The organism is Thermomicrobiales bacterium (genome assembly GCA_041390825.1).
Lineage (GTDB): Bacteria > Chloroflexota > Chloroflexia > Thermomicrobiales > UBA6265 > JAMLHN01.
In genome coordinates this window covers 1-115,343 of the sequence record JAWKPF010000012.1, presented here as the reverse complement: position 1 = coordinate 115,343, position 115,343 = coordinate 1, and the positions used below count along the sequence as shown (strand labels likewise).

The 115,343-nt window shown below is 62.1% G+C and carries 101 protein-coding genes and 1 tRNA gene (1 of these 102 running past the window's edge); 36 read left to right on the top strand and 66 right to left on the bottom strand.

The features are described 5' to 3' along the window. The 3 genes in view from R2855_08105 to lspA are tightly spaced (each overlapping or abutting the next) and all read right to left on the bottom strand, a layout consistent with a single transcriptional unit that may run on beyond the window. On the bottom strand, nucleotides 1–9 hold the beginning of the coding sequence (locus tag R2855_08105) for a DUF4147 domain-containing protein (protein MEZ4530984.1). It extends 1,317 nt beyond the left edge of the window; only the first 9 of its 1,326 coding nucleotides appear in the window; the start codon lies at nucleotides 7–9; its stop codon lies beyond the left edge, outside the window. Beyond that, nucleotides 6–974 (bottom strand): RluA family pseudouridine synthase, encoded by a 969-nt coding sequence (locus R2855_08100; protein ID MEZ4530983.1) that lies wholly within the window; start codon nucleotides 972–974, stop codon nucleotides 6–8. Before R2855_08100 ends, R2855_08105 begins: the two co-directional genes overlap by 4 nt. After that, a complete protein-coding gene (gene lspA / locus R2855_08095) occupies nucleotides 971–1,480 on the bottom strand; it encodes a signal peptidase II (protein MEZ4530982.1) in 510 nt (169 codons plus the stop codon). Before lspA ends, R2855_08100 begins: the two co-directional genes overlap by 4 nt. 132 nt (nucleotides 1,481–1,612) lie before the next feature. Here lspA and murG point away from each other — a divergent pair, with 132 nt between their 5' ends. After that, nucleotides 1,613–2,764 (top strand): undecaprenyldiphospho-muramoylpentapeptide beta-N-acetylglucosaminyltransferase, encoded by a 1,152-nt coding sequence (murG, locus tag R2855_08090; GenBank protein ID MEZ4530981.1) that lies wholly within the window; start codon nucleotides 1,613–1,615, stop codon nucleotides 2,762–2,764. On the opposite strand, the gene radA is transcribed toward murG, so the two are convergent. The 9 genes from radA to R2855_08045 form a co-directional block, all read right to left on the bottom strand. After that, nucleotides 2,761–4,134, bottom strand: coding sequence for a DNA repair protein RadA (gene radA / locus R2855_08085; GenBank protein MEZ4530980.1), 1,374 nt, complete (start codon nucleotides 4,132–4,134; stop codon nucleotides 2,761–2,763). The genes murG and radA overlap by 4 nt on opposite strands. A 205-nt stretch (nucleotides 4,135–4,339) precedes the next feature. After that, nucleotides 4,340–6,811, bottom strand: coding sequence for an ATP-dependent Clp protease ATP-binding subunit (locus R2855_08080; GenBank protein MEZ4530979.1), 2,472 nt, complete (start codon nucleotides 6,809–6,811; stop codon nucleotides 4,340–4,342). 316 nt (nucleotides 6,812–7,127) lie between these two features. Continuing rightward, nucleotides 7,128–8,573 (bottom strand): 30S ribosomal protein S1, encoded by a 1,446-nt coding sequence (gene rpsA / locus R2855_08075; GenBank protein ID MEZ4530978.1) that lies wholly within the window; start codon nucleotides 8,571–8,573, stop codon nucleotides 7,128–7,130. 132 nt (nucleotides 8,574–8,705) lie between these two features. Further along, nucleotides 8,706–9,779: an alanine--glyoxylate aminotransferase family protein gene (locus tag R2855_08070; GenBank protein MEZ4530977.1), complete on the bottom strand. Its 1,074-nt coding sequence runs from the start codon at nucleotides 9,777–9,779 to the stop codon at nucleotides 8,706–8,708. Next, complete coding sequence (locus tag R2855_08065; protein ID MEZ4530976.1) at nucleotides 9,776–10,405, bottom strand: metallophosphoesterase family protein; 630 nt, start codon at nucleotides 10,403–10,405, stop codon at nucleotides 9,776–9,778. Before R2855_08065 ends, R2855_08070 begins: the two co-directional genes overlap by 4 nt. Before the next feature lie 141 nt (nucleotides 10,406–10,546). Beyond that, nucleotides 10,547–10,897 carry a phage holin family protein gene (locus R2855_08060; GenBank protein MEZ4530975.1) on the bottom strand — a complete coding sequence of 117 codons (351 nt, stop codon included), beginning with the start codon at nucleotides 10,895–10,897 and terminating at the stop codon, nucleotides 10,547–10,549. Between the two features lie 5 nt (nucleotides 10,898–10,902). Continuing rightward, entirely contained in the window at nucleotides 10,903–11,718 is an 816-nt protein-coding gene (locus R2855_08055) for an MBL fold metallo-hydrolase (GenBank protein ID MEZ4530974.1), read from the bottom strand. Nucleotides 11,719–11,823: 105 nt separating this feature from the next. Further along, nucleotides 11,824–12,006, bottom strand: coding sequence for a 30S ribosomal protein S21 (gene rpsU, locus R2855_08050; GenBank protein MEZ4530973.1), 183 nt, complete (start codon nucleotides 12,004–12,006; stop codon nucleotides 11,824–11,826). 147 nt (nucleotides 12,007–12,153) lie between these two features. After that, a complete protein-coding gene (locus R2855_08045; GenBank protein MEZ4530972.1) occupies nucleotides 12,154–12,927 on the bottom strand; it encodes a hypothetical protein in 774 nt (257 codons plus the stop codon). A 150-nt stretch (nucleotides 12,928–13,077) separates the two neighbouring features. Here R2855_08045 and R2855_08040 point away from each other — a divergent pair, with 150 nt between their 5' ends. Continuing rightward, complete coding sequence (locus tag R2855_08040) at nucleotides 13,078–13,836, top strand: fumarylacetoacetate hydrolase family protein (protein ID MEZ4530971.1); 759 nt, start codon at nucleotides 13,078–13,080, stop codon at nucleotides 13,834–13,836. A gap of 83 nt (nucleotides 13,837–13,919) precedes the next feature. Here R2855_08040 and R2855_08035 read toward each other — a convergent pair whose 3' ends face one another. Further along, nucleotides 13,920–15,995 carry a thioredoxin domain-containing protein gene (locus R2855_08035; GenBank protein MEZ4530970.1) on the bottom strand — a complete coding sequence of 692 codons (2,076 nt, stop codon included), beginning with the start codon at nucleotides 15,993–15,995 and terminating at the stop codon, nucleotides 13,920–13,922. A 231-nt stretch (nucleotides 15,996–16,226) separates the two neighbouring features. On the opposite strand from R2855_08035, the gene proC reads away from it, so the two are divergent. After that, nucleotides 16,227–17,069, top strand: coding sequence for a pyrroline-5-carboxylate reductase (proC, locus tag R2855_08030; protein ID MEZ4530969.1), 843 nt, complete (start codon nucleotides 16,227–16,229; stop codon nucleotides 17,067–17,069). Between the two features lie 89 nt (nucleotides 17,070–17,158). Continuing rightward, complete coding sequence (locus R2855_08025) at nucleotides 17,159–17,449, top strand: putative quinol monooxygenase (GenBank protein MEZ4530968.1); 291 nt, start codon at nucleotides 17,159–17,161, stop codon at nucleotides 17,447–17,449. Nucleotides 17,450–17,645: 196 nt separating this feature from the next. Here R2855_08025 and R2855_08020 read toward each other — a convergent pair whose 3' ends face one another. The 3 genes from R2855_08020 to R2855_08010 all read right to left on the bottom strand — a co-directional run bounded on the left by R2855_08020 (nucleotide 17,646) and on the right by R2855_08010 (nucleotide 20,614). Continuing rightward, nucleotides 17,646–18,164 (bottom strand): helix-turn-helix domain-containing protein, encoded by a 519-nt coding sequence (locus R2855_08020; GenBank protein ID MEZ4530967.1) that lies wholly within the window; start codon nucleotides 18,162–18,164, stop codon nucleotides 17,646–17,648. Nucleotides 18,165–18,427: 263 nt separating this feature from the next. Next, nucleotides 18,428–19,450 carry a homocysteine S-methyltransferase family protein gene (locus tag R2855_08015; protein MEZ4530966.1) on the bottom strand — a complete coding sequence of 341 codons (1,023 nt, stop codon included), beginning with the start codon at nucleotides 19,448–19,450 and terminating at the stop codon, nucleotides 18,428–18,430. A 111-nt stretch (nucleotides 19,451–19,561) separates the two neighbouring features. Beyond that, nucleotides 19,562–20,614, bottom strand: coding sequence for a GntG family PLP-dependent aldolase (locus R2855_08010; GenBank protein ID MEZ4530965.1), 1,053 nt, complete (start codon nucleotides 20,612–20,614; stop codon nucleotides 19,562–19,564). A 149-nt stretch (nucleotides 20,615–20,763) separates the two neighbouring features. On the opposite strand from R2855_08010, the gene R2855_08005 reads away from it, so the two are divergent. After that, a complete protein-coding gene (locus R2855_08005) occupies nucleotides 20,764–22,107 on the top strand; it encodes an MFS transporter (protein ID MEZ4530964.1) in 1,344 nt (447 codons plus the stop codon). A gap of 46 nt (nucleotides 22,108–22,153) precedes the next feature. Continuing rightward, nucleotides 22,154–23,284 carry a glycoside hydrolase family 3 N-terminal domain-containing protein gene (locus R2855_08000; GenBank protein MEZ4530963.1) on the top strand — a complete coding sequence of 377 codons (1,131 nt, stop codon included), beginning with the start codon at nucleotides 22,154–22,156 and terminating at the stop codon, nucleotides 23,282–23,284. Between the two features lie 149 nt (nucleotides 23,285–23,433). Here the strand turns inward: R2855_08000 and R2855_07995 are convergent, their stop codons facing one another. The 4 genes from R2855_07995 to R2855_07980 all read right to left on the bottom strand — a co-directional run bounded on the left by R2855_07995 (nucleotide 23,434) and on the right by R2855_07980 (nucleotide 26,921). Then, nucleotides 23,434–24,360, bottom strand: a complete 927-nt coding sequence (locus tag R2855_07995; protein ID MEZ4530962.1) for a hypothetical protein — start codon at nucleotides 24,358–24,360, stop codon at nucleotides 23,434–23,436. Between the two features lie 23 nt (nucleotides 24,361–24,383). Then, entirely contained in the window at nucleotides 24,384–25,046 is a 663-nt protein-coding gene (locus tag R2855_07990) for a metallophosphoesterase (protein MEZ4530961.1), read from the bottom strand. Nucleotides 25,047–25,052: 6 nt separating this feature from the next. Further along, complete coding sequence (locus R2855_07985; GenBank protein MEZ4530960.1) at nucleotides 25,053–26,432, bottom strand: aspartate aminotransferase family protein; 1,380 nt, start codon at nucleotides 26,430–26,432, stop codon at nucleotides 25,053–25,055. Between the two features lie 108 nt (nucleotides 26,433–26,540). Continuing rightward, nucleotides 26,541–26,921 carry a bleomycin resistance protein gene (locus R2855_07980; GenBank protein MEZ4530959.1) on the bottom strand — a complete coding sequence of 127 codons (381 nt, stop codon included), beginning with the start codon at nucleotides 26,919–26,921 and terminating at the stop codon, nucleotides 26,541–26,543. A 109-nt stretch (nucleotides 26,922–27,030) separates the two neighbouring features. On the opposite strand from R2855_07980, the gene upp reads away from it, so the two are divergent. Further along, complete coding sequence (gene upp, locus R2855_07975) at nucleotides 27,031–27,696, top strand: uracil phosphoribosyltransferase (GenBank protein ID MEZ4530958.1); 666 nt, start codon at nucleotides 27,031–27,033, stop codon at nucleotides 27,694–27,696. Nucleotides 27,697–27,728: 32 nt separating this feature from the next. Here upp and R2855_07970 read toward each other — a convergent pair whose 3' ends face one another. Continuing rightward, nucleotides 27,729–28,013 (bottom strand): hypothetical protein, encoded by a 285-nt coding sequence (locus R2855_07970; GenBank protein ID MEZ4530957.1) that lies wholly within the window; start codon nucleotides 28,011–28,013, stop codon nucleotides 27,729–27,731. Nucleotides 28,014–28,134: 121 nt separating this feature from the next. On the opposite strand from R2855_07970, the gene R2855_07965 reads away from it, so the two are divergent. The 4 genes from R2855_07965 to R2855_07950 all read left to right on the top strand — a co-directional run bounded on the left by R2855_07965 (nucleotide 28,135) and on the right by R2855_07950 (nucleotide 32,520). Continuing rightward, nucleotides 28,135–29,871, top strand: a complete 1,737-nt coding sequence (locus tag R2855_07965; GenBank protein MEZ4530956.1) for a carboxyl transferase domain-containing protein — start codon at nucleotides 28,135–28,137, stop codon at nucleotides 29,869–29,871. 237 nt (nucleotides 29,872–30,108) lie between these two features. Beyond that, nucleotides 30,109–31,164 carry a DUF4432 family protein gene (locus R2855_07960; protein ID MEZ4530955.1) on the top strand — a complete coding sequence of 352 codons (1,056 nt, stop codon included), beginning with the start codon at nucleotides 30,109–30,111 and terminating at the stop codon, nucleotides 31,162–31,164. Beyond that, nucleotides 31,161–32,057, top strand: coding sequence for an SMP-30/gluconolactonase/LRE family protein (locus tag R2855_07955; GenBank protein MEZ4530954.1), 897 nt, complete (start codon nucleotides 31,161–31,163; stop codon nucleotides 32,055–32,057). Before R2855_07960 ends, R2855_07955 begins: the two co-directional genes overlap by 4 nt. 34 nt (nucleotides 32,058–32,091) lie before the next feature. Then, complete coding sequence (locus R2855_07950) at nucleotides 32,092–32,520, top strand: VOC family protein (GenBank protein MEZ4530953.1); 429 nt, start codon at nucleotides 32,092–32,094, stop codon at nucleotides 32,518–32,520. A 1,853-nt stretch (nucleotides 32,521–34,373) separates the two neighbouring features. Here R2855_07950 and R2855_07945 read toward each other — a convergent pair. The 7 genes from R2855_07945 to R2855_07915 form a co-directional block, all read right to left on the bottom strand. Continuing rightward, a tRNA-Lys gene (locus R2855_07945) sits at nucleotides 34,374–34,442 on the bottom strand. Between the two features lie 82 nt (nucleotides 34,443–34,524). Beyond that, nucleotides 34,525–34,680 carry a hypothetical protein gene (locus R2855_07940; protein ID MEZ4530952.1) on the bottom strand — a complete coding sequence of 52 codons (156 nt, stop codon included), beginning with the start codon at nucleotides 34,678–34,680 and terminating at the stop codon, nucleotides 34,525–34,527. Between the two features lie 212 nt (nucleotides 34,681–34,892). Then, nucleotides 34,893–36,326: a hypothetical protein gene (locus R2855_07935; GenBank protein MEZ4530951.1), complete on the bottom strand. Its 1,434-nt coding sequence runs from the start codon at nucleotides 36,324–36,326 to the stop codon at nucleotides 34,893–34,895. A 384-nt stretch (nucleotides 36,327–36,710) separates the two neighbouring features. After that, nucleotides 36,711–39,761, bottom strand: a complete 3,051-nt coding sequence (locus R2855_07930; GenBank protein ID MEZ4530950.1) for a hypothetical protein — start codon at nucleotides 39,759–39,761, stop codon at nucleotides 36,711–36,713. A 377-nt stretch (nucleotides 39,762–40,138) separates the two neighbouring features. Further along, nucleotides 40,139–40,819 carry a hypothetical protein gene (locus tag R2855_07925; protein ID MEZ4530949.1) on the bottom strand — a complete coding sequence of 227 codons (681 nt, stop codon included), beginning with the start codon at nucleotides 40,817–40,819 and terminating at the stop codon, nucleotides 40,139–40,141. 6 nt (nucleotides 40,820–40,825) lie between these two features. Beyond that, complete coding sequence (locus R2855_07920) at nucleotides 40,826–41,869, bottom strand: hypothetical protein (protein MEZ4530948.1); 1,044 nt, start codon at nucleotides 41,867–41,869, stop codon at nucleotides 40,826–40,828. A gap of 50 nt (nucleotides 41,870–41,919) precedes the next feature. Beyond that, complete coding sequence (locus tag R2855_07915) at nucleotides 41,920–43,056, bottom strand: hypothetical protein (protein MEZ4530947.1); 1,137 nt, start codon at nucleotides 43,054–43,056, stop codon at nucleotides 41,920–41,922. Between the two features lie 574 nt (nucleotides 43,057–43,630). Between R2855_07915 and R2855_07910 the strand changes: the two genes are divergently transcribed. The 3 genes from R2855_07910 (at nucleotide 43,631) to R2855_07900 (ending at nucleotide 50,058) form a co-directional block, all read left to right on the top strand. Continuing rightward, the gene (locus tag R2855_07910) at nucleotides 43,631–44,926 is read left to right on the top strand and encodes a cupin domain-containing protein (protein MEZ4530946.1); all 1,296 of its coding nucleotides are present in this window, start codon (nucleotides 43,631–43,633) and stop codon (nucleotides 44,924–44,926) included. Between the two features lie 154 nt (nucleotides 44,927–45,080). Beyond that, the gene (locus R2855_07905; protein ID MEZ4530945.1) at nucleotides 45,081–46,475 is read left to right on the top strand and encodes a sialidase family protein; all 1,395 of its coding nucleotides are present in this window, start codon (nucleotides 45,081–45,083) and stop codon (nucleotides 46,473–46,475) included. A 169-nt stretch (nucleotides 46,476–46,644) separates the two neighbouring features. Next, nucleotides 46,645–50,058, top strand: a complete 3,414-nt coding sequence (locus R2855_07900) for a hypothetical protein (protein ID MEZ4530944.1) — start codon at nucleotides 46,645–46,647, stop codon at nucleotides 50,056–50,058. A 254-nt stretch (nucleotides 50,059–50,312) separates the two neighbouring features. Here R2855_07900 and R2855_07895 read toward each other — a convergent pair whose 3' ends face one another. The 3 genes from R2855_07895 to mltG are packed head-to-tail and all read right to left on the bottom strand — an operon-like array spanning nucleotide 50,313 to nucleotide 53,023. Further along, the gene (locus R2855_07895; GenBank protein MEZ4530943.1) at nucleotides 50,313–51,050 is read right to left on the bottom strand and encodes an A24 family peptidase; all 738 of its coding nucleotides are present in this window, start codon (nucleotides 51,048–51,050) and stop codon (nucleotides 50,313–50,315) included. Further along, nucleotides 51,047–51,895 carry a shikimate dehydrogenase gene (aroE, locus tag R2855_07890; protein ID MEZ4530942.1) on the bottom strand — a complete coding sequence of 283 codons (849 nt, stop codon included), beginning with the start codon at nucleotides 51,893–51,895 and terminating at the stop codon, nucleotides 51,047–51,049. Before aroE ends, R2855_07895 begins: the two co-directional genes overlap by 4 nt. 3 nt (nucleotides 51,896–51,898) lie before the next feature. Continuing rightward, nucleotides 51,899–53,023 (bottom strand): endolytic transglycosylase MltG, encoded by a 1,125-nt coding sequence (gene mltG / locus R2855_07885; GenBank protein ID MEZ4530941.1) that lies wholly within the window; start codon nucleotides 53,021–53,023, stop codon nucleotides 51,899–51,901. Nucleotides 53,024–53,182: 159 nt separating this feature from the next. On the opposite strand from mltG, the gene miaA reads away from it, so the two are divergent. The 6 genes from miaA (at nucleotide 53,183) to R2855_07855 (ending at nucleotide 60,571) form a co-directional block, all read left to right on the top strand. After that, entirely contained in the window at nucleotides 53,183–54,133 is a 951-nt protein-coding gene (gene miaA / locus R2855_07880) for a tRNA (adenosine(37)-N6)-dimethylallyltransferase MiaA (GenBank protein ID MEZ4530940.1), read from the top strand. A gap of 76 nt (nucleotides 54,134–54,209) precedes the next feature. Next, on the top strand, nucleotides 54,210–55,568 hold the full coding sequence (locus R2855_07875; protein ID MEZ4530939.1) for a DUF2851 family protein: 1,359 nt from the start codon (nucleotides 54,210–54,212) through the stop codon (nucleotides 55,566–55,568). Nucleotides 55,569–55,599: 31 nt separating this feature from the next. Beyond that, entirely contained in the window at nucleotides 55,600–56,466 is an 867-nt protein-coding gene (locus tag R2855_07870; protein MEZ4530938.1) for an amidohydrolase family protein, read from the top strand. Between the two features lie 4 nt (nucleotides 56,467–56,470). Next, nucleotides 56,471–57,841: a glutamine synthetase family protein gene (locus R2855_07865; GenBank protein MEZ4530937.1), complete on the top strand. Its 1,371-nt coding sequence runs from the start codon at nucleotides 56,471–56,473 to the stop codon at nucleotides 57,839–57,841. Between the two features lie 263 nt (nucleotides 57,842–58,104). Next, complete coding sequence (locus R2855_07860) at nucleotides 58,105–59,724, top strand: aminotransferase class I/II-fold pyridoxal phosphate-dependent enzyme (protein ID MEZ4530936.1); 1,620 nt, start codon at nucleotides 58,105–58,107, stop codon at nucleotides 59,722–59,724. Beyond that, a complete protein-coding gene (locus R2855_07855; protein ID MEZ4530935.1) occupies nucleotides 59,678–60,571 on the top strand; it encodes a GNAT family N-acetyltransferase in 894 nt (297 codons plus the stop codon). The genes R2855_07860 and R2855_07855 overlap by 47 nt, the downstream gene beginning before the upstream one ends. A gap of 16 nt (nucleotides 60,572–60,587) precedes the next feature. Here the strand turns inward: R2855_07855 and R2855_07850 are convergent, their stop codons facing one another. The 3 genes from R2855_07850 to R2855_07840 are packed head-to-tail and all read right to left on the bottom strand — an operon-like array spanning nucleotide 60,588 to nucleotide 63,590. After that, on the bottom strand, nucleotides 60,588–61,757 hold the full coding sequence (locus tag R2855_07850; protein MEZ4530934.1) for an aminotransferase class I/II-fold pyridoxal phosphate-dependent enzyme: 1,170 nt from the start codon (nucleotides 61,755–61,757) through the stop codon (nucleotides 60,588–60,590). A 5-nt stretch (nucleotides 61,758–61,762) separates the two neighbouring features. Beyond that, complete coding sequence (locus tag R2855_07845; GenBank protein MEZ4530933.1) at nucleotides 61,763–63,013, bottom strand: M3 family oligoendopeptidase; 1,251 nt, start codon at nucleotides 63,011–63,013, stop codon at nucleotides 61,763–61,765. Continuing rightward, entirely contained in the window at nucleotides 62,910–63,590 is a 681-nt protein-coding gene (locus R2855_07840; GenBank protein MEZ4530932.1) for a hypothetical protein, read from the bottom strand. Before R2855_07840 ends, R2855_07845 begins: the two co-directional genes overlap by 104 nt. Before the next feature lie 427 nt (nucleotides 63,591–64,017). On the opposite strand from R2855_07840, the gene nadA reads away from it, so the two are divergent. Together nadA and R2855_07830 are read left to right on the top strand one after the other, a co-directional pair. Continuing rightward, complete coding sequence (gene nadA, locus R2855_07835) at nucleotides 64,018–65,268, top strand: quinolinate synthase NadA (protein MEZ4530931.1); 1,251 nt, start codon at nucleotides 64,018–64,020, stop codon at nucleotides 65,266–65,268. A 135-nt stretch (nucleotides 65,269–65,403) separates the two neighbouring features. Beyond that, complete coding sequence (locus R2855_07830) at nucleotides 65,404–65,895, top strand: peroxiredoxin (GenBank protein ID MEZ4530930.1); 492 nt, start codon at nucleotides 65,404–65,406, stop codon at nucleotides 65,893–65,895. A gap of 76 nt (nucleotides 65,896–65,971) precedes the next feature. Here R2855_07830 and R2855_07825 read toward each other — a convergent pair whose 3' ends face one another. From R2855_07825 to R2855_07810, 4 genes are all read right to left on the bottom strand, one after another. Further along, entirely contained in the window at nucleotides 65,972–67,378 is a 1,407-nt protein-coding gene (locus R2855_07825) for a glucose-6-phosphate isomerase (protein MEZ4530929.1), read from the bottom strand. 98 nt (nucleotides 67,379–67,476) lie between these two features. Continuing rightward, the gene (locus R2855_07820; GenBank protein ID MEZ4530928.1) at nucleotides 67,477–67,737 is read right to left on the bottom strand and encodes a (2Fe-2S)-binding protein; all 261 of its coding nucleotides are present in this window, start codon (nucleotides 67,735–67,737) and stop codon (nucleotides 67,477–67,479) included. After that, nucleotides 67,734–68,681: an FAD-dependent oxidoreductase gene (locus R2855_07815; GenBank protein ID MEZ4530927.1), complete on the bottom strand. Its 948-nt coding sequence runs from the start codon at nucleotides 68,679–68,681 to the stop codon at nucleotides 67,734–67,736. The genes R2855_07820 and R2855_07815 overlap by 4 nt, the downstream gene beginning before the upstream one ends. Beyond that, the gene (locus R2855_07810) at nucleotides 68,678–69,010 is read right to left on the bottom strand and encodes a (2Fe-2S)-binding protein (protein ID MEZ4530926.1); all 333 of its coding nucleotides are present in this window, start codon (nucleotides 69,008–69,010) and stop codon (nucleotides 68,678–68,680) included. Before R2855_07810 ends, R2855_07815 begins: the two co-directional genes overlap by 4 nt. A gap of 211 nt (nucleotides 69,011–69,221) precedes the next feature. Here R2855_07810 and R2855_07805 point away from each other — a divergent pair, with 211 nt between their 5' ends. Then, nucleotides 69,222–70,643, top strand: coding sequence for an aspartate aminotransferase family protein (locus R2855_07805; protein ID MEZ4530925.1), 1,422 nt, complete (start codon nucleotides 69,222–69,224; stop codon nucleotides 70,641–70,643). Nucleotides 70,644–70,715: 72 nt separating this feature from the next. Here the strand turns inward: R2855_07805 and R2855_07800 are convergent, their stop codons facing one another. The 6 genes from R2855_07800 to R2855_07775 form a co-directional block, all read right to left on the bottom strand. After that, nucleotides 70,716–71,147, bottom strand: a complete 432-nt coding sequence (locus R2855_07800; protein ID MEZ4530924.1) for a PIN domain-containing protein — start codon at nucleotides 71,145–71,147, stop codon at nucleotides 70,716–70,718. Then, the gene (locus tag R2855_07795) at nucleotides 71,113–71,379 is read right to left on the bottom strand and encodes an AbrB/MazE/SpoVT family DNA-binding domain-containing protein (protein MEZ4530923.1); all 267 of its coding nucleotides are present in this window, start codon (nucleotides 71,377–71,379) and stop codon (nucleotides 71,113–71,115) included. The genes R2855_07800 and R2855_07795 overlap by 35 nt, the downstream gene beginning before the upstream one ends. Before the next feature lie 121 nt (nucleotides 71,380–71,500). Then, nucleotides 71,501–71,827 carry a cupin domain-containing protein gene (locus R2855_07790; GenBank protein MEZ4530922.1) on the bottom strand — a complete coding sequence of 109 codons (327 nt, stop codon included), beginning with the start codon at nucleotides 71,825–71,827 and terminating at the stop codon, nucleotides 71,501–71,503. An 11-nt stretch (nucleotides 71,828–71,838) separates the two neighbouring features. Further along, nucleotides 71,839–72,285 (bottom strand): DMT family transporter, encoded by a 447-nt coding sequence (locus R2855_07785; GenBank protein MEZ4530921.1) that lies wholly within the window; start codon nucleotides 72,283–72,285, stop codon nucleotides 71,839–71,841. A 92-nt stretch (nucleotides 72,286–72,377) separates the two neighbouring features. Beyond that, nucleotides 72,378–74,057, bottom strand: a complete 1,680-nt coding sequence (locus tag R2855_07780) for a helix-turn-helix domain-containing protein (protein MEZ4530920.1) — start codon at nucleotides 74,055–74,057, stop codon at nucleotides 72,378–72,380. Between the two features lie 26 nt (nucleotides 74,058–74,083). Beyond that, the gene (locus tag R2855_07775; GenBank protein ID MEZ4530919.1) at nucleotides 74,084–75,433 is read right to left on the bottom strand and encodes a glutamine synthetase family protein; all 1,350 of its coding nucleotides are present in this window, start codon (nucleotides 75,431–75,433) and stop codon (nucleotides 74,084–74,086) included. Nucleotides 75,434–75,915: 482 nt separating this feature from the next. On the opposite strand from R2855_07775, the gene gltB reads away from it, so the two are divergent. Further along, nucleotides 75,916–80,409 carry a glutamate synthase large subunit gene (gene gltB, locus R2855_07770; protein ID MEZ4530918.1) on the top strand — a complete coding sequence of 1,498 codons (4,494 nt, stop codon included), beginning with the start codon at nucleotides 75,916–75,918 and terminating at the stop codon, nucleotides 80,407–80,409. A 229-nt stretch (nucleotides 80,410–80,638) separates the two neighbouring features. Here gltB and R2855_07765 read toward each other — a convergent pair whose 3' ends face one another. After that, entirely contained in the window at nucleotides 80,639–81,760 is a 1,122-nt protein-coding gene (locus tag R2855_07765) for a Gfo/Idh/MocA family oxidoreductase (protein ID MEZ4530917.1), read from the bottom strand. A 78-nt stretch (nucleotides 81,761–81,838) separates the two neighbouring features. On the opposite strand from R2855_07765, the gene R2855_07760 reads away from it, so the two are divergent. After that, the gene (locus R2855_07760; protein MEZ4530916.1) at nucleotides 81,839–82,390 is read left to right on the top strand and encodes a cob(I)yrinic acid a,c-diamide adenosyltransferase; all 552 of its coding nucleotides are present in this window, start codon (nucleotides 81,839–81,841) and stop codon (nucleotides 82,388–82,390) included. Between the two features lie 108 nt (nucleotides 82,391–82,498). On the opposite strand, the gene R2855_07755 is transcribed toward R2855_07760, so the two are convergent. Then, a complete protein-coding gene (locus tag R2855_07755) occupies nucleotides 82,499–82,999 on the bottom strand; it encodes a hypothetical protein (protein ID MEZ4530915.1) in 501 nt (166 codons plus the stop codon). A 219-nt stretch (nucleotides 83,000–83,218) separates the two neighbouring features. Here R2855_07755 and R2855_07750 point away from each other — a divergent pair, with 219 nt between their 5' ends. Beyond that, complete coding sequence (locus R2855_07750; GenBank protein MEZ4530914.1) at nucleotides 83,219–83,374, top strand: hypothetical protein; 156 nt, start codon at nucleotides 83,219–83,221, stop codon at nucleotides 83,372–83,374. A gap of 1,130 nt (nucleotides 83,375–84,504) precedes the next feature. Here R2855_07750 and R2855_07745 read toward each other — a convergent pair. The 4 genes from R2855_07745 to R2855_07730 form a co-directional block, all read right to left on the bottom strand. Next, nucleotides 84,505–84,990, bottom strand: coding sequence for a hypothetical protein (locus tag R2855_07745; GenBank protein ID MEZ4530913.1), 486 nt, complete (start codon nucleotides 84,988–84,990; stop codon nucleotides 84,505–84,507). 57 nt (nucleotides 84,991–85,047) lie between these two features. Then, nucleotides 85,048–85,422: a hypothetical protein gene (locus R2855_07740; protein ID MEZ4530912.1), complete on the bottom strand. Its 375-nt coding sequence runs from the start codon at nucleotides 85,420–85,422 to the stop codon at nucleotides 85,048–85,050. 447 nt (nucleotides 85,423–85,869) lie between these two features. Continuing rightward, a complete protein-coding gene (locus R2855_07735) occupies nucleotides 85,870–86,052 on the bottom strand; it encodes a hypothetical protein (GenBank protein MEZ4530911.1) in 183 nt (60 codons plus the stop codon). A 259-nt stretch (nucleotides 86,053–86,311) separates the two neighbouring features. Next, the gene (locus tag R2855_07730) at nucleotides 86,312–86,473 is read right to left on the bottom strand and encodes a hypothetical protein (protein MEZ4530910.1); all 162 of its coding nucleotides are present in this window, start codon (nucleotides 86,471–86,473) and stop codon (nucleotides 86,312–86,314) included. A gap of 680 nt (nucleotides 86,474–87,153) precedes the next feature. Between R2855_07730 and R2855_07725 the strand changes: the two genes are divergently transcribed. Next, the gene (locus R2855_07725) at nucleotides 87,154–87,897 is read left to right on the top strand and encodes an LLM class flavin-dependent oxidoreductase (GenBank protein MEZ4530909.1); all 744 of its coding nucleotides are present in this window, start codon (nucleotides 87,154–87,156) and stop codon (nucleotides 87,895–87,897) included. Between the two features lie 47 nt (nucleotides 87,898–87,944). Here R2855_07725 and R2855_07720 read toward each other — a convergent pair whose 3' ends face one another. From R2855_07720 to R2855_07710, 3 genes are all read right to left on the bottom strand, one after another. Continuing rightward, the gene (locus tag R2855_07720; GenBank protein ID MEZ4530908.1) at nucleotides 87,945–88,199 is read right to left on the bottom strand and encodes an NAD-dependent epimerase/dehydratase family protein; all 255 of its coding nucleotides are present in this window, start codon (nucleotides 88,197–88,199) and stop codon (nucleotides 87,945–87,947) included. 92 nt (nucleotides 88,200–88,291) lie between these two features. Next, nucleotides 88,292–88,576 carry an NAD-dependent epimerase/dehydratase family protein gene (locus tag R2855_07715; protein MEZ4530907.1) on the bottom strand — a complete coding sequence of 95 codons (285 nt, stop codon included), beginning with the start codon at nucleotides 88,574–88,576 and terminating at the stop codon, nucleotides 88,292–88,294. A 541-nt stretch (nucleotides 88,577–89,117) separates the two neighbouring features. Next, nucleotides 89,118–89,462: a hypothetical protein gene (locus R2855_07710; GenBank protein MEZ4530906.1), complete on the bottom strand. Its 345-nt coding sequence runs from the start codon at nucleotides 89,460–89,462 to the stop codon at nucleotides 89,118–89,120. A gap of 186 nt (nucleotides 89,463–89,648) precedes the next feature. On the opposite strand from R2855_07710, the gene R2855_07705 reads away from it, so the two are divergent. The 4 genes from R2855_07705 (at nucleotide 89,649) to R2855_07690 (ending at nucleotide 95,479) form a co-directional block, all read left to right on the top strand. Beyond that, nucleotides 89,649–90,809 (top strand): hypothetical protein, encoded by a 1,161-nt coding sequence (locus tag R2855_07705; protein MEZ4530905.1) that lies wholly within the window; start codon nucleotides 89,649–89,651, stop codon nucleotides 90,807–90,809. Between the two features lie 119 nt (nucleotides 90,810–90,928). Continuing rightward, on the top strand, nucleotides 90,929–93,406 hold the full coding sequence (locus R2855_07700; protein MEZ4530904.1) for a glycogen/starch/alpha-glucan phosphorylase: 2,478 nt from the start codon (nucleotides 90,929–90,931) through the stop codon (nucleotides 93,404–93,406). A gap of 20 nt (nucleotides 93,407–93,426) precedes the next feature. Next, complete coding sequence (locus R2855_07695) at nucleotides 93,427–94,458, top strand: tagatose 1,6-diphosphate aldolase (protein MEZ4530903.1); 1,032 nt, start codon at nucleotides 93,427–93,429, stop codon at nucleotides 94,456–94,458. 22 nt (nucleotides 94,459–94,480) lie between these two features. After that, a complete protein-coding gene (locus R2855_07690; GenBank protein MEZ4530902.1) occupies nucleotides 94,481–95,479 on the top strand; it encodes a glyceraldehyde 3-phosphate dehydrogenase NAD-binding domain-containing protein in 999 nt (332 codons plus the stop codon). 47 nt (nucleotides 95,480–95,526) lie between these two features. Here R2855_07690 and R2855_07685 read toward each other — a convergent pair whose 3' ends face one another. The 5 genes from R2855_07685 to R2855_07665 form a co-directional block, all read right to left on the bottom strand. Next, nucleotides 95,527–96,531, bottom strand: coding sequence for a LacI family DNA-binding transcriptional regulator (locus tag R2855_07685; protein MEZ4530901.1), 1,005 nt, complete (start codon nucleotides 96,529–96,531; stop codon nucleotides 95,527–95,529). A gap of 84 nt (nucleotides 96,532–96,615) precedes the next feature. After that, nucleotides 96,616–97,380 (bottom strand): hypothetical protein, encoded by a 765-nt coding sequence (locus R2855_07680; GenBank protein MEZ4530900.1) that lies wholly within the window; start codon nucleotides 97,378–97,380, stop codon nucleotides 96,616–96,618. Beyond that, nucleotides 97,377–98,261, bottom strand: coding sequence for a carbohydrate ABC transporter permease (locus R2855_07675; GenBank protein ID MEZ4530899.1), 885 nt, complete (start codon nucleotides 98,259–98,261; stop codon nucleotides 97,377–97,379). The genes R2855_07680 and R2855_07675 overlap by 4 nt, the downstream gene beginning before the upstream one ends. Before the next feature lie 20 nt (nucleotides 98,262–98,281). Beyond that, nucleotides 98,282–99,232 carry a sugar ABC transporter permease gene (locus R2855_07670; GenBank protein MEZ4530898.1) on the bottom strand — a complete coding sequence of 317 codons (951 nt, stop codon included), beginning with the start codon at nucleotides 99,230–99,232 and terminating at the stop codon, nucleotides 98,282–98,284. Nucleotides 99,233–99,253: 21 nt separating this feature from the next. Next, entirely contained in the window at nucleotides 99,254–100,588 is a 1,335-nt protein-coding gene (locus R2855_07665; GenBank protein ID MEZ4530897.1) for a sugar ABC transporter substrate-binding protein, read from the bottom strand. Between the two features lie 258 nt (nucleotides 100,589–100,846). Here R2855_07665 and R2855_07660 point away from each other — a divergent pair, with 258 nt between their 5' ends. After that, nucleotides 100,847–103,537 carry a GH116 family glycosyl hydrolase gene (locus R2855_07660; protein ID MEZ4530896.1) on the top strand — a complete coding sequence of 897 codons (2,691 nt, stop codon included), beginning with the start codon at nucleotides 100,847–100,849 and terminating at the stop codon, nucleotides 103,535–103,537. Between the two features lie 10 nt (nucleotides 103,538–103,547). Here R2855_07660 and R2855_07655 read toward each other — a convergent pair whose 3' ends face one another. Genes R2855_07655 through R2855_07645 form a run of 3 tightly spaced genes read right to left on the bottom strand, consistent with a single transcriptional unit; the run spans nucleotide 103,548 to nucleotide 106,368 of the window. Next, nucleotides 103,548–104,492, bottom strand: coding sequence for a metal ABC transporter permease (locus tag R2855_07655; GenBank protein ID MEZ4530895.1), 945 nt, complete (start codon nucleotides 104,490–104,492; stop codon nucleotides 103,548–103,550). Continuing rightward, a complete protein-coding gene (locus R2855_07650; GenBank protein MEZ4530894.1) occupies nucleotides 104,489–105,316 on the bottom strand; it encodes a metal ABC transporter ATP-binding protein in 828 nt (275 codons plus the stop codon). The genes R2855_07655 and R2855_07650 overlap by 4 nt, the downstream gene beginning before the upstream one ends. A gap of 8 nt (nucleotides 105,317–105,324) precedes the next feature. Next, the gene (locus R2855_07645) at nucleotides 105,325–106,368 is read right to left on the bottom strand and encodes a metal ABC transporter substrate-binding protein (GenBank protein MEZ4530893.1); all 1,044 of its coding nucleotides are present in this window, start codon (nucleotides 106,366–106,368) and stop codon (nucleotides 105,325–105,327) included. Between the two features lie 186 nt (nucleotides 106,369–106,554). Between R2855_07645 and R2855_07640 the strand changes: the two genes are divergently transcribed. Next, a complete protein-coding gene (locus R2855_07640) occupies nucleotides 106,555–107,001 on the top strand; it encodes a Fur family transcriptional regulator (protein ID MEZ4530892.1) in 447 nt (148 codons plus the stop codon). Next, the gene (locus tag R2855_07635) at nucleotides 107,001–107,252 is read left to right on the top strand and encodes a zinc ribbon domain-containing protein (GenBank protein ID MEZ4530891.1); all 252 of its coding nucleotides are present in this window, start codon (nucleotides 107,001–107,003) and stop codon (nucleotides 107,250–107,252) included. Before R2855_07640 ends, R2855_07635 begins: the two co-directional genes overlap by 1 nt. 120 nt (nucleotides 107,253–107,372) lie before the next feature. On the opposite strand, the gene R2855_07630 is transcribed toward R2855_07635, so the two are convergent. Beyond that, nucleotides 107,373–108,140, bottom strand: coding sequence for an endonuclease/exonuclease/phosphatase family protein (locus R2855_07630; protein ID MEZ4530890.1), 768 nt, complete (start codon nucleotides 108,138–108,140; stop codon nucleotides 107,373–107,375). Further along, nucleotides 108,133–109,068, bottom strand: coding sequence for a mechanosensitive ion channel (locus R2855_07625; GenBank protein ID MEZ4530889.1), 936 nt, complete (start codon nucleotides 109,066–109,068; stop codon nucleotides 108,133–108,135). Before R2855_07625 ends, R2855_07630 begins: the two co-directional genes overlap by 8 nt. Before the next feature lie 214 nt (nucleotides 109,069–109,282). Here R2855_07625 and R2855_07620 point away from each other — a divergent pair, with 214 nt between their 5' ends. Continuing rightward, entirely contained in the window at nucleotides 109,283–110,245 is a 963-nt protein-coding gene (locus tag R2855_07620; protein ID MEZ4530888.1) for a hypothetical protein, read from the top strand. Nucleotides 110,246–110,364: 119 nt separating this feature from the next. Here the strand turns inward: R2855_07620 and R2855_07615 are convergent, their stop codons facing one another. Continuing rightward, complete coding sequence (locus R2855_07615) at nucleotides 110,365–111,747, bottom strand: FAD-dependent oxidoreductase (GenBank protein MEZ4530887.1); 1,383 nt, start codon at nucleotides 111,745–111,747, stop codon at nucleotides 110,365–110,367. 128 nt (nucleotides 111,748–111,875) lie between these two features. Next, a complete protein-coding gene (locus R2855_07610; protein MEZ4530886.1) occupies nucleotides 111,876–112,550 on the bottom strand; it encodes a CHRD domain-containing protein in 675 nt (224 codons plus the stop codon). 787 nt (nucleotides 112,551–113,337) lie between these two features. Between R2855_07610 and R2855_07605 the strand changes: the two genes are divergently transcribed. Next, nucleotides 113,338–113,598: a hypothetical protein gene (locus tag R2855_07605; protein MEZ4530885.1), complete on the top strand. Its 261-nt coding sequence runs from the start codon at nucleotides 113,338–113,340 to the stop codon at nucleotides 113,596–113,598. Between the two features lie 176 nt (nucleotides 113,599–113,774). Here R2855_07605 and R2855_07600 read toward each other — a convergent pair whose 3' ends face one another. Continuing rightward, nucleotides 113,775–114,773 (bottom strand): Gfo/Idh/MocA family oxidoreductase, encoded by a 999-nt coding sequence (locus R2855_07600; GenBank protein MEZ4530884.1) that lies wholly within the window; start codon nucleotides 114,771–114,773, stop codon nucleotides 113,775–113,777. Nucleotides 114,774–115,343 lie beyond the last annotated feature (570 nt).

The following is a 115,343-nucleotide window of genomic DNA, read 5'->3' as shown; positions in this document are numbered from 1 at the left end:
AGGGGTCATCGCGGCGTCTCCCGGCGAACTTCTGCCAGCGTGCGCTCCAGTTCGGGCGGAAGTGGCGATTCGAAAGTAGCGCGCTGGCCGCTGGACAACCGCAGTCCCAATCGCCAGGCATGAAGGAACTGACGTTCGAGCCCCAGGGTCGGCCAACTGCGATTGGCATAGAGAGGATCTGCGACGACCGGATGTCCAATGAACGCCAGATGGACGCGAATCTGGTGCGTGCGGCCGGTCTCGATTTCGACATCGAGATACGTGGTCGCATCGAACCGTTCTTCGACCGAGAAGTGCGTAACCGCCGGTTTTCCGGTGGCAATGATGGCCATGCGCTGGCGGTCTGCCGGATCCCGGCCAATCGGCGCATCGATGGTCGCTTCGTTCTCTTCGATCTGCCCATACACCAACGCCTTATATCCCTTCTGGACCGATCCATCGGCCCATTGTTCCAGCAAGAGCCGCTGGCCGACTGGTGTTCGGGCAATGACGATGAGCCCCGACGTGTCCTTGTCGAGACGATGGACGATTCCGGGACGGTTGGAGCCATTGAGCGCAACCTCCGGATAGCGGTAGAGGAGCGCATTGACCAGCGTGCCGTCGGCGTGACCGGCTGCAGGATGCACCACCATCCCAGCCGGCTTGTCGATGACCGCGATATCCGCATCCTCGTAGACAACCGTCAGGGGGATGTCTTGTGGCTCGATGTCATGGGGCTGCGGCGCAGGCAGTCTCACCTGAATCTGGTGAGCGGGCGCGATCTTGAACGTCCGCTTGCGGGGCGCGTTGTCGACCAACACGTTGGCATCCGCGATTAGCTGCTGGATGTAGTTGCGCGACAGATCGGGAAGCTGCTTTGCAAGAAAAACATCGAGCCGCTCTCCGGCATCGACCGATTCCGGCCGCAACTCGAAAAGATCGGCGCCCGAGGCATCATCTTCTTCGACGGCGACGGGATCGTAGTGGTTGGTCATGGGGTATCCGATGACTCGTTCCGCGATCGGAAGCTGCACGCGATCAGAATGACCGCACCAACGGAGATGGCGACATCGGCGAGATTGAAGGAGGGCCAGGGTCCGATGGAGATGAAATCGGTAACAGTCGCGTCCCCGATTCGATCGAGGAGATTCCCCGCCGCCCCTCCAAGCACCAGACCCGCTCCAAGCGCCCAATCGGCGCCCCGGCGAGCGTTGAGTAGCAGGACGACCATCAGTGGAACGATGATGATGCCGGCCAACACACCCGCGATGGTGGACGAGCCGCTCAGAAGACCGAACGCAATTCCGCCATTAGTTGCGTACCGCAGTTCGACCATCTCCCCAATGATGGGAACGGAGACACGATCCGAGCCAGGGCCAAGTTCGCGAATGATCAACCACTTGGTGAAGGCATCCAGCAAGATCATCGTGAGCGCGACAACCCCTGCCAGCGCCACGCAGCGAAGTGCCGCAGGAGTCAGGGAGATTTGCGTAGAGGGCATCGACCGGCTCATAGTCAGGTGAGTGTAGCCGGGGATTGGAGTCCCGGTTAGGGCGAACGGAACACTATACTCGCCCATTCTGACGCCGCTACGGCGTCATCGACCGTTCGATTCTCTGTTTCAGGCATCGCTATGTCCAGTTCACGACCCATTCGCATCGCCATTGCCGGGGGAGGAACCGGGGGCCACGTGCTCCCTGCGCTCTCGGTCATCGAAGAACTGGAACGACGGGGCGTGGAAATGGAGCTGCTCTGGATCGGCAGCAAGACCGGGGTCGAAGGCAGCGAAGCCAGGGCGCGGGGAGTTCCGTTCCGTGCGGTCTCGACCGGGAAGTTTCGGCGGTATCCCGATTTCCGCACAGTAACCGACGCCGTGCGCGTGCCCCTGGGGGTGCCGCAAGCATGGTGGATTCTGCGCTCGTTTCGGCCGGATGTGATCTTCAGCACGGGAGGGTATGTCTCCACACCAAGCGTGGTCGGAGGCACCCGCATGGCGCCCGTGTTGAGCCATGAACAAACTGCTGTCCTGGGGCTCGCCACACGGCTGAACGGGCGCTTTGTGGATGTTCAGGCGTTGACCTTCGAGACCTCACTGGCGCTCACCAAGGATCGATCCAAGACCGTGGTGACCGGAAATCCGGTTCGCGGCTCACTGAAAGAAGGATCGCGTGAGAGCGGACTGCAACGCTTCGGTTTCCGAAGCGATATGCCGGTCCTCTTCGTGACCGGCGGAGCGCGTGGGTCGAGCCCACTGAACGAACGGATCGAGGCGATCCTCGATGACCTCCTGGAGCATCTGCAGATCCTGCACCAGACCGGGGCAACGACGGACAATCCGGATTTCGAGCGGCTCTCGGCGCGACGGCAAGCGTTGCCCGCAGAGACCCGCGATCGATATCGGGTCGTCGAGCGCATCCGGGACGAGATGGCTGATGTCTATGCGATGGCCGACCTGATGCTGGCGCGCGCGGGCGCGGGGACCGTGGCGGAGATTGCCTATTTGGGCAAGACCGCGATTCTGATTCCATTGCCGGGATCGGGCGGGAACGAGCAACTCCGGAATGCCGAGGCGCTTTCGTCGATCGATGGCGCAGTGGTGATCGATCAACAGGATGCCTCGCCTACACGTCTACGAGAAGTGATCCTCGACCTGGCGGCCAACCCCGAGCGGCGCGGCCAGATCGGAGCCAACGCCTCCAGGGCGGGACGGCCAGATGCAGCAGCGCGCATTGCCGACCAGCTATTGGCGTTGGCCGAGCAACGGCGCGCGCGGTCGAACCGCTAGCCAATCGCCGCCTGAATTGCCTCGGTCAGCGTGCCCACGCGGACCACACTGAGATCTCCTGGAAGGGACTTGGTTCTCCGGCCAATGGAAGCCGGAACGATCGCGCGGGTGAACCCAAGACGACTCGCCTCGAGCAGGCGCCGGTCGAGCTGCCCTACCGAGCGCACCTCTCCCGAAAGCCCGACCTCCCCGATGACGACCGTCCGCGCATCGATCAATCGATCCTTCAACGACGACGCGATGGCGGTTGCGACGGCAAGATCGGCGCCCGGTTCCGAGATGCGCAATCCGCCAACCGCATTCGTGTAAACGTCCTGTTCCGCAAGATTGAGTCCGGCGCGTTTCTGCAAAACGGCAACCAGAAGTTGCAGTCGTCCCTGATCGAAGCCGTTTGCGCTTCGCCGAGGAAGTCCATAGACGCTCTGCGAGGTGAGCGCCTGGACTTCGACGAGAATCGGACGGCTCCCTTCGAGGGTGACCGTCACGGTCGAGCCAGCGGCATTGAGCGCGCGTTCCTGCAAGAAAGCTTCCGACGGGTTCCGAACTTCCTGCAGGCCGGTCTCGGCCATCTCGAACACCCCGACTTCATCGGTCGAGCCAAATCGGTTCTTCACCGCGCGCAGAATGCGGAACTGTTGGAAGCGCTCACCTTCGAGATACAACACCGCGTCGACCATGTGTTCCAGCACGCGCGGCCCGGCGATGTTGCCCTCTTTGGTGACATGGCCAATGATGATGACCGGGATCATGCGCGGTTTTGCCCACCGGATGAGTTGCGCGGTCGATTCACGAACCTGCCCGACACTGCCGGCTGACGTCTCGAGATCATCGACAGTCGTGGTTTGGATCGAATCGACGATCAGCACGCGTGGATTCGTTTGCTCCGCAAGCGCGATGATTTCGTTCAGATTCGACTCCGAGACGACCAGCACATGCTCACCCGAGACACCGAGACGTTCAGCGCGGAGGCGAATCTGGTGGGTCGATTCTTCACCGCTGGCATAGAGGCTGGGAGCGCCGTCGTGACCAAGCTGGGCGGCAGATTGAAGCACGAGCGTGGACTTGCCGATGCCGGGATCCCCACCCACGAGCACAACCGAGCCGGGAACGAGGCCCCCACCGAGCACCCGATCGAGCTCGCCAATGTTCGTTCTCACCCGCTGCGACTCGGCGGCTTCGACCTCGGATATGCGTTGCGCCTGGATCGAGGGGATCAGGTTCGACCCACGCTTCGCCTTGCCGGGTTGTGATCTGGTCTCGATGGTCTCGACCATCGAGTTCCAGGCACTGCAGTTCGGGCAACGCCCGAGATAGGCGGGACTATGCGCCCCGCACTGTTGGCAGACATAGGTTGTGGAGCGTTTGGCCATAGTCGGGAGTGTATCAGCCGGTTGCCGGCCGTCAGCGGCCAGCAGTTCGCAGTTGTCCGCGAGTCGTCAAAATCCAACTGGGGCGCGGGCTTCCCTGGCATGACCTTCGAGCGTATCCGAGAACAACCGATGCGAATCGCCAAGGGGGACGGCTGAACGCCGTCCCCGCAGCGGATGAGATTCGATTGGACGCTGGCGCCCCAGGCTAGCCGACGACGGCGAGCTCTTCTTCCTCGATCAGGATCGGTGCAGGAGATAGCTTCAGCAGCCCATCTTCGACCTCCACCAGAATGGTGGAATTGGCCTGGAAGCGGCTGTCGAGCAATCCTTCGGCAAGCGGATCCTCGATGAGGTTCTGGATGATTCGTCGCAACGGCCGCGCACCGTAGGTATGGTCGTAACCGCGCTCGGCGAGCAGGTCCATGGCCTCGGTGGTGACTTCCAGATTGATTTCCTGTTCGGCCAGCTGCGTGCGCACGCGTCGCAGTTCGAGTTCCACGATCTCGCGGATCTGCTCCGCCGTCAACGAATGGAAGACGATCGAAGCGTCGATGCGGTTGAGGAACTCTGGCCGGAAGGATTGCTTCAACTGCGCCATGACCTTGTCGCGCATGAGGTCGTAATCGCGCTGCTTGGCCTTGTCCGTATCCTGGTTGGATTCGAAGCCCATGCGCATTTCGCGGGAGATCTGATCGGCGCCAACATTCGACGTCATGATGATGATCGTGTTGCGGAAATCGACTCTCCGCCCCTTGGCGTCGGAAAGATGCCCATCCTCCATGATCTGGAGAAGCATGTTGAAGGCTTCCGGGTGCGCCTTCTCGATCTCGTCGAGCAAGATGACCGAGTACGACTTGCGACGCACCGCTTCGGTCAGTTGCCCTCCCTCCTCGTAACCGACGTAACCCGGAGGAGCTCCCACCAGCCGCGCGACCGCGTGGCGTTCCATGAACTCGGACATGTCGATCTTGATGAGGTGGTCTTCCGAACCGAACATGAACTCGGCCAGCGCCTTGGCGAGCAAGGTCTTGCCGACGCCGGTGGGTCCCAGGAAGATGAACGTGCCGATCGGCCGCTTGGGATCCTTGAGCCCGGCGCGGGCGCGGCGCACCGCCTTGGCCATCGCCTCGATCGCCTCTTCCTGGCCAATGATCCGATCGTGGAGCGCTTCCTCCATCTTGAGCAAGCGTTCGGACTCCTCACCGGCGATGCGATAGACAGGAATACCGGTCCACATCGCGGTCACATGCGCGATGTCCTCTTCGGTGACGTAGATCTCTTCCTCTGCCTGCTGATCGCGGAGCTCCTGCTCCTGATCCTCGATGCGGTCACGCAGCTTGCGCTCGCGGTCACGCAGCTCGGCCGCGATTTCGAACTCCTGGCTTTCGACCGCTGCTTCGAGCTCTCGCTGGAGCGATGAAAGACCCGCCAATGCGTCCTTCAACGTGGGAGGGGCAACCGATCGTTGCATCCGCACGCGTGAGGCCGCTTCGTCGATCAGGTCGATCGCCTTGTCCGGCATGAATCGATCGGTGACATAGCGCGCGGCCAGATTCGCCGCGGACTTGAGCGCCTCATCGCTGATCTTCAGCCGATGATGCTCTTCGTACAGCGGCCGCACACCCATCAGGATTTCGATCGTTTCCTCGATGCTCGGTTCGTCGACCGTCACCGGCTGGAAGCGGCGTTCGAGAGCGGCGTCTCGCTCGATGTACTTGCGGTACTCGTCGAGCGTGGTGGCGCCGATGGTTTGCAGTTCCCCACGGGACAGCGCCGGCTTGAGGATATTGGCGGCGTCGACCGCGCCTTCGGCAGCGCCCGCGCCGACAAGAGTGTGCAGCTCATCGATGAAGATGATGCTGCCGGTTTCCTTGACCTCGCCGACGATCTTCTTGAGCCGCTCTTCGAACTCGCCGCGGTACTTGGTGCCTGCCACCAGCGCGCCGATGTCGAGCGCCACGAGACGCTTACCCTGTAGTCGTTCGGGCACATCGCCATTGACGATCCGTTGCGCAAGCCCTTCCACGATGGCGGTCTTGCCAACACCGGGCTCACCGATCAGGGCCGGATTGTTCTTGGTGCGCCGGGAGAGGATTTGCATCACCCGGTCGATCTCCATCGAACGGCCAACCAACGGTCCCAGCTTGTTGCTGCGGGCGGCTTCGGTCAGATCGAATCCCAGCGCATCCATATACGGGGTCTTGGTCTGGGTCTTGGTTTGCGAAGTGGTCGAACTCTGGTTGACCACCTGCATGACCTGCTGGCGCACTTTTTCCAGGTTGACGCCCAGGCTCTCCAGTACGCCAGCTGCAATCCCCTCGCCCTCGCGGACGAGGCCGAGCAGCAGGTGCTCTGTGCCGATGTAGCTGTGGTCGAGACGGCGCGCCTCGTCGACGGCCAACTCGATGACCTTCTTGGCACGCGGCGTCAGGCCGATCTCGCCGATCACCGCGCCCTCGCCACGGCCGATGATGAATTCGACCGCGGAGCGCACTTTGGGCAACTGGACACCCATGTTGGTCAATACGCGGGCAGCGACGCCCTCACCCTCACGCACCAGGCCGAGAAGGAGATGCTCTGTTCCGATATAGGGATGATTGAAGCGCTGCGCCTCTTCCTGGGCAAGGGAGAGGACTTTGCGCGCTCGCTCGGTGAATTTGTCAAAGTTGCTTGCCATTCTCGGCTCCCTTGACGCCCCGCCACTCAACCGCCTCGGTTTCGTAACTGCGTCACTGTGCTCTTAAAGCATACGAGATCGCGCAAGGAACGGACGCCTATCCTAATGGGGAGTTGGCAAACGCGCGCTCAGCGTCTATCTTCGGGAGCATCCACTTCGGAATGACGTACTGCCGTCCGGTTGCGGCGCATCGATCAGCGCACCAGAAACCGACGGCGTTCGACCACGCCCGGTATCCCCCAGATTCCTGGCAAACGCAATGGCCGGTGAGGTTGCTCACCGGCCATTGTCTGAACGCTCTGTTTCGTGTCGAAGGTTACGCCTCGGCGTCGGTCCCCTCGACAACGGCGACGACTACTTCTTCTGTGGCGTCATCTTCGTCAGAAAGTCCGAGCGACGCGGCTGCGGAAGCAAACGCGGCGGCCATGGCCGGCTCGTTGTCGTCGCCACCAGCGGCAGCGGCGGCAACAGCCGCGGCAACGGTGTCGGACTCCTCTTCCTCTTCTTCCTCTTCTTCTTCCACCGCGTTGATATCGATACCTTCGGCTTCGAGCGCGGCGGCGATCTTGGCGATGATCTGATCGCGCTCGGCGAGGGCCTCCTCACCAAGTGCGGCCGCCAGCTCTTCATCCGGCGTATCGAGCGCGCGGCGCAGGCTCAAGCCCATGCGGCGGCGTTCGGGATCGATGCGGATGATGCGAAGCAGGAGCTCTTCGCCCTCGTGCACGACCTGCTTCGGATGCGTGATCCGCGCATCGGTAAGCTCGGAGACGTGGATAAGCCCCTCGATACCATCGACGATCCGCGCAAACGCGCCGAAGTTGGCAAGCTGGGTGACGGTGCCGCGCACCAGCTGGCCGACCTCGTACGCCGAGGCGACCTGGCTCCAGGGCTCGGCCTGAGTGCGCTTGATGGAGAGCGCGATCTTCTTCTCCTGGGCATTGATGCCAAGGACATAGACATCGACTTCCTGGCCGATCTTGAGCACTTCCGATGGGTGGCGCACTCGGCTCCAGCTGAGCTCGGAGAGGTGAACCAGTCCGTCGGCGCCGCCGATATCGACAAAGGCGCCGAAATCGCAGATGGAGGAGACGCGACCCTGGCGAACCTCGCCCTCGCGCAGCTCCTCGATCAGCTTCTCCTTCATCTCGTCGCGCTTTTCCTGCATGGCCTGGCGCTCGGAGAGGATCAGCCGGTTGCGATGACGGTTGATCTCGATGACCTTGAGCGGAAGGTGCGTGCCGATCATGCGGGCCATCTCGGCCTGCTTGCCAGCCTCGTCACCACCGCGAATTTCGGTAACCTGCGAGGCGGGCACGAATCCGCGCACACCGTCCAGGTTCACCAGCAGGCCGCCCTTGTTGTAGTTGACGACCTCGGCGTCGATGACGCCATTCTCTTCGTAGATTTCCTGCAGCCGCCGCCAGGACTTCTCCTGCCGCGCGCGGTCGATGGAGACGACCGCGTGGCCCTCCTGGTTCTCAGGTTGGACGACGAAGATCAGCACCGTTTCACCGATCGAAAGCGCCTGCTTCTCACTCGAGGTGAGCGAGGAGAACTCTTTCGCCGGCACAATCCCTTCGGACTTCGACCCGATGTCGACCAGGATCTCGTCCCGGTCCACTCGCATGATGGTCCCGTCCATGACGTCACCGAACTTGAGGGTCCGGTAATCATTGGTGGGATCGTTGAGGTACTTTTCCATGAGCGACACGGGTGCGTCGAGCGCTCCCCCTTGCTCGGTAATACGAGAAACTTCCATACACCTTCCTTGCGACGAACGATCGTGGACACCGAAAGACCGCGGGGCACGATGCTCCCGCGGACCCGAAGCCCACGTTGTCAGTATAGCGCATGCTTTCGGATTTCGGGGCTGCCGCCGAAGCGCCCGAGGCTAGCCGAGCACCGCGCGGACGGCGGCGAGCGCAGCCGTGATGTCGTCCGAGTCGACCCACCCCATGTGACCGATTCGGATGATGGAATCTGCGAGATGCGCCTGACCGCCGGCAACGGTGACGCCATAGTCGTCGAACAGTTGCCGGGCAACCTTCTTGCTGGAATAACCCGCCGGCAATTGCACTGCGGTGACGGTGTTCGATTCGAAGCCAGGTTCGGCAACGAGTTCGAGACCAATCGCTTCGATGCCGGCCCGGGTCTGTTCGCCGAGCGCGGCGTGGCGAGCAAAGACGTTCTCCAACCCTTCGTCCTCGATCATCTGCGCCGCAGCCTCGAGCGCGTAGTCGAGCGTGATCGGCGATGTTGTGGGCGTATGTCCTTCCCTGGCCGCATCGCGGGTCGCACGTGCATCCCAGAAGAACTTTGGAAACGTCGACCGCTCGTACGCCTCCCATGCGCGCGGGCCAATGGCCGCGATCGTGACGCCCGGCGGGCACATCCAGGCCTTTTGCGACCCGGTGAAGAGGTAGTCGATATCCCATTCGTCGAAGTTCACCGGCAGACCTGCCACCGAAGAGACACCATCGACGAATGTGAGCACGCCGCGGTCCCGGGCGATGGCGACGAGCTCCGCAATCGGATGGGTCACTCCTGTGGACGTCTCGTTATGTGTCAGAAAGATCGCCCTTGCGCCGGGATGCGCTTCGAGCGCGCTGCGCACCATCTCTGGATAGATGGCGCTGCCCCAGCGAAGATCGACGCGGTGCACCACCAATCCCAGCTTGTCGCCCACATAGGCGAACCGGTCGCCAAATGCTCCGGCAACCATAGCAACGACCTCATCGCCGGGCGACAGGAAGTTGGTGACCGCAATTTCCCAGCCTGCGGAACCGGACCCGGGCCAGACGAGGACATCTGACTCGGTCCTGTGGATGCGACGCAGACGCGCCAGGAGATCGACATAGAACGCCGAGAACTCCGCGCTGCGGTGGGACACCATCTCACGCTGCATGGCGGCATAGACCTGCGGCGGAATCGGTGTCGGACCGGGGAGGCGGAAGTTGCTCTTCATGTGTTGGCTCCTGACGGTGGGTGCGGCTCGATCGAGGACAGATGCGCGGCTGCGTCGAACAATATCAGTTCCGGCCGAATGCCCTGCTCATCGATCGTCACGATGCCGATACCGAAATGGGCCGACCAGCGGCGATCGGTTGCGGAGCCGGGGTTGAAGTAGACGACGCCGTCCTCCTTCTCGATCTTGGGGATGTGGCTGTGCCCATAGACCACCATTTCGAGCGGCTCATCGAACGCCGCTCTGGCAGTTGCTCGCGCGCTTGGCCCGCCATGACCGTGAACGATGCCAATACGCCGCGCGCCCACGGTGAGAATGATGCGCTCGGGAAGCTCCTGCCAAAGCTCGACCGGGTCGTTGTTTCCGTGGACGGCGAGGGTCGGGGCAACCGTCGCGAGACGATCGAGCACCGATCGCGTGACGACGTCACCACCGTGAACGATCAATCCGACATCGAAGCGCCGGAAGAGATCGAGCACGGGCTCGGGGAACGGCCGGGAACCGCCCCCTTCGAAGATGTGGGTATCGGAAATGAGACCGATCGTGAGAGGAGGGTCGAACTCGTGGCGATCGATGCGACCGGAGAGCGGCGGGTATGTGCGCTTGACCCGTTTCCTGGGTGCCATTTCCCCTACCTAGCTACACGATTGTCATGTTCATGTGCCGGTTCGGAATCCACGAGTTTGCCGAGACGTTAGTGGTGCTTTGTGGGGAGGTGGCGCCGCCGAGCCAGAGACACAGCGAGAAGCCCGGAGCGAACAGAGACATCATCGCTCGTCGAGAATCGCGAAGATGACCCCGCTGATCACCGTCGTGAGCACCGTGCCGACCAGCACTCCCCAGATGCTCGCGTCGATCCCGGGAGCGATGACGGCCGCGACTCCGAAGATGAGGAAGTTGAGCGCGCCAGAGATGAGACCAAAGGTCAGACAAGACAACGGCGCGACGACGATATCGAGGACCGGTTTGACGAATGCGTTGAGGAGTCCCAGGATCAGGCCGAACGCAAGGACCGCGGGAACACTCGTGTAGGTAATGATGCCGCCCTGGAAAATCTCACCAGCCGTCAGGACCGCCACACTGGCGGCGAGCATGTAGGCGACAACACGCGCGACCATCGAGGCTAGCGGACTCCCCCTGGGAGCGGCCCATAGACACCGAATCCGTCGTACCGATAGGTCGCTTTCACATCATCGACGGAGTCTGGCTCTTTGCCGGCGCGCACTTCGATGAGGGCATCGCGCATTGCCGGCAGGAGCTCGGCCGGCATGAGATCGGTGCTGTGCGAAGGATGAACATAGTTCAGACGCGGTACGAGCTCGGCGAGGAGATCCATCGAGTCGATGTAGACATCGATGTCGGTATCGTCTGAATAGACGTAGAGGTGACCGAGATACGCGGTATCGGTCGTGAAGAGCACTCCATTTGCATCATCGATGAATGACAGAAGACCAGGAGCGTGGCCGGGGGTATGGATCGCGCGGATCACGCGGCCACCGAGATCGAACGATTCATCTCCATCGAGCAAGAGCGTTGGTGTAGAGGCGCCGATAGTGATGGATTCCAGCGTGACACCTGGTGGCAGTGGGCCGAGCAGCTGGTCCTCGGCGAAAAAGGCCGCGATCTCTTCGGGCGAATATGTTCGGGCAAGCTCATGCGCCTCAGCGCGATGAACCGCAATCTCGGCGAACTCGTCGTTGCTCCCGACATGGTCCCAATGCGTATGGCTGTTGACGAGCAGGACCGGCAGGTCGGTGATGGTTTCGACCGCGGCCTTCATGCTGCACGCGCCCGTGCCGGAATCGATGAGCATGGCGCGCTCGTTGCCGACGATGAGATAGCTCAGCACGTGCTCGATCTGAAGCGGCTCGTGGATGGCGAAAACGCCTGGCGAGGGCTCGGTGATCTGAAACCAGTCGAGAGTCAGGGGCCCGGACACTAAATCGCGTGTTCCTTCCGACAAAACGAGCCGGTCGCAAGCGAAACCGGCTCGAAGGTTATCTCATGTGACGACCGGCAACGATGACCGATCGGTGCGGTTCGATTAGCTCTGGGTGCGGCGGCGACGGCGCTCGGCCTTGCGGCGCTTGGCGCGGTTCTCTTCCTGGGTGCTAATGAAGCGCAGACCGCGGCGATGCTCGCGGATCACGCCTGAGCGCTCGATCCCCTTGGTGAAGCGGCGCAGCAGCTGATCGAACGATTCAGAATCGCGAAGCTCGACATGCATGCGGTAGTTGATCCCTGTCCTTTTCTAGAAGCCCTGCCAGCGCAAATGGCGCAGCACATGACCGCCGGATGATTCCGACATACGAGTATAGCAGACGACGAGCGGGTATCGGGGAACTGCGTCGGATGCGGAGCGTCGCAGCCGTCCCTACCACCAGCCGTAGGGAATATTGCGATAGGGATTGAGGTCAGGGTAGCAACCGGACTCGACGAGAGCTTCCACACGAGCGAAAAAGGCGTCGATCTCGGAACGATGAAGAAGGGCGCGGAAATCGTCCGCATAGTCGTCACGCTGTTCGAGGATCGAACGGAGATCGGCACGAAGCGGGTCGGCGATCGGCATGCCGGCAAACTGCCACATGACCGTGCGCAGCTTGGGAACCTCGTTGAATGTGAGACCATGGTCGATCCCCCAACGCTTGCCAACGGAGTCGAGCAGGCAATGGGAGAGTTTCCGATCGGCGTTGTTGCTGATGTGATCGAACAGGACGATCCGCTCGTTTTCGAGACAAAGATCGCCCCAGAACTCATGCGGATCGTCGACTTCGGCCGCGGGCTGGACGTAGAGCTGCAAACTGCCCGTGCCATGCGGCCCCGAGCGGATCACCGTGGGCGGCACGAGCCCCCATCCCAGACGTTTGCTCAGCCGGTAGGCCGCGACTTCGCGGCGAAACAAGGTGCCAGAACGGAAATCATGGAGCGGAGCCTCGCCAGCGCGTGGTTTGTAAATAGCGAGTTGCTCGAGCCCGTTCGGATCGGTTAGCGCGACGGCGAAGGAGTAGTTGGAACCCCATGGTATGAGCTTCGCTGCCGTGAACTCGGCGCTCTCGAGCAGGCGCAAGGCGTCCTCTTCGCCGAGGGGTGGCGGAGTCAGACCGGAGGGATCGTCCCGGGATCGAAGTTCGAGAAAAAGGTCTGGCATGAGGGCGGATCGAGGATCGCAACGCGTGCAGGCTTCCTGGGCTGAGTGTACTCGTCAGAACGACGAGACGGCGAATCGACGCGCATCCTGGCAGGCTCGATACGGGTAGGATTCGGTCGGCTGCGCACGAGTCGCAACAGGAGGAATGGCATGCGATTGGGACGTGTGGTGCTCGACAGCGAGACGACGCCGCGTCGGGTCGTGATCGACAAGACCGAATGGTTCGCCTGGGAGGGGGACGATTGGCTGGCTCCCGTGAAGGGCGCAAAGATCGAGAGCGAGGGGCGATTGGTTGCCCCGCTTGCTCCGGGGAAGATCGTCTGCGTCGGTCTCAACTACCTCGATCACGTGACCGAACGGGATCCGAACCGAAAGATTCCCGACGAGCCCGTACTCTTCATGAAACCGACGTCATCTGTGATCGGCCCTGGTGAGACGATCAGAATCGCGAACCCGGAGCATCAGACCGACTACGAAGCGGAGCTGGCGCTGGTGATCGGAAAGACGGCGCGGGATGTTCCCCGTTCGGAATGGAGGAACTACATCGCCGGGTTCACCTGCGCGAACGACGTGTCGGACCGGACGTTGCAGAAGAAAGACGGGCAATGGGTACGGGCGAAAGGCTTCCACACCTATTGCCCAGTGGGACCGTGGATCGAGACGGAACTCGATCTCGCTCAAGCGGTCGTGCAGTCACGGCTCAACGGCGAACTGCGCCAGAACCAGGCAGTATCCACGATGCACTTTCCGGTCCCCCAGCTGGTGGAATACATCAGCCACATCATGACACTCGACCCGGGCGACCTGATCTTGACGGGCACCCCGTTCAACGTGGGGCCGATGAAAGCCGGAGATCAGATCGAGGTGAGCGTCAGCGGCATCGGAACGCTGGCCAATTCGGTGAACTGAGCCTGCGGGGAATGGTTCAGGGCCGAGCGTCCAGCGTCCAGAGTCCGGTGCAGGTCTGCGAGCTCACGAATGCCAGACCTGCATCAGAACCACCTCCAGGTGATTCCAGTGCCACGGTCGAGGAGCTTGCCCAGTGCTTCCGTCGTTGTGACTGGTGGCAAGCAGGTGAAGTGCTCACAGAGATAGGCGGCCGGTTCTCCGTCTCGGAGCGGGCGATATTCCAGGAACGGCATTCCGGCGATGGCGGCTTCGTCGCCGTCGACCGCGAGGCCGATGATGGAATTCGGGTTGTAGCGGTCGAAGTAGACCTGCTGGAAGTCACCGATCCGCTCGTCACCGGCGCGCGCCGCGATGGCGATTTCCTGAGCCGATGCGAGATAGGCTTCGATGGCGCACAGCGCTTTGCTGACGCCAAGCGGCTGGCTGGAGACGACCGAGGCCAGCGTGCGGAGAATGGCCTCGGCCCGAGCACGGTATTCCTCGTCCATGGTGATGTGATTCAGCGTCACCAGATCGATGGCAAAGACCGCGTTTCCCGAAGGAGTCGCTCCATCTTGCAGATCTCGGGGGCGCGTGACGAGCGCTTCTGCCGAACTGGCTGCATCGAAGAAGAGTCCGGTTTCATCGTCGCTGAACTGATCGACGACCGTGGTGGTCAGGCGAAGGGCGGCCTCGAACCACCGTCGGTCGAACGTCGTTTGGTAGAGCGCGAGGAACGCATCGATGGCGTGCGCATAGTCATCGAGGAAGGCTCCTGCGCCGGGGACTCCGTTGCGGATGGAATGCAGCCCACCTGATTCCGGGAAGAGCGTGTCGAGCAAGAACGATCCCGCCCGGACCGCAGCTTCGGTGAACGCGGGATCGCGGTACACGACTCCCGCTTCGGCCATCGGGCGAATCATCATGCCGTTCCAGGAAGCGATGATCTTCTCATCGCGGCCGGGTCGAACGCGTTGGTTGCGTGCTGCCAGCAGAGCGCCGCGAATGGTCTCGATACGCGGGGCAACCACATCGAGCTTGATACCAAGACGGCGCGCGACCTCCTCGTAGGAAACCCGATTGGTGAGAATCGTGCGTCCCTCGAAGTTTCCGCCGGGCTCGATTGTCCAGTAGAGCTTGGCAATGGCTGCGTCTTCCTCGGAGAGGACCGCGTCGATCTCCTCCGGGGTCCAGAGGTAGAAGAGCCCCTCTTCGCCCTCTGTATCGGCGTCCTGGGCCGAGTAGAAGCCTCCCTCCGGGGCAGTCATCTCGCGGAGAACCCAGCGGAGGGTCTGCTGGACCACGGTGGCATAGCGCTCGTGGCCGAACTGCCGATACGCGTCCAGGTACACCTGCGCGAGCTGGGCGTTGTCGTACAGCATCTTTTCGAAATGCGGCACGAGCCACTGGGCATCGACCGAGTAGCGATGAAAGCCGCCGCCGATCTGATCGTTGATACCGCCAGCGGCCATTTGGTCGAGCGTCAGTTCCACCATGCGAATTGCGCGTGTGTCGTTGCGGCGACGAATGAATCGCTGCAAAAACTCGATGATCGAAGGCTGGGGGAACTTCGGAGCGTTGCCAAAACCGCCGTACGTGCTGTCGAATGACTGGGAGAAGGCTTTGACGGCTTCGTCGTAGAGATCTTCGGACAGCTCAGTCGCGCGCGGCACCCGGGTTGCGGCCGCTTCGAGGAATTGCTTGACGTTCTGAGCGTTCTCCTGGACATCCTCGCGCTTGTTCTCCCAGGCGTCAGCAACCGCTTCCAACACCTGGCGGAACGATGGCATGCCCTGGCGTGGCTGCGGCGGCCAGTAGGTGCCTCCGTAGTAGGGAACCTGCTCCGGCGTCAGGAAGACGCTCATCGGCCAGCCGCCGTGACCCGTGAGCGCCTGCACGGCGGTCATGTAGATGGAGTCGATATCGGGGCGTTCCTCGCGATCGACCTTGATATTGACGAAGTGCTCGTTCATGAACGCCGCGGTTTCCGGGTCCTCGAACGATTCATGGGCCATGACATGGCACCAATGACACGACGAATAGCCGACGCTAAGGAAGATCGGCTTTTGTTCGCGTGTTGCCAGTTCGAGGGCTTCATCTCCCCACGGGTACCAATCGACCGGGTTGTCCTTGTGTTGCTGGAGGTATGGGCTGGAGGATGTGGCAAGGCGGTTGGTCATATCGGTGGCCTTTCGAAGTGCGGCCGCGCTCGATACCGGCCAGAGCGTTGCAATTCTCGCACGGTCCGGCTGAGGCGCCGGATACAATGCCGAGATGATCGTTGGTCCAGGGTTCGAGGGCCAGACGGATCGTTGCATCCTGTAGTCCAGGATCCGCCTGGAGCACAAAACTCGACCCTTTGGACCCTGGCCTCTGGACTCTGGACTCTGGACACTAAACTCGAGAAACCAATGACGAACACAGAATCGATTGCTCCGCTCGCCGGAGTGAGGGTTGCCTTTGTCGGCAGCGGGGTCATGGGTGAAGCCATGCTGGCCGGCTTGCTTGCTCGAGGGTTGGTCGACCCAGGACAGATCGTGGCCTCGCATCCGCGTTTGGATCGGCGCAACCAGCTTGCGGAGCGATACGGCATATCGGTGTGCGAGTCGAATCTGGATGCGGCGCAGGCGGCCGATCTGGTCGTCCTGACGGTAAAACCACAAGTGCTGGCGCCGATCATGCGGCAACTGAACGGCCAGTTACGTGAAGATCAGGTGGTGATCTCGATCCTGGCTGGAACGACCTTCAACAAGCTCCGCGGCGGGCTCGATCACGAGGCGCTGGTCCGCGTCATGCCAAACACCCCGGCGCAGATCGGCCAGGGAATGCTGGTCTGGACATCGACACCCGCTGTGTCAGATGCGCGCATGTCACAGGTACGCAGCGTGCTCGGCGCGCTTGGCAAGGAACTCTGGGTCGAGACTGAAAAGTATGTCGACATGGCGACCGCGCTGTCCGGCACCGGTCCCACCTATGTCTTCCTGATGATGGAAGCGCTCATCGACGCCGGGGTGCACATGGGGTTCCCGCGACGTATCGCGGAGGAGATCGTGCTGCAGACGGTGTCGGGATCGGTGGAATTTGCCCGCGATTCCGGGAAGCATATGGCGGAACTGCGCAACATGGTCACATCCCCGGGCGGAACGTCGGCCGAAGCGATCTACCAGATGGAAAAAGGCTCGCTGCGGACGATCTACTCCAAGGCGGTGTACGCCGCGTTTCAGCGCACGCAGGAGTTGGCAAAGAACGAGTAAGCAAGTTCCCTGTTTGGGTTCAGGGAATGAGATTCACCGGGCGTTTCTGGAGTCTGAGCTCCCGCTCTGGCACACGAGGAGATCGATCGATGTACGTGGTGGTCGCGCGGTTTGTTGCTCGAGATGGCGCTGGAGATGATGTGGCGGCCCTGCTCGCCGAGATGACGCCTTCGGCGAACGCCGAACCGGGCTGTCACAGATACATCATCAATCGATCGGTCGATGATCCGAATGTCTTCTTGCTCTACGAGCAATACACGGATGAAGCGGCGTTCGCGGCCCATCGGGAGAATCCGGAGTTTCAGCGGCTGATTCTCGGCGAGGTCGTGCCCCTGCTCGCTGAGAGAGGCCGCGAAATCTACGAACTGGTCGCGGAGTAGGTTATCCCGAGACGCGCCGGGCCACGGATTCTCATCGACCCGCCTGTGCAGCCTATCTCGGCTGCATCGGAAAAAAGTCGCTCGGCACGGAAAAGCTGCCCGGCACGCTCCGGATCACGCGCAAAACACGCCCACCGGAACGACGGTGCCCGGCTCGTGTCATCGAACCGGGCACTGTTGCTCGTTCACTCAGAAACTAGACCCCAACGTCGCCATCACCGAGCGATGAGTCGAAGAGCAGCGGGCCCGGCTGCGCCGGAAGCGACTCGTTGGTCGCTCCCTTGCGGTCGGGGAGTTTCGGCTGAACCCAGCGGTGCTCCTCGGCATGAGTAAAACGGGCGAAGCGCTCGACCGCGTCCTTCCCCTTCGGGCTCAGGTCGCGGAAGAGGGCGGCAAAGCGCCGTTCCCGGTCAGAGCGCTCCTGACCCGGGTTCGGCTCGATGATGCCCGCGGCGCGCAGAAGCTCCATTCGCGAAACGCCAAGCGCCGCGGCAAGCTTGTCGAGCGTTTGCACACTCGGCTGGGCGCCACGCCCACGCTCAATATCGCACAGATAAGATCGGCTCAATCCCGATCGATCGGCCAGCTCGCGCTGACTCATCGATTGCTGCATGCGGCTTACGCGAATCCAATCACCCAGTGTCGCCCCGGGGGAGGCAACCTCGGCATTGATTCGTTTGCGCTTGCCGCCGGAGGGTTGGGAGCGGTCAGACATGCGGGTCCTTCCCAACTGAATTCGGCGAATATTGACCCCAGTCTACCCTACGAAGGGCCGTCGGTCACTCCCCTATCGGCGCCAAATTTCCAGATTGTCATCGCGGATCGGTTGACGCTGCGAACGAACGCGGATGTCGTCGACGATCCGCGTTCTCGACTTGCACCACGATATCCGCCGATGATCGCGCAAGCGACCCCTTGCCATCTTCAGGGGCAGTCGATGCTCCTGGTGGATGTAGCGAGCTGCTGCGCGAAAAGGCTTCAGTCGACAACAGCCAGCTGGAGACCGTCGACCAGCGCCTTGATGTGCGCTGGACGCGCGCCACAGCATCCGCCAATGATCTGCATGCCCTCATCGACCCACGAGCGCGCGGACGCCAGGAACTGCTCGGGCGTCGGGCAAACGCTCCAGTCCCATTCGTACCGCAGGTAGGTGCCCATGTTGGGATAGGCGCCAATTGGGAGGCTCGTGAATTCGCGCAGCCACGGAGCAACACCATCGACCTTGTCTGACGGCAAGCAGTTCACGAGCACGGCCGCGGCGCCCATCTGCTCGAAGACCGCGGCGGCATTCCCGAAGCGATCGCCATCCTCGAGCACCACACCTCCATCGACATCGATAATGGCCCCGACTGACCGGCGATAGGAGATCCAGAGGGGAATGCCCGTATCGATGAAGAGTTGATAGTCGGGGAACAGGAGGTCCTCGGGGATTTCCTTCTGGATCTCCATGAGCACGAGGTCAGGTTTGTCGTCCCCCTCGGCGTTGGCGAGCAGTTCGGCCAACGGTTTCAGATAGTTATCGAAATCGAGGGGCACGTACGTGCCTTCGTAGTCGCGCGCTTCCTCTTGCTGATCGCCAGGCCAGTCCATGGTGCGGCAAGCGAACGCGACAGAGACATCAGGGCGACCTGCGCGCCTGGCGCCTTCACGGGCAAGGCGCACCGATTCGATGGCAAGGTCTTTCCAGGCGTCTTTCGGCAGATCGAGCTTTCCACGCTCGATACCAGAGTAGATGCGATTGAGCGCAAACGTATGCGTCTCGATCACATCGCAGCCGGTTTCCGCGTAGCGGCGATGGACCTCGATGAGCTTCTCCGGCGCCTCCGAAATGGCCAGGCTTCCCCACGTGAAATTGGCAGGGCGATCCTTGGCGCTATCCGGGTATCCGACTTCCTGGAGTTCTGAACCGATGCCACCGTCGAGAATGACGACTCCGCCTGCCTTCAGGCGCTGGTCGATCGGCTCATATCGGTCGGAGATCGCTGATTTTGGGGCAGCCATAGTCGAGATCCTTTGTTGCTCAATTGGTTGGAATGGACGATGGCGGGATTGTATGCCAGCGGAACAACATCCGGAGAGCTGGAGCGAATCGGCCGGGATCTCTGGTGAACGCTAGTTGACCTTCAACTGACCGGTTGTGGCGGTAGCGTGGACCGCGGCAATGCCCTTCATGCAGTCGTCACGGTTGACGTCCAGGTGGGTGACAGCGCGAATGGTCAGCGGGTCGATATAGGGACTCATCGCGACACCATGTTCCTCGCGCATGATCTGAGCGAATTCGACCGCGCTCATGCCAGTGTTGGCGACACTGAAAATGACGATGTTGGTTTCCACCGGCGTGCGCAGGAGCTCGATACCGGGAACGTTGCCGATCCCTTCCGCGAGCACTTTGGCGTTTTCGTGGTCTTCGGCCAGCCGTTCGACGTTATGTTCGAAGGCATAGATGCCGGCAGCGGCAATGATGCCCGCCTGGCGCATCGCCCCACCCAGCCGATGCTTCCACAGTCGGCCTTCCTCGATGAATTCAGCCGATCCCGCGATGACCGCGCCAACCGGCGCGCCGAGGCCCTTGGAGAGGTCGATCCAGACTGAATCGGGATAGGACGCAATCACGGAAACCGGCGTGTCGCTGCCAACCGAGGCATTCATCAGGCGAGCGCCGTCCATGTGCAGTTTCATTCCCGCTTCGTCACAGAGGGCGCGAAGACCAGCCAGGGTCTCCAACGGCCAGATCTTGCCGCCTCCCTGGTTGGAGGTGTTCTCGACCGAGATCATCGCTGACTTGGATGTGTGGGTTCCCCGGTTGCTGAGATAGGACCGCACCTGCTCCGCAGTGAAGACGCCGCGTTCTCCCTCGAGACCACGCATCATGACGCTGGCGAAAATGGCTGGGCCACCCCCTTCCGCGATATTCGGATGCGCGCGACGCTCGAGGATGACGGCATCGCCCGGGCGGCAATGAACCGCAAAGGCAATGGCGTTGCACATCGTTCCGGACGGGACGAAGAGCGCGGCTTCTTTTCCGGTGAGTTCGGCAGCCATCTCCTGCAGGCGATTGACCGTTGGATCCTCGCGATACTGTTCGTCGCCAACCTCTGCTTCGGCCATCGCCCGGCGCATCCCCGCCGATGGCTTGGTCAAGGTATCGCTTCTGAAATCGATCACACTGATCCTCCGGATTGCGGCCGCCCATCCAATTCGAGGGCCATTCTATCCGGTCGATTGCGGCTTGGGATATCGGGAATCCGGCAGCGCTTTGAATCGTGCTATCCTCCGGCAGCGCCTAACCCGTCCGACACCGAAACCAGAGGCGGATGTTCACCTATCTGCAGCGCGTTCGGTCGTTCAACCCCGATGTCAAACTCATCCTGGTGTATTGCCTCCTGGCCAATATTGGCTTCGGAGTGATCGAGCTCATCTTCAATTTCTACCTGCTCGAACTGGGATACCGGGAGGACTTCATCGGCCAATGGCGCGCGGTGGCGACGCTCTCGGTTGCCGCGGCATCGCTCGGAATGGGAGCCGCGATCAACCGTTTTGGAAACTGGCGGGTGCTGGTGACCGGGTTCGCGGTGCTGTGCATTTCCAGCTTCGGCCTCGGACTGTCGACCAACCAATGGCTGCTGATGATCCTGGCGGTGGCCTACGGGGCGTCGCTGGCGTTCCTGATCAACCCGGTGCTGCCATTCATCATGGATCACGAACGTCAGGAGTACCGGCAGTACGCATCGGCAGTGTCGCTCTCTGTCGTGAACCTCTCGCTCATGGTTGGTTCGCTGATGGGCGGTTTCGCGCCCGATTTCTTCGCGCGGATCGCGCCGTCGATCGACGAAGGCTCGGTGATGGCGTATCGGGCAGCGATGCTGACCGGCGCGGGGATTGCGGTCTTGGCGCTGATTCCGCTCTTCATGATGAAAGAGCCCAGAAAACAGCGCGGACACCGGCGCGGCAAATCGAACGCCGCGGAAGAACCACCGGAAGAACGCAAACGGACACGCATGGACATGCTGCAGTTCGCGCTGATGGGCGGCCTGATGAGCATTGGCGTCGGAATGGTCTGGCCCTTCTACAACGTCTACCTGAAGAGCCTGGGATCGAGCGACGATCAGGTGGGGTACATCTTCGCGCTGGGCGGACTCGTGGCCGCCGTGGCGGGACTGCTCTCGCCAATGATCGTCGCGCGCGCGGGGGCTGTGAATTCGACCCTGGCGCTCCGGCTGAGTGTCGTGCCCTTCTTCATACCGCTGATCTTCTTTCCGTCGCTGGCGATCGCTGTGTTGGGGATGCTCTGGCGGTCGGGTACGGCAAGCATGTCCTGGCCTATCGAGGTGACGTTCATCAGCGAGATCCTGCCGCAACGAGCGCGGGCCGGCGTGTTTGGCATCCGCTCGTCGGTCTGGAACCTTGGTTACGCCTTCGCGACCTATCTGGGCGGGTTGCTCATCGTGTCGTATGGCTATTGGCCCTCGATGGTGAGCTTTGTCGTGTTCAGCATCCTGTCTGCATTGACGTTCTATTTCTACTTTTCTCGACATCACCGGGTTCGCTCCGGCGAGATCACAACGGCATGGTCCCCGGTCAGACGGGCGCGCTTGCAAGCACAGACTGTACGCATGGAGCAAGACGTGGCAGAATCCGATGTGACGGCCAGCGCATGAATCGGCTGTTTTCGTATGCGCTGCGTGGTGGACAAGAAAACGGGCGATGACCTCGATTCGGCCTCGTAACCTCACATTCGATCGGCGCGCCCTCCTCAAGGGAGGTGCGGCAGTCGCCGCTTCGGCGGCGCTCTCCCGCATGCCGGCGCGCGCCGCGGAAAAATCGACCAATGCGGTCGACCGCGTGCTGCAGGAAATGAGCCTGGCCGAGAAGATCGGCCAGATGTTCGTGATCCAGGCGGCGGATGCGGTAATGCCATCGTGGTTCGCCAATTCGCTGCAAACGGTGCAGCCGGGCGGGGTGCTCTTCGTTCAACCCAACATCGGCTCGCCTGAACAAATCGCGACGTACATCGACGCGATTCACGCCTCGGGGAAGCACATCTCCCCCTTTGTCGGCGTCGACCAGGAAGGCGGCCCGGTAACGCGCGTGCCGGGCGATCCTGTTCCGGGAGCGCTGTCGATGGCGGCGTTGCCCGATCCGCATGTGCAGAAACTGGCCCGCGAGCGGGCGGAGTTCCTGAGCAGTTTCGGCTTTAACGCCAATTTCGCGCCGGTGGCCGATGTTGCCTACACCTCGCAAAGCACAATGGCGTGGCGAGCGTTTGGCAGCAATCCGAAGTCGGTAGCGGCCAAGATCGCGGCGGTGGTCGAAGGCTCGCGTGATGGCGGAGTCGCCAGCGCGGCGAAACACTTCCCAGGACATGGACGGACTACGGTCGATTCGCACTTTGGCCTGCCGACGATCGATATCTCGTTCGACGAATGGATCGCGACCGATGCGCTGCCTTTCAAGGCAGCCATCGACGAAGGGGTCGAGATGATCATGCTCGGCCATCTCGATTACACCCAGTGGGACGATGTGCCGGCCTCGATCTCCAGGGTAGCCATGCGGCACTTGCGCGAGGACCTTGGATACGACGGAGTCGCGATCACAGATGACCTGGGCATGGGCGCGCTTGGCGCATGGTCGGCCTATGAGCTGGCCGACATGGCGGTCGACGCCGGGCTGGACCTCTTGATGTGGACCTCTGCCGGTGCTGCGTTTGGAGACCTGATCGCGCATCTGTCGAACAGGGTGGCGAAGGGCGAACTGAGCGAGGACCGCATCGACGAGAGCGTGCGCCGGATCTTGCTCATGAAGACCGAGTGGTTTCCGTTTCCCGAAGCCTCATAGGGGCTGAACGTCCGCGCCAGAGCGTATCAGCCGGGGCACTTCCTGCAGTCGAGTCGCAATGAGATCGACCCGGGACATCGGGCGGTTCCGATGCATCCCTTTCCTCGTTCCGCCGTGAACGAACCTCCAGGGAAACGATCCGAACGGGATCAATCGCTATCGCCACGGCCAAGCAGCGAACTGGCGAAATCCCTGGTGGCGTTCAGCGCCCGAAGCCCGATGCGTTTGAGCTTGCGCTCCTCACCCTCGATTTCCCGATAGATCCTCGCCGAATGCTCCGGGCTAAATCGTGATCCCGCCGCCAGCTGGATCTGCAAGCGATTCGCCATGACCCAGAGGTAGATATCGGCCTCGGTGCGATCGGGAAAGTCACGCAGGAGTTTCTGTTCACGTGCAGCGAGCGCGATCGGAAGGTAGACGGTGTCGTACCAATCGGCTGCGGCTTCGGCCAGCGATACCTCTTTCCCACTACGCTCCTCCGCCAACCTGCGACGTCCCTCGATGTGAGTGATGATTTCGTCGTATCGACCGAGCGCGGTGGGCCGGATATCGTGCTGTGGACGAGTTCGGTCGAGATTGGTCTTGCGCAGAAACTCGGCATACTCGACCTGCTGCAACAGACGGCCGGGACTCATCGATGAGTCGATGGGAATGCGGATATGCCCCTCGATAACCTCGGCATCGATGAAGGCGACACCACGTTCCCGAGCCACGGAAACACGGTGGTTTCCATCCTTCACGAAATAGATGTCGCCCACCTTGTAGAGCTGGACCGGAGGTAGAACGACATCCTGATAGTAGGCGCGGTCGATGCTGCGCCAGCGGTTGGCGGTGTTCTTGCGCTTGGGGAGAAAGCGACGATCGAAATCTCGGTAGCGATCCATGCTGCCGACGATCTTGTCGACCGGAACTTCCTGAATCCCACGGTAGCTCTCACCCTCCATCGTGACACGTTCGCGCACATCGGCATAGGAGATGAGCGTATTCGGCTCGCGCTTGAAGAAGCTGACGACATCGTTCAGGAACGCCTTGCGGCGGGCACGATCGTAGTCGGCTCGCGTCTGATCCTCAGCCACCGGAGCGGCATCCGTGCAGCGGATTACGTTGCAGCAGGCTTCTCGAAGTCGAGTTCGAGCTTCTGGTAGGGATAGACATTGATGACCCTGGTCTCTCCAAGAGTGGCTTGCCACGGTTCGTTGCGGTCGTAGAGATGAATGTGCCCGTGCAGGAGATAGCGGGGTTTGAACATGTTGACAAAGGTGCGATAGGCGCTAAAGCCTCGATGGGCTTTGTCAGGACGGTCGTTGACATCGCGCGGCGGGGCGTGCGTTATCAACAGATCCACCCAGCGACCGCGCGTCAGGCGGTTCCAAAGCAGTTTCGGACACATGCGGGCGATGGTGCGATAGACCTGGAACTCGGTGAATTGCTGCCCCCCCTCGCCTGAGTACTTGGGAGAACCGGACAAACCGGCGATGATGAGTCCGGTCGACTTATCGTAGATCACACGGCCGTTGAGCGGTTCGGCGCCCATGGGTTCGTAGAGTTTTCCGGTTTGCTGATCCTTGACCCACTCTTCCATGTGGTTGCCAAGCACGTAGTAGACCGGACGCTCCAGCGCGTCAGCCAGGAACTCGAGATACCGGGACGGGAGATCTCCCGCGCTGACCACAAAGTCGATATCCGGCATTCGTTGCCGCAGCGTTGCGGAGTGAATTCGCGGGTCGATCTGATCCGACACCGCAAGAACCTTGACCGTCATCGTCTCCTAGCGAATATCGTCCAGTCGCTTCAGCGCGCGTTCGAAGCGCGCATCGATCTCATCGAGCGTCGATTCGGACATCGGTGTCGAGATACAGAACATCAGGCGGGGAGCGACGAAGAGCCCTTCCTGCAACAGCGCGAGATGGAGCACCTTCTTGAGCTGCTGGTTGCTGCGCGCGGCATCGCGATAGTTGCGCACCGGTCCATTGGTGAAATGGATGGCGCCAAAGGAGCCATAGCCAGTGACCACCGCCTCGAACCCATACATCTCCAGGAGCATGCCGATCCGGCTGCGAAGCTGGTCGCCGAGCCGGTTGATGCGGGCAACCTCGTCCGCGCCGAAATGCTCCAGGGCGGCGATGCCCGCAACCATCGTAACCGCATTCCCGTTGAAGGTGCCGCTCTGCCACAATGGCTGCTTCGAGAACGGGTCGAAAATGGACATCACCTCATCCGTGCCGCCAAATGCGCCGCCCGGAAGGCCGCCGCTCATGATCTTGGCGAAAGAAGTGATATCCGGGTAGATGCCGTAGTTCCCTTGCATGCCCCCCGGCCCGAGCCGGAAGGACATGACCTCGTCGAACATCAGCAAGGCGCCATGTTTGGTGGTCAGATCACGCAGGGCGCGCAGGAACTCCGGTTCAGCCGGGAGCATGCCCGCAGAGCCCATGACCGGTTCGAGGATGACCGCGGCGATCTCGGTGCCGCGCTCGGCAAAGATGCGTTCCGCTGCAGCCACATCGTTGAATGGGATAACGGCGACGGTCTGCAACCGGTTCTGCGGCACGCCAAGCGTGTCGATGGTTGCGATGGGCTCACCATCCGGTCCGGAATCGACCGATGGATGCATGGAGACTTCGAAATCGTCATAGGTGCCGTGGTAGCCGCCTTCCATCTTCACGATGAGTTCGCGGCCGGTGAACGCGCGGGCTCCGCGGATCGCCATCATGGTCGCTTCGGTGCCGGAATTCGTGAAGCGGACCTTGTCCACCGATTTCACGCGGCTGGTGAGGATCTCTGCCAGTCCGGCTTGTGCCTGGAGTGCGGCGGCGTAGTTCGTTCCCAGCTGCATCTGGGTCGTCACGGCGTCGGTGATGGGCGCGAAGGCGTGGCCGTGGATGAGCGATGTGTAGTTGTTCAGCACATCGATATAGGTGTTGCCGTCGAGGTCGGTGAGCGTGTACCCCGCTCCCTTGACGATGGTGAGCGGATACGGCGGGTGGAACGCCACCGTGCGAGTGTCACCCCCCGGCATGACGCCCCTGGCGCGCGCATACGCCTCTGCCGATGCCGAGGTGCGGCCAACGTACTCTTGCGTGATTTGTTCGGTGATCTCGGCCAGCTCTGGGCCGGTTCCGCTGCGTCGAGTTCCTTCGGCGACCATGTGAGATTCCTTTCTGGTGAAAGTCCAGGGTCCAGGGTCCAGAGTCCAGAGCACGCGGCGCGCGACAGTGGGCCGGTTTCTCGCTGGACTCAGGGTCCTGGGCTTCGTTTAGTCGTACTCTCCCGTGATCTGCACGAGCTCGATGAGGTTCTGGTAGGGGTCCCGCACGAAGAAACGCGGCCGGTTGGTGATCACGATCGTTTCCTCGACTGGAATTCCTCTCTCCGTCAGGTGGGCGCGAAGCGCGTCGAGATCGTTCACCTGCAAGCAAAGATGCTGCTGATTGCCGTTTGGCACAAAGTCGGGATCGGTGAAGCAGTGCACTTCGTCGCCGTCGGGTCCTGCCTCGAACCAGACTACGCCGCTCAGCGATGAGGGCGGTAGCTTTTCCGTCATGCCAAGCGCTTCCCCATAGAAGGCGCGAACGTGCTCAGCGCCATCCGCGGGCATGGGGACACTCGTGTGCTGCAATCGCGTTACGAAACCCACGTGAGAACTCCTGTCACACCGGTCAGTGACCGCGCGGGCCAGACGGCCGCTCGGCAACGATCACGGGTAAGATATCGCCGGTCACTATCCTAACGAACGGAGCAATCTCTTGTCCGAGCTTTCGTATCCGGAACCTTCAGGCCGCTTTCCCAATCTGTTCGTGAGCGCGCATCCGCTGGTGCGGCACAAGATCACGCAGCTGAGCGAAGCGCGCACGCCGACGGCCACGTTCAAGGAGCTGACGGACGAGCTGACGCAGTTCCTGCTCTATGAGGCCACGACCGATCTGCCGTTGAAACAGGAGATCTTCGAGACACCGCTGGAGCGGACGCAAGGGTCGGTGCTCGACTGCCGCATCGCGTTGGTGCCGATCATGCGGGCCGGGCTCGGCATGGTCGATAGCGCGCGCGAGCTGGTGCCGCATGCGACCGTCTACCACCTCGGGATCTATCGCGACGAGTTGACACATCATCCGGTGAGCTACTACCGAAAATTGCCGGAGGTGCTCCCCTACGACCTGACGATCGTGCTCGATCCGATGCTGGCCACCGCGGGTTCGGCATCTGCGGCGGTGCAAGAGCTCAAGAACCACGGAGCGAAGTGGATCAAGTTCGTTGGGTTGATTGCGGCGCCGGAAGGCGTGCAATTGATGCTGCACGAGCATCCAGACGTTCCGCTCCATGTCGCGCGACTCGACCGGGAACTGGACAGCAACAAGTTCATCCGGCCAGGGTTGGGGGACGCAGGGGATCGGCTGTTCGGCACGATGGAGTAAGGCAACGCCGGGCACGGAACCGGATCAGGAAACTACACGAAGAGCTGGTGGATGGCGTCCAGCTGCTCGGGGGTAATGCGTTCTTCGAGAAAGAGGTCGATCCCGGCATCGGCCAGGGAGCGGCGAAAGGCGAGCACCAGTTCCATCTCGGATTCGTTCAGGTCATAGCCGAACTGTCTCAGCGCGCCCTCCAGATCGTGACGGGCAACCGCGCGAAAATCGAGATCGGACATTGCCTGCTCAGCCAGTCGCTGAAGCACGTCGATGCGTACGTCGTCGCCGATATCTTCGATACGGAAAGTGGAATTCTCGGTCATGTTTGCCATCGTTCGCGCTGGTGCTTGACGGGGCGGCCGCAACGTTCTACGGTTTCATTCCCCGGTCCCGATAGTTTACATGCAGAGGGGTCTTTGCCCTGTTCCCTCAGAGGCCAATCTTATGCGCCGATTGCTTCCCTTCCGTGACCGCCCGACCGTCGAGCATCAGGTCTATGATCTCCCCGCCCGGGAATCGTGCGACCGCTGCGACGCGCTGCTGGAAGGAGCGCCCGACTTCACCCATTTTCGCATCTGCCCAGTTTGTGAACGCCACTTTGGCATCTCGGCCCAACGGCGGATCGAGTACCTGAGCGATCCGGGATCGTTCGAGGAACGGGATTCCGATCTCTACTCCACCGATCCGCTCGGGTTCGCGGACGATCTGGCCTATGCCGAACGGCTGCGGGAACAGCAGACGCGAACTGGCCGATCGGACGGGATGCTCGTGGGGACAGCGACGATCGGCGGCGAGCCGGTGGTGCTGGCGGTGCTCGATTTCACCTTCCTGGGCGGCAGCATGGGCATCGTCGTTGGTGAGCGCCTGGCGCGGGCGGCCGAGTTCGCGGCGAGCAAGAAACGCCCACTGATCGCGGTCGTTGCCAGCGGCGGAGCGCGCATGCAGGAGGGGATGTTCTCACTTCTGCAGATGGCGAAGACCGCTTCGTCGATTGCGATGCTGAAAGCGGAGGGGATTCCCTACATCGCGATCATGTGCGATCCGACCACGGGCGGCGTGAATGCCTCGTTCGCGAGCCTGGCAGATGTCATCCTGGCTGAACCAGAAGCCCTGATCGGATTCGCCGGTCCGCGAGTGGTGGAACAGGCGCTGGGTCGCCCCTTGCCGGAGGGATCGCATACGGCGGAGTTCCAGTTGTCGCATGGAATGGTGGACGCCGTGGTGTCGCGGCCTAACCAACGGAACTACCTCAGCGCGATGCTGCGCGCGATCCGGGAATCCGAGGTCGAACGATCAGACGCCACGCTTCCGGCTATTGCACCCGATGAGCGAACCGCATGGCAGATCGTCGAGTCGGCGCGTGCTGACAATCGCCCATCGACGAGGGACTACCTTTCGCGGATTTCCCCTGGATACGTCGAGCTTCACGGCGATCGCGAAGGCGGGGACGATCCCTCCATCGTGACGGCCCTGGGCAAGGTTGGCGGTCTCCCCGTAGCGTTCGTCGGGTTCGACCGGTTCGCCGACTCCGATATCGTCGGAGCGGCAGGCCGACCAATGCCGAACGGATTCCGCAAGGCACGGCGCATGTTCGACCTCGCCGAGCGGTGGTCGTTGCCCCTGGTGACCTTCGTCGACACACCGGGCGCATACCCCGGCATCGAAGCTGAAGAACTCGGGTTGGCAAGTGAAATCGCGCGCACGCTGGAGCGAATGAGCACGCTGGAGACTCCGACGGTGGCGGTCGTGGTTGGCGAAGGCGGTAGTGGCGGCGCGCTGGCGCTGGCGCTGGCTGACCGGGTCCTGATGCAGTCAGGCGCGTTCTTCTCCGTGATCAGCCCGGAAGGGGCGGCCGCCATTCTCTATCGGGACGCGCAACGCGCTCCGGAACTCGCGAATCGGTTGCGGATCACCGCCCCAGAGCTGGCCCGGTTCGGCATCGTGGATCAGATCGTGCCCGAGCCGGAACACGGGGCTGCGGCCGACATCGATTTGGCAGCCACCTATGTCGAATTGGCGCTGCTGGGTCAGCTGGAGGGGCTGCGCAAACGGCGTATCGGGCGTTTGATGAAAGACCGGCGCACCCGGTACCGAGAGTTCGGCACGGCCTTCATCAGCCGCAAACCGCCCGAACCCGCGAAACCAGTCGAAGGCCCAGAAGGCGCCAGCCTCACGGCATAGGTCTATTCCCACTCGCAGCGCCGCATGAGATTCCATGCGGCGTGCCTGTCTCGCCCAGATCGACGAGCAAGCCGTCATCACGACCGTGCCGGGACCTTCCTGGTTTCGCCGAGTGTCGGGCACTGAGCGAGGGCCGGAGAGCGTCACGCCCGGAACCATCGCTCCCTCACGCAGTCGGAGGGGAAGGTAAGCTTCCGGTATCGAAATGGCGGCGTGCAGGGAAGCAGGGAATCCGGGATGCTGAAGGCGAAGGAGACCACGCTGGAGCGAAATGTTCCGGCGGTGAAACTGGAAAACGACAAAGTCGAGATCACGATACTTCCAGACAAGGGGGCGGACATCTACCAATGGATCCACAAGGGGACCGGGGTGGATGTCATGTGGAAAAGCCCGTGGGGTCTGCGCAAACCGGGCGCCGGGATTCCGACCTCGTTCGACTCGAGCGTCACCTGGATCGAATGGTATCCAGGCGGTTGGCAAGTGCTCTTTCCCAGCGGGGGCGGTCCATGCCACTACAAGGGCGTCGAGCTGAGCTTTCACGGCGAAGCCTCCAGCATGTTCTGGGATGTTGCCGATCTGGGAAGCAATGAGCACGAAGCCTGGGTGCGACTGACCACCACCCTGGCGCGCAGCCCGTTCACGCTGACGCGCGACATCGTGCTCGACAAGGACGCAACCTCGTTTCTGCTGCGTGAAACGGTCCGCAACGATGCAGGCGAGCCGATGGACTATGTCTGGGGGCATCACCCGGCGTATGGAGCTCCATTCCTGAGCGAGGATTGCCGGATCGATACCAATGCGCGCACCTTGCGCGCTGATGACGTCTACGATCCGCCAACGTGCCCCTGGACGCCTGGCACGGTGTACCGCTGGCCAACGACCGAGCGAGATGGCGCAACGGCCGATCTGAGCGTCGTACCTGGAATCGGTGAGGCGCGTGGCTCGATGGGCTATCTGGAAGACTTCGATGAGATCGCCTGGTATGGGATCACCAACACCAGGCTTGGCATCGGCGCCGGGTTGGCATGGCGCACCGAAGACTTCCCCTACGCCTGGTTCTGGCAAGAACTCCATGCGTCACCCGGATTCCCCTGGTACAAACGGGTCTACGTCATGGCGATCGAGCCGAGCACGACGAACGTTGGTCAGGGGCTGGTCGCGGCAATCGAGAAAAACGGCTCGCACCGGACGCTGCAACCAGGGGAGAGCCGCACCGCCGAGATTCGCGCGGTGCTCTATGACGCGACGACCGGGATCTCCGGCATCGATATGGACGGGAACGTACGCTCATGAGTCAGGTATCCGGTGTTTGGGATGTGACGATCGGCCTGGAGTCCGATCCTTTGCGCGATCTGGCGGAGTTCCGTACCTGGGCCAATGGGCTCGACCACCCGGAAGGGGTCGCTGAGGGACCGGACGGCACGATCTATGCCGGGGGCGAGCTGGGCCAGGTCTACCGCATCGCTCCTGACGGGACAGCGCAGCAGATCGGCATGGTGGACGGGTTCGCCCTTGGGCTTGCGCTCGATGCGGACAGCAACGTCTACATCTGTGAGACGAGTACCCATTCGGTCAAGAAAGTGACTCCGGAGGGCGTCGTGTCGAATTACACGAGCGGCGTCCCGGGGAGAGCGTTCGTCAATCCGAACTATCCGGTGTTCGACGCCGAGGGCAATCTGTACATTACCGACTCCGGGCACTGGGGCGGGAAGGATGGGTGCATTTTGGTCGTGCGCCCCGATCGAACGACGGAGCTGTTCAGTGAAGGTGTGCCGGCGTTCCCCAACGGTCTGGCGCTCAGCCCGGACGGACAGTGGTTGTATGTGGTGGCATCGGAATTGCCCGGAATCGTGCGCGTGGCGATCGAGCCGGATGGCTCGGCTGGGACAGTGGAAACGGTAGTGGAGCTCCCGAAAAACGTCCCGGACGGAATCGCCTTCGATGCCGAGGGGACGTTGTACATCGCCTGCTATGCCCCGAGCGTGGTCTATCGGTTCGGCACCGACGGAGTTCTGGACGTGCTGGGGTACGACTGGCAGAACACGCAACTGGCCGCGCCGACGAATATCGCGTTCACCGGTCCGCAACGGACCACCATGGTGATCGGCAGTCTCTCCCGGTGGCACTTGACGACGATCGAGATGGAGATTCCCGGTCTGCCAATGCGCTTCCCGAAACTGGGATGAGGATCGCAAAGCGAACATCAAAGGAAAGCGACTCATGACGACACGACTCGTTCATGTTGGGGTGCGAGCAACGAACCTGTCCGAAACGCTGCGGTTCTGGCGGGACGCACTCGCGCTCGCAGTGGTGCAGGAGTCGGACGTGCATTGCGACTTGACCGACGGATGGAGCAACTTCCGGATCTTCCAGCATAACGGTCCAGACCGGCCAGCACATGTCTCCGGCATGCTGGACTACCTGCACATCGGCGTGCTTGTCGATGACCTGGCGACCGCGGCGGAACGGTTGCAGGGATTGGGATTCGAGATCATCTGGGATGTTGTGGATGGCGGCAAGCCATACGACCCGTCCAATCCGCCGACAGAGTCATTCAAGGTTGCTGATCCCGACGGCATCGTGGTGGATGTCTCGGCAAATCCTGACCAATGGCCCGGGGTCGCAGGGCCGACCACGCAGCTCTCTTGACCGCGGCCCTATTCACCAGGTTGAGGTCCTGGGAAATGGCTAGTCTGCGCTGACAGGACCCGATGAATTCAACCCTTCGGGTTCGGAAGACGGTCCACTGGATCATTGGCGAATATGGATTCGGTGAACCCCAGATGCAGCGGTCGGCGCCAACGTCACCGCTTCCTTGGTAAACCGTTGAGGCGTTGCAAATGCAACGGGACAGGCATTCGTTCCTGAAGCCCGACCGGGTATCAATGGCGGCACAGCGATCTGGTCTTCGCAACAGTTCCCGGGACGACGATTGGTCCGAGCAATAGCTATTGAAGGCTGAGGCATCTCTTGAGCGAAGCCGAGCTTCCTCCATGCGGCTTCACTGCGCTACGGCACAACTGCGCGCCCCTCTTGCTGGCTGCTGGCGTTCCAATGCGCTCAGTCATGGAGCAACTCAGTCACAGCCAGATGATTCTCACGGCCATGGCAGCCCGTTAACGCTGATCGAAAATGCAGATGCGCAAGAGCGGGCGGAGTCCGGGATATGACAGGGAAACGGCGCGACGCTTGCGGCCTGTGCACGTGGCGAGGAAGCGCGCTACAAAGTAGACTGATTTCGGCCCGCCCCGACACAAACCTCCATGCCAACCGGGCCGAACGACTGGTGCCACGTGACCCAGCCCTCGTACTTGCTCTCAATTCACTAGCCGAAATATTTCCGTAATCGCTGATTGCCGCCTGACCACAGGAGTTCTTGGTTCCCGACAATCAAGAGCCCACGACATTGTAAAAGCTGGCCATAAGTGCTGAAAGCTGGTGCATTGTGGGGTTCGCTGGCGATCTCTGCTTGGGTAGGTTCGTCAAAGGCCTTCGGCAACAGGATCGCGGACTCTGGCATTGATGATCCGAAGTGGCTCCGTGATGACGACGAACTGGAGTCGGTTTCTCAACAGCACTGTCTCGGCACGGGTCCATTCGGTAGGAGCGGCAATCATCGCAATTGCTGCTCTGCAGGTAGTGGAAATCCTAGTCGCTTGGGTTGACCGTTGGCGCACTATGACCGGCGAGCTGCGTGATCCGACGAACCCGGATTCACCTGCTCCCATCTCTCACTGTCGGTGACGCTGACGAATCCGGGTGCAATTGTTCGCCACGGAGGCCGAAAATAGCCGCAATCGGGAACGGCGCAGAAATCGTCGATCAGATGACTCGCGAAGCGTTGGAGATCGCTTGGTTCGGTCGTCGTGAGTATTCTACAATATGGCTGGCTGCATCCGAGCGGCGTGACAATGCAGGTCGCCCGTGACCTAGTAAGAGGCAGGGAATACAGGGGGTTGGCGGCCTTTTCCAAGCCGCAAGCCTCAGTCAGGGTTCGCATCGATCATCCCGTATTTTCAATGGATGGATGTTGAGCCGGGTTTTTGGGACGTACGTAGCAATGCGGATGGAAAAGGGTCGGGGGTGGGTTCAGGAGCACCGTCCCAGCAACACGTCATTCCCGTCTACTCACCGTTTGAAGTCCAACACGGCCACCCGGCAATGCGAAACAGCAGGTTTATTTGACCCCAGGCGCACGATGACAAGGAATTCCCCAGGCGTGGTGCCATTCGAGCAAGGTCAACTCCACTTTCACCCTATCTGGCGGGTGTTCCTGCAAGGTCGGTATCTTGGGGAGAGCAGGCCTTTGGTGCCGTTCAGGAAGCCCGAAATCCGAAGAGGTGGCGACCCTAACCGACCCTTGCAGGTTCCAGTAGATCGATCATGGACATTGTGCCCGCGTTTTTAACGAAAAGGCGGTGCTGTGAGGCGGTACCGCCGCAGGCCCGATCCGGAGTCTATGACCGTCAGAGATCGAAAAACCTAGCAATCATGCGGCTTTCTGGTAGTGACCCCGGGACTCGAACCCGGAACCAACGGATTAAAAGTCCGGTGCTCTGCCATTGAGCTAGAGGGTCGTGCGTCCTCCGACGCGCGTGCGGATGCTACCGCGAACCAGGCCGGCCTATCCAGCCGATTGCAGCATTCCAGATGCTATCGCTGGCGTTTGGGCCGTTGCGGAGCGAGCGAGGTCGCCGCTCCGGCTGCCAGAGCCGCAAGACCGAGCAACATCAACAGCGTGGTATTCGCGAATCGATCGGTCCCCTCGCCCGTTGCGGGGAGCGTGGACACGTTCGCCAGCGGATTCATCGTGAGATTCCGTGTGGAACCCTGAGGGCGCGAATGGCGCACTCGTGAAACCACCGCCGTTGCCGAGGGCATCGCCGCTTCCGATGGACCCGCCGCCACCGGAAGGATTGCCATTCTCGCCGCCAATCGAACCCGGGTTCGGGCCCGGCTCCTCGGGCTCTTCCGGCACGTAGGACGGTTCTTCGCATCCAAAGGCCGCAATCTGCACGGTGTCACCGGCGGCGATGGTGAAGCCATTGCGCGCATCGGCGCCATTTGCAAAGAGCGCGCAACCGCTGGACGACGAGAGTGAGTAAGTCCCCGGCACCAGGTTGGTGAACGACAGCGATCCGTTGCCGCCGGTGGACGCGGTGGAAACGACATTGCCGCTGCCATCGAGAAGCGACACTACTACGCCAGCGCCGGCGCGGCCGCATCCAGTCGTCCAATTGCCCCAGGTGGTGGGGTTCACAACGCCTGACCGATTCCGAACACCAGTACAGACTGGCCGAAATCGCTCCGGAAAGAATCGTGCTGTTGATGGACGCGGTGACCGAATCGCCTTCGGGCACATACACGGCCGCGGATGCGCCCGTCGGCCCGTCGGTGACCACATAGTCGCCAGCCGCAACTTCCACGGAGGTCGCCCCGTCTTCGCCGAGGTCGATGACCAACGGCGCGGCGCCTCCCTCAGAAGAGGCCACGCTGACGCTTCTGTCGCTCGGAACGCAGCTGGCGTTGTTCGGACCACCGCCGATGGTAATGAAGGTTCCTTCGGCGCCTTCCGCGCAGTCGAAGCGTTCGATGGTCAATGTGCCCTTGGGGCCAGGTACATAGTCGACAGCCAGGACGATCGTCGTTGCTCCAGCCACCACCTCGAGATCAGCGGATCCGTTTGCGTTCGAAATGGTGTAGGAACCAACCGGAACCGTCCCAATCCAATTGCCAGCGCCATCAGTGACGACCGAATACGTTCCACCCGCGCCAGCAACGGTGAGGCTCGCGCCGGCACGCGGCTCACAGCCAAGCCCGGCTGCTTGCATGGCGAGCGGCCCAACAACGATGAACTGCGTGCGCGCTTCACCAGAGGTGGGGCACTGGCCATTGGAGATCTGGAGTCGGCCTGCCGTGCTCACCTGGATATTGACGATGTAGGCAGAGGCGCCATCGCTGGCTGCAACCGAGGCCGACCCGTTGCCATCGGGCACAAATCCGCTCGGAAGCGTGCTCTGGTCCTCGGTGAACGTAACCGTTTCACCTTCCGGCGCATCGAATGAGGCGACACCGGAACCGTTGGTAGTGCTTGCGCCGATTGGGCCGCCCTCTGACGAGGCCGAAACGCCAACGCCGGCAGCGGGCCCACAATTGCCGTCGCTTCCGGGATCGCCACCGCTATAGCCGCTCGAGCAGGTGTAAATCGTCACCGACACACTCACTGCCGCAGCTTCCACGCTTTCGGTGGGACTCGCGGTTGGGCTCGCTGCGCTTGTCGGGCTTGCGGTTTCGGTGGGGCTCGCTTCGGCCGTTGGACTGGCCGTCTCGCTCGTTTCCGGTGTGGGTGTCCCTTCACCGGTCGAAACACCCGAGTCGTTGTCGTCCCCAATACCGCCGGACGACTCCGTTGGGGTGGCAGTTTCGCCATCACCCGCTGTTTCGGTCGAAGCCACACTCGGTTCTTCGGTGACGACCGGTTCCTCAGAGATTCCCGTGCTGGACTCATCGCCGATCGAGACGACGCCCTCGACGGTTGCCGTTGGCGCAGGAACAGGTGTGCCGTCCGACTCCTGAGCGATTGCCGTGGCCGCCCAGCCCGAACTCAGGACCGGGGATCAAGGAGAAGCACGCCAAGCCAGCGCAATGTGTTCGATCGGCTCATCATGTGAACGATTTCCCGGCGCCCGGGTGGGTGCCCAGTTTCGCCGTGCTGAGTGCGGAACACTCCCAAGTCGATAACAGCGTCGAGGAGCACGCGCTTCCTCGGAGCGATCGGGAAGCGAACGCTGCCCTCCCCACGTCCATCCTACCAGCGGGGAAAAGTGCAAACAAGCCTTTCATCGCTGGCCCCTTCCGGTTCGCACGCGGACACGGGACCGTCGCGCCCGCTCGTCGTGCTCGCGGCGCACGTGAAGCATGACCGCGATGACACCTGCGGTGGTCGCCGCCATGAGGATGAGCAAGAGGATTCGCATGGTCGAAGCGCCCTGTCCGGCATCCGTGCCAGTCGAGGGCAGTGCCTTGATCGAACCGATGACCTCGTCATTGGTCGGAGTCGAAATGTCACCCGGTGTCGGCTCGACCGGCGGGGTCGGATTCACAGTTGGGATCGGTGTCGGGGTCGGTGGAAGAATTCCGGCATCCCCGGAAACACCGTCTCCACCATTGCCGCCATCACCGCCTGCTCCACCGTCGCCACCGGAAGCATCACCGCCAATGGCCGTGCCACCATCGCCTCCGGCACCGGCTCCGCCGGCTGCGTCGGCGCCGGTTGCGTCGCCGCCATCACCAGCAGCGTTTCCGCCACCGGTGACACTCTGACCAGTCACATCGCCACCAGAGGCGTTTCCACCAGATCCGTTGCCACCGGTCGCGTCGCCGCCGTTGGAATCTGCCTGACCGTCAGACGAACCAGCGTCCGCGCCAGTTCCGTCGCCGCCAGCCGAACCAGTGGCATCCGTGACCGAGGAAGCGTCACCGCCGGAGACACCTTCGAGTTCCGCCGAGCCACCGGTATTCGTGTCTCCATCGACAGCGCCGCAGTTGCTCAAGCCAACCGAGCCGCCGTTTCCGCCATTCGCGCTGGAGCCCGTGCTGGCCTCGCCACCGTCGCCGGCGTCTCCGCCATTCGAATTGGTCGTCGTACATCCAGTCGCCAGGGAAACGACTGAGCCGCTTTCGAGAATGAAATCGGAAAGATCCGTATCGCTACTGGTAGCAGTTCCACCCAGAATGGTCGTCTCGGCGTTGCCAGCCGTGCCGGCTCCGCCATTCGCATCTCCACCCTCGGCGGCGTTGCCTCCTGTGGCCGGACCGCCAGTACCGTCACCACCGTGAACGATCTCGCCCGTCGTAGCGCCGCCGGTGACCTCCCCGGTCGCTTCACCACCGTCGCCAGCGTCGCCGGATCCGGCGGTCCCATCGGCGCCGGTCCCGTCACCCGCGTTGGCGTTGGCATTCCCTGTCGTTGCTGGCGCGCCATTGCCTCCCGTGCCACCAGAACCGCCGTTGCCGCCAGTGCCATTGCCGGAGTTGGAGGACGTGCCGTCGCCCCCTTCGACCGATCGATCGATGTTGCCGTTGCCAGGAGAGGTGGCCGCATCCGAATCGGCATCCGCGCCATCGTGACCGAGCGCATCGCCAGAGACGCCGTCTCCACCGTCGCCAGCGTCGCCGCCGGCGCCACCGTTTCCAGCGTCCGCGGAACCACTCGCTGCTGTGCCACCGGTTCCGCCCGTTCCCGCGCCGCCGGTACCCGCGCCACCTTGGCCTGTACCACCATCGCCACCGAGGTTGCCGCCGCCTGTGGCGTTTCCGCCGGTGGTGGAACCGCCTGTCGCTGTCCCACCGCTTCCCGCGCCTCCGGTCGCAGATCCAGCATTCGAGCTGCCTGCGTATCCATTGCCGCCGGCGGCATCGCCTCCGGTGCTCGATCCGACCGTTGAACTTACAGTGGCGTCACCAGAGCTCACCGGACCGATGGCCGCATCCCCGGCACTCTCCCCGCCGCCGGTCGTGTCTCCACAACCTGACCCGCCACCGGCGCCTCCTGTGCCACCACTGGCAGTGCCACCTGTATCCGCATTGCCGCCCGATCCGGCCGCGCCGCCGGCGCCTCCAGTTACCGCGCAGCCATCCGTGACCGAAACGACCGCCAGCGTATCGCCGCCAACCAAGATGCCCAACGCGATAGCTTGTCCTGGGGTCAGGACTTCCTGTTCGACCAACGTCGACAGCAGATCGCCCGGAGCAATGTTGCCGGTGGAGGCAGTGCCCCCGATGACATTGCCTGTCGTTGCCGTACCACCTGTGATATCGACAGTGACATTGCGTCCGGTGGCGACTCCGCCGCTGGCAGAACCGGCATCCGAAGCGTTGCCGCCCGTCGCGATTCCTCCAACTCCGTCGCCCGCGGTGACATCGCCGCCGATCGTCTCGCCGCCAGCTGTGTTGCCAGTGGCATTGCCACCGTTGCCGCCAGTGCCATACCCACCAGCGCCGTTTGCGCCCGTGCCAACTCCGCCACCAGCGGAAGCATCGCCGCTACTGGCTTCCGCCCCGGCGCCGCCAGCTCCCGCGGTTCCTGCTTGTCCACCAGTGGCAGTTCCGGTAGTCGCATTGCCACCGCTGCCGCCAGCTGCGTCCGCATTTGGATCGAGCTCGATTACCGCCGCATCGGCCGTGGCATCGCCTCCGTCGCCGGCAGTGGCTTCGCCAGAAACCGCGTCGCCACCGTCGCCACCAGATCCACCAGCACCTCCGGAGCCACCGGTCGCATCACCTGAGGTAGCCGTGCCGCCATCCCCGCCTGTACCGGCGCCACCGGTTCCCGAGCCGCCCGTGCCAGAACCGCCCGCACCTCCGATATTGCCGCCGCCACTGACGTCACCACCGGTGGTCGCTCCGCTCGAAGCGCTCCCACCGCTGCCGGCTCCGCCAGTCGCGCTGCCGCCAGATGCATTGCCAGCTGTCGCGGAACCACCAGTTGCATTGCCACCGGTGCTCCCGTCGACATCAGTGGCGGAGGATGCCGTGCCAGCCGAAACCGCGTCATGTGTAGCCGTTCCAGCCGTGTACCCACCGCCGCCAGTTTCGCCGCAGTTGGCCGCGCCACCGCTTCCACCGGCTCCGCCGTTGGCAGACCCGCCAGATTGGGCGTCGCCGCCGATACCGCCATCCGCGCCGGCTCCGCCGGTCGCCGAGCAGCCGTTCGTCAGGACGAGCATGTCACCCTGGATCGCGCTGCCACCGGTCGCGTCGCCGCCGACGAGAACTGCTGTTGTTATGTCATTGGTCACTGCGCCGCCAGTGGCGTTCCCTCCGGTAGCGTCGCCACCCAGGCCAGTTTGGCCAGCGGTGGCCGCACCGCCGGTACCGTCGCCGGCCACAGCGTTGCCGCCCTTGGTCGCGCCGCCGGTGGTGTCGCCGATCTTCGTGCCTGCTGCCGATACCGGCCTCCGGATCCGTCGCCGCCAGTGCCGGAGCCGCCATTTGCAGCCGCATTCCCGGTCGTCGCGTCACCACCAGCCCCGCCGGTGGCGCCTGCCGACCCGTTCGCAGCGTTGGCCGCGCCGGATGATGCACTTCCACCGTTGCCACCGGATGCCACAGCATTGGAAACGGCATAACCACCGCTCGCGGAGGCCGATGCGTCAGCATCTCCGCCGTTTCCGCCGAAAGCATCGCCGCTCCATGCGTCGCCGCCCTCGCCGCCTGATCCGCCTGCTGCCCAAGCCGCCAGGCGTCGCGTCTCGACAGACCAGCGTTACCCACCAGACCCACCGGCGCCAGCGCCGCCTGAGCCAGTTCCTCCGGTTCCATCACCGCCGCGGCCACCCTGGTTGTTACCACCGGACGTGTTTCCGCCCTGCGTATCGCCAGATGCGGCCGCTCCGCCTGATCCAGCGCCGCCGGTGGCATCCCCACCGTTCGAGTCGCCAGCAGTCGCGTTGCCGCCGGTTGCGTCTCCACCGATGCTGGCGCCAACGGTCGTCTCACTGGTCGACGACCCACCAGTGACATCTCCATGGGTTGCGCCGACATCTGCTGTGCCGTTGCTTCCGCCGTCAGTCGCTTCACAGGAAGCCCCGCCGCCGGCTCCGCCAGCGCCACCTGTCGCGAACGATCCGCCCTGAGCGGTCCCGCCACCGCCGCCGTTTCCGCCAGCTCCACCTTCGGCCTGGCAGCCATCGACGATCGAGATGACATCGCCGCCTTGCGCGTAGCCCGCGACCGCATCGCCTCCCTGGACAGTGGGGGTTTCATTTTGTCCCGGTCCGACTGTTGTGCTTGCCGAACCTGCCGTGGCGTTTCCACCGGTTGCGGCGCCGCCATTCTGAGCGTCGCTGGCCGTGGCAGTGCCGCCGGTGCCGTTGCCGCCAGTGGCGTCACCACCGGTAGTCAGACCACCATATGTCGAGTCCGATTGCGTCGCCGCCATCACCACCGGTGCCTACTCCGCCGATGCCGTTGCCGCCAGTGCCAACGCCGCCATTTGCCGAGGCAGCCCCTGCTCCGGCGTTTCCACCGGCTCACCCGCGCCACCAGCGCCACCATCTCCCGGATCGACTGCGCCGGACGTCGCAGAACCGCCATCGCCGCCGGTCGCGGTCGCCGAGGCATCACCGCCCCAGGAGCCAATTGCGCTGGAAACGGCATCACCACCATCTCCGGCAATGGCATCGCCAGAAATACCGGTTCCTGCCGAACCACCGGCTCCGCCAGCGCCTCCGGCGCCGGCCGAGGCAGCCCCGCCGGTCGCGGTTCCACCTGATCCACCGGTTCCCGTTCCGCCGAGTCCAAGACCGCCGGTCCCGTCGCCGCCGTCACCGCCTCGATTGACACCGCCATCGATACCGCTGGTGGTGGCTCCGGCAACCGCGTCGCCGCCCGAACCTGCGCCGCCGGTGGCATTCCCGCCATTCGAGGCGCCGCCTTGCGCCGAACCGCCCGTGGCCGATCCGCCAGTGTTGCCAGCAACCTCGATCGTCGAAGTGGCATCTCCACCGGTGGTGTTTCCGTGCGTGGCGCTGCCGCCATGATTTGCCTCGTTGTAGGTTGCGCCGCAAGAGGCAGCGCCACCCGCGCCTCCTGCTCCGCCATCGGTAACCGATCCGCCGGTTGCCGTGCCACCAGAGCCGCCATCGCCGCCCTGGCCGCCAGCGGAATCGCAACTATCGGTCCACGTGTAGACACTTCCGCCATCCGCGACCGTGCCACCCGCATTGGATGCGCCGCCGCTTTGGACCCAGTCGCCCTGGACCGTCGTTGCGCCATCGCCACCGGTACCATCGCCGCCGGTGGCGCTTCCGCCATCCGCGCCATCACCGGCAAGCGCGTCGCCTCCGGCGCCATTTCCCGCAGTGGCATTTCCGCCGACAGCATCTGCGCCAACGGTGTCGCCTGATGCGTCTCCACCGCTTCCCGCGGTCCCATCACCGCCGGTACCGCTGCCAGCATTGGCGCCGCCACCAGTCGCAGAAGCATTGCCGCCCACTGCGCTGCCGCCGTCGCCCCCGGAACCACCCTGTCCTGCGATCGCAGGTGTTACCGTACCCGCCGAGGCGTTTCCGCCCGATCCAGCGGTAGATTCGGCATTGGCAGAGCTGCCCTTGCGGTACTCGATTCATATTCAGAGGTGTCGCCATCGTCACCGGTCGAGACCATGCCGCCGACCGCGATGGTCGCCAGACCAGGGCTGCCGCCATTTCCGCCGGAGCCGCCGGTTCCGTCACCGGCATTGGCCGTGCCGCCAGAGCCAGCGTTGGCGCTGCCAGCGATACCGAGCCCGCCAGTTGCCTGGCCAGCTTGCCCACCGACATTGCCTCCGCCGATCGTGGAACCGCTCGTGGCAGCGCCACCGACCGCCGCCCCGCCAGAAGCGACGCCCCCGACCGCAGCGCCGCCGTTGGAATCGCCGCCAAACGCGGAGCCGCCATGGCCGTCGCCGCCAGTATTCGATGTACCTGTCGCTATTGAGACCGCAGTACCGGCACGGAAGTCCCCGGCCGAAGCCGAGCCACCCGTGTTTCCATCCCCAAAGACAGAACCACTCGACGCCGCCCCGCCTGTACCCGCGCTGCCGCCGTTCGAGGAGCTTCCGCCTGAGCTCGATCCGGCTCCGCCCCCAGTTCCGCCAGCGCCTGTGGTGGCACTTCCGCTACTCGCAATACCAACGGCACTGCCCCCTTGCGTGGCCGTGCCAGCGACGACGACATTCCCGGACGATGCCGTTCCACCGGTAACGCTGCCATTCGCGTTACCACCTATTCCATCGCCTCCAACGGCATTGCCGCCGGTACCAGCGTTGCCGCCGGTGCTGTTTCCGCCGGTGGCATTTCCGCCAGTTGTGGAGCCACCCGTCGCGTCACCACCAACAGTGCCCCCAGAGGATCCGCCGGAATCGCCTCCGGTGGCGTCGCCCCCGGTCGCATCGCCACCCGTGGCATCGCCTCCGGTGGCATCACCGTCTCCCCCGGTTCCGGTGCCGGAGTCACCGCCGTCCTGATTCAGTTGAAGCGTGGCTGACGAGATGTTGCCCAGCCCGGCGAGTGTCGGGTTTGCGAAGAAAAGCGTGCTCAGAACGATCAAAGCAGCGGCGAGCACCCGGAAAACATCGCGGCGAACGACAAACGCCGCGCCCCGGATGCGCACTCCCTGGCTACGCTTCGAGCCCCTTGCCAAAATCCGTTCCGACCTTCCGTTCGCGTTCGGGACTGCAGTTTCCCGAGTCCGCGGGTGCAAGGGCCGCAAGAACACAACGAGCCGTTGGGCGCATTCACGCCCTCCGGCTACGTCTTATCCCCGCCTTCCCGCACCGTCGACCATCGTAGTTCGTCCCATTCGACCAATCGCGGCACCCTTTCGGACGCCTGACTACTCGAATCGGGTGATTGCATCCTCCGTGCACCAAGAGGATACCTTGTGAGTGTTCGTGCACAACGCACGGAGGCGCGGCTCTTGTCCAATCGCTATTGCCAGGAACCGATCAATGCTGCGCCCGAACCTCTCACGAGCATCTTATCGGCATGCGCCCGGTATTGCAATAAGCGACCACGGTCGGAGAACCAGTCTGGGCAACGTCCGGGAGCGATTGAACGCAATTCCACAGCAAACCGATCGGGGCCCTGCTTCGTTCAACTGGAATAGGGTAGTGTTGCGGTTCGTTCGTTTGGAACGCCGGCGCTGCTTGCCCAAACGGACCGTGGCGCGAAGCCGGCGCGCACTGTTCTGTGTTTATGTTGGGAGGATTCCTATCATGCAATTTCGGCTCTTGCGCCGACTTGCGCTCATCGTACTGTTGCTGGCGATCTCCCTGGCCGGTCACCAAGTCCATCCCTCGGCTGCACAGGAAGGCGAAAATCCGGGCATTCTGATCGACGCGACACTCGACGCGGGCGACTATCCTGTGGCGCCTGCGTTCGTGCGCTTGCTGCGCATCACGCTCGAACCCGAAGCCAGCAGCCCATTGCACACGCATCCTGGACCGGAGATCGTTGTGGTGGAACGCGGAACGTTGACGGTCCAGGTTAATGGCGCGGCCGAACTCATGCTGGCCGGAGATCGTCCTGCAGAAGGAACTCCTACCGCAGGGGAGTTGGCGCCAGTAGGCTCCGAATTCGAGATGACCGTTGGCGACCAACTGGTTTACTTGCCGCAGACGCCGATGACGTTCCGCAATGCCGGTTCCGAGACCGTCTCGCTCTTGACGGTAGTGCTGCTTCCGGCTGGGCATCAACACCCACCCGGGGTTACCTATATCAACGGGCAACCCGATGCCGCGGCGTTCACTGGTGTGACCCCCCAGGTTCTGGGCGATGGCGTGGCATCTTCGATGCCGGCAAACGGGATTCGGGTCGTGGTGGACAAATTGGCGCTCGATGAGGGCCAACCGCTCCCTGCCGAATCGAACCAGACGATGCTCTCACTGCAGCAGGGCGGGCTCGACTTCACGGTGTTGGGTGGCAAGGTACAGGTCTCGCGCGGGGCAACACCCGGTCCACAACCAGACACCGCGCCCGGTACAGAAACCAATTTGGCAGTCAATGACGCCGTTTTCTTTCCGCTCGGAGTGAAAGAAGCGCCTCGCCCGGAGAACGATGGGCCACTCTCCTTCCTTCGCCTGTCGGTCGAGCCCGCAAGCCCCGAGAGTGAGCCGACACCATCGGGCGACGGTGTGGGCGAGATTCAGGTGACCGGCACAGAGGTGACTCCAGAACCCGGCGACGAGACTCCGGCAGCAGGCGGCACGCCGTCTGCGGGCGCGACGCGGACTCCAGACGCGAAATCGACGCCCAGCGCCACGGCCACACCAAGCGGACCGCAAGAAGGCGACTCGGTGTCCGTCAATTCAGACGGCGTCAATATGCGCGCATGCGCGAGCACTGAGTGCGAAGTCGTCACGCAGGTGTTCTTCGGTCAAACCGTGACGATCACCGGACCGTCCGAGGATGACGGGGAGTATGTTTGGTGGCCGGTTTCGCTGGACGACGATCCGTCCATCACCGGCTACATCGCTCAGGACTTTCTCGATCTGCCGGAATCGGGCGAGTAGCTTCGCAGGAGATTGGCGGCCTGTCATCACCGGATCGGTCGCCAATCTGCGCAAGTCTGGTAGCATCCGGCGTGCCGCGATCCGCGGCTCGTGTCCCCGCGACTGATTTTTGCCGGGCGGGATTGTTCTCCGCCCCTATTCGAGGTTGACCACGATGCTCAAACGACGGTTGAGAACCATTGCCCTCGCGGGCGCGCTCACATTGGCCGGCGCGATACCGCTCCTTCCTGCGGCGGCGACCGTTCAGCCGAGTTACGACACGATCAGGATCACGAATGGCGGCGAGGCTACCCTTTACGAGGTGTCGATCGACTGGTCCCCGCTTGTGATCAACCTGCCAGACGGTGGAGCCTGGGGCTTCTTCACCGCGCAGCTCCGGCTGCCGACCGAACCTGGCGCGAACCCGCTCCTCTCCAACCGAAAGCTCTTTGCCACACGGTTCGATCCGGGAACGGGCAACTGGCAACCGGCGTTCGCGCTCCCGGGCGAGGTCGCGTTCGGTCCCACCGGCGTGGTGGACGGCGCCGGCACAACCCACCTCGTTTACACCATCCGCGGTTCTCTGGACCCGACCTCGTTCTCGACCCTGGTCTACATGACCGTCGACGATGCCGGGAACTGGAGCCAGCCATCGGTGATCGTTTCCAGCGAGACTGCCGGCCATCAGTTGAGCCCAGACCTGACGATCGATAGCGATGGCGGGCTCCACCTGGCCTGGCAAGACCAGCGGGGTGTTTCCGACGAGCTGCGCGCGGCGGATCCGTCGAACGCCGATGTCTTCGTGAGCGATCTCAACCCGGATGGCACCTGGTCAGAGCCGGTGCAAGTCAATCAGCGGCCAGATGACGCGACCAACGCGAGCCGCCCTCAGCTTGTTGCCGATGGCGACCGGCTGATCGCTGTCTGGTCGGTCTATAACACTGAGGTTGGCCTCAACACTGCAACCACCCTGATGTGGAGCGAGCGGCCGATTGGAGATTCCGCCGCATGGAGTGAACCGCAGGCGATTTTCGATCGCGGAAGCGATCTGATCGGCGGCCGGTTCCTCGACATGGCCGACGACCCATCCGGTGGCGTGACCCTGGTCTACGGCCGTCGCACAGAGGAGGCAAATCAACTCTACCTGCAGCGCCTCGATCAGGACAGTGACAGCTGGAGCGAAGCCGCAATGATCGCATCCGGTGACCGGGGCAGCTATCCACGCATCGCGGTGAGCACAGACGGCACCACCTATGTGGTCTACAACCTCGGCAGCGGTGTCTCGGTCAAAGTTGGCGCGCTTGCCATCGCGGCAGGGCAAACCGTGGCTGGCGCCGAGGAGTCGCTGACGGCTGGCGAGGAAGGCATTCAGGGCATCGCGACCGTTTCGGTCGATACGCTGGGCCGACCGTGGGTGATGTATTTCCATCAGCCGCTGCAGCAACCAGTGGAAGAAGCGCGCGTGCTTCGCTCGGCGCAGATATCGAGTGCTCCGGCTGAGGAAGTTGCCGGCGAGGCCACACCGGTCGCCGAGACCGAGCCAGCTCCTGAGGCATCGCCGGAGAGCTAGTTTCCGGAAATCCCGCTCATTTCGAAGTTGCGTACAACGGTCCCGGACGATGTCCGGGACCGCTTGCGTTCAGATGGACCCACCGGTAAACTGGGTCTCGGTCTCCCGTGAACGGGGAACGTGAATCCGCGCCTGCAAGGCAACGGTTCACACAGGGATGGGTAGGTCTTTGATACGTACAGAGAGCCGCACATCACGTTTGATTGCAGCGGTTCTTTCCGTTGTTCTGGCGATCGGTCTTTTCGCTCCTGTCGTGCGTGCCGACGAGATCGGCGAAGGAGCGGGAACATCGGTCGACGCAGCTGCGATCGTCGGCAATGATTCCGCGTCGGTAACCACCGGCGGCGGGCATACTGGCGGGAACGGCTTCGGCGCGAACGCGGAGGGCGGCGCCTCGACCGGCGGTGACGCCACGGGTGGCGCTGCAAACGGCGGTCCCGCTCAGGGTGGTCCGGTCACCAGCGGGAATACCTCCGGCAAGCCGGCGGGTCAGGGCCAAAATGTCGCTGGCATCGACGGCGTCGATGGCAACCTTCTTCCTACATCCACGACTGACAACGGAACGCTTGTGTCGATTTCCGCCGCGGACGGCGGAGATGGCGCATCCGGCACCGGTGGTACCGGCGCAAACGGCGCGGCTGCCATCGGTGGCGATGCGACCGGCGGCAATACCCGCGGTGGCAACGCCACCGGCGGCAATGGAACTGCCGGCAACGGCGGTCAGGGCGGCAACGCCACTGCCGGAAACGGCCAGGGTGGCAATGCCGGAGGGACGACGGTCGGCGGTCCGGCCACCGGGCAAGGCGCTTCCGGCGCGAATTCCCAGGGCGGAAATGCCACGAGTTCCACCACCGGCGGAGGCAACACCGGCGGCAGCGCAGTTGGTGGAGACGGATCCGGTGGCGATTCGACTGGCGGCGCAGGCACTGGCGGCGCCGGAAACGGCGGCGATGCGACTGGTGGAGTCGTGCGCGCGGGCGATACAACAGGGTCCCAGGGCGGTCAGGGCGGCACCGGAACCGGCGGCGACGGCGGGGATGGTGGCGCGATCGACCATACAGTTTCTCAGATTACCCAGAGCAGCACGCTCGATTGGGCAGCTCCTGGCAAGACACAGGTTCTTGGCGGTGACGGCGGCGATGGCGCCACTGGCGCCGGCGGCACTGGCGGCAAAGGCGGCACCGCAAATGGAGGCGATGCCGCTGGCGGCAGCGTTGCTGGCGGAAGCGGCACCGGTGGCCGCGGCAGCGGTGGACGGGCCGGCACTGGTGGCAACGGCTACGGCGGCAATGGCCAGGGCGGCAACGCTACGGGCAACACGGTAGGCGGAGATGCCATCGGCGGTGGGGCGTCAGGTTCCGGGTCGATTGGCGGGTCTGCGTTGTCCCACACCGAAGGCGGTGGCAATCAGGGCGGTGCCGGCACCGGCGGAGACGGCTATGGCGGCGACGCCAACGGCGGCACAGGCACCGGCGGCACCGGTACGGGCGGCGATGCCTATGGTGGCGATGTCTATGGCGGCACCACGATTGGCGGCACCGGTGGCACCGGCGGTACCGGGCAGGGTGGCGACGGCGGTGACGGCGGTTCCACGAATCTGACTGAAATCGAAGCAACAGACGCCCAGGGTGACGTGACCGTCACCGGATTGGGCGGCAATACCGCGATCGCCGGGGACGGCGGAGACGGCGGCGACGCGAACGGTGGCCAGGGCGGCGAAGGCGGCCAGGCCAACGGTGGCCGCGTGGTCGGCGGCACGGTCACTGGCGGGCGCGGCACTGGTGGCACCGGCATCGGTGGCCAGGGCGGCACGGGTGGTTCCGGTTCGGGTGGGAACGGCTACGGCGGCAATGCCAGTGGAAGCACAGTCGGTGGGAACGCCACCGGCGGTGGCGCGTCCGGCAGCGGAAGCACCGCTGGTGCCGGTGTTTCCGAAACGGTCCACCTCGGCAATACCGGGGGCGTTGGCACCGGAGGCAATGGATACGGTGGCGATGCCAACGGTGGCACAGGCCAGGGTGGCGTCGGCCAGGGCGGCAACGCGGTTGGCGGTGACGTCTACGAAGGCAATACCTACGGTGGCATCGGCGGAACGGGCGGCATCGCCAACGGCGGTTCAGGTGGATCGGGTGGCAACTCGATCGTAACCGGCATGGTCCTCGATACGGATTCCGGCGCGGATGGCTCGATTTCGGCGATCAAAGCCGGAGATTTCAGCGCAGGCGGCAATGGCGGAGCCGGCGGCGACGCGCTTGGCGGCGATGGCGGCCAGGGCGGCGGTGCGACTGCTTCGACCGGAGTGCTGGGCACGGTTGCCGCAGGCAACGGTGTCGGCGGCAGCGGTGTCGGCGGCGCCAAGGGTTCCGCGGGTCAGGGCACGGGTGGTACTGGCAGCAGCGGAAACGGAAGCGGAAGCGCGGTTGCTGGCACGCAGTCCGGCTCGAACGGCAGCGGCGCGGGCAATGTGACCACGACGCCCAATGTGAGTCCAGACGATGTCAACGGTGAAGGTTTCGATGGCCAGGCCGAGGATGGTCCGGGGCTGGACGGGGTCGGCATCGACGGCATCGCGACACCTGGCGAAATCATCGAAGGCGAAACAGAAGACGGACATATCGGCAACGGTGGCAACGCGTTTGGCGGCCAGGGCGGCCAGGGCGGTAGCGCCATCACCATCGGCATCATCACCTATGGCTACACCGGCGATGTGGAGCTTTCACAGTCGTCCGCGGACTTCACCATTGGTGGGAACGGCGGCACCGGTGGTTCGGCCACTGGCGGGTATGGCTACATTGGCGGAGATGGCGTTGGCGGTGATGGCGGTAACGCCGGTGGCGCCTTCGACGCGCAAGTGCTGAGCGGCGACTGCAACGTTTCGGTTCTGATGTTCCAGCTCAGCAACGCCAATGCCGAGATCGACAGCGCATGCACACCCTCGACCGAGGCCGATCTGGTCTTCGGCGGTGTGGGCGGCAATGGTGGCACCGCCACCGGTGGCCTCGGCCAGATCGCCGGCGGCAATGCAACCGGAGGCGATGGCGGCGATGGCGGTGTGGCATTTGGCGGTGTTTCCTATGGTGGAAACGGCGGGAATGGCGGTAGCGCGATTGCGACCAATGCCAATGCAACGGGCGGTGATGGTGGCAACGGCGGTAACGCGACCGGTGTGGTCGCGACGGCCGGCAACGGTGGCAACGGCGGCAACGCGACCGCTGTAAATGGCAATGCGATCGGTGGCGATGGCGGCAACGGCGGTATTGCGACCGACGCTCAGGCCTCTGGTGGCGATGGCGGTAACGGCGGAAACGCGACCGCTACCAACGGCAACGCGACCGGTGGCAATGGCGGTCAGCCTGGCTCGATCGACAACGGCTCGGTCGGGGGCAATGGCGGCACCGCGGTCTCGGTCGGGGGCGATGCAACCGGCGGCAACGGCGGCGGCTTGGCCGATGGCGGTTGCGCGGTTTCGGTCGGAGGGACCGCAACTGGCGGCTCGGGCGGCACCGGCGGATTCGACGGCTGTGGCGTCCAGCTCACCGACGAAGACGGCGACGGAATCTACGACGTCGACTGGGGCGATTGATCTCCGAAACGCCACTGGGATTTCGAACGTGCGAGTTGACCGCCGGCTTCATCGAGCCGGCGGTGGTGTTTTCGGGAGATCCGGGGCGGTGCAGCCGCGAGCGTTGCTCGATGGCCGACTTTCCTCCTCCTGCAAGCTCCCGCTGCCAGTAGACCTCAGCAACCCCGACAGGACAGCAATCACTCACATTCGTCTCAAGGCCCAGGACTCAGGCCCCTGGACTCTGGACTCTGGACTCCTGCCCGAAGGTTCCCTCAAAGCAACAACGTAATGAGTCCTCCGAGACAGAGAAAAGGACCGTAGGCTGTCGCGTGCTGGCGCGCCGACCTGGAGACGAGCGGGAGAAGAATGCTCGCCGTGACAGCAAGGATGACTGCGATCACGAACGCAGGGACGATGCCATCGCCACGAACAATGGCGCCAACCGCGGCGGAGATATAGATATCCCCTACGCCGATCGCGGAGATCTTGAAATTCATGCTGCGGAAGACCCACCGCGACAGGGCGAAGAAGGCAACCGCGATGGCCACCCCGCCGATGAGCCCGACCATCGCCGATCCCATGGCGCGGGGACCGTCGAGAAAGCCGAGCACGGCCGCGACCGCCAATGCGAATACGATGCTGTTGAGATAGAGCACGTTTCCGCGCAGATCGATGATGAGAATGAGCAGCAGAGGAATCGCGGAAACAACCGCAAACACGAGTTTGCGCGGGTCGTCCCACGTCCACCCGAGCAGAAAGAAATACGCCGCCACGGCCAACTCCCAGAACAGGCGGCCATTCGGTTGCGTGGTGGAACAGGATCGGCAGCGGCGCGCCGTGAAAAGGCCGTAAAGCGGGAGCCAGGTCGTTGCTGGCAGCGGCGCGTGGCAGCTTGCGCAGGCAGGCTGCAGCTGCCGGGAGCTCTTTCCCAGCCCAATCTCTGAGAGATTCCAGAGAATGGCTGCCAACAGCAAGCCAAGGATGACGAGCGCGATGGGCAGCAAAGTCACGATCGCGCTGCCCGAGCCACGCGAGCGGCGTCCAGCATGAGATCCACTGGAGCGGACTTTCCGGTCCAGATCTCGAGCGAGCGCGCGCCCTGAAAGACCAACATTTCCAACCCGTCGAGCGCGCGCAACCCACGCGTGCGGGCCGCTTCGAGGAGATCAGTGTCTCGATAGGTGATGTCGACCACTAGCGCTGTCGCAGGCAAGAGCGCTATGCGCTCCTCCGAAAGGGGAAGCTCACCACGTTTCCATCCCAGCGCGGTGGCATTGATGAGCAGATCCGCAGAACGTATGGCTTCGAGCGCCGCCGGCGCATCTGACGCAAGAGCGTCGACTGGTGCTGGGGCAAGATCGACACGTAGCCGCTCAGCGCGCTCGACTGTGCGATTCAGGATCGAAATGCGGCCCGCGCCGACTGATTCGAGCGACAAGACTGCGGCCCTGGCAGCCCCTCCAGCGCCGAGGATCACCGCATGCCATCCCGCAAGATCGCCGGCGTGCAACTGCAGAGAGCGCGCAAGACCATAGACATCGGTGTTGTCACCAAACAAGCGGCCATTGCGATTGGAGATCGTATTGACCGCTCCAGCGCGCGCAGCAAGCGTGGAAACCTCATCGATGAGTGGAATGACGTGCTCCTTATGGGGAACAGTGACATTCGCACCGAGTACATCCGGTTCGCGCAGAGATTCGATACGAGCGGGGAGCTCGGCCAGCGTTGTGTGCCAACGTTCGTAGGTCGCCGGAATTCCGAGGGCATCGAGCGCCGGTTGCTGCATGGCAGGCGAGATGGAATGCTCGACCGGGTCACCAATGACACCGACCCGGTAGCGGGAGCCGTCGCCCATGGGTCAGGAACCTGCGAAGGGATCGCTACCGGCGGCAGGTTCACTGACATCGCCGGCGATGTAGTCGATGTTCTGCTGCTGCTCGTCGAGCGTGGTCGCAAACAGGTGATACCCGGAGCCGTCCGCCTTGGCAAAGAAGAAGTAATACGGCGAATCGGCGGGGAAGAGCACCGCCCGGATGGAGGAATAGCCTGGGTTTGCAATCGGTCCAGGTGGCAAACCCATCACCTGATACGTGTTGTAGGGGCTTTCGACATAGAGATCGTCGCCGGTGAGCTCTGGCCACCAATCGCCGGTCGACCCGATGGCGTATTGCACGGTGGGATCGGCGTCGAGCCGCCATCCCTCGACATAGCGCTTCTGATAGATGTCGGCAATGATCGGGCGCTCTTCCGATACGGCGGCTTCCCGTTCCACCAGCGACGCAAAGGTCATGACCTCATACAACGTGAGTCCCATTTCAGCAGCACGATCGCGCATGTCCTGCGGAACCTTGGCGTCGAAATTGGTGAGCATCGATTCGATGATCTCGTTAGGGGTGGAATCGGGAGTGAAGTTGTATGTGTCCGGGTAGAGGTAGCCTTCGAGCGAGGCTCCTTCCGGCCGATCGGCAAGGAACGAAAAGTTTTCGGACGGATAGTTCCGCGCGGCCTCCATGAACTCATCGAAGGTGCCGTTCCAGCCGAGATTCACCAGCTCGTCCGCGATTTGCTCGGTGCGCCAGCCCTCGATGACGGTAATGGAGAGGGTCGAGGTATCGGCAATGCTGCCGCCACTGTCCGAATCGTCATTGTCCTCGGAGGCGTTTCCGGTGATGGTGTCGATAATGTCTCCGACCGACATCCCCTTGGTGATGCGGTAGGAACCGGGCTCCAGCTCGGTATTGACGACGCGCATCCGGTTGGTGAAGTACGTCTTGCTATTGATCAAGCCATTGTCTTCGAGCAGTTGGGCGATTTCGTCCGGCGTGTTGTCCGCGTCGATCGTGACGGTGTAGACCTTCCCGATATCATCCGGTCGGGATTCGTTCTGGAAATGCTCGAAGGCGCGCGCGCCGCCCAGCAAGACCAGCCCGGAGATGACCAGAATAGTCGCGATCTTGAGAATTTGGACGAGCCACTGAACCATGAAGCGTTGGGGCCTGTGCGGACGAAGGTCTCATTACGAAACGGTGCGCGACGTCGCGGGGTTTCGCCGTCTCCTGGGAAGCGGATCGCTTCCTCGCAGTAGGCCATTGTAGTTTTGGATGCAGGCGCAAAACAAATCGAATCACTTGATCTGCCGCCGTTGATCGTCATTTGTGGCGCCACAGCCACTGGAAAGACCGCGCTCTCGATTGCGTTGAGCCAGCGCTTCGGCGGTGAGGTGATCAATGCCGATTCCCGATACCTGTACCGCGGGATGGACATCGGCGTTGCCAAGCCGACCATGGCCGAGCGAAAAGGTGTTCCCCACCACCTGATCGACATTCTCGATCTCGACGACCCGGAAGGCATGTCGCTCGCGGTGTTTCAGGAGTTGGCGTTCAGCGCGATCGACGATGTACTGGCGCGAGGAAACTTGCCGTTCCTGGTAGGAGGGACGCCGCTCTACATCAACGCGGTCGTGGAGAACTGGCGAATTCCCCGCGTTGCGCCCGACCAGGCATTTCGTGCGCGTATGGAGCAGGAGATCACCGAGCGTGGGCTGGAACCGGTGGTCGAGCGTTTGCGGGCAGTCGATCCGGCCGCGGCCGAGCGCAGCGCGACGAACCCGCGCAGAGTGATTCGGGCACTCGAGATCTTCGAGGCGACCGGCCAACCGATGAGCGAGCTGGAAGGCAAGGACGCCCCGCGATATCGCGCACTGGAACTGGGGCTTTCGATGCCCCGTGAACGCCTCTACCAGGCCATCGACGACCGGGTGGACGATCAGATCGCGCAAGGGCTCGAGCGCGAAGTGCGGACACTCCTGGAGTCCGGAGTGCCTCGGTCGAATCCGGCATTTTCGGCCCTGGGATACCGGCAGCTCTTTCCGGCGATCGATGGGGAGCTATCGCTCGAGGAATCAATCCAGACGATCAAGCACGACACACATCGCTATGTGCGCCATCAGGAGACATGGCTCCGCAAGAACCCCAGGATCGTGTGGCTGGACGTAACCCAGAACGGCTGGGAACGACAAGCGGCGGCAGCCATCGAGGCGTTTCTCGCAGGCACGAATCTGTCTCCTTCGCATGCCACTCGATCGATCCAGTGACCCGCCAAGACTCGAACCGCTGCTGATCTGGTAGAGTGCCGGGAACGCTTCACCCGAGTCGACATCGAGCAGTTGGTTGGACTCGACCCGCAAAGAGCCCACACGAATCCGCGAGATCGCCGTTTCACGCTGGTGGAACGGAGCAGATCTGAGCGCGCCGATCCGGTGCGCGGACGGACGCGAGCTCTCGATCGTCTATCGCGGGAGCTGGTCGCATGGATTGGGCCCAGACTTCCAGAAAGCGCTGATCGATTTCGGCGATGGGCGTTTGCAAGCCGGAAGCATCGAAATCCACCTCTCGACCGCGGCATGGAAACAACACGGACACGACCGCGATCCCCGCTACAACGACGTCATCCTGCATGTCGTGCTGGAACACGACGGCAGCGAAACACGCCGGTCTGACGGGCGAATCGTGCCGGTCGCGGTGGTCGCGCCGGAACCGGACCTGCTGACAGCGCTGCATGGCTACACCGTCGACTGGGATCTGGTCGGTGGCGACGTGTGCGCCGAATCTGTGGCGCTGAGCGAGCCGGCGGCGATTCGAGAAACGCTCTGGAATCTGGGAGACGAGCGGCTGGGCGGCAAGGTCACGCAGCTCTCGGCGCGGTTCGAACGTGAAGCGCCCGCGGATGTCCTCTTCGAGCTCGTCATGGACGGTCTCGGATACTCTGCCAATCGAGAACCGATGCGACAATTGGCGCGCCGCATGCCAGTCGCGCTGATCGATGCGTTGCTCGCCCTGGTCGAACCAGGCGAGCGGTACGCGCTTGGGCTTGGGCTCCTGCTGGGCGTCGGCGGTTTTCTGCCACTCTCCCCGACAGAGGCAGAGATTGCCCAGCTCACACCGGCAGAACTGCAACGAGTCGAGGGTTTTTGGCATTCGCATGGATCTGCCTGGCGTCACGATCGCTTGCCTCCCACGAGTTGGGAGCGCGTGCGGGTCCGACCAGCCAATCACCCGTTGCTGCGACTCGGCATGGCCGCGGCCCTCCTGACCAGTTCGTTCGAAGGGTTGACGGCTTCGATCGTGGAAACGGTTCGCACCGGCAACGATCCTGTGCGTCTCCTGATCGAACAGTCACGATCGGGTGACCGGACCGGTATGGGCGAGGGCCGCGCGATCGCGATCGTGGCGAGCGGCGTGCTCCCATTCCTGATGGCGCTGGCTGATGCGACCGAAGAACAAGAGCTGTCCGAGGCCGCGTCGCATCGCTGGGCCGTGTTGGAATCTGGAGAACCAAATCAGATCACCAAACGAGCATTGCGGCAAGTGGCAGGTTCGGCCCGGCTCGGGCGCATCGGCGAACGCGGCATGCAGGGTCTGATCCAGCTGGACCGGATGTACTGCGAGCCACGACGCTGCATGGAGTGTTCCATCGCGCATCTGGCGCTCTCACGCCTGCCAGTCCTCGAGCAAGCTGCGCTAGAGTAACGGCTACGAGTTCGAAGGAGAAAGGTGAACCATGGCAACGCGGCCGATCGTCGATTCGCACGTGCATATCTGGAATACCGAGCGCTTTCCGCTTCCCTGGCTGGAGAACGTCCCCAGCCTGAACAAGCCGCTTTGGATCGACGACTATTTCGCCGCGACTGGTGACCTGAACGTGGAAGGCTTCGTCTATCTCCAGGTCGATGTGGCGCCGACGTATGCGTTGATCGAAGCGCAAACCATCGCGTCCCTGGCTGAGGTCGATCCGCGTGTGTTGGCAATCGTGCCGTGGGCGCCGCTCGAGGAAGGTGACAGGGTTCGTATCTATCTCGAGACACTCGTGGAGTACTCCCCGAAGATCAAGAGCATCCGGCGGATCGTGCAAGGAGAATCCGATCCGGAGTTCTGCCTCCGGCCTGGTTTCATTCGCGGGAATCAGATCCTGCCCGAGTATGGATTGACCTCGGAAATCTGCTGTTACTTCAACCAGTTGTCAGCGAATGTAGAACTCGTTCGGCAATGCCCGGGAACCGAGTTCATCATGAATCACATCGCCAAACCGAACATTCGCGGCGGGCAATTCGAACCGTGGGCGAGCCAGATGGCCGAACTGGCGAGCTTCGGCAATGTGGTCTGCAAGATCAGCGGCGCGACCACCGAAGCCGATCTGGAACATTGGACACTCGATGATGTGCGCCCCTACGTGGAGCACGCGCTCACGGTCTTCGGCGAAGACCGGGTCTTGTTCGGATCGGATTGGCCCGTGGTCACGCAGGCGGCCAGCTTCACCCGTTGGGTCGAGACGGTCGAAACGATCACAAAGGACTTCTCCGACGAGCAAAAGAACAAGCTTTGGAAGCAGAATGCCGTCCGCTTCTACCGACTGGAAGACGAGGTCTAGACCGATGCAGATTCGGGGCATGCTGACCGAGCAGGAGCTCGCTGCCGAGATCGAAAGTGGGGCGATCGATACGGTCATCGTCGCCAGCTGCGACATGCAGGGACGACTGATCGGCAAACGAGTCAGCGGTTGGTACTTTCTCGAACACGCCAGGAACCACGGCACGCATTTCTGCACCTATCTGCTTGGCACGGACATCGAGCTCGAAACGCCCAAGGGCTACGAACTCATGACCTGGGAGTCCGGATACGGCGACTACCTCTCCCGTCCCGATTGGGGCACCGCGCGCCGCATCCCCTGGCTCCCTGGCTCCGCGCTCATTCTGGCGGACGTGGTCGATGAAGCAACTGGTGAAGAAATCCCGGTCTCCCCCCGTACGTTGCTGAAACAGCAGGTCGAGCGGTGCCGAGCTATGGGATTCGAGCCAAAGATGGCCAGCGAACTCGAGTTCTACCTCTTCGACGAGAGCTTTCGCGCGGTCAAGGAGAAGGATTACCGGAATTTCGTACTCGGCGGCGACTTCAATGAGGACTACCAACTCTTTCAGGGAACCAAGTACGAACCGTTCTATCGATTGCTCCGCACTCAGCTCAATGAAGCCGGCGTGCCGATCGAGTTCAGCAAAGGCGAAGCGGCCGTCGCGCAGCACGAGATCAACATCCACTACGGCAATGCGCTCGACGCCGCCGACCGGACGGTGCTGCTCAAGCACGGCATCAAGGAGATGGCGGTTCAGCAGGGGCTGGCGGTGACGTTCATGGCCAAACCGGATGCCAGTTGGACCGGTTCGAGCGGGCATGTGCATTGCTCGCTGGCAGCGCCCGAAACGGGAGCGAACCTTTTCGCGAACGACGCGGGCGAAATGTCGGTTCTGATGCGCTGGTTCCTGGGCGGATTATTGGAAGGGACGAGAGCGCTTTCACTCCTGACCGCGCCGAACATCAACTCATACAAGCGGTTCGCGTCGTCGAGCTGGGCTCCGGTCCACCTGGTCTGGTCGCGGGACAACCGCACCTGCGGATTTCGCATCGTGGGCAACGGCGCAAGCATCCGCATAGAGAACCGCTTCCCGGGAAGCGACAGCAATCCTTACCTGGTCTACGCGGCCATGCTGGCGATGGGCATGTACGGCATCGAAAAGCAGATCGATCCTGGTGAGCCGTTCGTGGGGAACGGATACCTGGCAAGCGGGTTCCCACGGGTGCCTGGCTCGATGGTCGACGCCATCGCGGCCTGGGAAGGGAGCCACCTACCGGAACTGCTCTTTGGCAGGACGGTGGCGCATCACTACCTTCATACGGCAAGGCTCGAACAAGAAGCGTTCGACCAGGCAGTCACCGATTGGGAGCGGCGGCGCTACTTCGAACGGGGATAGCGGGCGGCACGCATGGCGTCGTGACGATTACCGGGAAGTCCTCCTCGTTGCCGAGGCCGCCCCGAAAAACGGTCTCATCGCATCGGTCGAGACGACCTGGCGGGGCGTTTCCATGAATTGCGAACAATCTCGCTTCCCGCGTTCGTGCAATGAGCACAGTTCTTGCGTTCCGGATTGTGCAGGGTGGGGCTGATCCCGCAACGCACCCGTGAGAGAAAATCAACAGGATACGAGGCCAAGACGCAGGGGGCATTCTCGAACCGATGGCAACCACCGCCGCCACTGGACGCTGCACAGACGAAAAACCGCATCAGATCGAACCGGCGGTCCCGTTCTTTCAACCGTCCATTGTCGACGCACAGGGAAAGCTCGATCACCATCGCGCGCCGTTCATCGAAGGAATGACCGCGTACCGCCAGCAGAGCATGACGCCGTTTTCCACGCCGGGGCACAAGCTCGGGCGCGGCATGGACCGGGAACTGATCGAGCTCTTCGGCGCGGATGCGTTTTCCAATGACATTCCGGTCAGCGGTGGAGCGGATACGATCCACTTCGGGTTCGATACCTGGCGGCTGGCGGAAGAGCTCGGCGCCGATGCCTGGAACTCGGACCGCACCTTTTATCTCGTCAACGGATCTTCCACTGGCAACCTCGCCTTCCTGACCGCGCAGCTTCGGCCGGGCGACAAAGTCATCGTCGCGCGCGACGTGCACAAGTCGATGATGGTCGCGCTGATCCAGAGTGGCGCGCGCCCGGTCTATATCGCGCCAAAGCTGCATCCGAAGCTGGATATTGGCTTGGGCATCGAAGCGCACGACGTCGAAGAGATGCTCCGCAAGCATCCTGACGCCAGGATGGTCATTCTCGTAAGCCCGTCATACTGCGGCGTATCGTCCGATCTGGCGGCTATCGCGGAGGTCGCGCATCAGCGCAACATCCCGGTCTATGTCGACGAAGCATGGGGGCCGCATTTTCATTTCCACCCGGCGCTGCCCCAATCCGCTATGGAAAGCGGTGTGGACGGCGCGGTGGCCAGCACACACAAGGTGTTGGGCGCCTTCACCCAAAGCGCGGTGCTGCACATCAAGGGACCGCGTGTGAGCCCTGCTCGGGTGGCGACCACCGTCGGGATGGCGCAAACCACCAGTCCCGCGGCGTTCATTCTGGCCACGATCGACGGATGCCGGCGGCAAATGGTGCTGAATGGCCGGGAATTGCTCGATGTCGCCATCGAGTTGGCCGAGGACGCGCGCTACCGGCTGCAACGGATTCCGGGCGTATCGGTCCTGGACGCCGCATTGTTGGGCGTCGACTACTACGACCTCACCAAGCTGGTCATCGATGTGCATGGGCTCGGCTTGACCGGGTTTCAGGTCGAGGACGAATTGCGATATCGCTACCACATCAACCCCGAGAGCAGCGACCTGACCAGCGTGATTTGCCTGGTCACGGTGGGCGACACCAAAGACACGCTCGACCGGTTGGTAACCGCATTCGAGTCGATCTCCCGGTCGCAAAACGGGTCGAAACCGAAGGGCGGCGGCGCGGTGGTGCGGTCGTCAGGCGCGGTCGTATCCCCAGGGATTCAGGCGATGTCGCCACGCGACGCCTTCTTCTCACGACAACGAGCCATTCCACTCGAGCAAGCAGCCGGTGAGATCTCAGCCGAGCTGGTCATCCCCTACCCGCCGGGAATCCCCGTGCTGGCTCCTGGTGATGTGATCACGGTCGAAAAGCTGGAGTACCTCGCAAACGGCGCCAGGCAAGGAATGTACATTTCCGGAGCCGCGGATCATCTGCTGCGGACGATTCAAGTCGTGGATGAGCCAAAGCAGAGTGCCTGGACACAGACTCCCTACTATTCGAACCTTCCAACCCGCTGATCAGGAGCCGCTCGCCGCGCTGTTGCGCGCGTCGTTGGCCGCCGGCGAGCAATCGGGCAACACTGCGAGCGACTTCGAAGGGCTCATTGGGGCGTTTCCCATTGCCCGGAACTTTCTGGTTGCCGAGCTGGACGGGAAGCCAGTTGGGTTGATCTGCTCAGACTACAAGCTGGTCGTCGTCGAGCCTGAGTTTCGCCGCCAGGGAGTTGGCGCCGCACTGGTCGAGGCAATGGAGTCGGCGCTGGTCGGTACGCCGGACGGCCCGCTGATCCTCTACCCTCCCCATGGCAATGCCGGGGCCATTGGTTTTCTCGAGTCGTTGGGATTCGCCTACGATCACAGTTTCTGGCGCTTCGGACTCGATCCCGAACGCGTAGTCCCGCTCCCGTCCCTGCCGAACGATCTCTCGCCCACGAGCTACTCCGACTCGGACATCCTTCCGTACATCGATCTGATCAACACATCGTTTCTCGACCACCCGACACCCCTGCGCGTCACGCTCGAACAAATCGAGCATGTGCACGCGAAGCCGAACTTCGATCCAGCCGCAATCGTGATTCTGCGCGCTGCGCAGGACGAGATGATCGGGTTCTGCACCACCGGAATCGACCGCGAGAGCGATCCGCCGGTGGGACACATCAACCTGGTGGGCGTCCTTCGGGAGTATCGCGGTCGTGGGTTGGGGCGTTGGCTCCTGCTTTGGGGGATCGAACGGCTGCGCGCGCAGGGAATCGAGACGATCGGGCTCTCGGTCGATGCAGGCAATGAGAACGCGGTTGGACTCTATCGCTCGGTCGGGTTCGATCCGGTCGAGGAATGGCCGCAATGGATGCGGGCGCGAGGCTGAAGACCCAGCTATCCGGTCACTCGAGAATGGCGCGAAGCCGATCCGCGGCGGCAGCGATCGTGGCGTCCGTTTTGGCAAAGCAGAAGCGGGCAAGCAGCGGAGCCGTGGCTGGGTCCAGATAGAACGCCGACGGCGGAAGCGCTACGACTCCGGCAGTCTGCACCAGCCATTCGCAGAAGGCAACGTCGGTTTCGAACCCTCGGTTTGAAATGTCGGCCATCAGGAAATAGCTGCCGCCGACCGTTAGCGTTTCGAACCCCGCCTGGGCCAGTGATACGGCGAGCAGATCGCGCCGATGCGTGTAGTCGCGCTTCAATTGGTCGTAGTAACCGTTGGCGCGCGCTTGTTCCATGGCACTCGCCATCGCGTCCTGGAATGGAGTCGGGCTTGCGAAGGTGACGAATTGGTGGACGCTCTGGATCGCTTCCACCAGCTCGGCAGGACCAACCGCGTAGCCGATTTTCCAGCCCGTCATGCTGAAGGTCTTGCCGGTGGAGTTGACCGAGATCGTGCGCTCCCACATTCCCGGCAGCGAGGCGATCGGTATGTGCACCGCGCGATCGAAGGTGATCCGGTCGTAGACCTCGTCGGTGAGCACCAGGATGTCACGTTCGATAGCCAGATGCGCAATCTGCTCGAGCTCGTCCGGGGAAAAGACCTTGCCGGTTGGGTTGTGCGGTGTGTTGAGGAGCAGGAGCCTGGTGCGCGGTGTGATCGCGCTCGATAGCGCATCGAGGTCGAACGACCAGTCGGGTGGATTCAATCGCACCGGCACGAACGTCGCTCCAGCAATCGTGGCCGAAGCCGGATAGGAGTCATAGAACGGCTCGAACGCTACGACCTCATCGCCCGGACCGCTGAACGCCTGAATGGCATCGAAAATAGCCTCGGTGGCGCCGTTGGTTACCACGACCTCACGCATCGGGTCGATGTCTCGTCCCAGCGCGGCAGCGTAGTCGATGGCAACCTGCTCTTTCAGACGAGGCGCGCCGGAGCTGATGGCGTATTGATTCAGATCGGCATCGATCGCCTGCTTGGCGGCGGACTTGACGAAGTCTGGGCCAGGGAAATCGGGAAATCCCTGACCCAGGTTGACGGCGTTGTGCTGCCGCGCCAACGCGGTCATGCGCGTGAATACAGAATCGCCAAATCCCTGGATACGCGCATGCGCCCGCGTGGCCGCCATGGTGTCTAGTTCGCTCCGGCCGTGAAGTTGTCCGACAGTTTCTCCATCTCGGCAATTGTCTCATCGAAGATGCGCAGCGCGGCGTAGACCGGTTCCGGGGTGGTGAGGTCGGCGCCGCCCCGCTTGAGCACTTCGATGGGGTAGTCGGAGCTTCCAGCCTTGAGCATGCCGAGGTAGTTTTCGCGCGCTTCCGGTCCCTCGTCGCGGATTCTGCTGGCGATGGCCAAAGCGGCTGAAATGCCGGTTGCGTATTGGAAAACGTAGTACGCGCGATAGAAGTGTGGCACGCGGCTCCATTCGAGCTTGGAGCGGTCGTCGTTGAGCACACCGGGCCGGTAGAGCTCGGTGCGGCCGCCGTAGAGCTCGCTCAAGCTCTCCGGCGTGAGCGGCTGCCCCTCGGCCGCAGCCACGTGCGCCCGGTGCTCGAAATCGGCAAACATGGTCTGCCGGATCAGCGTGCCGGAAATCGTGTCGGCGAAGTTGTTCAGGATCGAGAAGCGCTCCTGTGGATTCTCCTCCGGTGTCTGGGCGAGCAGATCCCAGGTCAGCAGCGTCTCGTTGATGGTCGAGGCGACCTCGGCGAGGAAGATCGAGTAACCCGCATAGTGGAACGGATTGTTGGCCTGGCTATAGAAGCTGTGCATCTGGTGACCGGCCTCGTGTGCCAGGGTGAAGACATGGTCGGTCGAACCGTTCCAGTTCATCAGGATCACCGGGTTGGCGCCGTATGTTCCGGACGAATACGCCCCGGAATTCTTGCCTGCAGTTTCGTGCCAGTCGATGGTGCGCTTGCCGAACAAATCCTTCAGGTCGTTCGTGTAGGTATCTCCCAGCGCTGACAGACTGCCGAGCACCGTGTTCACTGCTTCGTGGATCGAGAACTTACGCTCCGGCGCCGGAGACAACGGCACATAGAGGTCATAGAGCGCGAGCTGCTCGACACCGATCAGTTTGGAACGCAGCTTGTAGTAGCGTTCGATGATTCCGGTCGAATTCGAGACTGCCTCGACCAGGCTGTCGTAGACCGACTCGGGTATGTTGTCATCCAGCAACGCCTGGGCGCGCGCCGACGGGTAGCCACGCACACTGGCGTAGAAGTTGTCGTTGCGGATCGAGCCGGCAAACAGCGCGCCTGTGGTGTTCTTGTGCTTCTCATAGGCGGTCATCAACTTGTCGTAGGCACGAGCGCGAACATCCCGGTTCTTGCTTTCCATCAAGAGCTGATAGCGCGCGCGTGAGTTTGATGAGCTCGCCATCCTCGTTCTCGACCTCCCCGAAATCGAGATCGGCATCGTTGAGCGCGCTGAAGGCTTCCGAAGCAGTGCGTGCGATCTCTGCCGATTGCGCAAGCACCGTCTCGATTTCGATCGAGCGGACGTACGGCCGCTGGCGAGCGGCGTCTTCCAACGCGTGCCGGTAGGGCTCGAGCTCGGGAGATTTCAGAAACTCGTCATAGGTTTTCTCTGGAATCTGCAGGAGTTCCGGCTGGAAGAACGCCAGCGCCTGGCTGGCCTGGATCGCCGCGCTGACCGCGCGCTCGAACGCGGCGGAACGCTCCGGGTTGGCGACGTTCTCGTCTTTGCGCAGGTGGGCGTAACTGGCAGCGCGGGAAATCACCTGGCGCGCGGCCATGGAATCGTCCAGCGCCTGGCGCAGACCCGCGGCTGACTCACCGAGTTTTCCCTGCCAGGACGCAGCTTGTTTCACGAGCTCCGGGATACGCGCGAGATCCGCTTCGAAGGCGGCGTCATCGACGTAGTAGGACGAAAGATCCCAGGTCTCTTCGACCGGGATGTCGTCCCGCGTGAGCTGTTCGAGAGTGGTTGTCGACATCAATGACCTCTGTTCGATGAGTGATCTGATCGTAACGGTCAAGTTTAGGGGCAACAGGCAACGGGCAACAGGCAAGAGGCAACGGGCAACGGGCGAGGCAGGCAACGGGCAAGAGGCAACAGGCAAGAGGCAACGGGCAACAGGCAACAGGCAGCAGGCAAGAGGCAAGAGGCAGAGGCGTGGATAGGGGGTGTAGGTCGGACGTCGTTGTGTTTTGCATTGGTGAATGAGGGCAGATTCGCGCTTGTGGAAGAGCGTGAATCGGCTGCCTTGGCGTGCCGAACCCGACTTAGTGTCACATTGACAATTACTCCCGTGCTCTCTATGCTTGGGGACGCTATGAGGGAATCAGGAGCGTGAGGAAATGCTCCGGTCGTCTGGCGTCAGACCCGGCCTCCTGGTTCATCTCGAAGGAGTTCGAGGCGCAATGTCCTCTTCGATCGATCTTTCCATTCGTCCGCAAGGGCTCTCGTCGAAGTTCGGCGAAAAGTCGTCCGAGTGGTTCGACAACCAGCAGCTCGGCGTCGCGGCCTGTGTGCCAGAAGAGGGCACCGGCGCCTATGAAACCCTCTTCACCTATGGGTCGACGCCCAAGAAACAGGCGAAGATTCCGCGCGACTACTTCAAGATGCCGGTCGAGGAGCGGGACGCCCGCACCTGGGAAGCCCGCAACGCGATCGGCGACAAGCTCGTGATCCTGGGGCATCACTACCAACGGGACGAGGTCATCCAGTTCGCCGACTTCCGCGGGGACTCATACAAGCTCTCCCAGGAAGCCGCGACGCAAGGGGAAGCCGACTACATTCTCTTTTGCGGTGTGCACTTCATGGCCGAGAGCGCCGATGTGCTCGGGCAACCGCACCAACAGGTCATTCTGCCCAACATGGAAGCCGGGTGCTCGATGGCCGACATGGCCAAACCGGTCGATGTCGAAGCCTGCTGGGCGGAACTGAAGCGTCTCGGGATCGGCAATGTCGTTCCCGTGACCTACATGAACTCCGCGGCGAGTCTCAAAGCGTTTTGCGGCAAGAACGGCGGCATCGTCTGCACGTCCTCCAATGCCGAACGGGTCTACGACTGGGCGTTCGATGGTGGTGAGCGGATCCTCTTTTTCCCGGACGAGCACCTCGGCCGCAATACCGGACTGAAAAAGGGCATTCCACTCGACAAGATGGTCGTGTGGGATCCGTTCCAGCCGTTGGGTGGCAACACCGAGCAGCAACTGCGGGACGCCACCGTGATCCTCTGGAAGGGGTATTGCTCGGTGCATGCCCGCTTTACGACCGAGCAGATTGCTACCGCACGCGCGGCGTATCCCGACGTGCAGGTGATCGTGCACCCCGAATGCGACTATCGGGTGGTGCAGGCGGCCGATTACGACGGATCGACCGAGAAGATCATCAATACGATCCGCGACGCTCCAGACGGCACCACCTGGGCAGTTGGCACTGAGATCAACCTGGTCAACCGGCTTCAGAAGGAATTGCCGGGGAAGAAGATCTTCTGTCTCGATCCGGTCATTTGCCCATGCTCGACCATGTACCGGGTGCATCCCGCCTATGTGCTCTGGTCACTCGAGCATCTTGCCCGGGGCGAGGTGGTCAACCGAGTGGAAGTCGATCCCGTGACGAAAAAGGATGCGCTGATCGCGCTGGAACGCATGCTGCTGGTGCCATAGGAGCATCCAGTAGTAGCAGCAGCGAGACTGAAATGAGCGGCCCTGCGATATCAGTGGCCGCTCATTTCGTCTCAGGTCATCGTCAGCTCAATTCCGGGCCTTGCCCGGTGTACGCGTCTCCCATAAAATGCCCGCATGACTGAACTGCCGCTTCCGCCAGGACCCCATGTTGGCGATCCTGCTATCGATTTCACCCTCGAGAGCACGGGCGGAACGTCGATCACCCTCTCGAACTATTTCGGCGCCTACCGCCTGCTCCTGATTTTCTATCCCAGAGATTTCACATCTGGCTGAACGAACCAGCTGTCCGCGGTTCGCAGGGCGATCGACTCCTATCGAGATTTCGATACCATTCCATTCGGCATCAGCGGTGACGACCTCGACAGTCACGAGCGCTTCAAGGTGCATCTCAAATTGCCCTTCGACTTGCTCGTCGATGAGGGGCTGGAACTCTCCCGTGCGTATGGCGCGCTGAAGCCGGTCCCCGGGAAACCGGGCGAGTACAGCGAATCGATCAACCGCACGGTCTTTATCGTCGGCAAAGACGGCACGATCATCTATCGGGAAAATGGCATCCCCAAGACCGACGATCTCCTGGGAGTGATTCGTCATTCTGGCGACGAATGACGTATTCCAGAACTCATTCCCATGCGGACCCCTGCCACTGACAGCGTGGCCAGCCTTCCCAGCGTTGCAATCGTGATCAGACCGTGTAGCTGGGTCCCTCTGGCGCAGCCAGGAGCGTAGCTTTCAGGTCCTCGTACCCTGCGCGGCCCATGAGTGCGTAGGTGGCATTCTTGCCGGCTTCGACACCGGGCTGGCCAAAGGGGTTGACGCCATAGAGCCCGCCGGCGACGACAGTCTGGAACTCATGCATGAAATAGAACTCTCCCACGATCCCGGCATCGATGGTGGGAATCGTGAGCATGAGGTTGGGACGTCTTGCCTCCGTCAGCGCCCAGGCGGTGGCGAGCCGTTCGCGATCGAGCAGCGTGCCCAGTTCCGCGCCGTCGAGATACTCGAGATCCGGAATGCCTGCGGGCACGCCATCGATCCGAACTTCAGCGCGATAGTGATCGACGCCAATAAGGCAGAGAAGCTTGTCGTTCGGCCCCTCGGTGTAGAGCTGGATTTGCGAATGCTGGTCGATTGCCCCGAGCGCCTTGATCGGCGTTTGTCCGGCAAAGACTTCCTTGCCGTCCGTCCCGAGCCGCTTGCCGAGACTCTCTGCCCAGAGCTGGCGGAACCAGTCGGCAATGCCAAAGAGCGCATCGGCATACGGCATCATGACCAGCATGGCTTTGCCGTTAGTCGTGTTGGAGAGGTAGGCGATCGCCGCGAATAGCGCAGCGGCGTTCTCGAAGATATCGGTCGATTTGCAACGCTCGCGCATCGCAGCCGCGCCTTCGAGCATTCCGCCGATATCGACACCGCACATTGCTGCCGGCAGCATTCCCACCGCGCTCAGCACGGTCTGGCGTCCGTCGACGCCGGGAGGAACCGGAAAGGTGCGATAGCCCTCCTGGTCTGCGAGCTTGCGCAGAAGACCGCTCTCGGGGTCGGTGGTTGCGATGATCTGCGAGCGCGCTTGCTTCTTGCCGACAGCCTTCTCCAATGCGTCCTGCACGACCAGGAAGTTCGCCATGGTTTCGGCCGTTTGACCGCTCTTGGTTACGACGTTGACGAGCGTCTTTTGTAGGTCGACGGTAGCAAGCGTGGCAGCGACCTTCTCCGGGTCGGGATTGTCGAGCACAAAGAAGCGCGGTCCGCCCCGTTGCCTGGCCGGCAAGAGATTGCGGTAGGGATGCGCCAGCGCCTGAATGGCCGAAATGGCTCCCAATGAGGAACCTCCGATGCCGATCAGGATGAAATCGTCGTACTTGGCGCGGTTCTCATCTGCAAAGGCTTCGATCTCGTCGACGATCTGCCGATTGTCCGGCAGGTCGATCCACTTCTGGTCGCCAGCGGCATGCTCCGCCCAGATGCGCTCGATTTCGCGGGCGGCTTTGGGCGCAATCGCCTGCAATTGCTCCTCGGTCAAGCCATTGGCATCGCCCACGGCGGACGCCATCACATTCCGGTAATCGAGCCTGATGCGTGAATCGGTCACGACGCCCTCCAATACATGCCAAACGAGCCGTTTCGATGGTAGCACGGCGGGATGTGGAGTCCCGGTCCTGGGCCCTGGGTCCGGTGGATCCAGGGCGATCAGTCGTCGTCCGACGCCGGCCAGGATTCAGCAAGCGTATCGAGTCTGATCTGGCGCGCCGGAGGACGCTGCGTCATCGGATCGAGACCAGCTTCGTCGAGCAAGCGCCGCACCTCGGAGAGGCAATAGACACCCTGACAACGCCCCATCCCCACACGAGTGTGGCGCTTGACGTCGTTCAGCGTGGTCTTTCCTTCGGCGATGACCTCCTCCACCCGTTCGAGGCTCAGGTCTTCGCAACGGCAGATGTAGTTGGTCATCCTTGCATCTCCAGGGGGACGAGCCACGGTTGCGCATACGTGGGATCCGAATCGTAGGCGGCCATGCGCGCTGGCCGCATGCTGGCAAGCTCCGCTCGCATCTCGGCGCCTCGTGCGGGATCGATCATTCCGGCCTTGCCAGCAAGGACTGTGGCCACCATGGCGCCCTCGAACTCGCAAACTTCGACATTGTCGACACCTGCAGCGTCGCCAGCGAGGTAGAGACCCGGCTTGCCACCCTCGCCGTTCAAATGATGGAGTGGCGCCCAACCACCCAGCTCGGGCGCCCAAACCAGCTCGAGTTCGGCCATCGTTGCTAGCATTATGTCCGGCTGGCGGCCAACAGCCACCGCCACGATATCCACGTCATGCGTTTGGTCGCCTACTGTGACGCGTTCGACGGCCGCATCCCCGGAAACGACGATCGACCGGGCGTCCTCCTCGGACAGCAGCATGACTACCTGTCCGCCGGCAGTGCGTGTGGCATGTGCGGTGGCAGCGGCATCCGGCCCGTCGCCGAGCACGAGAACACGCTTCCCAGGCAACACGCCATACTCGCCAATGAGTCGCCGCAGACCGCTGCCAGAGATCACACCCGGAAGCGTGTTTCCTTCGAATGCCAAAGCGCGATCGGTCGATCCCGTTGCGAGAATGACATTGGCGGTCTCGAGCGTCTCGGCTCCAGCCGGAGATTCCAACGCGATGGTCCAACCGGGAAAAATCCCCCACGCAACCGTGCTCGAACGCAATTCGACATCGAGCCGCTCGCACTCACCCACGTACCATGCGAGTGAATTGCCGGCCGGGAGGTCATAGCGCAATCGACCGCCGGGAGAGGCCCGCTCGTCGACGACCGTGACACGCATCCCGGCCTCGGCCGCGGTGACTGCCGCCGAGAGACCTGCGGGCCCCGCTCCGACGATGACGACGTCCGGCGCGCTCACGAGACCGCCTGCCGCTCGACCGGGCCATGTCCGCGCTGGATGCGCACGTCCATGCCGTCTCGAACTGGGGTCGTGCATGCGCGCTGGTTGGCCTGGCCATCGACCACCACCAAACAATCGTCGCACCGCCCGACGAAGCAATACCCGCCGCGTTGCTCTCCTGCCACCGCGGTAACCGTGAAGCTTCGGATTCCAGCTGCTAGCAACGCGCTGGCGATGGTGTCTCCGGCGTATGCCACGATGGGGACGCCCTCGAAGACCAGCGCGACCGGTTCACCGGTTGGTTCGCCAACCCGACCGGCGCCATGACGATTCTGTTGCTCGATCACCGTCGATCCACTCCTGAAATGCCACGAATCGCTGGCAGCATGGCAGTTTCCGATCACTCCGTCAAACCGGAATTCGGGTTTCGGATGATGGCCCGATCGGAGCCCTCCGCTATACTCCAGATTCGACTGTGGCGCGGATGTGATGAGTCCCGAATTGCCACCAGTGTGTATCCCACCAATGGCGTTGGGGGATTCAGGAGGTACAACAATTATGGTCAAAGCTGCCGTTCGTGGCTCTTCAGTACAAGACACTGCCATCGCGCAGAACTTCGCGCCGGTCTACCTCGAAGAGAGCGCGCGCGATCACGTCTGGATCCACAGTCTCCCCTGGGCGGAAATCGCCGAAAAGGATGGTTTCCGGGTCTTCGACCGCGGTGAAGGCTCCACGATCTACGACATTCACGGTCGCGGGTATTTCGATGCGATCTCGGGTCTCTGGGTCGTGAACGCCGGTCACGGCCGCGCAGATATCGCCGCCAGGATGGGCGAGCAGGCTGCCCGCCTGGCCTATGCCTCGGCAATGTCGTTCACCACGGTGCCGCAGGTGCAGCTCGCGAACATGATCGCCGAGCGCACTCCCGGCGACCTCAACCGTGTGTTCTTCTGCTCGGGCGGTTCGGAAGCGGTGGAATCTGCCATCAAGATCGCCAAACAGGTCCAGACCATGCGCGGCTTCCCGCGCCGGTACAAGATCATTGGGCGCCGCAACTCCTACCACGGTATGACCTACGGAGCGATGAGCATCACGCAGTCGGTGCGTGACGAGGCGTCGTTCGGTCCGTACATGTACGGCGTCTATCACGTTCCGCATCCGGACCGATATCGTTCGGACTTCGGCGTCGAGGGCGAACAGGCCGACATCATGGCCGCGAAGGCGGTCGAGCAGGAAATCGTCTACCAGGGTCCAGAGACCGTGGCAGCGGTCATCGGCGAACCGATCTCGACCGCGGCCGGCGTGCATGTGCCCTCGCCGATCTATTGGCAGATGCTGCGCGAAACCTGCGACAAGTACGGCGTGTTGCTGATCTGCGACGAAGTCATCAACGGCTTCGGGCGCACTGGCAAGATGTTCGCGCAGGAGCTCTTCGGCATCCAGGGCGACATCATGACCATCGCGAAGGCCTTGTCCTCCGGCTATGCGCCAATCGCGGCCGCGGTCGTCAGCGACAAGGTCTACGACATCTTCAAGGAGAAGGACCAGGTCCCGATGGGCCACCTCTTGACCTTCGGCGGACATCCCGTCGCCTGCGCCGCGGCGATTCGCAACCTGGAGATCTTCGACGAAGAGAACCTGGTCGAACGGGGCAACGAGATGGGCACCTATCTGGGCGAGCAGCTTCAGACATTGACCAAACATCCGTCGGTTGGCGAGGTGCGCGGCGTTGGCATGGTCTGGGGTCTGGATATGGTCGCCAACAAGGAGACCCGCGAGAAGTTCGCCAAGGACAGCAAGTTCAAGAAGCGCCTGGGCCAGCTCCTGATGGAGCGCAACATCGTCACCCGCGTTTGGGACGTGTTGCATCTTGCGCCGCCGCTGATCGTCACCAAGGACGAGATCGACAATGTGGTCGGCGCGATCGACGAATCGCTCACGATTGCGGAGTCGGAATACGCATCGGAACTGCACGCGTAGTTCCCGGCATCTCGAACTATCTCGGCGCAAGCGGGCCCTGGAGGATTCCAGGGCCCGTTTTACTGGGTGAACTCACGGTTGAAAACTGGACAGAGGGGCCGGGACCTCGATCCCAGTGTCATTGAAATCTCGCACGTTGACCGTGAACACTCTCGTCTGGCTTCGGATTGCTTCGGCTGCCAGCAGCGCGTCGGCAAACGAGACCGACGGCCGATCGCGCCAACGAATGATCGCGGCCGGAATCAGCTCCTGGTCGCAATCAATGCCGGACCACTGGGTCAACGCAAGCAACTCCTCCGCAATCTCCTGTCGGGTGTGTTTCAGAACCCGCGACAGCGCATACGACATCTCGTGAACGACATACGGCTCGAGACGGACACGCCGCTCACCTGCTTGCACGAGTCTCAGGAACGCACGGCATTCGGCCGAGTTCGCATCATTCGTCAGCGAATGGATCAACACATTGGTGTCAAGCAGTCCCTGACTCTTCGAGTCGTCTGGCAAACTCGTCAGCCTCCTCTTCCATCGCCTTCTGAATCAACTGATCGATGTCCTTCGCGTCGACCGCTACGCGGTTTCCAACCCGCTCGTACATCTCGTCGATCGTCATCGGCCTGATTCGCTCGAGTGAATAGCCGCCCTTTCCGTCAGGTATCGCGACAACATGGTCCCCTGGTACGAGCCCCATCTCCTCTCGAACCTTTTTGGGGAGCGTGATCTGACCTCGCTCCTGCATTCGCATAACTACTGACATCATTGTCTCCTACACACAAGATCGCGTGCGTATGCACAATTGTAATCTCGCATACCAATTGTCATCTGACACACGCTCTTCGTGACTCGACCAGGTACAAGCTCTATCCGGTATGCGCTGGTGCAAAGAAGACCAGGATGTGCAGGTCCTCCGTGATGTCGTGGAACGTGTGGGGGACATGCCTGGCAACGAAGAGGATGGAACCGGGTTCTGCGGGATAGTCGCGATCTCCGGCGCTGAGGCGCCCGCGACCGGATACGACGAAGTAGATCTCGTCCTCCAGATGCGGCGTTTGCAGATCCTCGGCGCCAGCAGGAAGGTTGTAGAGACCAAGACTCAGCTCGGGAACAGTCAGAAATTGCAAGTATCGATTGTCCTGCGCGGCATGCGCGGCTTCGACGTCCGCCAGGGCGAAATAGGAAGACTCCATCACGAACCTCCTCAGAACATGCGAATCAACACAACGCCCAGAATGACGAGCGCCACACCTATAACTCTCCCAGGGGAAAAATCATGGATGGGCACGCCAAACCAGCCGAACCGGTCCATGACCAGCGCTGTCAGCATTTGACCCAACACCACCAGTGAGAACGCGAAGGCCGCGCCCAGTCGAGAAATCAGGACCACACTGACGGCCACGTACACCGCGCCGAGCAGCCCCCCGACCCATATCCACCATGGCGTCGCTGTGGCTGCCTCCAGGCTGGGCCACGGTTTCCGCAGGATGACGAACACGAAGAACCCGAGCGAAATCGTCGATACGAAGGTCGAGACCATCGCCGCCTGGGCTGGGCTCCCAACGAAACGGCGCAACTCCAGGTTGATCGCGGGTTGCACCGCCATGAAGAACCCCATCAAGAGTGCTACGCCGACAAGTAGTGCGATCATCGTCTTCGTCACCCGCCCGCTTTCTCCCGCTGAATCGATCGATATCTGGATCGACATGCAGCGTACACCGAGTTGCGACTACGGCAGGAGGGCTATGCGGTGCGTGACTCCCGAGCGCCGATGACACCAGTCGGTTCGGCGAAAAGCGCGATGTGGGCGCTATAGGCAAGCTGCAAGCGGAGCCGGACATCGGCATCGTCGAGATCGAACCCGGTGAGATCCCGGATACGCTCCAGGCGATAGAGCACCGTGTTTCGATGGACTCCAAGGATTGCGGCTGTTTCTTTTGGCCCGCAGCGACCGGCGAAGAAGGCTCCCAACGTGCGAAGCAGTTCGGCTCCATGTTGCCGGTCGTAGTCGATGAGCAAATTCAGGGCATCGTCATGAAAGCTGCGCAGTTCGGGGAGGTCCCGTGCCGCGAACAGAAGCCGGTAGATACCAAGGTCCTCGAAGCGAGTGACCTGTCCGGGCCCATAGAGCCGGCGAGACATCGTGAGCGCTTGTTTGGCTTCCTGGTGTGATTGCCGAATACCGCTGGTGCCGGCATGAAACGCTCCTGCCCCGAGCGACACCACTCCGGCAAGACCAGGACGGCTGACCCGCATGAGTTCCTGCTGCAAGGCAATTGGAAAGTCGGCTCCCTGTTCGATCTGCGCCGGGTTCCAGACGACTTCGATATTGTTATGTCGAATCCGCCAGAGCACTGACACGCCGAGCCGGCTCAGGGCAGCTTCGACCGCACCACGAGTGGCATCGAGACTCGCGCGGGGCTGGGTTCCTCCAGTCGATTCGAAGCGCGCCACCAGCGCGGCATGTGGCTGGTCGAGCGCATGTCCCAAACGGCGTGCCTGCTGGATGAGCGAGATTTCGCTGCGCAATGCGCCATCCAGGATCTCGTCGAGTACGTTGAGTTCGAGTTCCTGACGCGCGACCGCTGCCGCATGTTCGCGCGCGAGCACGATCGCCGACGCGGCGGCGCCTCGCGAGGCTAACGCGCGTTCTTCCGCGCTTGCCTCCGCGCTGCCGATCAGCATCGAGAGCAGTCCCAGATAGCCGTCGCGGCCGAGAATGGGCGCTACGACACGATATTGCACACCATCCCAGGGGAGAACGGTCGTCGCAGGCTCGGCCATGCTCCCGCCTGGATTGGTCTTGACCCACTCCAGCTCGAGTGGCCGTCCGGCTTCCAGCAAGGGCATGATCACCGCGCTGGACGGAACCTGGCCGCTCGGGCTGGTCATGGCGAGCAAACGGCCATCACGGCCGACAATGAAGACATCCCGCCGAGCATTCTCCGAGAGCGTGGTGGTGAGATCGGCCAGCGATTCACCCGCAATGGCAAGCTCCATAAGGCGCCGGCTCGTTTCGCTGCCCTTGCGCTGCGCCTCCCGCCGCTTGACCGCCACCAGATGCGCCGCTTCGCGTTCCAGCAACGCGAGGTCGGCGTCCGGCGAAAGCTGAATCAACGGCACACCGGTCAAGTTCGCGGCAGCGCGCGCGGCTGCAGTGGGGCGTCCAGCGAAACCGACCGCGGAAACGCCGAACCCGGCAAGCTGCCGAATCGCTGCGTCGAGGGTCAATCGCTCATCGAGGCTTGTAAGCACGCCTGGTGTGAGCAAGACGAGTTCGCCCCCGCTCAGGTGCCCAAACGCAGGCGGGCTGGGACGGGGCCGCGTGGCCCAGGTAACCTCGCCCGATAGCCCCTGCTCTCCCGCAACGACCAGCGCCTCTTCCGGCAACGCCTCTTCGATAATGTCCCGAACGGTAATCATGGCATCGGCTTCGTTTCTGCTGCGACTCAGGCATCGCCGTAACGGCGGTGCTCCCATGGGCCGACGACCGTTCGATATTCCTCCCATTCGGCTCGTTTCACAGTGAGCAGCTGGTCGGAGATATAGGAACCCAGGGCGTTCCGCACGACCTGATCCTGAGAGAACGCCTCGAGTGCCTCACCGAGCGTGCCTGGCAGTCGTTGGACACCAATCCGCTCGAGCCCGGCATCGTCGTAGGAGCTAAACGATTCCTCCAACGGTTCCGGTGGGTCGATCTGGTGGTCGATTCCGTCGAGCGCTGCCGAGAGCGCCACCGCCAGCGAAAGGTAGGGATTCGCCAACGCATCCTGACAACGCAGCTCGATCGAGGCCGCGCCACCAGCAAGCACCGACGGCACCCGGATCATGGACGTCTGGCTCACGTGGGCCCAGTTGGCATAGCGTGGAGCCCGATGACCGGCATTGAGCCGCTTATAGGAGTTCACGGTGGGACAGAGCACCGCGCACATGGCGGGCGCGTGCGCAATCTGGCCGCCGATGATTTGAAGCGCGGTAGACGAAAGCTCGTCGACCTCGTTGCGGAGCAGGTCGGCGCCGCGTTCGACATGCCGGAACTGCTGAAAGACATGCAGCCCGGAACCGGGGGCATCGGTGAACGGCTTGGGCATGAACGTGGCGCGCAGTCCGAATTGGCGGGCGGCCGTGCGGATCGTTTGTCGGATGGTGATGAGCTGATCGGCCATGTGCAACGCGCTCGTGGGCCGGAGATCGATCTCTTCCTGCCCAGGGCCCGTTTCGTGATGCGCGCCGCCGAGCCCAACACCGATCGACGCGAGCGAAGAGACGATCGAATCGCGGGTGCGGGAAACCGCGTCTTCGCCGAAATCGAAATAGCCGGCGCTGTCTCGCTCGATGGCAAGATGGCTCCATTCACCGCGCAGAAGGTAGTACTCCATTTCGATGCCGACGCGATAGTCGATTCCCACCCCGGACGCCCGCTCGATCACGCGCTCAAGCGCCGAGCGGGGGTCGCCATCGAACGGTTGCCCGTCCCGCCGCAACACCGAGCAACAGAGGCGCCCGCGGCGCTCGTCGCCATCGCTGGGAGTAAGCACGACAAAGGTTGAGGGATCGGGCATCAGATAGAGATCGAGCTCGATGCTTCGCAGCCCGCCAGTGAGCGCTGAACCATCGAAGCGGTACCCGCGTTCGAGCGTGCGCTCCACCAATGACGCCGGAATGGTCAGCGCCTTGGCGCCTCCCGTGATATCGCTGAAGACAAGATCGACGAGCCCGAGCCCTTCCTCACGCACCCGCAGGACGACCTCCGATGCGGATGTCCGCGCATGACCGGTGCCCAACTCAGAAACACTCATCGCTCCCCTGCCTCACACGTCATGCACTTTGGATGCGTCATCCAACCATCCATGGTCAGCGATCCGGTGACCTCGAGCGATCCTCGAACAACCGAAATGCGAGTTTCATCACTGTTCGAACACCCAACATATTCGGACGCTGATTCCGCCATTTCATATCGCTCCTGGATCGATTGCGCCATTTTCATTCGATATGCGGAAAATCACCAGTTTCTTTTGGATCATGCGCACAAAATACCCTCATTCGCTTGCTGCATCAAGCCCCTAGGAATGCGCCTCTCCTCTCCCTAAACTAGAGACACCGCTCGAGGCACCGTTCAGCCCCGGCTGAGTTCAGGTCACATTCCGGCAAAGCGGCCGGCGATGGACAGACCGCTACTCGACTCCCTCTTCCGCGAGGGCCAGGCAGATAGCAGTTGTGCGCCGGATACACCGGCCAGTAAGCGGTCGCATGCGACCGCTCGTAGCATCGGAGCGGATCCATGAAACGAACGGTCACAGGCCAGCCAACGTTTCCTCTTTATCAGAACGCGTATGAGCACGATAGCTGTGGCGTCGGCCTGGTCGTGAACATCGAGGGGCGCCCTTCGCGGCGCATCGTCGAGCTGGCGCTGGGTGGTTTGGTGAATCTGACCCACCGCGGCGGTGTCGGCGCGGATGAGCGCACAGGTGACGGGGCAGGCATCCTGACGCAACTGCCGCACGAGCTCTTCGCGCCAGTAGTGGCCGAGTTCGGTGCGACAGCCAACCCCGGCGAATACGGCGTGGCGACCGTTTTCCTTCCGCAGGACGGCGAGAGCGCGACCGCGGGTCGTCAAATCATGGATTCCGCGGCTGCTGCGGCGGGAGTTTCCGTGCTCGGGTGGCGAACAACGCCGGTCGATACCAGCGTCCTGGGTAGGATCGCGGCAGGAACTCGTCCAGAGATAGCCCAGCTCTTCCTTGGGCGCCCGGACGATCAGGACGAAGCCGCGTTCGAACGGACCCTGATGCTCCTGCGCAAGACGGCAGAACGACGCGCGGTCGAGTCCGGACTTCGTGACTTCTATGTTGCTTCCTGTTCTTGCCGGACGATCGTTTACAAGGGATTCTGCCTACCAGAGGATCTTGCTGCGTTCTATCTCGACCTGCAGCAGCCGGAATTCACCAGCGCCATCGGGCTCTTCCATCAGCGTTACAGCACGAACACGTTGCCGACCTGGGCAATGGCGCAGCCGTTCCGTTTTATCGCCCACAACGGTGAGATCAACACCGTGCAGGGCAACCGCAACTGGATGACGGCGCGAACTCCCGAGTTGGCGTATGCGGACGGGGTCGGTCCGGAAGAGCTCAGTCCAGTGGTCAGCCTGACGGGCTCGGATTCGGCGAGCTTCGACAATGTGGTGGAGCTGCTCTATCACGGCGATCGGTCGTTACCGCATGCGCTGATGATGCTGGTGCCGGAGCCGTGGGAACAGCTGCCGGATATGCCGGCCGAACGGCACGCCTTCTATGACTATCATGCTGGTCTCCTCGAGCAATGGGACGGTCCGGCCGCAATGGCGTTTACCGATGGCGTGCTCGCCGGCGCAACTCTCGACCGAAACGGTCTGCGGCCGTTGCGCTATGCGATCACCAGCGACGGTCTGCTGATTGCCGGTTCGGAAGCGGGCACGGTGGCGGTCGATCAAGCGAGCATCGTGGAGAAAGGCAGGCTGGGTCCGGGTCAGATGGTGGTGGTCGATACCGCTCGCCAGCTGGTATTGCGCAACCCGGAGATCAAGGCCGAGGTCGCCGCGCTCGAACCGTGGCAGGAATGGCTTGCGGAGAACCGGGCAACGCTCGCCAGTGGCGCCGATCTCTACAGCGAATCCACCCTGGATGACCTGGTGACGATTCAGCGATCGTACGGCTACTCCGGTGAGGATGCGCGGCTGATCGTAAACCCGATGGCTGGTGAGGGTAAAGAACCAACCTGGTCGATGGGTGACGATGCGCCCCTGGCCGTACTTTCCGAACGTATCCGCCCACTTTCTGCCTACTTCCGACAACGGTTCGCGCAAGTGACCAATCCACCCATCGACTCGTTGCGCGAGAAGAAGGTGATGGCGCTCGACAGCTACATCGGTCCGCGAGGCAACCTCCTCGCCAGCGAACCGGGCGCCGCACGGCTCATTCATCTTCCCAGCGTCATTGTTTCGGAAGCCCAGCTCCAAGAACTCGCGACCTTCGACTGCGGTGTGCTCAAGGGCGTCAAGCTGTCGACCTTGTTCTCGCTTCCCGGCGAGCAGGCTCCGGCCGGCGCAGCGCTCACGGCGGCACTCGATCAGCTGATCGAAGCCTCAGCCGATGCGATCGCGAACGGCGCCAGCATCATCGTGCTTTCCGATCGCGGAATCGACCGTGAACACGTTGCGATACCGATGCTCCTGGCGGTCGGCGCGCTTCATCACGAAATGATTCGCCGCGGAATGCGCATGAAATTCGATCTCGTCTGTGAAACAGGCGAGGTCTGGGATGTGCATCAGCTCGCCTGCCTGATCGGATACAGCGCGGCGGCAGTCCATCCATGGTTGGCGCTGCAGGCCGCCAGCGCGCTTGCCGGCACGCGCAACTACGAAGAGATCACCCCAGCAGAGCTACAGCGCAATTACGTCAAGATGCTCGAGTATGGGATGCTCAAGGTCGGGTCCAAGATGGGGATTTCGACCGCCTCCGGGTATCGAGGAGCGCAGATCTTCGAAACCATCGGTATTTCGCAACAAGTCATCGACGCCTACTTTACCGGCACCCCTTCCCGCCTCGACGGTATCGGGTTCGCCGAAATCGAGCACGATCTGGTGACCCGGCATCGGGAGGCGTTCGAAGTTCCGCAGGCAAAGCTGCCGGACCCCGGGTTCGTCCGCTTCCGCAAGGACGGCGAGGCGCATGGGTACAACCCAACGATGGTCAAGGCACTGCAAGCGGCGGCAACGTCGAGTGAAACGAGCGACTATGACGCCTATCGCGAATTGGTCAAGCAGCATCCACTGACAGCCGTCCGCGACCTGATGACCCTCGAGCCGATCGGCGCCCCCATTCCGATCGAAGAAGTCGAATCGGTCAACGACATCGCATCCCGCTTTGTGGTGACCGCGATGTCGTTGGGCGCCCTGAGCCCCGAGGCGTATCGGGCGCTCGCGATCGGGATGAACCGGGTCGGTGGGCGCAGCAACTCCGGGGAAGGTGGAGAGGATCCGGACTGGTACGACGAACCGGGGCCGGACGAGCCGCACAGCAAGATCAAGCAGGTGGCATCTGGCCGTTTCGGCGTGACCGCTCGCTATCTGGCGAAAGCGTCCGAGCTCGAAATCAAGATGGCGCAGGGCTCGAAGCCAGGCGAAGGTGGTCAATTGCCCGGTCACAAGGTGACCGAATTCATTGCGCGCGTCCGGCATGCGGTTCCGGGGCTCCCCCTGATCTCGCCACCGCCGCATCATGACATCTACTCGATCGAGGACCTGGCTCAGCTCATCTACGACCTCCGCCAGGTCAATCCGAAGGCGACCATCGGTGTGAAACTGGTTGCTGAGGCAGGAGTTGGCACGATTGCCGCCGGTGTCGCCAAGGCGCGGGCCGACTACATCCTGATCAGCGGCCACAGCGGCGGCACCGGCGCGAGTCCGTTGACCTCGATCAAGTACGCCGGCTGCCCCTGGGAGATCGGTCTCGCCGAGACGCAACAGACGCTCGTGATGAACGGTCTGCGCTCTCGCGTGCGGCTGCGCACCGATGGCGGCATCAAGACGCCTGAAGATGTCGTCATGGCGGCGATGCTGGGCGCGGAAGAATACGGTTTCGGCACCTCGGTGTTGATCGCCATCGGATGCGATATGGCACGGCAGTGCCATCTCAACACCTGCCCGACCGGCATTGCGACGCAGAAAGAAGAATTGCGCGCCAAGTTCGGCGGTACTCCCGAAATGGTGGCCAACTACTTCACGCTGCTCGCCGAAGGTGTGCGCGAGGTGCTGGCATCGATCGGGGCGCGTACGATCGACGAGATCGTCGGCCGCACCGACCTGCTGACACGCCGACCGGACCTGACCGGGCGCGCGGAATTGCTCGATCTCTCCTCGCTCTTCGCCGAGCCTGCGGCAGAGACGGTTCGCCGAAAGACCATTGGCCTGACCGACGCGGACGAAACGATCGACGACCGGATACTGGCACAGCATGGCGACGCAATTCGCGGCACCGGACATGTCAGCATCTCCGAGCGCATCACCACCAAGGACCGCACGGTCGGCGCGCAGGTGGCCGGAGCCATCTCCCTGGCGCATGGGCTCTATGCTCTCGGAGAGCCAAAGTACAAGGCATCGTTCACTGGAAGCGCGGGGCAGAGCTTTGGCGCGTTCACGGTCAACGGTATGCACCTGACGCTCGAAGGTGAAGCCAACGACTATGTCGGAAAAGGCATGGCGGGCGGCACGATTGCCATCAAACCATTGGCCGACGCTGCGTTCGAGACCCCTCAAGTGATTGCCGGGAACACCATTCTCTATGGAGCGACGGGTGGTGAGGCCTACGTTGCTGGCAAGGTGGGTGAGCGGTTCGCCGTGCGCAACAGCGGCGCAACGGCGGTGGTCGAAGGCTTGGGAGACCACGGTTGCGAATACATGACCGGTGGTCTGGTGGCGATTCTTGGTCCGACTGGCCGCAACTTTGGCGCAGGAATGACCAACGGGATCGCGTACGTCTACGATCCGGAAGGCGGTTTCGACACGCATATCAACGGTGAATCCGTCTTGGTGGAGCGTGGCCTTGGCGCGGTCGACGAAGCCGAACTGCGCGCGTTGATCGAGCGGCATGTCGCGCTCACTGGCAGCGCGCTGGGTCAGCAACTGCTGGACGATTGGGCTACCACGTTGACCGTCACGTGGAAGGTCATTCCACGGGCGACGCTGCTCTTGCAGGTCGCGACACCGGATCAGGTCGAGGCTCGGGGAGCGGCCGACTAACAGTTCGATTACTAACCCAGGACAGGCAGAACAGTGGCGGGTATTTCACTCGCCACTGTTCTGTCTTCTTCACCGCATACACATGCACCTCGAGTCGAGTCGTCTCCAACGAATGGAACCAGTGCGCGTGTTTCCTGCGGCAACGTGGCTGGGAGGTGATTTGAGTCGCGCCAAACAGGAGGCACGAAACGTCAATACATCTCCGTCCACCCGCTGTATCGACTGCGACTTATCGAACCCCAAATCGGCCCTTCTCGACTTCGACCCAGCGGCCGAGCTGGCCAGATCGCTGCGCTCCGTCCATGAGCTCCTGCACCTTGAGTCCATCGAGGAATGAGGGAGATGCCACGTCTCCAGTGCGAATCGCGCCGATCCAGACGCGCAGCAAGAGGCTGGTGGGTCCATACAGGGGATGGTCGGTCGGCGAGACCTCGGCGGTGAGATGCTCGGGAAGCGGAAGCTCGCTCACCGATTGTCCCCGGCGCGCGCCGTAGAGCTTGCGGTCGCCCGTCATCATGAGCATACCCTCTGCCCCTGAAAGGATGATCTGCTCGCCGAACTCGAACGGCGACGTCGCCGAATAGGTGACCGTACCGAGCGCGCCATTGAGAAAGCGCAGAATGACGGCAAAATTGTCGTCTGCGCTGACATTTCCCATCACGTTCGAATCGGCCAGGCGGCGTTGCTTCACCATCGTGGCCGAGACCCCGGCGACCGAGCGAACATCGCCGAACCACCATCGCAGGGCATCGAGATAGTGCGAACCGGCGGCGCCAAGCATGCCCCCGCCTTTCGCCTCATCCATCAGCCAGTCGAACGGGGCTCCGTTTGGGTCGTTCAACGTCGAGCGGTAGACCGTAACGTTGGCGGAATGGGGTTCGCCCAACCAACCAGACTCGATCAGTTCCTTGGCGCGGGCGCGAGCCGGCTCGAATCGAAACTCGTGATTGACCATCGCCACTACGCGCTCGTGTTCCGCCAGCCGTACCAGGTCGCGCGCTTCGGCAACCGTACGCGACATTGGTTTTTCGCAAAGAACATGCTTTCCTGCTTCGATGGCGGCAAAGGCCATGGTGTGATGCAGATTCGGCGGTGATGCGATCACCACGGCATCGATATCGTCGTCCCGGATGAGCTCGCGGTAGTCGTTCGTCGACTTGCGAATGTTGTGCCGCGCCGCCACCATGTGCGCTCGATCCGCCCGTTTCGAGCAGACACTGCCGACCTCGACGAACGGGATGGTTTTCAGCGCGGGAATGTGGACGCTTTCACCGAATCCGGTGCCGATGACACCAACCCGAATGACACCGGTTGGAATGGAGCGGCTGGGCAGATAGCGGCTGGCGACCATGGGGCTACGGACCGGATTCGATGGGCAGAGTCATGGCGCTATGCTACCAGAGCACGAAGCGTGAGCAGGGAGAAATCGATGCGCTACTACACCGGCCGAGGCGACCAGGGAACGACCGATCTACTTGGTGATCGTGTCGGCAAGAACGACCCCATCGTCGGGCTGCTCGGCGACTTGGACGAAACGACTTCCAACATCGGCAATGGACGAGCCCATGCGACCAGCACCGAACTGAAAACAACTCTGATGGAAGCGCAACACGACCTGTATCGCATCATGGCCGAGCTCGCATTTACCGATGAAATCAGGCCGGCGTCCTACGACTTCGGAGCGGATCGTGTCGCCTGGCTGGAACACGTCACGGACAACATCGGCGCGAAGTTCGCGTTGCCGCCGCATTTCATCCTGCCGGGCGACACCATTCCTGGAGCCGCGCTGGACGTGGCGCGCACCGTTGCACGCCGAGCTGAGCGGACCGCTGTCGAGGTGCACGCCATGGGACGCCTCTCGAATCGGGAGATCCTCCGCTATCTCAACCGGCTCTCGTCTTTGCTCTTCATCGCGGCGCGGTATGAAGACCATCTGGCCGGTATTCAGTCGACCAGGGCGCGCCAGGAGGACGATCGTTAAAGCCGTTGCGGAAACGTGTATTCCTGGACCGAGGTCCTCGCGTCGTTGCCTCCTCCGTGACGGTCCAACTCGGCATACATCGGACGGGCACATGTTCTCGGTCCAGCGCTACAGCGATGCAGCGATCTCCGCGGCAAGCGTTTGCACGTCCGCGGGTGTTGTCTGGGCTGACTCAAACCAGAACGACCAGAGCTGGTCGAGTTCCTGGCCGGAAGCTCCTTCGAAGGCCGCCAGCAGGTCCCTGGGTTCGGCGATGCCGAGCCGGAACGCATCCGCAAACGCCGCGAGCGCTTCGATGAAGGCGGCATCGCCAATGGCATCACGGATTGCCAGGAACCCCAGCGCCCCTTTGCCGTAGGCAAGCGTGCTCAGCGGCGAATCGACCGGCTGATCGAAAATCGAGACGTCCGCGACGGCATCGCCGGCGTTCTGCAACTGATTGAGATACGGCGCGACGATCCATGCATTGAGTGACTGCGTGGCGGCAGTGGCTCCTGAATGTCCGCTTGCGCAAGCACGGCGGTCGCGTTGGTGAGCCCTCCACCATCCAGGTGTGATCGTTCGAGTTGGCGCCAACTGTGCCGCCCCACCACTGATGCCCGAGCTCATGCAGCACGGTGAAATCAAGAGACGCCAGATGCTCGACTGGCAATCCCAGTTGCGATTCGTTGATGAAGAGCACTCCGGACCAGAGACGCCATACGCAAGTGAGCGGGGTCTCGGCGAAATCGAGCTCGTCGAACGGATAGGGTCCGAAGGCGTCGTTGTATTGCGCCAATCCTCGAGACGCCAAATCGAGCAGGTACTGCGCATTCGCACGATGGTCGGGTGAAACATGCCGCAATCTCGACGCCGTCGACCTCGGCCGTGACCGTTTCGAGCCCGGACGCCACCACCATGGCGAACTCCCGCGCGGGGCCGGAGACGATCCGCCTCGCCCGTCTCCCGTCTCCGGTCTCTTCTCCGGTGGCAATGACGGTGTAACCCTCGGGAGCTGGAGCTGGACCTCGAAAGGGCCGTTGCAGAAAAGGTCGGATCTCCTGGGAGGTGGGCGGTTCGAGTCGCCAGCCAGTCTCGTCGCGGCCAGCGACCACCGGATACCAGTCAGCCCAACACGAAGCGGTCCCCGGCGACATCGTGGTTGAGAATCCCGTAGCTGCCAATCGAATTGCGCCCGGAATCACTGTTGTGAAATCGATCGTAGCTTCCAGCGTTTCACCTGGGGCGAGCGGAGTCGACCGTCGAGAAAAGAGCACGGTGCCCGAATCGTCGAATCTCCGGACGATCTCCTGACCACCGATCTCGATGGCGGCAATGTTGGTTTCACCTTCGAGGTAGTAATCGGCGTTTGGGTAAAGACGCATCGGAAGCTCGGTGAGCGTTTCGCCAGTCAGGTTCGGATAGGTGAGTGCAAGCGACCCGGAGAGCGTCGACTGTGCGGAGTCGAGCGTCAGATCCCGAGCTCGTAACGTGGAAGCGCCGCGAGGGTCAGCCGCAAATTCATCACGATATGCATCGAGGACGGGCTCGAGCGCCGAGGGCGCAGGGGACGCAATCGGCGTCGACGCCCTGTACTGGCAGCGCGGCGAAGGCCAGTGGCAAGCACATTGCCAGCAAAGCCCAGCGCGGGCGGCAATGGCCGATCTTCGATTCGAAACTTCATGCCAGACGATTGCCCTCTGCTTCAGCGTTCGGGACGTAGTTCGTCGAGACTATGGCACGTCGTGTCCGGCAGCCCTGGCACGCTCAACCCGAGCGAGAAACATGGGCCCAAGGCGATGGTCTCGCTCCCGGCAACGACCGTAAAGTCCGGGCTCGTGGACTCGAGGCATCACGATTTGGCGTGTCGGATGTACCAGGCTGCGGCGGCAGAACGAGTCGGAACGTCGAGTTTGTGGGAATGTTGGCGACGTGCCTGCTGGCAGTACCGGTGCTGATCGAAAGCGCGTGAGCAATCTCACGACGTCGGTCCGCCCTTCGATCACGAGATTCAGCACCTCACGCTCCCGGGGGTCAGCAACGCGATATCTTCAGACACCAGGTCCGTCGATGCTGCCGAAGACCGGAGCTCCAGCCCGTTCGCGAAACCTATTGCCTCGGCTATTGCTGTACGATCACCACGCCCATGCGCGCTCGAAATCGCGCTCACCAAGCGTTCCCCGCGCAGTGTCGATCAACGCCAGATGGACCTTGCGTTCCTGGTCCGGCAGTCCATAGCCGATACGGGCGCGTTGGCTGGCGACCGCCGCGGAGAGCGTGACGCCATCCGCGATGGCTCCGACACTGATGGCCAGCGCTGCCAATTCCGGGAATCGGTCACGGGCACGCTCGTCGCGCGCATTGCGATTTTCGATGGCTTCTCGCACCAATGGTTCAGCTTCGGAAAAGCGGCCCTGCGCGCGCATGATCGCGGCGCAAGCAGTCAACGCCGCGGCGAGCTGGCCCGTATCGGCGAAACGCTGTCGCTCGATGAGCGTCATGAGTTGCGCTTCGGCTTCCGGAAAGTAACCGAGACGATGATCGGTCTGCGCGCGGCCGACTCTCGCCCAGGACGCGGCTGCGCTCTCACCGAGTCCGGCGTTCGAGCGAGATAGACTCATCGAACAGCATCCTGGCTTCGTCAAAGCGACCCTGCTGGTAATAGACATAGCCAAGATTCACCAGCGAAATCTGGGTGTCCGCGCCTCATCGGTTTGGCGGGTCATCTCAAGGAACGATGTGTAGACTGCCTCCGCTCTATCGAGCCGTCCCTGGTCGTAGGTGGTGTTTCCAGAAGTGCGACCAATGCCCGAGCGAGCACCAGCACCTTCGTCGCCTGAGGCCTCTGCGGCTGCCAGGCACGCCTCGGCCAGTTCCATCGATCGCGGGTAGTTTGCCTGCATGAACGCGAGGGCCGCGCCGGCATAGAGCGCGCTGGAAAACAACAATGGATCGACATCGCCGGTCAGAGTCAGGATACGGTCGCGCCAGCAGCCCCTCGGCGTGCAACCGCGCCAGTCCCAGTAGTGCCAAAGCGCGGCGATCAGGCGCAACCCGGCTTCCCTTTGGCCAGATTCCGCTGCCCATGCGAGCGCAGCACGAAGTTGGTGTACTCCCGGTCAGCTGTGCCAGGCGATCGTCACGACGCTGAGAGATGAGTCCCGCTGGCCCATTCTTCGGCCAGTCTGGCAAAGTGAGCCAGGTGCCTATCCCGCAACGTGACATGTTCTCCCGATTCGACCAGTTGCTCGAAGGCAAAGCCCGAATGATCTCAGCATGCTGTATTCGGGCTCAGCCGGATCGACCGATTCATCCCCGACCTCGAGCAGGCTCTTGGTTACCAAGGAGGCGAGCGTCTCGAGCATGGCAAGGTCGGCGAACTCATCGACATCGGTTTCTTCGATTGGGAGCGCCGGCCTCCACATCACTCAAGGTGAACACGCCGGCAAAAACGCTGGTGAAGGAATAGCCTTGCTCTCGGTCGGACAAGAGCCGATAGCTCAGGAGATCGCGGAGCGCATCGTCTGTTGCCGCTCCGGCAAGTCGCGCGGACCGCGCACCAGGACGTCGAGTTGGCGGTCGAGGTTTTCGAGCAATCGCTGTGGAGGAAGGACTTTGACCCAGGAAGCAGCAAGCTCGATTGCCGTGGAATCCCGCCGAGGCGGCGCAGAAATCTGTCTCACGGCCTCGCAGTTCTCGTCGAGGCAGCAAATCCGTAGCTCGCTTCACGCGCCCGCGCAATGAAAAGCGCATCGAGGCGGATTCCTCATAAGGCTTCATCGACTTGAAGCGGCCGAAGCGGATACTCGATCTCGCCCTGAAGCTGGAGCGGTTGCCGGCTGTCGCCAAGATCATCAGGGAGGGAACAGCGAGCAGGAGCTGGACACAATCGGACCGCACTCGATGACCTGCTCCAGATTGTCGAGAACGAGCAAGGATCGTTCAGCCCGATCCGTTCGGCGATCGGTCCAGTGTCTCGCCCGCATCGAGATCACGAATGCCAAGCTCAGCAGCGATTGCCGCCAGCACCAGGTCGGCCTCGCGCACATGCGCGACCGGCACGAACCAAATCCCGCCCGGGAAGTCGTCTCGCAGCACCGGCACGGTCTCGTTGACCAGGCGGGTCTTGCAGCCCCTCCGGAACCGGTCACGGTGATCAACCGGGTCTCAGGACGGCGCGTCAGCTGCTCGGGCGCGGCAGATCCCGCTCTCGGCCGATAAATGACGATCAGATTGGTGCTGCAGGGGCAATCACGGACGTATCTCGAGATTCAGGCAATGATAACAATGAACGAGATCCGCTCTTCGTAGTGGTTGTTGCCAGCCAGTCAGATAGTATCCGGCACCAGCATAGGCTTCAGCCACGTATCGAAACGTTCCGCGCATTGTTCCGGTTCCGATTCCGCGCGGATCGCTATGCTGGACCGGTACGATGCGCAGCGGCGACCAGGAGCGTGAATGACCACATCTCGACCACGAAAGATCGGCTTGCAGCTGCCCGAGGCAGAGCGCGTGAGGTTGCGCTGGAGCGGTTCGCCAGATGGCGCAACTTGCAGAAGCGATTGGTTTAAACTCGCTTTGGGTTGGCGACCACCTGATCTACCTACCGCGAACGGACCGCCCAAGGCGCCCTGGGAGGCATGGTCGGTGCTGGCTGCGCTCGCGGAAGCGACCGAGCGGGTCGAGCTCGCTCCCCTGGTCGCATGCCGCCTTCCACAATCGGCATGCTCGCCAAGAAGCGACCACCGTAGACGAGATCAGCAACGGACGCTTGATCCTCGGTCTTGGGAGCGGAGTGGAACCGGCCCGATTTCGAACCATTTGGATTCCCGTTCGATCACCGGGTAGGCCGTTTCGAGGAAGCCTTCACGATCATTCGCACCCTGCTTTCGGACGGCGAGATCGATTTCCATGGCGCCTACTACGACCTGCCGAACTGCATCCTGACGCCGAACGGTCCACGCGGTGGCGATTTGCCGCTTCTGGTTGGCTCGATTGGCGAGCGCATGTTGCGGGCGACGTTGCCGTATGTCGGCACTGGAATGCTGGTTCGAGGACTTCGAAAACGACCCCATCGTGCTACGCGACGCGTGATGGCGGAAGTCGACCGCATTGCCGAGGATGGTGGACGCGATCCAGCGAGCTTTAGCCGCAACATCGCGGTGCTGGTTGGTCGCTCAGGTCGACGCATAGACCGTCGGTCTATCCCTCGAAGGGCCAGCGTCCCATTTCTGGTTCCGCCAGCGAGATCGCAGAAGCTCAACGCCTTCTACGACGAAGGCGTCGACCATGTGCAAATCGTCCCACAGCACCCATCACCCTCGAGGCGATCGAGACTCTTGCTCCAGTCGTGGAGCAACTCAAGTCCTGAAATTCGTACCAGACTCGCCCAACACCGGAAACGTCGCAGGACTCAGGACGCTGGACTCAGAACCTCGTCTCCGGGGCGCGGTCCTTCGGGAGCATGCAAGAAGTCGGCGCGCGTGCTCGAATCCCAGAACTGGCGCGGGTTGTCCGAGATGCCGTAGACGGTCGCCCAGGGGACCGTGGTGGCTTCAGACAGCAGCCGATCAGTTCAGCGCAATCGCGCTGGCTGAGCCAGGTGGAACGGAGACGGTCGAACTTCTGCTCTGGTGTCAAATCGAGCCGAGAACGACCCGTCTTTGACCGTTGGGTCGACTGGATTGTCATCCGCGCGTACGGAACCGATGCGCAGGTTGTGAACGCGCATGCCGTAGGTTTCATGGTAGTAGCGACCAAGCGCTTCACCGTATACCTTCGAGACGCCATAGAGTGAGTCGGGGCGAATCTCGGCGTTGTGATCGGCCACGAGCGGGGATCGTCCAGATCATAGATTCGGGGCGCGCCATCGAGTTCGTACCCGCCAATCGTGTGGTTGGATGATGCCGAAAACGATGCAGGTCAAGCCGGCCTGCCGCGCGGCTTCATAGACGTTGTATGTGCCGATGAAGTTGTCGGACAGCACCGACTCCACGGGCTGTCGAGCGCAGTCGACGCGGCAAGATGGACAACTGCGTCCGCGCCGTCGAAGGCGGGGCGGATTGCGTCGAAGTCGCTGATATCGCCGATGACATTGGTGAATTCCGTCGGCTTGCGGGTGATCGAGACGAACTCATACCGATCGCCAAGATGCTCGCGTACCGCTCGTCCGATGACCCCGGCCGCGCCGGTGAGAACGACTTTCATTTCTCGACATCCTCATGTTCCACGAGACGATCACGCTCTCGTCTGGTGTGGATCGACCCAACTGCTGCACGCATGCTACGCGCATCTGAGGCATATCGTCGCCTTCCCAATCACGCTTTCCCGAGTATCATGGCCGCTCATCGAGGAATCCGATGGCCGTCACTCATGCAGCGGATCACCGTTGTCCGGATCGAGACACGTGCCACTTTCACACGAAAAGCTGCACACCCGCGATATTCGCGCCCGTTGGAGCACGCTGCGATCCTGCGCGTCACGTCCAGCCGTGAGGATCGCGCTGCATCTCGTCGAGATCGCGCTCATCGCGATCTGGGCGGCCTACGTCGGACGGGACTTCTGGAAACCACCCATCTGCAGATCAACTCAGGTGGGGACAATGTGTCAGCGTATGGCCGATTCTTCTGGGACCGACTGAAAGACTGTGGGACCTGCGCACTCTGGAGTGGACAGGTCAACGGGGGAAGCGCCAGCGTACATCGATTCCAATTCAGATGTGTTTCATCCTGCGGTCGCCATTCCGGCTCTAGTCGGCACGCTCGCGAGCTTCAAGCTGACGATCGTGATCTGCCTGTTCATGGGCGGCCTGGCTTGCTGGTGGCTTGCGCTCGAGCTCGGGACAGGAGTGGTGGCTCGAATAGCCGCCGGCTTCATGGGAGCCGCTGGCGGGTACCTGGCGGGACAATCGTACCAGGGGATTGGTAGTTGTGCTGACCTCGGTGGCCGCTGCCGCGTTCATCGTCCTGCGCTGCTCCGACTTCGCAGAAAACCAACCCGGCGCAGCGCGGGAATCTTGGGAATCGTGATCCGGACTGTTCATCCTCCGCCGGTCAGGGATACCTGCGGTGGGATTCATCATGATGGCGCCCATCTTCCTGATCCTCATGACCGGAGCGTGGTATCGATGGCGTCTCTATCTCGTTCCGGGCAGTCCAAGCGCTCGCGGTCGGGTTGCTCATCCCGGCGGTGTTTCTCTTTCCGTTTGCGCGGTACTACTCCCAATTCTCCAAACCAATGACCCAGCTTTCCTAAGCCACCAGCCATTCCATTACCTGAGGTGCTCAATCTGGTCATCAACGACTGGGACTACATGCGCGCCGACCGGCTACTCGGCAAACAGTCGATGCCAGGACTCTACGTCAACTACGTGGGCTGGGCCGTCATCATTTTTGCCGTCGCAGGTCTCTTCGTCCTCTGGCAACGATCGAAACCGATTGTTCTGGTGTTGGGACTGTTGATCGTGGGGGCGCTCTGGATCGGCAGCGGAGCGCCATTCCAACTCATGGCTCGTGACTGGGCGCCGCCAGCATTGCGAGACTTCGCAGTCTCGATCCGGAACCCAACGTTCATTGCCGGCGCGGCTGCGCCAGCAATCATCGGCCTGGCGGCAGTGGGCGTCGACACCGGCCTGCACTGGGCCCTTGGCGCGCAACCGCGCGCTTCGCTGGCAAACCGTTACCCCTGGTTGCAGCGAGCCGCGGACGTCGCCGTGCGCGCAGGGACGATTGTTTTGCTGGTGGTAGCGCTCGTGAATCTTGAACGCGGCGCGAATCAGTGGCTGATGTGGGAACCAGTCACGCAGGAGCGCGCAGATCTCTATCTGAATGCACTGGCAACGGACGAAGTCGCCTGGGTTTCGCCGCCTGACAGCGATTGGCGGCTGCAGATGCTCGGATTCGATGCGGGGTACAAGTACTCCGATGGTTGGCGCCCATGGACGATCGGTATCTTCACGCAGCAGCCGACGCCGCTCAGGGCGGTTCGGTTCGACCCAGCGCTTGCGCCACCAAATGCCGAGCTTGTCGACGAGAATTCGGTGGGGCTGGTGTATCGATCGACGTTGCCAAACCAGTATGCGACCGTGTCCTCCGGTGGAACATGTTCGGCGCATGGGGAAGCCGGGAACATCGATATCACTTGTGATTCACCTGAGGCCGGCACATTGACTGTGCAGGAGAATGCATTCGACGGTTGGAGCGCGACGGTCAATGGAAACGAGGTCGAGCTCGCTTACGGGCAGCAATGGGTCACGATCGAAGTTCCCGCCGGAACGAGCACTATCGAGTTGCGCTACCGGCCGTGGGATTTCTGGGTCGGACTGATGTTGAGCTTGATCGGGGTCGCGCTCGCCATCGCGATGCTGGTGGTACCGGATCGCTATCGTTTGCACGCAACCTGGCATCGTCCCCAAATTCAGTCGAAAACTGCCGCCAACTGACCGAAAAGTCGATTCTTGGTAGGAATTCGACCCCAATCTCACGTATAACCACTACTGGCAACGATGCCCACTGCGATGCGCGGCCGATCGACTGACCGCATTTGACTTCAGGGAGCACCATGCCCAGTCTTCGACAATTCGAAAGTCGGCCGCAGCGAACGGTCCGTTCCTTTACCCGTGAGTTCCTGGAAAACCTGCGCTACCACCGGGGCGTCGAGCAGTATGCGACGCCGGTCGACTACTACATGTCGCTGGCGTTGACGGTGCGGGAATACATGATGCAGGACTGGCTGGACAGCCTGCATACCCAGAGCCGCACCGGCGCGAAGGTCGTTTGCTATCTCTCTGCCGAATACCTTCCCGGCCGGCAGCTCGGAAACGCCTTGTTGAATGGCGACCTTCGCGAAATCGCCGCGGAGTCGCTGCAAAGCCTGGGACTCGATCTCAAGGAGCTCATGGAACTGGAGACCGAGCCGGGGCTCGGCAACGGTGGCCTGGGTCGCTTGGCGGCCTGCTTCCTCGATTCCCTCTCCGCACTGGATATTCCCGCGATCGGCTACGGCATCCGGTACGACTTTGGCATCTTCCGGCAGACCTTCGTCAACGGCTGGCAGATCGAACAACCGGATAGTTGGAGCATGGGCGCCTCGCCGTGGGAGGTGGTCCACCCGCAGTTTTCGAACCGGGTTGGTTTCGGCGGCCATACCGAGCCGTACTACGACGAAACCGGCCAATTCCAGGTGCGCTGGATTCCGAGCGAGCAGGTGATCGGCGTTCCCTACAACATTCTGGTGCCCGGATATCACACCAAGATGGTGAACACGCTCCGGCTCTGGCGAGCGCGAGCCGCGCAGGAGTTCGACTTGCGCACCTTCAATGCGGGCGACTATGTCAACGCGGTGCAGCAACAAATCGCGTCGGAAACGATCTCGAAGGTGCTTTACCCGAACGACACTACCCCTCAGGGGAAAGAACTCCGGTTGCGACAGCAGTATTTCTTTGTCGCCTGCTCGATCCAGGACATCTTCCGCTTCCTGCCGTCGGGATACGATCTGCGCAATCTCCACAAGCGTTATGTCTTCCAACTGAACGACACACACCCGACGGTCGCGGTGGCGGAGATGATGCGCTACCTGATGGATGAACGCCACATTCCGTGGACGGTGGCGTGGGATATCACGTCGAAGATGTTCGGATACACCAGCCACACGCTCCTGCCAGAGGCGCTCGAGACCTGGCCGGTGGAGATCTTCGGGCGTCTCCTGCCCCGTCATATGGAGATCATCTACGAAATCAACCGGCGCTTCGTGGAAGACGTGCGCAGGGTTTGGCCTGGCGATGAGGCGCGTGTCGAACGCATGAGCATCATCGGCAACAACGGGCAACCACATGTGCGCATGGCGCACCTGGCCACGGTTGGCAGCTATTCGGTAAACGGTGTTGCGCCATTGCAGTCCCGCTTGCTCAAGGAGCGCACGCTCCGGGATTTCTCCGAGATGTGGCCGAAGAAGTTCGGCAATGTCACCAATGGCGTCACGCCGCGACGCTTCATCGGGTTGGCGAATCCACGATTGGTCGAACTGATCAGCTCCAGGATCGGCGACGGCTGGTTGACGGATATCACCCGATTGGCCGAAATCGAGCAGTACGCCGACGACCAGCAGTTCCAGGCCGACTGGCACAAGGTCAAGATGGCGAACAAGGCCGATCTCTCGATCGCGTTGCATCGCATCACCGGGGTCGGCATGTCGACATCAGCGATGTTTGATGTGCTGGTGAAGCGGATCCACCTCTACAAGCGGCAACTGCTCAAGGCGTTGCACGCCATCGTGCTTTACAACCAGCTCAAAGCCGGCGCCAAGAACGCGCTGATCCCAAGGGTGGTCATTTTCGGCGGCAAGGCCGCGCCGGGATACGAGATGGCCAAACTGGTCATCAAGCTCATCAACTCGGTCGCCGAGGTGGTGAATCGGGATCCTTCCACCCGCGACCGCTTGGCCGTGGTCTACCCACCGAACTTCAACGTGACCCTGGCAGAGAAGATCTACGCGGCGGCTGACGTTTCCGAGCAAGTCTCGCTCGCTGGCATGGAGGCATCTGGCACCGGAAACATGAAGTTCGCGATGAACGGCGCGCTGACGGTTGGCACGCTCGACGGCGCGAATATCGACATTCGCGAGCTGGTGGGTCCGGAGAACTTCTTCACCTTCGGCATGACCGAAGACGAAGTGCGCGATCTGCGATCCTCGGGCTACGATCCCCGTTCGATCTACGAATCGAACCCTGATCTCAAGCAAGCGATCGATATGATTGCCAGCAATGCCTTCACACCGAACGAACCAGGCGTATTGCAGCCGATCGTGGATCATCTCATTGGGTATGATGAGTTCATGGTGCTGGCCGATTTCGCGTCGTACGCGGAATGCCAGATGCGCGCGGAGGAAGCCTTCCGGAATCCGACCGCATGGACGCGGATGTCGATCCTGAATACGGCCCGATCGGGCTACTTTTCGTCGGATCGCAGTATTCGTGACTATGCGGACACGATCTGGAAGGTGAGCCCGATGCGCATGCATGGTCAGTCGCGCGCCAGGTAGTCAAAGGCAAGGGAGAAACGGTGGCCGCTGTCAGAATCGCCCGAGGAAAGTTCGACGGGATCAACGCCTGTGCCGGCAAGAATGGAGTGATCTCTGCCGCGGCCATGGACCAGCGCGGGTCGCTGCAGAAATCCATCGGCAAGGCCCGCGAAGACGGCAAAGCCACTGCCGAGGATCTGGCAACGTTCAAGAAGGCGGTGGTGTCCATCTTGACACCGCACGCCAGCGCGATCTTGATCGATCCCGAGTTCGGCCTGCTGGCGCTCGAAGTGAAAGCGCCCAATTGCGGCGTCCTGCTCGCCTACGAGAAGACCGGTTATGATGCGACTGTAAAGGGCCGCCTGCCGGATCTTCTGGACGAGTGGAGCGTTCGCCGTCTGATCGAGGCCGGCGCAAACGCCATCAAGATCCTGCTCTACTACGATCCTGCCGATGATGCGGCGATCAACACCATCAAGCACGCTTTCATCGAGCGGATCGGCGCTGAGTGCGCCGCGAACGATGTTCCCTTCTTCCTGGAACCGGTGACATACCGGGACGATGTGAGCGGCCTTGCCTGGGCGAAAGCCAAGCCAGAGGCAGTGACGCGCTCGATGGAAGAGTTCTCCAAGGACAAATATGGGGTCGACGTCCTCAAGGTCGAGGTTCCGATCGACATGAAGTTCGTCTCCGGCACACGGTCGTTTACCGGGGAAGAGGCCTACACCCGCGAAGATGCATTGCGGCTCTTCAAGGAGGCGTCCGACGCCGCCACGAAGCCGTTCATCTATCTCAGCGCGGGCGTAAGCAACGAGCAGTTCGTCGAAACGCTGCTGCTGGCCGCGGAATCGGGCGCCGACTACTCCGGTGTCCTGTGCGGCCGCGCCACCTGGCAAGAAGGTGTGCCCATCTTCGGCAAGGACGGGATCGACGCGCTCGAGGCCTGGCTCTCCACGCAAGGCGTGGAAAACATCAATGCGGTCAACAACGCGGTGGCCGCGGGAGCCAAGCCGTGGTGGACAGTGTACGGAGGAAAAGACGCGATCGAGGTGTTCGATCCCGTCCTCAGCTAGACAGGAAGGAACGGCCCGCACAATGGCAGGCGTAGGAATTCACGGGTTCGGGCGGATCGGGCGCTCGGCGTTGCGCATTGCGCTGCAGAACAATCTCTTCACTCCGGTGTCGATCTCGGACATCAAAGACTTGCCGACGCTGGCGGCGCTTTTCAAGGTCGACACCAATTACGGGGTCTTCCCGGAGCCGGTAACCGCCGATGGCAACACTCTGAAGATCGGCAATCGTTCCGTGAAGTACATCGATTCATCGAAAGAGCTGCCGGATTGGGCGGCCCTTGGCGTCGATCTCGTCATCGATTGCACCGGCCGCGCAACCACACGCGCGGGCGCCCAGGCGCACCTGGACCGGGGAGCAAAGCGGGTTCTGGTGAGCGCGCCGAGCAAGAGCCGAGACGACGCCGATGTCTTCCTGCTGGCCGGAATCAACCAGGATACATACGATCCTGCCAAGCACAAGATCGTTTCCATGGCGAGCTGCACGACCAATGCGCTCGCGCCGGTGGTGAAAGTTGTGTTGGAGAACTTCGGCATCAAGGAAGGGCTTTTCTCGACGGTTCATGCCTACACCAACACGCAGTCGTTGACCGATCAGCCGATGAAGGACCGGCGTGACTCCTGGGCTGCAACGGAGAACATCATCCCCTCGTCGTCCGGCGCCGCACGCGCGCTGCAGTTCATTTGGCCCGATCTGAAGATCACCGGCAAGGCGTATCGCGTCCCGGTACGTACCGGCAGCATTGCCGAGCTCAACCTGATCACCGAAAAGAAGGTGACCGTCGAATCGGCGAACAATGCCTTCCGCGAAGCAGCCGGCAAGTCGCCGCTGAAAGGCGTCATGGATGTGCTGGAAGAGGAGTGGGCATCGTCCCGCATCGTCGGGGATGCTCATTCATCGATTGTCGATCTGCCGATCACCCAGGTGATGGGTGATACCTTCCTCAGCGTGGCAGCGTGGTACGACAACGAGTGGGGCTACGCGTCCCGGCTCGCCGAAACCGGAGCGCTACTCGCGAAGTAACGTCGACCGCTTGCCTCGTCCCAAATCGGGACGAGGCATTTTTCGTTTCAGGAGATGCGGTGAACTGATTCCCGCTCGATGATGCGCGTTGGCACCGTCCACTTGGTCGCGATGTCCTCGGTCGACCGATCTCCTCGAATCATGCCGAGCAGCCGTTCGAACGCGATCTGACCCAGCAGCGCTCCCGAGTTCCGGACCGTCGTGAGCGGCGGGGAGAGCATCCCAGCGGCATCGATGTCATCGAACCCCACGATCGAGATGTCCTGACCAACTGTCAGGCCCCGACTCGCCACCGCTCGATACGCGCCAATGGCAGTCTGATCGCTCACGGCGAAGATCGCCGTCGGCGGGTCAGGGAGATCGAGCAACGCGAGGGTTTCACCATACCCCTTCTCATCGCCATGAGAAATGCGGGGTGGGATGAGATCGAGGTCGAACGCCGTGCCAGGCGTATGCATGGCCGCCAGGTATCCGCCGCGCCGCTCCTCGAGTGTCCAGTACTTGGACGGACCGCGCAAAAAGCCGATGCGCGTGTGTCCTGCCGCTCGCAGGTAATTCGTCATCTCGTAGGCGCCCGCAAAGTTGTCGAAAACGACGGTCGCCACTTCGATGCCCGGGATGAAGTGATCGGCCACAACCACGGGCAAGCCTGCTTCCAGGGCAGTTGCCACCCACTCCGGGTCGAGATCGCCCCCGCCAAGCACCAGGAGCCCTGAGGCCCAGCCGCCCGACCAGTGGTCGATTCGGGGACCGTCGCCGGTATCGGCGAACTCCACAACCACGCGATAGCCGGCACGGCGCGCCGCCGATTCGATGGCTCGCAGGATATGACGATTGAAGGGATCGCGATCGGGAGCGGTCGGAAGATGCTCGATGAGCAACCCGATCGTCTCCAACGACCCGGCCGTCCGGCGAACTGGCGCCTGGTAGCCAAGCGCTCCTGCTGCGGACATGACACGTTTCCGGGTTTCCGTGGAGATGCCTGGGCGCCCGTTCAGCACGAGCGACACGGTCGCCAACGACACGTCTGCCGACAGAGCGATATCTCGCATCGTGGCTTTGCCGCCCGATCTGCTCTCTCCGTTCTCGTGCCGGTCGCCTGGTCTGTGCGCCACGGATCCCTCTGCCTATTGCTATCAGCGAGACTGTACGCCAAAACCTGGGTGGTCCGAGGACGGCTCATGTCCGATCGCTATCGCGTTCGCATGACCGCGCCCAAGCGCTGCCGTGAGCACGCCCAATGGCCCAAGCGCCAGCAGCAACACCGGGCCGACTGCGATCGCGAGCCAGCAGACAATTGCGAAACATCCCACCAGACCGAGCTGCTGTACCGGAGCGGCGATCAGTTGCCGCGCCCCGAGCGTCCAGGCAGATGCCGCTCCGACTTCGAACCGAGTGGCGGCGCACATTGCCGGGCCAATGAGCAGCACAATCGAGAAAAGCACGCCAAGCGCGAGAAAAACGAAGATCCGGAGTACGAACGACGACGGATGGCCGCTCGCAAGCGAAAGCAGCGCAAGCACGGCCGTTCCGATCACGGCCGGGGCAAGCGCGACCCGGCAGGCGATCCCTGCCGTTCGGCGCCAGAGTGCCGGAAGCTCCGACATTGCGACGCCGTAGCCGTCCAGTAGGCGATTGCCCGTCGCGACCACGAGCGCCCAAAACGGGGCCGTGCACAGCACCATCGGCCCCCAGACCACGAGCCATCCTGCAGCCGAGGCCGCGATCACAAAGGGAGCGAAGACCACGAGGCAGAGCGCGGAGAGAACGAACAGCAAGAGCGCGTTCGTCCAGATCGTCTTGCCCGCGTGGACCAGGAGGCGGTTGGACCCATCGTCGGTGAAGGGATCGCCCACCGTCTGGGATGGGGAGGTGCGCTGCGACATGGGGTGCTGAGTCATCCTCTTATCCCTGTGAGTGCAATGCTCTCGGTGAGTCGCCGTTGGGCAAGGAGATAAACGATCAACACAGGGATCAGCACGAGTGTGATGCCGGCAAAGACGGTCGTCGGGGTACCTCCGTACATTGCGCTCAAGCGAAAGAGCCCAACCGGCAGGGTGAGCTGATCTGGCGTATTGAGAAAGAGATTTGGAGAAAGGAAATCGTTCCAGGCCGCCTGGAAGTTCAGCACTGCAAGTGCCGCAATTGCCGGCGAGGCAAGTGGCAACGCAATCTGGAACATGACGCGCAGATGCCCGGCGCCATCGAGGCGGGCGGCCTCCTCCAGGTCGCGGGGAGTCCGCAGGAAGAACTGCCGCAGCAGGAAGATGCCAAAGACATTGATCAACCCCGGCAGCCAGATGGCGGCGTGGTGGTTGATCAGGCCGAGGTAGCGCATCAGAACGAACGTGGGAATAATCGTCACCTGCCCCGGCACCATGAGCGCGGCCAGAAAGATGATGAACACCAGGTCCCGTCCAGGAAAACGCAGCCGCGCAAAGGCGTAGGCAGCCATCGTGCTGGTTGTCACCGAGCCAATCGTGATGATCATCGAGATCTTGAAGCTATTCCAGAACATGCGCCAGAACGGCATGTCTTCGAACACTCGTCGCACGTTTTGCAGACTCAGGTTGGTCGGAGTCCAGTCCGGTGGCTTGCCAAACGCTTCCAGCTGCGGCACGAATGCGGTGACCAGCACCCAGTAGAACGGGATGATCATGATCAGGCAGATGAGGAGCATCAGCAGATAGAGCCCCCAACGCCCGAGGAACCGCAACGCACGCTGAAGGGGCGAGATGCCGCGTGGCTCCTGGACGATGGTTGCCGGTTGCGTGGCAGTCATGCGAGGGTGTCCTCTCGAAGTCAGTCGTAGAAAACCCAATGCCGGCTCAGGCGCATCTGGATCAGGGTCATGGCAAGAATGATGAGGAAGACGATGATGGCCATCGCTGAGGCGTAGCCCATCTCGAACCGCTTGAATCCCGTCTGGTAGATGTGCAGCACCACGGTCGTCGTGCGTCCCAACGGACCGCCGCCGGTCATGATGAACATGGGATCGAAGATCTGGAACGCGCCGATGAAGGTGAGCACCGAGGTCAAGAAGAGTGTCGGTGACAACATTGGCACGGTTACGTTGAAGAAGCGGCTGACCGCGCCAGCACCGTCGATTTTGGCAGCTTCATAAAGATGCTCGGGAACTCCTTGCAAGCCGGCCAGGAGCAGAATGAACGTGAACCCGATCGTTTTCCACAAGTCGACAAGGATCAGCGAAGGCATCGCCGTGTCGGGCATCAACAGCCAACTTTTTGTCGGCAGACCCAACTGTTCGAGGTAGTAATTGATGAAGCCGTAGTTGGGATCGAGGATGTAGAGCCAGATTAACGAGACAGCGGCCCACGACATGATGACGGGGAAGAAGACCGCCGTTCGGAAGAGATACTTCAGAACCCCAGGGATAGCGCGCTGCACCATGAGCGCCAGCGCAAGCCCAAAGCCGATGTGCAACACGAGTGACCAGAACGCGAACACAAAGGTGTTGCGTACCGACTGCCACATCTTGTCATCCGACATCAGCTCGCGGTAATTGCGGGTTCCGATGAAGCGCGCATCGGTGAGCAGGTCCCATTCATAGAAACTGAGCACGATGGCGCCGATCAGCGGGCCTGCGATGAACACCAGGAAGAGAATGATCGCGGGACTCAGCAGCAGATAGGCCCAGATAGCTTCCCGCCGCCTGACGGCGGCGGGAAGCGTCCCTTCGATTGCACCGGTGGCCGCAAACGACCGCGCGGTCTGTCCTTGTTGCGCGCTCACCACCGAGCTCCGTGGGAATGACTAGAGGTTGTCGGCGATCTTCTGATTGAGCTCCTCCAGAGCCGGCTCAGCTTCGAGATTCCCCAACAGGATCTGATCGAACGTGTCGATGATATCGTGCTCGATGATCGCGCCGTTGTCGGTCCCTGGCACCGGAGTCGCATAGTCGAGCGCTTCGTAGAAGGTCCCGATACCGGCTGGCATCGAATCCAGGAACGCGGGATCGAGCGCCACCGACTTGCGCGCGGACACCTCGTAGATGAGGTATTTGGCCGCCTCCTTGGAGGTGAAGTACTTGGAAAGCGCCCAGGCGGCTTCACGATTCTGGGTGGACGACATGATTGGATACGACTTCCAGCCGACCGGCGATCCTGGGCCAGAATGCTGCGGCCACTGAACAACATCGATGTGGTCCTGAGTGCCGGCTTGCACCTGGCTGGGATAGATCCACATGCCAACGCCGATCATGCCGAGTCCGCCCTGGGCGAAGATGGTGAACGCGTCGAACTCTCCGCCGGGTTCCGGGCTAATGCCGTCGGCCACAAGCTGGCGCATCTGCTTGGCAGATTCGACCGCTTCCGGCGTGTTGATAGTGGCCTGGGTCCAGTCGGCGCTCAAAGGGCTGGCGCCATTGGTCAGCAGCCAGGGCATGACGGACGGAAAGAGTCCGCCAGTCACATGCATGCCATAGACCTCACCGGGCTTGGTGAGCGCGCGCGCCGTCTCGTTGAAGTCGTCCCATGTCCAACCCGCCACCGGCTCGGGCACGCCAGCCGCAGCGAACACTTCCTTGTTGTACCAGACACCCATGGTGTTGAACTCGCCCGGCAAGACGTAGGTTTGGCCGTCCGGGGAACTGAGGGTGCGCGTGAACTCGAGCAGGCGGGGATGCACGTCGTCGAAGAACTCCTGCATCTCTTCCGCGTCCCGCTCCAGCAGATCGTCGATCGGATCGAGCAGCCCGCGCGAGGCAAAGACCCGCTGCCCTTCTGTCGCAATGACCAGGACATCGAACGATTCGCCGCCCGCGATCCGGGTCGACACCGAATCGGCGAAATCGGCCCAGGAGTCGCCCGGAATACCGACGACCTCGAGCTCGACATCGGGATAGAGCACGTTGAACTGTTCGAATCTGGCCGACTCGTCCGCCGCCTCGCCGTAGTACAGCAGCCGAACCTTGCCGGACGGCGCAGCGTCCTGCAACAACACCGGCGCCTTGGCCGCTGCCAGCATGCCCTCGATTCCACCCGTGACGCCGACCGCCGCTGCGGCTCCCAGCTGACCGGATCGCGTGAGCACGGTTCGTCGCGAGACGCCGCGTGTCATGATTGAGGCAGGCATTCGACGATCACCCATATGACCATTCTCCCTGAACGAGCCGTTTCACCGGCTCAACAACGCCCTCGGTATTTGGTTTTTGCGACTTGCCGCATTCTCCCAGCGATTCGCTTTGGTGTCAAGTTGTGTTCACTAAACGCTTGACTAAACCTCAGGGCATCCTCACAATTACAGCTACTCGAGCTTAACCACGAGACAACGCTGGCCACAGAATGCCGAGCGCCCCAAGGTTCCGCATCGGACGGGTTGCCAATCAACAGAGCAGGAGTCGAAGCCATGGTCGAGGCGGACGTTCAGAAACTCGCTGGACGCGCCTACCGCGGGGAAGCGGTTCGGGCGATCGCAATGCCGTTGGGCGGGATCGGGACCGGTCAGGTTTCGCTCTGCGGCGACGGCGGCCTCCGGCAATGGCAGATCTTCAATCAGTCGAACCATCTTGCGTTCGTCCCGGACAGCTTCTTTGCATTGCGCGCTGGATCGGCGCCCGGTCCGTCAGGCGGCATTACCCGGATATTGCAGTCTGAGACAGCGCTGGCGCTGCCATTTCTGGACACCCCGCTGATCAACGACGACATCGTGCCGGTGCAACAACGGGCGCTGATCGAGCGCTTCGGCGGGGTGACCGAAACGGTCTTCACCAGCCGGTACCCGTTTGCGCAAATCGACTATCGCTTCGATGCCTGGCCAGTCTCAGTCCAGCTCGATGCCTTCTCCCCGTTTGTACCGCTGGATAGCGCGGACAGCTCCCTTCCAGCGGCGCATTTCCGATTCACGGTCCGAAACACCTCGCTGGCAACCGTGTGGGGAGCGCTGGGCGCGACCCTGAAAAACGTGGTCGGATGGGACACCATCTCACCTATCGAGGGAAACGCGAACCCGGGTTTCGGGGGCAACGTCAACGTCATCGATCAGGAAGGGAACCGCACGTCGATCGTCATGGAGCAACCGGGGCTCGCCTGGAACGACCCGTACCGGGGTCAATTGGCATTGAGCACCTCCCAACCCGATCCGATCGTGCTGCCGGCATGGAATTCGCCGTCCGACTTCATTGGCGCGATGGAACGTTTCGACTTCGGCGCCGATCCACCAGGCGCTGCTCCCGATCCGATGATTCCGGTCGGCGTTCACCGCATGCGGGCCCGTGCCTCCATGGAGCTCGCGCGAAGCCAGCAACCCCATCCCAGTCCGCCGGGGCACACGGCAAATGGAGGACTCCTGCTGCCGTTCGTGCTGGAGCCCGGCGAAGCGCGTGAGCTCGATGTACTGCTCAGCTGGTCGTTTCCGAACTTCTATGTCAACTACGATCAGCCAACACCGAACTTTCGCGAAGAGTTGACCCGCAGCCGGCTCTGGCTCGGCAATGCCTACAGCACTCGCTATGCCAACGCGATCGCAACGGCGCGCGATGTCTTCGATCGCCTGGACGATCTGCGCCAGCGATCGCAGACGTGGACCGATGCCGTCCTGTCGTCTTCGTTGCCCACCTGGCTGGCGGACTTTCTCCTCTCCCAGGGAGCGTTGATTCGTTCGCCCACGATCTTTCAAACGGCGGATGGCAAGTTGTATGGGTTCGAAGGCACGCAGGGAGCCTCGACTTCCATGCTCGGCTGGAAGGGCTTCGGCGGGTCGTGCCCGCTGAACTGCACGCATGTCTGGGAATACGAGCAGGCGCTCTCCCGGCTCTTCCCCGATCTCGAACGAACCATGCGAGAGACCGATTTCGATTACGTGCAAGCCCCTGAGGGCTACATCCCCCACCGCACTTTGCTCCCGCTCTTCGTCAAGCAGTTGTGGGGATGCCCAATCGGCGGTCCCACGAATCCCGCGCTCGACGGCATGTTGAGCACGGTGCTCAAGACCTGGCGCGAGATTCGGCAGGGAGCCGGCCCCGATTGGGCCGCGCGCTATTGGCCGAACGTCCGCCACTTGATGCGCTACATCTCAGCGACGTGGGATCCGGATGGCGACGGCGTGCTCGCTGGCGAGCAACCAAACACCTACGACATCGAGTTCTACGGCACGAACATGCTCATAGGGTCGCTCTGGCTTGCAGCGTTACGCGCATCGGAGGCATACGCCACGCAGCAGGGTGACGAAACGTTCGCCCAGGAGATGAGGGCCCTGTTCGAACGGGGCAGTGAGGCGTACGACCGGCTCCTCTGGAACGGCGAATATTACATTCAGACTCTTGGGCCAGATGACCCGCGGGAACAGCAATACCTGACCGGATGCCTGGCCGACCAATTGATTGGGCAATGGTGGGCGCACCAACTCGACCTGGGCTATCTGTTGCCTCGCGATCGCGTGAAGAAGACGCTCGAGTCGATCCTCGCCTACAACCTGCGGGAAGGGTTCGAGGGTTACGACCCGGAGGAACGCGCTTTCGCCAATGGCGATGATGTCGGTCTTCTCATCATTGCTTGGCCCGCGGGGGGACGTCCTGATCGACCGACCCGCTACCACGACGAGGTGTGGACCGGTATCGAATACCAGGTCGCCGCGCACTGTATCTACGAAGGGTTGGTGGATGAAGGCTTGCGGCTGATGGAAGCGGTCCGCGCTCGCTATGATGGCGCCAAGCGCAATCCGTTCAACGATATCGAATGCGGTGACCACTATGCGCGCGCCATGTCCGGTTGGACTGTGCTGGAGGCGTTGGCAGGATATCGATACGACGCAACCGCACTGGCGCTGGCATTCGATCCGGTGCTGAGCACATCTCCGGCACGTTTCCCGTTCGTGGCCGGTACGGGCTGGGGAACCGCGTCGATCGACGCAAGCGGAGTGTGTGAACTGCACTTGATGGAAGGAAGTCTGACGCTTGCCCAGCTCGGACTACCATCCGGCGCAGGCGGGAAAACCGCAAGCAAGAACGGCTCACCGCTCGAGGCAAGCGAACACAATGGCGTTTACTTTTTCGACCGAACCCTCGAAATGGTTGCGGGTGACGTCCTGACGCTCCACTAAGGGACGATCGTCACGCGCGTGATGGTGAGCGCGGATCGGCTTCCACGGTATTGAACACCGGATCGGGCTGAGCCTCGGCTTTGCGTCCCTGAGGTGCGGTGACGGTAGCCCCCGCCACGCGAGGCGCGCCGACAGGCTGGAAATGGCGCCAGACCCCGGTCCCCAGATAGACCACCAGGAAAATCGCGGTGCCCAGCAGTACGATGGCCGCTCCAGACGCGATGTCGTACTCGAAACTGACGAACATCCCGAAAAAGCCGGTCGCCGCGCCGATGATGGTGGAAAGCACGAGCAACCTGCCAAAGGTTTGCGTGAGCAATCGGGCTGTGCTGGGCGGGATGACGATTGCCGCGGCAATGAGCGTGACGCCAACGATGTTCATCGAGGCAACGATCGTCGCCGCGAGCGCTAGCGCAAAGCCGGTTTCCACCCACCGCGTCGGAACGCCAGAGACCGCGGCGATCTCCTCGTCGAAGGTCGTAAAGAGCAGCTGCTTGTAGGCCAGGAAAATCGCCAAACCGACGACGAGCGTGACACCGCCGATGATGAGGATATCCTCGTGCGAGACGCCAAGGATGTTCCCAAAAAGCGCCGCTTCGAAATTGCGGGTGAAGGTTCGCTTCTTGCTGATGAGCGCCACTCCAAGCGCGAATGACGCAGTGGTGACAATGCCAATGGCGGCATCGGCGCCGATATTGCGCTTGCGGGCCGCCGCATTGATGAGCAAGGCCGCGATGAAGCTCCAGAGTCCCGCGCCGATGAAGAAACTGATGTTCATCAGGTAGGCGACCACCGCCCCACCGAAGGCAGCGTGGGACAGCCCATGACCGATATAGCTCATGCGGCGCAGAACGATGAAGACACCCATCGCCCCGCAAAGAGCGCCGACCAGGGTTGCGACGATGAGCCCCTGACGAAAGAACTCGTATGCGAGCGGATCGGTGAAGAAGCTCACGCGACCTCCAATTCCGGCGCTGTCGACGGGCGCAGCGAGAAGGGACCGTGCGATCCGGCTTCGGTCACCAGCAAGTTGCCGGTCTCTGGATCGCGGATCACACGCATCTCGGCATCGAAGGTGCGGCTCATGATCTCGGAGGTGAAAACTGCTTCTGGCGAACCCTGGGCGACGATGCCTCGGTTGACGCAAACCACCCAGGGCAGGTGCGCCGCAAGACTGTTGAGCTCATGTGTGGTGATGACGATCGAGATACCGGTCTCGTTGATTTCGGCCAGCAAGTGCAGGATCTCGTCTCGTGTCCGAATATCGACACTGGCAGTTGGCTCGTCGAGAATCAAGAGATCGGGCTTGGAGATCAGCGCGCGCGCCAGAAAGGTGCGTTGTTGCTGGCCGCCAGAAAGATCGCGGATATGGCGTTTCGCCAGGTCTCCGATGCCCAGCCGATCGAGGATCTCGGCAACATCCCGCTTGTCCCGCTTCGAAGGCCAAGGCAGCCAGCCCATCTGGCGGTGCTTTCCCATCACGACGACGTTTTCGACTGTCACCGGGAACGACCAGTCGATGACGCCGACCTGGGGGACGTAGCCGACATTGGCGGGTGGGTCTCCGAAGGTCACCGGGCTGCCGCTCACCTCGACCGTGCCGCTCACCCGGGGTGTGAGACCGACTATCGTGCGCAAGAGCGTCGTTTTTCCTGCTCCGCTCGGCCCGATGAGTCCGACGAAGTGGCCGCTGGGAATACGCAGATCGACCCCGGAGAGCACGTATCCGCGCTGGTATCCGCAGCTGACGTTCTCGAGCAGCACTGCCGGCGTGGCCATCGGAAATCCTATGCAGCCCAGGTGTCGCCGGTCTCGACGGACTCCATGAGCGACGAGTCACCACCAAGCGCATCCGCCATGATCTGCAAATTGCGCTTCATCATGCCGATATACGTGTGTTCTGGCGCGTTCGGGTCGCCGGGCGGTTCATCGTCGCGGAGATCGTCCACGTACACCGCGCCGGTCTCACTCGCAATCTGCTCCAGCACGTCACTTGGGAAGACTTCTGAGCCAAAGATCGCCGGCACATTCTCTTCCCGGATCTGATCGATCAGGTCGGCCACATCGCGGGGAGACGGTTCGGAAAAGTCAGACGGCTGAATCGCGCCAATCACCGTCATGCCGTAGTTCGGGGCGAAATAGGCCCACGAGTCGTGATAGGTGAGCAGCCGGCGATTCTCTTCAGGGATGGAAGCAACTGTGGCATGAATCGCGGTATCGAGCGATTCGAGAGCCGCTCGATAGCGTTCCAGATTGCCGCTGAAGTAGTCAGCGTTGTCGGGATCGAGTCGTGAAAGCTCGTCCGTGATCAGCTCAGCGTAGGCAATGGCAAACGGAACGTTGGTCCAGAGATGCGGATTCGGATGCCCATCTTCCTCCGGGAAGGAGAAATCGTAGGCGTACTCCTCTGGCGTGATGGTCTTGTCCCCAAGCGTGAAGACCGCGGCGCCGTCAGGGAGATTCTCGTTTGCCATCTCGATCGTAGGATCTTCCAGATCGAGACCATTCGCAATCAGGACATCCGCCTGCGAGAGAATGACTGCATCGGAGGGCGCGGGCTCGAATGTGTGCGAGTTGGTGCCGTCCGGCACGACGCCATGCAGATTGATGCGGTCGCCACCGATGTTGCGCACGATCGAGCTGATCGGCGCCACGGTGGTGGCAACGTTCAGCAGACCGTTGTCGCTGAAGTCGTCGCTCCATCCCAGCGTGGGGGTCGGAGTTGCCTCCTGAGCGGCTACCCAGGAAGTTCCACGCATGCCAAGCATGGCAGCGGCGCCCCCCGAGACAAGCAACAACCTTCGACGCGAGATGGGACGATCGACCGACATTCGCTGGCTCGTTTCTGTTGAATATCGAACAGTTGCAGATGCGACTATTCGCATCTGGCCGAAGATCAATAGTATGCTCCGTTCTGCGCGATTGCAACGCGCCCGATAGCTTGAACGCGCTCGCGCCGCGACCATAAGATTTCGTTTCAGATTTCGGACGTTCTCGGGAGCTTCTTCAGGAATTCCATGCAACCGGTATCGACATCGAACTCCCATCTCGTCCAGTTGCTTCGCTCAGTCGACCAACGCGCCACACCGCAGCGACTGATGATCCTCTCCATTCTTGAAACAGCGGATAGCCACCTGACCGCGGATGAAGTGATTCAGCGACTCGGCCCGATGAGCTCTGTGCTCAACCGTTCGACGGTGTACCGCACGTTGGAGCGGTTTCGGGATGCCGGCATCGTTTCCGAAACCGATCTGGGCGGTGGAGTGCGTGTGTTCGAGCTCCTCGCCGTGCAGAAACATCACCACCTGATCTGCCATCAGTGCAACGGCATGATCGAAATGGACGATGCCGCGGTCGATTCGATGCGGATGTCGATTCGCGCGCAGTATGGGTTCGAGCCGCAGGTCGATCATCTGGCAATCTGGGGGCTCTGCGCGGTCTGCGCGGACACTGGGCGCGACTGATGCCGCGCTACGACTTCCAATGCCAGGAATGCGAAGCGGTGATCGAACTCGACCTTCCGATGTCCGCGGCAACCAGCGCGCAGGTCTGTCCAGTCTGCGGCGAGAACGCGGAACGCATCTTCACGATGCCAAAGCTTCTGTTCAAGGCCGATCCGCGCGATGTCACCCCGGTGTGGCATCAGCACGATGGATACTCCCATGCGCACGCCCCGCGGCGAGGCCGGCATCGAAACCCCAGCGAGGACCATTGATCCCAGACCCGGCGCCTGGACGTGGGGACCGTGAGCCGAAATGTGCCGGCCTTCGCCCAAGCGATCGAGGGCTGGCGGATGCTCGGATTCTGTGCGGGTGGGTTCGCAACCGTCCCGGCACTAACGCCAGTCGATACCGGCGACCACTGGGAGATGGTCCGAACCGGCATCGCGGCCAATGCCGGCACTGCGGGCGATGAACTCCCGGGTGTACCAGATGTAGTCGATACGGATCACCGGGGGCAGCGTGATGTTTTGCGTGCGGGGGCCGAAGCGATGCGGCTGCCCTACCCGCTTGGGGAAGCTGGCCGCGCTCTTGCCGACTTCGTGAAATGCATCGATAAGGCCGGCAGCCGTGAGGATGCGGTGCTCAGGCTGCTTGTCGGTCATATTGAAGTCGCCAAGCACCAACGACGGAATCCCCGACGTGGCAATCCGCACAACTTCCTGAATCTGCTTCATGGTCACTGGGTCGAACGTGGCTCCGGTCATGCGCACCTTGGGTGGCCGGGGATGCGCCACGACAACCTGCGCTTCTCGTCCGCGTATTTCGAGTCGGGCGCTCAAGTCCGGCCGTCCGTTGGCAAAAGGGTGACTCTCGCTATCGGTGATCGGGAACTTGCTCAGCAATCCCTTGCCCGCAAAACCACCCGGGTGCAGCACGCGATAGGGGAACGCGCCATAGAGCTGCGATTCGATGGCATCGGCTTGCTCGTCCGAGAGCTCCTGCAGCCCAATGATGTCGGCTTCGGCATAGTAGAGGTAGTGCACCAATCGATCGACCGGGGCGAGACCGTTGCCGACGTTGTAGCTGAGGACGCGCGCGGCCACCCCATTCCCCAAATCCTCGGGCATGTCGGATTCCGCGTCCGGGTTGCGGCTACTCAACGTCCTGTCCTTCGCACTCATCGATCAGCGAACTGCGCCGGATCGAGACTATGGCATTCGGAAACGCGCTTCGCAACCGTTGAACAGCGTCTGCTTCGACATCGCGCGAGCTCGCCGTAGTGGATTTCAGTTGAACGCGGGCGTGAATCTTGTTCGGATCCTCATGCTGCTTGCCTGCTGGCGAGCCGATTCCGTGGCTGCTGGCGAAGACGAGAAACCGATCGACGACCCCTCGGTCGGACGGGGTCGTCAGCGCGATGTGTCCCTGGATTGGCGGGTCGGTTCCGAGCAGGTTGGCAATGGCCTGGTTGATCGTTTCGCGCTCGCCATCGATCCCGATGACGCGAATCACGGTGGAGACGCTCGTCTCCCGATCGAGATTACGGAACGGCTCGCTCAAGTGCAGCGAGTTTGGAATGATGACTGTCGCATGATCGTCCGTCACCAGCGTGGTGGTGCGCACACCGATCTCCGTCACTTCCCCCTCGTTGTCGCGTATGCGAATGCGGTCTCCGACTTCATACGGGCGTTCGAAAACGAGAAAGGCTCCACCAAGGATCGACTTGAGCAAATCCGCCAAACCGAAGACCACCGCAATGGTGCTGATGCTGAATGCCGTGAGCAGGGTTGCCCACGACGCTCCCAGGAACGCAAGCGTCATGGTGAAGGCAAGCGCATACAGGCCGAGCGCGATCGTGTTGTTGATCAATGACTCGGTCGCCGGCGTGACGTCGTCGATCGGAATCCGCCGCCAAATCAGTCGTTGCACGAACTTGGCGACATATCGCGCGACCAGGAAGAGAATGAGCACGAACAAGAGATCGGCGGAGATTTCGAGCAACTGATCCCAGGCAGTGCCAAATCGGTCCCCAAGCCCACTTGGAATGATGGAAAGCGGGGTGCTCCCTACCGGGCCGTTGCCCGCCATGTCGCCTGTCCTGAGTTCATCGGATGTCCGCACAGTCGATTCGTCCCGCGTAATACTACGGAACCGGCGCGCATCTGTGTCGTCTGCGGCAGAACAGCACGACTGCGCGAAGTGCGGCAATCACTGACGCACACAATCGCCAGTTGGCACGCTGCAATGCTGATCATCTCCTGATACACTGCAGGTATCGGCGTACGTACGCAAGGAGAATCCTATGAAGCGGTCCGTAGCACTCGTCGTGTTCCTGTTCGGGCTTGTGTTTCTGCTTCCCACAGCGGCGATCGCGCAAGATGCCACGCCGATTGCCAATGTGACCACCACAGAGGAAGGCGAAGTTACCGCCAACCTGAGTGACGGCGAAGAGAGTGTGTTGCTCAAGATCAACGGCAATACGCAGGTGGCGCCGGGCGACACGATCGAAAACGCAGTCGTCATCAACGGCAATATCAATGTCGCCGGCACCGTGGAGGACACAGTCCTGGTGGTGAAGGGCGACGCGGTCGTGACCGGAACGATCAACGGGACGATTTCGGTGGTTCGCGGCACCCTCACGTTGGAGCCCGGATCGACCGTGAAGGACGTCATGTTGGTCGATAGCGAGCTGAACCGCGCCGACGGCGCCACCGTGACAGGTGAAATCGAGGACCGCGGGCTGGACTTCTCCTTCGGTCGTGGTTTGGCGGTCTTCTCCCTTCTCTGGTGGATCGGGATGACGATCGTGGCGCTGGTGGCAGCGGGTATCTTCGCCTGGTTGGGCCGCAAGCAGCTCTTCGGCTCGGTGGGAACGCTGAAGACCGATTTCGTGAAGAGCCTGATCACCGCAATCGTGCTCTGGATTCTGCTTCCGCTTGGCGCGGCGCTCATCCTCTTCACCCTGGTGGGCGCGCCACTTGCGCTCCTGGTTCTGTTGGTGATTCTTCCCGCGCTTTGGTTGCTCGGCATGATCGTGGTCGGGACCTGGCTGGGGAGCTTCATCATCAATCCGACAACAACCGGCCGCGCTGTCGGCGCTGCCCTCTTGGGAACGCTGATTCTCTCGGCGGTTTCGCTGATCCCGTTCATTGCGGTGATCACCACCATCGCCGCCATCATCGGTTCCGGCGCGTTCGTTTACCGCGCGATTGCGAACCGCAACGCCACTGACTTGCCGGCCGTCCCCGGGTGGCAAGCGGCATAGCTGAGACAACATCCAGGGGGTCGGGGAAACTGGAAGAAGGGGGAAAAGGGCTGGCGAGCATTCGCCAGCCCTTCTTCATGCGTTCCTGGTGGGTTTCAGGGTCCCGGATCCGGTTTCCGTCAATGTCGGGTCAGGCGCTCGACGATGGAGTTGCCCGAAGGCGGCTCACCGGTGCGTTCGGCTTTCATGTCGATTTTCCAGAAACCGCGTTGCACGAAACGGACGCCAGCGAACCGGAAGGGTTCGGGTTCCCAGTTTCGCGAATGGTGATTCACCGGCGGCAGATGCGTGATCGGCGAATCGACGCCCGTCATGAGATCGGCCAGAATGCGGCCGGCCAGATTCGCCGTCGCCACGCCTTGACCGGTATACCCCCGCGCGGTGGCCACGTTCTCCTTCTGGTTGTACCCGATCGTCGGCATGAAATCGCGCGGCCATCCAAGCGATCCACCCCAGGTATGGGTGAACTTGACATCCTTGAGCACCGGGAACCAGGTGCGGACATTGTTCTCCAGCATCGTATGGGTCGCTGGGTGGCGATCGTACGCGTCCTTGATCTTCGATCGAAAGTGGTACGGGGCGCCACGGCCACCGAAGAGAATGCGGCCATCGATGGTCTTGGAGAGGTAGTCGACCGTGTATCGGCAGGAGTCGACCAGCTCACGCCCCTGCCACCCGATCACCTCCCATTCACTCTCCGAGAGCGGCTCGGTGAGCGTGATGAGCGAATAGACCGGCATGACTTGCCGGCCGACGCCTTTCAGGCTGCTCATATACGACTCGCCACAGAGCACCACAGTTCCAGCCCGCACGTGACCGTGATCGGTATGCAAAGCTGGATAGGCGCCGCCAGAAAACGAGGTGACATTCGTCTGTTCGTAGATCGTGGCGCCGCGCTTCTCGACAGCGCGCGCAAGTCCACGCACCAACTTGCCAGGATGGATGACGGCGTTCTCTCGCAGGAAGATCGCGCCCACCGACCCGGCGATTCGGATCCGCTCATCGAGCTGCTTCTTGTCCAGCAACCGATACTCGTCATCGAAACCGAGACGGGACATCGTTTTCGCGTAGTGATGCACGGTGGGAAGCTGGGCGGTGCCACGCGCAGTCATGAGCGTGCCGCTCTTCTGCCAGTCGATATCGATGCCCTGCTCCTGGGCAACGCGGCCGACCTCATCCACCGATGCCGTCATCGCCTCATGCGTGGCGATCGCCTGTGAGCGCCCGTACTTCTTCTCGAGCTGGTCGAGCGACGTGGGGAAGCCGGATGTGCACCATCCGCCATTCCGTCCCGAAGCGCCGAACCCGGCAATCTCACGCTCGAGAATCACGATCTTGAGATCAGGATTTCGTTCGAGCAGGTACCACGCGGTCCACAGCCCCGAGTAGCCCGCGCCGAGGATGGCAATATCGGCGTCGACCGTTCCGTTCAGCCGAGGACGCGGCGTGAGATCGTCACCGCAGGACTCCAGCCAGTAGCTATAGGACGCGTAGTTTTTCATGCGTTCTCCATCGGTGTGGGGCATCTGATGCTGGAAATTCTAGTCGGGCGCGCAAAAAGCGGACGGCAAGGACGCCGTCCGCTTTTCCCAAAGTGATCTGCCGGGGTTTGGCCCGGTCTGGCGCGTTGCTACGCTCGGTTGTCCTTGCGGCGAAGACCAAACGCACCCGCCAGCAGCATGACTCCCAGCGCTCCCATGGCAACCACCAGGAATCCAGTGCTGCCAGTGAACGTGGTGCCAACACCAGAGGCGCCGATATCGGTCACCGACGAGGTGCCTCCAACCGCCGCCGGGCTGGCTTGAGCCGCCGGAGCAACGGTGGCCGTTGCTTGCGCTGCGGCTTCGACTTCACCGCCAACGGCCTCGACCGGAATATCGCCGCAGGCAACATAGGTGCCAATGTCGTCAGCGGAGAGATGAATGTTGATCGCGTATGGGCCGTTCGCCAACAGGTCTGCCAACGGAACATCGACAACCGTGACGCTTTCGCCGGCCGCATCGACATCGGTCAGCGGATAGACCACGTCGCCGAGCTCGGCGCAGGTGCCGGAATGGATATGCGCCGGATGACCGCCGGTGGCGCCATCGACCAGGATATCGACCGTGGTCGTGCCATCTCCGTTATCGGTCAGACTCGCGTCCCCAGAGACCCCGGAGCCGTTGAGCTCATTGATGGGCACCACCACGTCATCCTGCGCGAATGCGCCGTTGACCGCAAACGACGCAGATGCCAGCAACAAGAACGCCAGCGCCGCAAACAGCGAGAACCGCCGAAGACCACGTCGTTGACCACGCTTCTCCATGAACACTTTCCTCCTACGGGTTTGGGTATCGGATGCGGGATACCGCAAATGCCCTGAACGCACTTCGAGCAGCCTGTGCCTCAGGGACATACTCAGCCTAAAGGCTGCAGCGCTTTCGCGCAACTGGGAGAACCCGGATGAACGCGGATCGGCATGCATCCTCACACGTACCGATGCGCTCCCTTCTACGTCGTATTGCGTAGGAGATGCGTAGGTCAGCGAATACGTCATCCTGCCGATGTTCCAGGGGCCCGCTCGGTGGCATCATCTGAGTGTGGCAAGTAAGACGAGCCACATACGCGGACGGAGCCGGAGTAATGGAACCGGAACGTCCAGAGCGGATATTGGACGATAAGGAGATACGGGCAATGTTGAGCCCAGTCGTGAACCATCAACTCGTGGCGAAGGCGATCGAAACAACGCCGTCTGTTGCCCGAGACCGCGCCCAGCGCGCGGAGCTGCTAAGCGGAAAGCCCCTGCCAGGGCAAACATTCGGCATCAGACGCTGGTTGCGGTCTGGGTTTGCGCGGAGCGAGAGCCAGGTAATCGAGAACGGCTCGCTCCGCTCGGATGCAACCGCCTCTTCCTGAGAGGCCGTCTGAGTATCACTAAGCGAATTCCGGCACACTCCTGCCGTATGGCCGAGCGTCTGGTGCCAAAGACCCGGCCAACTCAATCTATCCCCTGTTGAATCCTCTCCCACCCCAAGTATCGGAGAGGATTCGGCGTTTTCCGGGAACCGTGCGGCACACTCCCTCCGATACACTCTCGACCGGAAGGAGCCGCCATGGACGCGAACGACGAGATTCTGGAAATCATCTGGCCTGAGACCGGCCTGCACACCAAAGCGGTCGCGCCGTTGCGAGAACGCGATCAGCTCTCCGACGAGGATGAGGTCTCGCTCTCGATCGACTTCCTGACGCTCTCGCTCTCGCCGCTCGAGCTGATCCAGCTCGCATCGTTCCTGCGCATGACCATCGATGGGTTGCTCGATCGACACCCAGGGTATCAACGCGCGGTGGTGAACGCATTCGACATTCGGGACTAGGCGGGTCTCCGCCTCGTGGCCCGTCCGCGCCGGCCGTGTGGCCCGCTTCCCGTTCGCAATTCTGAGAAAAGGAAGCGGACCGTTGCTCTCAGCGTGCCCGTCCCACGGCACATCAATGGCTCGCCGCGGCTCTGACAACTGAAGTCTGCCGACCGACGACCGGTTACTGACGTCCCCTAAAGCGCGACGGTGCGGTTGGACTCCATGGATTCACGGGCAGCGAGCGCGGTATCGAGCGCGAGACGCGCCTCCGCTGGGGTGGCACGGGTTGCAGGCTGTCCCGATCGGACGCACTCGACGAAATACTCGATCTCCGCGAGGTAGGGGTCGATTTGCGTCACCTCGAGCTGTGACGGCTCGCCCTCATTCGGGTAGAGGTAGAGCGCATTGGTTCCCCCGGCTTCTTCCACGCTCCGGCCACCGGCGCGGAAATCGTATTCCAGGAAGCCCTCCGAACCGAGCACTTGCATCGTCGAGGTAAACGGATAGGTTTCCGGCATCATCATCCCGCCATCGACGACCGCCGATACGGTGCCGTAGTCGATCAGGATCTGTACCTGGTCCCATCCATTCGAGCGCGGATTGCGAACACCGTTCGCGGTGACCGATTGCGGGGCGCCGAACACCCAGTTGAGCGCGTCGATGTCGTGGATCATCATGTCGATGACCGCGCCGCCGGTAAGGTCCGATCGCGCAAAGAGCTCCGACCAGGCCGGAAACGGCTGACGCCGATAGGCAAGACCGGACCGCAGCTGACCGATCGACCCGTTGCTCGCTCGCTTGTGCAACTCGACGTACTCGGGCCAGAAGCGAAGCACGTGCGCCATCATGAAGACCTGACCGCTCGCCTCTCCCGCAGCCACCAGGGCAGCGGCATCGGCGTCGTCGAGCGCGATCGGTTTCTCCAGCAGGACATGCTTCCCGGCCGCGAGCGCCGCTTCGGTCAGCGGACGATGCTCGGGCGTCGGGAGACAATTGTCGACGGCATCGATCGACTCATCGCGCAGAATCGCGTCGATATCGTTCGTATAGACCGTGCCGAGTTCCTGCGCCAACGGCCCAGCCCGCTTATCGGAATGGGCATAGACCGCGGCAATATCCACACCGGGAATCTTCTGGAAGGCCCGCGCATGCGTCCCTCCCATGAACCCGGCACCAAGAATGGCAACTTTCACGTCGTGAACTCCTTCAGCACGCGGCATGCGGCACGCAGCAGGCAGAACGTTCAGCTTTCCAGGCGAATTGCGATCGCGCGAATCAGTCCCTGAATGAGTCGCCCCGCCTCTGCGCTTCGCTGCAACAATCGCTCTTCTGTCGAACTCGAGCAGTATCCGAGTCGCTGACCTATCGAAATCTGAGTCTCCGCCTCGCGCAACGAGCCATGCGCTATTCGCAAGAAATGGTTGAACTCCTTGTCGTTGCGCCGCCCCTGCCCTTCCGCAATGTTCGAAGGAACTGAGACAGCGCTCCGGCGTACCTGCTGCACAAGCCCAAATCGTTCCGGATTCGGCCAAGTGTCTGTTTCTCGGTAGATCTCGACAACCAAGTCCATTGACTTTTGCCAGGCAACCAGGTCTCGGTAGGTTTCGACACGGGGATGCTCGTTCACTGGCCGCTCAGACATTCGTCACCACTCGACTTGTTTCTGCATTCTGCCTGCCGCGTGCTGCCTGCTATTTGGGAACAAACGGCCGCAGGAACTCGTAGGCGGATTTGGCGGCGGCTTCGACCTCGTTCAGGGGCGG

What these genes read in the sequence shown, in the direction of transcription:
- R2855_07635 (MEZ4530891.1), top strand. Translation starts at nt 107,001, where the DNA reads ATGCCGCGCTACGACTTCCAATGCCAGGAATGCGAAGCGGTGATCGAA.
- R2855_07745 (MEZ4530913.1), bottom strand. Translation starts at nt 84,990, where the DNA reads ATGAGTCTATCTCGCTCGAACGCCGGACTCGGTGAGAGCGCAGCCGCG.
- R2855_07775 (MEZ4530919.1), bottom strand. Translation starts at nt 75,433, where the DNA reads ATGAGTGTTTCTGAGTTGGGCACCGGTCATGCGCGGACATCCGCATCG.
- lspA (MEZ4530982.1), bottom strand. Translation starts at nt 1,480, where the DNA reads ATGCCCTCTACGCAAATCTCCCTGACTCCTGCGGCACTTCGCTGCGTG.
- R2855_07675 (MEZ4530899.1), bottom strand. Translation starts at nt 98,261, where the DNA reads ATGACTGCCACGCAACCGGCAACCATCGTCCAGGAGCCACGCGGCATC.
- R2855_08045 (MEZ4530972.1), bottom strand. Translation starts at nt 12,927, where the DNA reads ATGCCAGACCTTTTTCTCGAACTTCGATCCCGGGACGATCCCTCCGGT.
- R2855_07910 (MEZ4530946.1), top strand. Translation starts at nt 43,631, where the DNA reads ATGCAATTTCGGCTCTTGCGCCGACTTGCGCTCATCGTACTGTTGCTG.
- R2855_07710 (MEZ4530906.1), bottom strand. Translation starts at nt 89,462, where the DNA reads ATGGGCGCCATCATGATGAATCCCACCGCAGGTATCCCTGACCGGCGG.
- R2855_07940 (MEZ4530952.1), bottom strand. Translation starts at nt 34,680, where the DNA reads ATGAATCCGCTGGCGAACGTGTCCACGCTCCCCGCAACGGGCGAGGGG.
- R2855_07860 (MEZ4530936.1), top strand. Translation starts at nt 58,105, where the DNA reads ATGGCAACCACCGCCGCCACTGGACGCTGCACAGACGAAAAACCGCAT.
- R2855_08040 (MEZ4530971.1), top strand. Translation starts at nt 13,078, where the DNA reads ATGCGATTGGGACGTGTGGTGCTCGACAGCGAGACGACGCCGCGTCGG.
- murG (MEZ4530981.1), top strand. Translation starts at nt 1,613, where the DNA reads ATGTCCAGTTCACGACCCATTCGCATCGCCATTGCCGGGGGAGGAACC.
- R2855_07645 (MEZ4530893.1), bottom strand. Translation starts at nt 106,368, where the DNA reads ATGTCGGTCGATCGTCCCATCTCGCGTCGAAGGTTGTTGCTTGTCTCG.
- R2855_08025 (MEZ4530968.1), top strand. Translation starts at nt 17,159, where the DNA reads ATGTACGTGGTGGTCGCGCGGTTTGTTGCTCGAGATGGCGCTGGAGAT.
- R2855_07820 (MEZ4530928.1), bottom strand. Translation starts at nt 67,737, where the DNA reads ATGACCAACTACATCTGCCGTTGCGAAGACCTGAGCCTCGAACGGGTG.
- R2855_07960 (MEZ4530955.1), top strand. Translation starts at nt 30,109, where the DNA reads ATGCTGAAGGCGAAGGAGACCACGCTGGAGCGAAATGTTCCGGCGGTG.
- rpsU (MEZ4530973.1), bottom strand. Translation starts at nt 12,006, where the DNA reads ATGCATGTCGAGCTTCGCGATTCTGAATCGTTCGATCAGCTGCTGCGC.
- R2855_07840 (MEZ4530932.1), bottom strand. Translation starts at nt 63,590, where the DNA reads ATGTCGACAACCACTCTCGAACAGCTCACGCGGGACGACATCCCGGTC.
- R2855_07700 (MEZ4530904.1), top strand. Translation starts at nt 90,929, where the DNA reads ATGCCCAGTCTTCGACAATTCGAAAGTCGGCCGCAGCGAACGGTCCGT.
- R2855_08000 (MEZ4530963.1), top strand. Translation starts at nt 22,154, where the DNA reads ATGACCTCGATTCGGCCTCGTAACCTCACATTCGATCGGCGCGCCCTC.
- R2855_08080 (MEZ4530979.1), bottom strand. Translation starts at nt 6,811, where the DNA reads ATGGCAAGCAACTTTGACAAATTCACCGAGCGAGCGCGCAAAGTCCTC.
- R2855_07610 (MEZ4530886.1), bottom strand. Translation starts at nt 112,550, where the DNA reads ATGGAGAAGCGTGGTCAACGACGTGGTCTTCGGCGGTTCTCGCTGTTT.
- R2855_07845 (MEZ4530933.1), bottom strand. Translation starts at nt 63,013, where the DNA reads ATGGCGAGCTCATCAAACTCACGCGCGCGCTATCAGCTCTTGATGGAA.
- R2855_07795 (MEZ4530923.1), bottom strand. Translation starts at nt 71,379, where the DNA reads ATGCAGGAGCGAGGTCAGATCACGCTCCCCAAAAAGGTTCGAGAGGAG.
- R2855_07625 (MEZ4530889.1), bottom strand. Translation starts at nt 109,068, where the DNA reads ATGGCGGGCAACGGCCCGGTAGGGAGCACCCCGCTTTCCATCATTCCA.
- R2855_07785 (MEZ4530921.1), bottom strand. Translation starts at nt 72,285, where the DNA reads ATGATCGCACTACTTGTCGGCGTAGCACTCTTGATGGGGTTCTTCATG.
- rpsA (MEZ4530978.1), bottom strand. Translation starts at nt 8,573, where the DNA reads ATGGAAGTTTCTCGTATTACCGAGCAAGGGGGAGCGCTCGACGCACCC.
- R2855_07805 (MEZ4530925.1), top strand. Translation starts at nt 69,222, where the DNA reads ATGGTCAAAGCTGCCGTTCGTGGCTCTTCAGTACAAGACACTGCCATC.
- R2855_07765 (MEZ4530917.1), bottom strand. Translation starts at nt 81,760, where the DNA reads ATGGTCGCCAGCCGCTATCTGCCCAGCCGCTCCATTCCAACCGGTGTC.
- R2855_07680 (MEZ4530900.1), bottom strand. Translation starts at nt 97,380, where the DNA reads ATGACTCAGCACCCCATGTCGCAGCGCACCTCCCCATCCCAGACGGTG.
- R2855_07760 (MEZ4530916.1), top strand. Translation starts at nt 81,839, where the DNA reads ATGCGCTACTACACCGGCCGAGGCGACCAGGGAACGACCGATCTACTT.
- R2855_07605 (MEZ4530885.1), top strand. Translation starts at nt 113,338, where the DNA reads ATGGACGCGAACGACGAGATTCTGGAAATCATCTGGCCTGAGACCGGC.
- proC (MEZ4530969.1), top strand. Translation starts at nt 16,227, where the DNA reads ATGACGAACACAGAATCGATTGCTCCGCTCGCCGGAGTGAGGGTTGCC.
- R2855_07955 (MEZ4530954.1), top strand. Translation starts at nt 31,161, where the DNA reads ATGAGTCAGGTATCCGGTGTTTGGGATGTGACGATCGGCCTGGAGTCC.
- R2855_07985 (MEZ4530960.1), bottom strand. Translation starts at nt 26,432, where the DNA reads ATGGTCGCCGAAGGAACTCGACGCAGCGGAACCGGCCCAGAGCTGGCC.
- R2855_08060 (MEZ4530975.1), bottom strand. Translation starts at nt 10,897, where the DNA reads ATGGTCGCGCGTGTTGTCGCCTACATGCTCGCCGCCAGTGTGGCGGTC.
- R2855_07790 (MEZ4530922.1), bottom strand. Translation starts at nt 71,827, where the DNA reads ATGGAGTCTTCCTATTTCGCCCTGGCGGACGTCGAAGCCGCGCATGCC.
- R2855_07965 (MEZ4530956.1), top strand. Translation starts at nt 28,135, where the DNA reads ATGCGCCGATTGCTTCCCTTCCGTGACCGCCCGACCGTCGAGCATCAG.
- R2855_07685 (MEZ4530901.1), bottom strand. Translation starts at nt 96,531, where the DNA reads ATGCGAGATATCGCTCTGTCGGCAGACGTGTCGTTGGCGACCGTGTCG.
- R2855_07870 (MEZ4530938.1), top strand. Translation starts at nt 55,600, where the DNA reads ATGGCAACGCGGCCGATCGTCGATTCGCACGTGCATATCTGGAATACC.
- R2855_07620 (MEZ4530888.1), top strand. Translation starts at nt 109,283, where the DNA reads ATGAAGCGGTCCGTAGCACTCGTCGTGTTCCTGTTCGGGCTTGTGTTT.
- gltB (MEZ4530918.1), top strand. Translation starts at nt 75,916, where the DNA reads ATGAAACGAACGGTCACAGGCCAGCCAACGTTTCCTCTTTATCAGAAC.
- R2855_07715 (MEZ4530907.1), bottom strand. Translation starts at nt 88,576, where the DNA reads ATGAAAGTCGTTCTCACCGGCGCGGCCGGGGTCATCGGACGAGCGGTA.
- R2855_07950 (MEZ4530953.1), top strand. Translation starts at nt 32,092, where the DNA reads ATGACGACACGACTCGTTCATGTTGGGGTGCGAGCAACGAACCTGTCC.
- R2855_07780 (MEZ4530920.1), bottom strand. Translation starts at nt 74,057, where the DNA reads ATGATTACCGTTCGGGACATTATCGAAGAGGCGTTGCCGGAAGAGGCG.
- R2855_08020 (MEZ4530967.1), bottom strand. Translation starts at nt 18,164, where the DNA reads ATGTCTGACCGCTCCCAACCCTCCGGCGGCAAGCGCAAACGAATCAAT.
- R2855_07660 (MEZ4530896.1), top strand. Translation starts at nt 100,847, where the DNA reads ATGGTCGAGGCGGACGTTCAGAAACTCGCTGGACGCGCCTACCGCGGG.
- R2855_07755 (MEZ4530915.1), bottom strand. Translation starts at nt 82,999, where the DNA reads ATGAGCTCGGGCATCAGTGGTGGGGCGGCACAGTTGGCGCCAACTCGA.
- mltG (MEZ4530941.1), bottom strand. Translation starts at nt 53,023, where the DNA reads ATGGTTCAGTGGCTCGTCCAAATTCTCAAGATCGCGACTATTCTGGTC.
- R2855_07640 (MEZ4530892.1), top strand. Translation starts at nt 106,555, where the DNA reads ATGCAACCGGTATCGACATCGAACTCCCATCTCGTCCAGTTGCTTCGC.
- R2855_08015 (MEZ4530966.1), bottom strand. Translation starts at nt 19,450, where the DNA reads ATGGCTGCCCCAAAATCAGCGATCTCCGACCGATATGAGCCGATCGAC.
- R2855_07970 (MEZ4530957.1), bottom strand. Translation starts at nt 28,013, where the DNA reads ATGACCGAGAATTCCACTTTCCGTATCGAAGATATCGGCGACGACGTA.
- R2855_07690 (MEZ4530902.1), top strand. Translation starts at nt 94,481, where the DNA reads ATGGCAGGCGTAGGAATTCACGGGTTCGGGCGGATCGGGCGCTCGGCG.
- nadA (MEZ4530931.1), top strand. Translation starts at nt 64,018, where the DNA reads ATGTCCTCTTCGATCGATCTTTCCATTCGTCCGCAAGGGCTCTCGTCG.
- R2855_07850 (MEZ4530934.1), bottom strand. Translation starts at nt 61,757, where the DNA reads ATGGCGGCCACGCGGGCGCATGCGCGTATCCAGGGATTTGGCGATTCT.
- R2855_07865 (MEZ4530937.1), top strand. Translation starts at nt 56,471, where the DNA reads ATGCAGATTCGGGGCATGCTGACCGAGCAGGAGCTCGCTGCCGAGATC.
- radA (MEZ4530980.1), bottom strand. Translation starts at nt 4,134, where the DNA reads ATGGCCAAACGCTCCACAACCTATGTCTGCCAACAGTGCGGGGCGCAT.
- R2855_07905 (MEZ4530945.1), top strand. Translation starts at nt 45,081, where the DNA reads ATGCTCAAACGACGGTTGAGAACCATTGCCCTCGCGGGCGCGCTCACA.
- R2855_08065 (MEZ4530976.1), bottom strand. Translation starts at nt 10,405, where the DNA reads ATGGCACCCAGGAAACGGGTCAAGCGCACATACCCGCCGCTCTCCGGT.
- R2855_08035 (MEZ4530970.1), bottom strand. Translation starts at nt 15,995, where the DNA reads ATGACCAACCGCCTTGCCACATCCTCCAGCCCATACCTCCAGCAACAC.
- R2855_08070 (MEZ4530977.1), bottom strand. Translation starts at nt 9,779, where the DNA reads ATGAAGAGCAACTTCCGCCTCCCCGGTCCGACACCGATTCCGCCGCAG.
- aroE (MEZ4530942.1), bottom strand. Translation starts at nt 51,895, where the DNA reads ATGGGCGACGGCTCCCGCTACCGGGTCGGTGTCATTGGTGACCCGGTC.
- R2855_07665 (MEZ4530897.1), bottom strand. Translation starts at nt 100,588, where the DNA reads ATGGGTGATCGTCGAATGCCTGCCTCAATCATGACACGCGGCGTCTCG.
- R2855_07990 (MEZ4530961.1), bottom strand. Translation starts at nt 25,046, where the DNA reads ATGACGGTCAAGGTTCTTGCGGTGTCGGATCAGATCGACCCGCGAATT.
- R2855_07615 (MEZ4530887.1), bottom strand. Translation starts at nt 111,747, where the DNA reads ATGAAAAACTACGCGTCCTATAGCTACTGGCTGGAGTCCTGCGGTGAC.
- R2855_08100 (MEZ4530983.1), bottom strand. Translation starts at nt 974, where the DNA reads ATGACCAACCACTACGATCCCGTCGCCGTCGAAGAAGATGATGCCTCG.
- R2855_07650 (MEZ4530894.1), bottom strand. Translation starts at nt 105,316, where the DNA reads ATGGCCACGCCGGCAGTGCTGCTCGAGAACGTCAGCTGCGGATACCAG.
- R2855_08005 (MEZ4530964.1), top strand. Translation starts at nt 20,764, where the DNA reads ATGTTCACCTATCTGCAGCGCGTTCGGTCGTTCAACCCCGATGTCAAA.